Source organism: Collinsella aerofaciens, assembly GCF_002736145.1.
Taxonomy (GTDB): Bacteria; Actinomycetota; Coriobacteriia; order Coriobacteriales; family Coriobacteriaceae; genus Collinsella; species Collinsella aerofaciens_A.
In genome coordinates, this window is sequence record NZ_CP024160.1 from 518190 (window position 1) to 633532 (window position 115343).

Below are 115343 nucleotides of genomic sequence, written 5' to 3' on the forward strand. Positions count from 1 at the left end.
CGATGGCTTTGGTGCTGCCAGGATTCGGTTCGCATGTTCCGGTTTTGCCATTCGTGTTGCCGCAGCCCACGAGGGCCAACGAGCACGTTGCGATGGCGAGCGCAGTTATGCAGGGGGTGCCTAGACGTTTCATGTGTGCCTCCTTGCCGTAGAGGATTTGGAAAGGTTCGTCGTTGCGCGACTTGCTGGCTGGCTTGTTGCAGAATGCCCCTTAGCGTAAGTCTGATCGATAGGGGCTCGGGGAGGAATGCCCTTGGGGTCCGAACGGGCCTGTGGAATGGGACGCATGGCCCGTTTTGGGGCTGTTGAGGGTGCGCCGCATGGGGTTCCTCGACCAATTGTCCTATTCTTGTGGAGAAGCTGTGCGCACGCTGACCTGCAGATTCGTACTGTGCTTGCACGTTTCCGCAGCTATTGGTATAGTTTGCTTGCAAATGAAGTTGTAATTGAAAGAAGTGGGGTTTCGGCCCCGCTTCTTTTTTGTATGGATGGAGGTGCCGCAATGGTCAAGACCAAGACCGAGCAGGCGATCATCGACGCGCTCGAGGCCGTCGCTCCCCAGCACGATATCGACATCGTCGACGTCGAGCTCGTGGGTGCCACCAAGGCCCCCTGCGTGCGCGTGCGTATCGAGGGTGCCGAGGGTCAGAGCCTGTCGCTCAACGACGTCACGGCCAACACCAAGTGGGTCGGCGATGTGATTGAGGAGCTCGACCCCATCTCTTCGAGCTATACGCTCGAGGTGTCGAGCCCGGGTATGGCGCGCCCGCTGCGCCGCCCGAGTGACTTTGCCCGCTTTGTGGGCGAAAACTGCGAGCTCACCTCCACTGCCACCGAGGGCCGTCGCAAGTACGCCGGCAAGATTGCCGCTGCGACCGAGACCGACGTGACCCTCGAGCTCGAGGACGGCGAGTCCGTTACCCTCGATTTTTCTGATGTTAAAAAGTGCAAGTTGAAGCCTACCTACGACTTCAAGCCCGCGAAGGAAGGAAAGTAAGATGGCAGCATCCGACATGATGTCCGCCCTGATGGAGCTTTGCCAGGAGAAGCACATCGACCAGCTCTACCTGATCGACCGCCTGGAGCAGTCGCTCGCCAAGAGCTATGCCGAGATCCTGCATCTTGAGTGGGGCGCCAAGGTGACCATCGACCGCACCACCGGCAAGATCTACGTCTACCGCCTGGAGCCGATCGACGATTCCATGGACGAGGAGGGCAACTTCACCGAGTTCGAGGAGATCGACGTCACCCCCAAGAACACGAGCCGCATCGCTGCCCAGCACGCCAAGGCCGAGATCAACGCCATCGTGCGTAACTCCGCCCGCGAGCAGATCTACGAGGAGTTCTCCGGCCGCATCGGTGACCTCATCAGCGGTACCGTGCTGCAGTCCACGCCCGACTTCACGATCGTCAAGATTCGTGAAGGCGTCGAGGCCGAGTTGCCGCACTTCGATCAGCGCCGTTACGAGAACGAGCGCAACGAGCGTCCGATGGGCGAGCGCTACCTGCACAACCAGCATATCAAGGCCGTGATCATCGACGTTCGCGACCCCAACTCCAACCTGCAGCCGGTTCGTGGCGAGCACAGCCGTCCGCCGATTGTCATCTCCCGTACCCACCCCGAGCTCATGCGTCGTCTGTTTGAGCAGGAGGTGCCCGAGATCTATGAGGGTACCGTCCAGATCAAGTCGATCGCCCGCGAGCCCGGCCAGCGTTCCAAGGTTGCCGTCCACTCGCTCGACGACCGTCTGGATCCCGTGGGCGCCTGCGTCGGCCCCAAGGGCAGCCGTGTTCGCGCTGTCGTGGGCGAGCTCCGTGGCGAGCGCGTCGACGTCATCCTGTGGGATGCCGATCCTGCCGTCTACGTCGCCAACGCCCTGTCGCCCGCTAAGGTCACCCGCGTCCTCATCGACGAGGAGAAGGCCTACGCCGGCGTCATCGTCCCCGACGACCAGCTGTCCCTCGCCATCGGCAAGGAGGGCCAGAACGCCCGCCTCGCCGCGCGCCTGACCGGCTGGCACATCGACATCAAGTCCGAGACGCTTGCCGCCGACATCCTCAAGAACGTTCCCGTTCACGAGGAGCCCGCCGCCGACCTGATCGGTGACGAGGAGGACGAGGACGTCCGCCGCTGCGAGTACGTGTCCGAGGACGGCATCCAGTGCCGCAACCAGGCTCGTCCCGGCTCCCGTTTCTGCGGTGTCCACGACACCGACGCCTTCGATGATGCGGAGGACCTGATCTAGCGCGCGGTCGCGCCGGGCAGGTCCCGGCGCATCTCCCACGCTCGTTCAGTCTCTAGGCACCCAAGGTGCCAGAAAGGGTAGGTGAAGTCATATGGCAAAAGTCCGTGTGTCCACCCTGGCCAAAGAGTTCGGCATGACCTCCAAGGAACTGATGGGTCATCTCGCCGATATGAAGATTCCCGCTAAGTCCGCTTCCTCCACCCTGGAGGACGCCTACGTTGCCATGGTCCGCAAGCAGCTCGCCTCGGTGATCGAGGCTCGCGCTCAGGAAGTCGAGGCCGCCAAGCAGGCCGAGGAGCAGGCAGCTGCCGCCGAGGAGGCCGCACGCGCCGCCGAGGCCGAGCGCGAGCGCATCGCCGCCGAGAAGGCACGCGAGGAGGAGCGCCGCCAGTTTGCCGCAGCCCAGGCTGCCGAGGAGGCTGCCCGCGCCGAGGCCGAGGCCAAGAAGAAGGCCGAGCAGGAGCGCCTTGCCCGCGAGAAGGAGGAGGCTGCCCGCGAGGCCCAGCGCCGCGCCGTTCCCGCTTCCGACTCCGGTTCGCGCTTCCGTTCGCTGCTCGATCAGATCGCCGCACAGGAGACCGTGCTCAAGGAGAAGAAGGACGCCGAGGACAAGGCCAAGGCCGAGCGCGCCGCCGAGCGCGGTAACCGTCGTGGCGGCAACAACGACCGCCGCGGTGGCCGCCGTAACGATCGTAACGGCTCCGACAACAACTCCGAGCGCAACGCCTCCGAGAGCCGTCCGCACAGCCATCGCACCAACGCCAGCAACAACGTCGCTGCCGGCATGGACTTCCCCAACCCCGATAAGCAGGGCAAGGGCAAGAAGCGCAAGGGCGGTCACAGCAACGAAGGGGACCACTATAGCCGCATGGCTCGCGAGGCCGAGGAGTACAGCCGCGAGAAGGTGCTCGAGGAGGCTCGTGCCGCCGTCGAGGAGGCCTCTCGCGAGTCCACCGGTCGCCGCAAGAAGCGCAAAGAGAAGCGCGAGCGCGAGGCTGCCAAGGCTCAGGAGGAGCGCAAGATAGAGGAGGCTTTGGCCCAGGGCGTGAACCCCGAGGAGCTCGACGCCATCAAGGTCTCCCAGGGCGTTACCGTCCAGGAGCTCGCCGAGGCGCTCGACGTTCCGGCCAACGACATCATCAAGCGCCTGTTCCTGCTGGGCACGCCGCTCACCATGACGCAGTCCATGTCCGACGACCTCGTCGAGCTCGTTGCCGACGACCTGGGCCGTCAGATCAAGATCATCACCCCCGAGGAGGAGAACACCTTCTCGTTCTACGACGATCCCGCCGACCTTAAGCCGCGCGCCCCGGTCGTCACCGTCATGGGCCACGTCGACCACGGCAAGACGAGCCTCCTCGACGCCATCCGTCACACCGGTGTCGCTGCCGGCGAGGCGGGCGGCATTACCCAGGCAATCGGCGCTTCGCAGGTTATGATCAACGACCGCAAGATCACCTTCATCGATACCCCGGGTCACGCCACCTTTACGGCCATGCGTGCCCGTGGTGCCAAGGTGACCGATATCGTCATTCTAATCGTGGCTGCCGACGACGGCGTCATGCCCCAGACCGTCGAGTCGATCAACCACGCCAAGGCCGCCGGCGTTCCCATCGTCGTTGCCGTCAACAAGATCGATAAGCCCGGCGCCAACCCTGACCGCGTGCGCCAGGAGCTCACCGAGTACGGTGTCATCCCCGAGGAGTGGGGCGGACAGAACATGTTCGTCAACATCTCGGCGAAGCAGAAGATCGGTATCGACGACCTTCTGGAGACCGTGCTGCTCCAGGCAGATGTGCTCGAGCTCAAGGCCAACCCGGACACCTTTGCCTCCGGCAACGTCCTCGAGGCCAAGCTCGACAAGGGCCGCGGCTCGGTCGCTACCGTGCTCGTGACCCGCGGTACCCTGCACGTGGGCGATACGCTGGTCGCCGGCCTCACCTACGGCCGCGTCCGCGCCATGCTCGACCCCAAGGGCCGCGCCGTCACCGAGGCCGGTCCCTCCGACGCCGTCGAGATCCTGGGCCTGCAGTCCGTGCCCAACGCCGGTGACGAGTTCCGCGTGTTCGAGGACGAGCGCGAGGCTCGCGCCCTTGCCGACGAGCGTTCGCTCAAGGCCCGTATCGAGGAGCAGAGCCGCGTCAAGCACGTCACGCTCGAGAACCTCTTCGAGACCATTGCCGACGCCGAGGTCAAGGAGCTCAACCTGATCATCAAGGCCGACGTCCAGGGTTCCATCGAGGCCCTTCAGGATTCGCTCGACAAGATGGATCAGTCCGAGGTTCGCATCAACACGATCCACTCCGCCGTTGGTGCCATCAACGAGACCGACGTCGTCCTGGCCGACGCCTCCAACGCCATCATCATCGGCTTTGGCGTCCGTCCCGACGGTAAGGCCCGCTCCGCCGCCGAGCGTGAGGGCGTCGAGATCCGTTGCTACGACGTCATCTACAAGTGCCTCGAGGAACTCGACGCTGCCCGTATCGGCATGCTTAAGCCCACCGAGGTCGAGGTCTCCACGGGTACCGCGACCGTCCTGGACACCTTCAAGGTGCCCAAAGTCGGTATCGCCGCCGGTGTCCGTGTCGAAGAGGGCGAGATCGCCGCGACCGATTCCGTGCGTCTGGTGCGCGACGGCATCGTGGTCTTCAACGGCAAGATCGCCTCGATGCGCCACTACAAGGACGAGGCCAAGAGCCTCAAGAGCGGTTCCGAGGGCGGCATTGGCCTGGAGAACTTCCAGGACATCAAGCCCGGCGACCAGATCGAGGGTTACCGCATCGACCAGGTTGCCCGTACCGAGTAGGGGGTAGCGCTATGAAGCAAACGCAGGCAACCCGCCGTCTGGGCGAGCAGCTTCGCGAGAAGCTTGGTTATATCCTGCTCTTTGAGGTTTCCGATCCGCGTCTCGACCTGGTTACTTTGACCGCGGTCGAGGTCGCGGTGGACCGTTCGTTCGCGCGTGTGTACGTGTCGTGCGATGCGAGCCGCTACGACGAGGTCATGGAGGCGCTCGCTAGCGCCAAGGGCCGTATTCGCAGCCTGTTGGCTCGCTCGCTCGATTGGCGTGTTACGCCCGAGCTCGATTTTCGCATCGATCGCTCGACCGATGAGGCCGAGCGCATCACGCGTGCGCTGGAAAACGTTCCCGCCACGCTTGCGATCGAAAAGGACGAGGACGGCTATCCGATAGCGGATGCCGCCCAGGAGGCAGCTTTAGATGACTAATTCCGCCGACCTCGCCTCGTGCGAGTCTGCAGATATTCAGCGGCGCATCCTCGAGCTCATCGAGGGTGCGTCCTCCATTGCGATTTCGGGACATACTTCTCCCGATGGCGACGCCCTGGGCTCCGTGTTGGGTCTGGGCCTTTCGCTCATGAAGTTTTTTCCCAACAAGGACATTGCGCTGCTGTTGGCAGACGATGACCCGGTTCCGCGTATCTACCGCTTTATGGAAGGCTCCGATCGCCTGGTGCCGGCATCTGCGTACACCGGCAATCCTGACCTGTTCATCTCGGTGGACGTACCGGTCGTCGAGCGTCTCAATAATTCCGCCGAGGTGCTTCGTCGCTCCAAGCATGTGGTGTGCTTCGATCACCATCCGGCGCGCGAGGAGTTTGCCGAGCTCAGCCTGAGGCGCGTCGAAGCTGCAGCCTGCGCCATGATCATCGACCGCTTCTTGGACAATTGCGGCATTGTCGCACGTGATGGCGTTGCAACCTGCCTGCTGTGTGGCTTGGTTACCGATACCGGCCGTTTTCAGTACCAAAACGCCGACGCCGCCGCGTTCCATGCAGCCTCGCGTCTGGTTGCCCACGGTGCCGATCCGGCGCGTGTGGCACTCGAGGTCTACCAGAGCATGCGCGTTGAGTTTTTGCACCTCAAGTCCATCGTTATGGGCCGCATTAAGACGGTGGCCCACGGGCGCGTCGCGTATAGCTACGCGTACCAGAGTGACCTTGAGGCGTGCGGTGTCACCTCGGATGAGTGCGACGGTCTGGTTGACGTGGTGCGCTCGGTGATGGGCGTCGAGGTCTGCCTGTTCCTGAAGGGCATTGAGGGCGATACCAAGGTGCGCGGCAACCTGCGCTCCAAGGGTGACCTCAACGTGTCCGAGATCGCTGCTGCCTTTGGCGGAGGCGGACATCCTGCTGCCGCCGGTTTCTCCAACAACGGAACGATTCTCGAGACGCTCACCGTGGCACTTCCCATGCTGGCCGAACTGGTAGGGGAGGATCCCGCTTCGGTGACCGTCGAGCTTTAACTTTTTGGATGGTACATGGCTCGTCGTACGCCTTCTCAACTGAATATGCTGCTCGCCGTCGATAAGCCGGTGGGCTGCACGTCCCACGATGTGGTTTCGCAATGCCGGCGCGCCCTCCATGAGCGGCGCGTCGGCCATGCCGGCACGCTCGACCCCATGGCATCGGGTGTCATGGTGGTGGGTGTGGGCCAGGCCACCCGTCTGCTGGGCATGCTCACGCTCGATACCAAAAGCTATGTCGCCGACATCTCGTTTGGCGCCGAGACCAATACCGATGATGCGGAGGGCGAGGCGGTCCGCACGGTGGCTGTTGCCAACGAGCTCCGCGATCCTGCCTATGCCCGTGAGCGCCTGGCCGCTATGCTGGGTCCGCAGATGCAGGTGCCGCCGGCGTTTTCGGCTATCTCGGTCAATGGCGTTCGCGCCTACAAGTCTGCTCGTGAGGGCAATGCGGTGGACCTACCTCCGCGCCCCGTCGAGGTCTATGCCGCCGACCTGATCGCCGTGGGCGGCGAAGGTGATACGTGTGTGTGGACCGTGGCGTTCTCGGTGAGCAAGGGCACCTATATCCGTGCGCTCGCTCGCGACTTGGGCCGCGCCTGCGAGAGCGCCGCGCACATTTCTGCGCTGCGCCGCACGGCCTCCGGTGTTGTTTCCATTGGCGCTTGTCATGCGGTTGAGGAGCTTTCTCCGGAGTCCGCGGCTGGCTTTGCCCTGGATCCCATTGCAGCCCTGGGCGCCACGCGTGTTGACTTGCCTGGCAATCTTGCCGACGATCTGCTCTGCGGCCGACGCATTCCTGTTGAGCGTGCGCTTGCCGATTTCGATACCTCGAAGTCGCCTTTTGCGTTGGTGTTCGATGGGGGACTCAAGGCGCTCGCCCGCATTGAGAGTGGCCGCTTTGTCATGGAGCACGTGTTTCCGCAGGCAATCGGCGGTGTTCGATGATGTTGTCCGCTCGCGAGCTCGCGCGTATCTTTTTCGCGGGCGAGTCGGACGAGGCTCGCATCGTTACTGCCGATGCGTTTGATGAGTGCGGGCACTTGGGTGCCGCATCGATTGCCATCGGCGTGTTCGATGGTGTGCACCGTGGACACCAGGAACTCATCGAAGCGCTTGTCCGTGATGCCCGTGCCCATGGCTGCAAGGCGGTCGTGGTCACTTTCGATCCCGACCCGGACGTTGTGGTGAGCCCTTCGCCCGCTCAAAAATTGATGACGACGGCTGACCGTCTACATGCCTTGGCTCAGACCGGGGTCGATGCGGTGGTGGCCGTTCCCTTTACGCCTGAGGTTGCGGCACTCGACCATGTCGGTTTTCTCGCACTGCTGTCACGCGTGGTCGACATTCGTTCGATTCGCGTTGGCAGCGACTTTAGGCTGGGTCGCGGCGGTGCTTCTGGTGTTGCCGAGATGCGCGCCTGGGGTTCCGAGCACGGCGTTGACGTGTATGGTCACGACCTGCTTTGCGAGGGCGGTGAGGCCATTTGCGCCACCCGCATTCGTCATGAGCTGGGACAGGGCCATGTGGAGCTTGCTGCTGAGTTGCTCAGCCGCCCGTATATGCTGCGTGGCGGTGTTGTTCGCGGCCGTCATGAGGGTTCTGGCATGGGCTTTCCCACGGCAAACCTGCAGGTTCCCGACGGCATTCAGGTGCCTGCCGATGGCGTGTACGAGGGCCTGGTGCTCGTCGATGACACCGTATGGCCTGCTGCCGTGAACGTCGGCCTGCCGCCGACGTATGCCGACGATGCGGCATCTTCACATCTCGAGGCTAACTTAATTGGTTATACGGGCGACCTGTACGGCGCTTCCGTTTCGCTGGCGTTTACACGCTGGCTGCGTCCGTCGCGTGTGTTCGATTCGTTGGATGAGTTGATTGCGACCGTCGAGGGTAATATCGAGGACATTCGTCACAACTTGGGTGAGCAGGGGGTGAGCATCCGTGATTAGCGATGAGGAAAAAGACCAAGTACGCGCTGCGTCCGACCTAGTCGCCATCGTGCAGGAAACGGTTGAGCTCAAGCCCCGCGGCCATGAGTTTTGGGGCTGCTGCCCCTTTCATGGCGAAAAGACCCCATCGTTTCACATTATCCCCGCCACGCAGGTGTGGCATTGTTTTGGCTGCGGCGAGGGTGGCGACGTCTTCACCTATATCATGAAGCGCGAGAACCTGAGCTTTCCCGAGTCAATCCGCTATTTGGCCGATCGTGCGGGTATTGAGCTGCATGACACCGGAGATCGTCGCGAGCGCGGTACCAAGCGTGCCCGCATCTACGATCTGTGTGCCGAGACCGCCCAGTTCTACCACACCATGCTTATGCGCGGTAAGGATGGCCGTCCACGCGAGTACTTTGCCAGCCGTGGTATGGGTGGCGACGTCTGCCGCCGCTACTGCCTGGGCTTTGCACCGGGCCGCAACGCGCTGGTGTCGCACCTGTCCCAGGCGGGTTTTACCCTGCAGGAGATGATCGACGCCAACGTTGCCGTGAGTCGCGGGCGCGGGCAGCTTGCCGACCGCTTCTACGACCGCGTGATGTTTCCCATCTTTGACGAACAGGGTCACAACATTGCCTTTGGCGGTCGCATCATGGGTGACGGCCAACCCAAGTACCTCAACACCGCCGAGACGAGCGTGTTCCATAAAAAGCGAAACCTCTACGGCTTTAATTGGGCCAAGGAGTTTATCGTCGCTCAGGATACCGCCATCGTGGTAGAGGGCTATACCGACTGCATCGCCTGTTGGGAGGCGGGGATTAAAAACGTTGTCGCTACGCTGGGCACCGCGCTCACGGAGCATCACGTCAAGACGCTCACCCGCTTTGCCAAGCGCATCGTGTATATGTTTGACGGCGATGCCGCGGGCCAGAAGGCCGCCCGTCGCGCGATTCAGTTTATCGAGCAGGATTCGATGGACCTGCGCTGCGTGGTGCTGCCTGACGGCAACGATCCCATGGAGTTCATCACGGCGCATGGTGGACAGGAGCTGCAGGCGCGCATCGACGCTGCCGAGCCCCTCATGGACTTTGTCTACCGTTCGCTGCAGGAGTCGAGCGACATCACCACGCCGGGCGGTCGCGCCAAGGCGCTGGAGGATGCGCTGACGCTCATCTATCCGCTGCGCGATAGCTATATGATCGATACGTACTTTATCCAGATTGCCGATCTGTTGGGTTTGGATCTGGAGACAGTGCGTGCGAGCTCGGGCCGCGTGTTTCGCGATGTCGCCAAGCGCGAGGATACGGAACGACGTCGTGAGCAGAACTATGAACGCCAGCGGGCGCAACTCGAGCGCTCTGGTAGCGCGGGCGGTCGGACGTCTGGTTCGCAGGGGGCAGCTCGCGGTGCTTGGTCATCGGGCGCGACGCCGCCGGTGTCCGCGCCGGTCGAAGAAGAGCCGTACGACTATGTCCCGCTTGATGCCTACGGTGCCGCGCCCGTAGAGGTCGGCGTCGACCTGCCGCCAATCGATGTGCCTGATGGTATAGGCTCTGCGCCCGCCGTTGGCCCGGCAGACGCCTCGGCCCCTATGGTCCTGACCGATTTGGAACGCAAGTCCTTGGCAGGGGAGCGCGAGCTGTTGACGATGCTTACGAGCTACCCCGACCTGTTCCGCACGTATGCCGACCGTATCTGCTCTATCGAGTGGGTTGACCCACGTCACGAGTCTATCGCATGGGCCGTTCTGGCAACGCCGCCGGGAACCGATCCTGCAGCCTGCATGGATGCGGCGCGCTCGGTGTGTCCTGAGGCGGCAACGCTTGTGAGTGCCGGGCGCATCTCGGCGACGAGCAAGCACCCCACTGAGACGAACATTGTGTTTATGCTTGATACGCTCGAGCTCTACACCATCAAGCGCCGCATGCGTGCCGCACAGGCCAAGCTGCGCCAGGACCGTTCGCTCGATGATGAGGCCCGTCGCGCGCTGACCGTGCAGGCCGCGCAGGATTCGCAGCGTCAACGCGAGCTGCAAAAGTCTATCGGCGGCGTGGCGGACCCGTTCCGTTTGATCGGTTTGGAGACCGCGGGCACCGAACAGGCCTAGATGTTGTGGTCAACCAGCGTATTCTCGCCTATATCCAGTCCTCTTTTTGGGTATAGACGCCTATGTGTGTGCTAAAGTATTGAGTCCTGTGGACTATGAAGGGAGAATCTGTGCCAAAAAAGACTGAGAGCACGGGTACTGGGCTGGAATCCTACGTTGCAAAGCTCATGGGCAACGGCTCAAACAGGACTTCGGTAACCGAGGACGAGATTCAGGTCGCCCTGAAGGATATCGATGTTTCTGACGAGCAGCTCACCGCGGTGTATTCCGCGCTGCGCAACAGCGGCATCCAGATTATCTCCGCGAGCGGAAACGACGACGCCCCCATGGACGTCGACGATGACGATAACGATACCGATACTGACGATTTCGATGACGACGACGAGCACGATTCCGGCTCGCTCGACGATCACGAGCTCAAGATGGCCCGTCAGGCCGACGCCGAGATGGGTTCTTCCAAGAGCAAGAAGAAGCGCACCGTGCGCACGTCCCGTTCACGCTCCCGCGTGCGTGGCATCGATGCCTCCACGGTGATGCTGACCGGCGATCCGGTTCGTATGTACCTTAAGGAGATCGGTAAGGTCGACCTGCTGACCGCTTCCGAAGAGGTCGATCTGGCCATGAAGATCGAGGCCGGTCTTGAGGCCACTGAGAAGCTCGAGGCTGCCGATGCCGGTGAGCTCGAGCTCACGCGTGCCGAGATGCGTCGTCTTACGCGCATTGAGAACGTCGGCCTCGAAGCCAAGCAGGCACTCATCAGCGCAAACCTGCGTCTGGTTGTCTCCATCGCCAAGCGCTATGTCGGCCGCGGCATGCTGTTCCTTGACCTGATTCAGGAGGGCAACCTCGGTCTGATTCGCGCCGTCGAGAAGTTCGACTACCAGAAGGGCTTCAAGTTCTCCACGTACGCCACGTGGTGGATCCGTCAGGCCATTACGCGCGCTATCGCCGACCAGGCCCGTACCATCCGTATTCCCGTGCATATGGTCGAGACCATCAACAAGCTCGTCCGCGTGCAGCGCCAGCTCCTTCAGGACCTGGGTCGCGACCCGACCCCCGAGGAGATCGGTGCCGAGATGGACATGAGCGCCGACCGCGTCCGCGAGATCCAGAAGATCTCGCAGGAGCCCGTGTCGCTCGAGACCCCTATCGGCGAGGAGGAGGATTCCCAGCTGGGCGACTTCATCGAGGACTCCCAGGCAATCGTTCCTCCCGATGCCGCCAGCTTCTCCATGCTACAGGAGCAGCTCACCCAGGTGCTCGACTCGCTTGCCGATCGTGAGCGCAAGGTTATCGAGCTGCGCTTTGGCCTTGTCGACGGGCATCCCCGCACGCTCGAGGAAGTCGGCCGCGAGTTTGGCGTCACGCGCGAGCGTATCCGCCAGATCGAGTCCAAGACCTTGGCCAAGCTCCGCCACCCTAGCCGCAGTAGCAAGCTGAAGGACTACATCGAAAGCTAGTCAAGCAAGAAGCGCCCTCAAGCACATTCGCTCGGGGGCGCTTTCATGTAGTCGTTGGGGACGTTCTTAAACGACTAGGTCGGAAAAATTCTCAAAAAAGTTCTTGCCCTGAGCTGATTCGTCCGTATAATAAATTTCGTTGCTTGAGAGCACGCACCTATTCCTCGGTAGCTCAATGGTAGAGCACGCGGCTGTTAACCGCGCTGTTGTAGGTTCGAGTCCTACCCGGGGAGCCAGAATTTCTCAGCCCATTCCGCTGGGCTTTTTAATTCCTCGGTAGCTCAATGGTAGAGCACGCGGCTGTTAACCGCGCTGTTGTAGGTTCGAGTCCTACCCGGGGAGCCAGGTTGTAAAACCCGTCGCTTATGCGGCGGGTTTTTTTTGCCGCGACCACTTGACTCGAACGTTGCCATATCAACATTTCGTGTCGAGGATGTAATCCCGCGACCCACCACCTCAACATGGCGCGGTCGTTGTAGAATAATGCAATGATTGCTCCCACGACATGGTGCCGCGAGCACCAGATAAGGAGATTCTTGTGTCTGAGACCATTAACGGCAGCCTGAGCGTCTCGAACGACGTTATTGCCGATATTGCCGGTTATGCCGCGATGACGTGCTATGGCGTCGTCGGTATGGCTGAGCAGCTCCAAGGCGCCGAGAGCGTGCGCCTGCTTGCCGGTCAGCGCCTCCGCAAGGGCGTGCTTGTCTCCGCCGACGAGAACGGCCTTGCGGTCGATCTTCACGTCGTGCTCGAGAACGGCGTCAACATGAAGTCCGTCTGCCACAATCTTTCGAGCTCCGTTGCCTTCACCCTGCAGGAGATCGCCCAGATCGATCCCGCCAGCCTTAAGATCGGCATCCATATCGACGCGCTCAAGAGCCGTCTGAACTAGCATCCGAAAACGGAGATTCAAATACCCATGATTGCAAAGACCATTCGCACCTGTTTTCCGATCGCTGCGGCTGCCGTTTCCGACAAGGCCGAGGAGATCAATAAGCTCAACGTCTTCCCCGTGCCCGACGGTGACACCGGCACCAACATGTCGCTCACGCTCGCCTCGGTGACCAAGGAGCTCTCCGCTCTTCCCGCCGACGCCGACATGGAGGCCATCGCCGGCGCCATCACCCATGGCTCCCTGATGGGCGCCCGCGGCAACTCCGGTGTCATCACCTCGCAGATCCTGCGCGGTGTGGCTGAGGGTCTCGTTTCTGCCGATGAGCCCATTACGTCCGCCAACATCGCCTATGCGTTCCGCCGAGCCGTCAAGGTCGCCTTCCAGGCCGTCCGCAAGCCCATCGAGGGCACGATCCTCACGGTGCTGCGCGATGTCTCGACCAAGGCCGACGAGTGCGAGAAGAAGAAGTTCTCGGCCGAGGACGCGCTCGACGCTATCGTCGTCGAGGCATATCAGTCTGTCGCCCGCACGCCCGACCTGCTGCCCGTTCTGAAGGAGAACGGCGTAGTTGACTCCGGCGCCTTCGGCTTTGCTATTTTCCTTGAGAACTTTGTTGCCGCCGCGCTTGGCCGCAGCACCGTTGTTGAGGATTTCTCCGCCACGTTTGATTCTGCCGGCTCTGCCCGCGACGCGGCCCTTGGTCGTGTTGAGATCGAGGCCAACGACGACTGGGAGGGCTCGGAGTTCCGCTACTGCAACGAGTTCCTCTTTAAGGCCGACGCTCCCTTTGACGAGGACGAGTGCCTGAAGTTCCTGGGCTCCATGGGCGACTGCGAGCTTCTCGTGGGCGCCTATCCCGACTACAAGATCCATGTGCACTCCAACACCCCCAACCTGGTGCTTGAGCACATGCTTCAGCTTGGTCAGATCTACGAGGTCTTTATCCACAACATGGAGATGGAGGCCCACGACCGTACCGCTAAGATCCATGAGGACCAGGAGAAGGCCGCCGAGCCCGCGAAGGCCCTGGGCTTTGTTGCCGTTGCGGCCGGGTCTGGCGAGGCCGACATCCTCAAGTCCCTCGGTGTCGATGTGATCGTGTCGGGTGGCCAGACCATGAATCCCTCGACCGCCGACCTGCTGGGCGCCGTCGACCAGGTCAACGCGACCTCGGTCATCATCCTGCCCAACAACGGCAACATCCGCATGGCTGCCGAGGCCGCTGCCTCCGCCTGCACCGACAAGAAGGTCGCCGTCGTTCCCACCAAGACCGTCCCGCAGGCCTTCTCCGCGCTGTTCGCGGTCCTGCCCGATTCCGAGCTCGAGGACGCCGTTGCCGCCATGGTCGACGCCATCAGCGAGGTCCGTGATGGCGAGGTCACCCGTGCCGTGCGCGATTCCAGCGCCTCCGACGGCTCGCCGATTCACTCCGGTGACGTCATGGGTATCATTGCCGGTTCCATCGACGTGGTCGGTGCGGACGTGAAGCAGGTCACGCTCGACTGCATCAACCGCATGCAGGAGGAAGAGGAGGGCGACGCGCTGACGATTCTGGCCGGCGAGGAGCTGTCCGACGAGGCCTTCCAGGAGATTGTCGACGCCATCGAGGAGGCTCAGCCCGACCTGGAGATTGATGCCCATCGTGGCGAGCAGCCGCTCTATCCCGTGATCTTCTCGATCGAGTAGGCATCTGCCCATGTCCGAGCTGTGCTCCGTGCCGCGCGTCTCGGAGCGCTTTGCCCAGAGCAATGCGCTCGACGAGGATATCGCGCGACTCAAATATGTTTCGGGTAAACGTGAGGAGGCCCTTCGCCGTCTGGGAATTCGGACGGTGGGGGACCTCCTTCTCCATATCCCGCATCGATATCTGGACTTCACCCGCTCATGGTCCATCGAGATGGCACCCATCGGCACCGTGTGCACCATCATTGCCACGGTCGATCGCATTGTTCAAAAGCAGCCTCGTCCGCGCATGCAGGTGACCGAGGTGTCGCTCGTGGATGACACGGGCGTGCTGCAGGTCGCCTTTTTCCGCCAGCCCTGGATTGCCCAGCAGCTTAAGCGGGGCGATCGCCTGGCCGTGATGGGCAAGGTCGAGTTTGCCTACGGTTTTAAGCAGATGGCCTCGCCCCACTTTGAAAAGCTCGAGGACGGGCGTGCCGCGGGTACCATTTTGCCGGTCCACTACGTGAGTGACGGCGTGAGTCAGGCATGGATGCGCCGTATCGTGAGCGGTGCGCTCGAAGTGGCTGCCAATCCGTTCGATCCCATTCCCGCGCCGCTGCGCGCAAAGCGGAAGCTCATGAGCAATGCCCGTGCGCTGCGCTCGATCCACTTTCCCTCGAGCATGGCCGAGCGTGACATCGCACGCCGTCGTCTTGCCTACGAGGAGTGTCTCTGCTTGCAGCTCGCACTGCGTCTGCGCAACGATGGCGGTATGGTCGACGTGGTGCCTTATGCGCATGCCGCGGGAGAGCATTTGACTGCGCTTAAACAGGCCCTGCCGTTTTCGCTGAGCGACGAGCAGGAGGGCGCGTTCCAAGACATCCTGCACGACATGTGCGATGGCGGTCGCGTGATGAACCGTCTGCTGCTGGGCGACGTCGGTACCGGCAAGACCGCCGTTGCCGCCTGCGCGTTGGCGGTTGCGGCCGATAGCGGCACCCAGGCGTGCGTTATGGCGCCCACGGGCGTGCTGGCGCGTCAATATGCTGATAAGACCGGCCCCTTGCTCTCGCAGGCTGGCGTGACCTGGGCGCTCTTGACGGGCGCCACGCCGGCGGCCGAGCGTGAACAGATTCATGCTCGACTCCAGTCTGGCGAGCTCGATGTGCTCTTTGGTACCCATGCGGTGCTTTCGGAGAACGTCACGTTCAAGCATTTGTCGCTTGTGGTGATCGACGAGCAGCACCGCTTTGGCGTGGGCCAGCGTAACGCTCTACGCGCAAAGGGCCCGGGTGCCGACTTGCTGGTCATGACTGCAACGCCGATTCCGCGCACGCTGGCGCTTTCGGTGTACGGCGACCTAGATACGAGCATCATCCGCCATCGTCCCGTTCCGGGTGCCGGCGTGACGACGCGCGTCCTCACCGAGTCGAGTCGTGACCTGGCCTATGGCGCCATTCGCGAGGCGCACGAAAAGGGACAACAAGCCTACGTGATCTGTCCGCTCGTGGAGCCGAGCGATTCGGCCGATGAGCTCGAAGACGTACCCGGCATTGCTCGCGACGACGAAGGCCGCGTGACCGTGCCCGTGCCGTTGCATGACACGGCGACCGAGCTCGATCGCCTTCGTCTGGCATTACCGGGGCTTACCATCGAGCGTCTTCATGGTCGCATGCCGTCGGGGGAGAAGGACCGGGTCATCGATGCCTTTAAGCGTGGCGAGATCGATGTGCTCGTCTCGACTACGGTGGTCGAGGTGGGCGTCGACGTGCCCAACGCCACCGTCATGGTCATCGAGAATGGCGAGCGCTTTGGGTTGGCGGCCTTGCACCAGCTGCGCGGGCGCGTGGGCCGCGGCAGCGTGTCGGGTACGTGCCTGGTCATGACGCACTCCAAGGGCAACGGCGGCGCGTCCGCGGCACAGGACCGCCTCCAGTCGCTCGAGAAGACCTCGGACGGCTTTACACTCGCCCAGATGGACCTGCGTCTGCGCCACGAGGGTGAAATCCTGGGTTACCGCCAGCATGGCGGCGTGACTTTGCGCTTTGTTGATCTCGATGCCGACGAGGAATTGATCGAGTGGGCCCATTTGGACGCGGTCGAGCTCTTGCGGTATGCTTGCAACCTTGACTCCGTGGCGACGCGTCCCTTGCGCGATGCGGTCGCCACGCGGTATCGGCACATCTTTAAGGAGGTCAGCGGAGGATGAGAATCATCGGCGGCGAATGGCGCGGTCGTAAGATCGAGGAGCCCCGTGGTCGCGATGTCACCCGCCCCACGACCGATCGCGTGCGCGAGGCGTGCGCATCTATGGTCATGTCGACATTCGACTTCGATCTGGACGAGGTCCGCGTGCTGGATGCCTTTGGCGGCTCCGGTGCCTTGGGCATTGAGATGCTCTCGCGTGGTGCCCGCTCGCTCACCACGTTCGAGATCGATCGCAACGCTGCTCGTCTGATTACCAAGAATATCGAGTCGCTCTGCCGTGACCGTGCGCGTTGGCGTGTGGTGGGCGGCGACGTGCTGGCAAGCGCTTCGCGCGGCCGCGTGCCGGGCGGTCCCTTTGACCTGGTCCTGCTCGACCCGCCCTATGCTTTTGGCGCTGAGCCGGTCGAGGAGCTGCTACAAAATCTAGCTCAGCAAGGCTTGCTGGTACCGGGTGCCTATGCGCTCTTCGAGCACGCTGCCGCCGATGCGGGTGCGCATCCGGCAGGCTTTGAGATCGTGCGTGAGAAACGCTACGGAATAACTTCGGTCGACCTGCTTCGTTGGCTTGGTAACGGCGAGGATGATGGCAACGATAGCGACGCACCCACGGAGGATGCTCATGAGTGACACCATTAACCGCGTAATCGTCCCAGGCACCTTCGATCCCATCACGTTTGGCCACATCGACGTGATTCGCCGTGCCCGCCGCATCTTTCCCAGCGTGATCGTGGCCGTTGCCGAGTCGCAGGGAAAAAACGGCGTCGGCACCACCTTTATGCTCGATGAGCGCGTGGCGCTGGCCCGTGAGGCGCTCGGTGATATTGACGGCGTCGAGGTGCTACCCTTCACCGGCCTCTTGGTCGATTTTGCCCGCGAACAGGGAGCAGGAGCCGTGGTCAAGGGTCTGCGTGCTATGACCGACTTTGAGTACGAGCTGCAGCAGGCCGACCTCAACTACCGCTTGGATAACGAGCTGGAGTCCATCTTTGTCATGAGTGCGCCGCAGTACGGCTATATCTCGAGCTCGGTGGTTCGCCAGATTGCCTCGCTCGGTAGCGACGTCTCTAATTTTGTTCCGCCCAATGTGGTCAAGGCGCTCAAACATCGCTTTTCGTGACGTTTTTTAATGCCTGGTGGCATGTGGTAAACTAACACGATGATATGTTACCTATGAAAGGAGACCGGATGCCGGGCGAGAATTTTCCTGGCGACAGGATCGTGAGTCTTGTCGACGAGCTCGAGGGGCTCATCGAAGAGGCTAAGACGCCGTTCGGCAAGAATGCCCAGATGAAGGTTATCGACGCCGACGTCTTCTTTAACATCCTCGACGAGATCCGCATGAGCTATCCCGAGGAATGGCAGAAGTCCCGCCGTATTCTCAAGGAGCGCGAGGAGCTTATGGCCTCCGCCGCCGCTCAGGCCGATTCCATTATCGCCGATGCTCAGCAGCAGGCCCTCACCATTGCCGGTGAGCAGGAGATCGTCCGCTTAGCGCAGCAGCAGGCCGACGATATCCGCGACCGTGCCCAGCAGTATGAACGCGAGACGCGCTATGCCGCCGAGGACTACGCCGAGCAGGTCTTTACGCACCTCGAGGAAAACCTCAAGAGCCTGACCGGTACGGTGACCCGTTGCCGTCAGCAGCTTAACGAGGGTGCCGCCCAGCAGAATGGTCAGTGGTAATGGCTGAGTTCCCGAGCGTTACCGTCGATCTTTCCGAGCAGCTCGAGTTTCCCGGAGACTCGTATCCGCTGACTGGCAAGGTCGATGTCGCCACCTATACGGTGGGCGAGAAGGAGTACCAGCTGCAGGACGGCATCGACTACGACGTGGTCTTTACCAATGCCGGCACCGGTGTTCTGCTTACGGGTATGGTCCGCGCTCACGCAACCGGTGAGTGCGACCGTTGCCTTGAGTCCGCTTCGTTTGATATTGCCGGTGAGATTGAGGAATTCTATCTCTTTAACGAGCCCGAGGACCCCGAGGCCTACGAAGACGGCTACGAGTTGCTGGGCGAGGATCGCATCGTCGATCTGGGTGAGCCCATTAACGACGCGGTCGTCATGGATACGCCGTTCGTTGTCCTGTGCAAGCCCGATTGTCGCGGCCTATGTCCCACGTGCGGCATCAATCTCAACGTCGAGCAATGCGATTGCGCCGCCCAGGCAGAGGCCGAATGGGCTGCTGCCACGGAAAATCCATTTGCAGCATTGAAGAATCTCGAGCTTGACGAGTAAAACTGTGGTAGTATTGCTACTTGCGCGTAATCGCCACACTGGATAGTTCATAAGGAAGGTCACTATGCCCGTACCTAAACAAAAGCAGGGTCGTATCCGCACTCACACCCGTCGTTCCGCCAACATGAAGATCTCGGCTGCGGCTCAGTCCACGTGCCCCCGTTGCGGTGCTGTCAAGCTTCCGCACCACGTGTGCCCCAGCTGCGGTTTCTACAAGGACCGCGAGGTTATCGTTACCGAGTAACTGTATTCTCTGGATGCGATGCCGTTCCAACTGGAACCACAATGGCCGGCTCAATGAGTCGGCCATTTTTGTATAAGGAGTATGTATATGAGTAACGTTCGCGTTTGTGTAGACGTTGTGGGTGGAGACGAGAAGCCACAGGTTGTCCTCGATGGTATTGAGGCTGCCCTGGCAGCTGATCAGGATATTGAGGTCCTGGCTGCCGGTCCCGCCGAAATCGTCAATCCCTTTGCCGCCTCCCATTCGCGCGTCGAGGCCTTGGAGGCGCCCGATATTATCGCCATGGATGACGATCCCATTCGAGCCGTGATGACCAAGCGCAAGTCCTCGATCGTGCTTGCCTGCCGCGCTATTAAGAAGGGTAACGCGGACGCGTTCTTCTCTGCCGGCTCCACCGGCGCCATGACCGCTGCCGCCACCGCCTACGTGACGCCATTTAGGTATCAGGCCGATGGCAAGAAGCAGCCGGTGCGTCCGTGCCTCACCAATGCGCTGCCCAACCGCGCCGGCGGCCTGACGGTCCTGTGCGACATGGGCGCCAACCCCGATGTCGAGGTCGACGACATGGTGCGTTTTGCCCAGATGGGTAGCGCCTATGCGCGCGTCGTCTTGGGCATTGAGCATCCTCGCGTCGGTCTGCTCGGCAACGGCACCGAGGATGAGAAGGGTTCCAACTTTACCAAGGCGTGCTTCCCTGCCATGAAGGCCGCCGTTCCCGGCTTTGTGGGCAACTGCGAGGGCACCGATCTTACGTCGGGCAATTTTGACGTCGTCGTTGCCGATGGCATGTCGGGAAACATTGCCCTTAAGGCAACTGAGGGCGCTGCCAAGTTCTTGCTGCAGGAGCTCAAGGGCGCCTTTATGGCTTCGCTCGGCACCAAGATCGCCGCACTGCTCATCAAAAAGCAGATGCGCGAGATCAAGGCAAAGCTCTCGGGCGATGCTAAGGGCGGCGCCATTCTGCTGGGCCTGCGTGGCGTGGTCCTGATCGGCCACGGTGCCACCTCGGTCGAGGCCGTCAAAAACGGTACGCTCGCCGCGGCGGAGGCCGTGCGCGCCGGGCTTGTCGAGAACGTCGCCAACTCTATGGACGGCATCGTTTTGTAGGAGCGAGTTAGGGCGCTGTTATGTGCCTCGCGGCCTTCGTCGTGGGGTAGAATCAAAACCGTGTCTTGGCGTTGCGCTTGCGGCGCCAGCGCGTTGATGTTCACACAATACGAGAGGAAGCGCTATGGACCGCTCCGAAATCTTCGATAAGATCGCCGAAATCGCCGCCGATGTGCTGGGTGTCGACGTTGCCGATATAAGCGACGAGACCACCTTCGACGATCTCGATGCCGATTCGCTCGAGCGTCTGCAGCTGGTGACGGCCATCGAGGACGAGTTCGACCTCGAGATCGACGACGAGACCCTGCTGTCGCTCAATTCTGTCGCCGACGCCGTCGACGCGATCGAAAACGCCAAGGAGGCCTAGATCTTGGCATTGTCTGAACGACTCGCGCGCGCCCAGGAAATCCTGGGCCACGAGTTCAATAACAAGGTGCTGCTGCGCGCGGCGCTCACGCACCCCTCTGCCGTGGAAGGTCAGCCCGTCTCGGCGAGCTATGAGCGCCTTGAGTTTTTGGGCGATTCCATTTTGGGCGCCGTGGTTGCCCGCTCGCTCTTTGAGTCCTATCCGGAGTTTGACGAGGGCAAGCTTACGCGCCTGAAGGTGTCGCTCGTCTCGGGTGCCACGCTGTCCGAGGTGTCCCATGAGCTGGGCATCGACGACATCATCATCTTTGGTGCCTCCGAGACCGGCACGGGCGCGCGCGGCCTGCATTCGGCGCTCGAGAACGTCTACGAGTCGCTCGTGGGCGCCCTGTACCTGGATGCCGGCTGGGACGTTGCGGCAGAGTTCATCCACCGCACGCTTAAGCCCCATTTGGCCTCCGAGCGCGCCGAGCATCCTGCGAACCCCAAGTCGTTTTTGCAGGAGTGCGTGCAGGCCGACGGCCACGAGCCTCCGGCGTACAAGCTCGTTGGCTCTGAGGGCCCGGCGCACGCACCGACCTTTACCGCCGTGGTGCTCATCGACGGTATCCGCCAGGGCCGCGGCACCGGTTCCTCCAAGAAGGAAGCAGAGGGAGCTGCCGCGCTCGAGGCGCTCGACCGCATGGGCTACACCACCAACGGCGTGATTCTGAACAAGAAGCCTGTTTAAGCGAGGAACCGTGTATCTCAAGTCCCTCACGCTCAAAGGGTTTAAGTCGTTTGCCGACCGCGCCCATATGACGTTTGAGCCGGGCCTGACCGTCATCGTCGGTCCCAACGGCTCGGGAAAATCGAACATATCCGACTCGATTCTGTGGGTCCTGGGTGAGCAGAGCGCCAAGCAGCTGCGCGGCCAGGCCATGGAAGACGTCATCTTCTCGGGCTCGTCGGCGCGTAAACCGGTGGGTGTGGCCGAGGTCACGCTGGTGCTCGACAACTCGGACCATATGCTTCCCGTCGACTTTGACGAGGTGGCTATCACCCGCCGTATGTATCGCTCGGGCGAGAGTGAGTACCTCATCAACTCGAGCCCGTGCCGCCTGATGGACATCCAGGACATTCTGCACGATTCGGGACTGGGCAAGGATACGCATTCCATTATCAGCCAGGGCAAGCTCGATGCCATTTTGCAGAGCCGCCCCGAGGAGCGCCGCGCCCTCATTGAGGAGGCCGCCGGCATCTCCAAGCACAAGCGTCGCAAGGAGCGTGCGCTCAAAAAGATCAAGTCGATGGACGAGCACCTGACGCGTGCCCGCGACATCAACAAGGAAATCGCCCGTCAGCTGCGACCGCTGGAGCGTCAGGTCGATCGCGCGCGCAAGTACAAAGAGCTGTCCTCGCGCGCGAACGAGCTTACGCAGATACTGGCCGTCGACGAGCTGCGTTCGCTTCAAGCGCAGTGGAACGACTTGGAGAGCCGCTCTAAGGAGGGCGCCGCCGAGCTGGAGCTCGCGCAGTACCGCCTGGGTGAGAAAGAGCGCGAGCTCGAGAAGCTCCAGGTCATGCTCGAAGAAAAGGGCCTGTTTGTGGGCGACTTGGGCGAGCAGCGCCGCCATATGCAAGATGTGGTCGGTCGCATTAACTCCGACATGCGTCTGCTCGAGGAAAAGGGCCATAACATGGTGTCGCGCCTGTCCGACATGCGCGGCCAGATTTCGAGCTCCGAGCATCAGCGCCGTCGCGTGGTCGAGGAGCTCGAGGATGCGCGTGCCCAGCTTGAGGAAGTGACCGGTGCGCATATGCAGGCCCAGGAGGACGTTGACGCCGCCGGTCCTGCCGCCGCCGAGCTCCACGAGCGTCGCGTTGCGCTCGACAATCAGATTTCGCAGCTTACGCGCGAGCAGCGCGATGTGCAGCGCGTTGCCGATGATGCTGCGCTCGAGCTCGCCAAGGTAAAGGATTCGCTTTCCAATGCCGAGGTCGAGGACAACATGTACGCCTCGCGCCTGGAGCAGATCGATGAGCAGCTCGAGGAGGTCACGGCATCGCTTGATAGCCGTCGCGACCGTGCTGAGGAGCTTGAGAGCGCCCTTGAGGCGGCTCGTCAGGCCCAGATTGATGCGCGCGAGGCCACCGAGACGGCGCGCGCTGCCCTCAAGGACCTGCGTGCCCGCGAGAGCGAGGCGCGCAACAAGCTGTCTGAGGTTCGCTCGGAGCTTGCCAGCCAAAAGAAACTCGATGCCCGCATGGCTGATAGCTCACCGCTCGTAAGCCGTCTGGTGGGCGCGCTGGGCGACGATGTTTCGGGCCGTCTGGGCGAAGTGCTCGAGGCACCGCGTGAGCTCGAGGGCTTGGTCGAGCAGCTGCTTGCCGGCGATATTGATGCTCTTTTGTTTGATGACGCCGCTACGCTTGAGCGCGCCGGTCGCGCTGCCCTGGATCAGAAGAAGGCCTCGGGCGAGGCGCTGCTGGTGGCGCGCGGCGTGAGTGGCTCTGCGGCCGCCGAGGGTGCCGCCGGTACCCGTCTTGTTGGCCGCCTGTCCGTGCGCGCCGGTTATGGTCCGGTTGTCGAGGCACTGCTCGGCGGCTATTACGTGGTCGATGATTTGGCCACCGCGCTGGCCGCGCCCGTCGTTGACGGTGTGACCTACGTGACGCCCGATGGTGCCCGCGTGAGCTGTGGCGGCCTGGTTCGCGTGGGGCTTGATGCCGGCGAGGCTTCGGGTGCCTTGGAGCGTAAACGTCGTATCCGCGAGCTGGAAGGCCTGGAGCCCGATCTCGCTGCCGTGTTTGAGCATGTTTCGGATCAGGTCGTCGAGGCCAATACTGTCGTTGAGGAGGCCCATGCTGCCGAGGGCGATGCTGCCGGCGAGATTGCCCGCCTTGAGGGCGAGCGTCGCTCCCTGCTGTCCGAGATCGGCCGCCTGGAGCAGAGTGCCAACAATGCCGAGGTCGAGCGGGTACGGATTTCCAAGCGCCGCGAGCAGGCTGCCGAGGCCGTACGTGCCGCACGTCCGCGCGTGGATGAACTTACCCGTTCACGTGACGAGGCCCGTGCGCAGGCGAGTGACTTGGGCTTGCAGATTGCCGAGGCCAACGACGATCTCGATCGCGTTCGGCGCGATGACTCCGAGGCCGCCGGTAAGCTCGCCGACGCTAAGGTGCGCCTGGCGCAGACGAGCGAGCGCCTGCGTTCGCTGAAGGGCCGCGTGCCCGATCTTGAGCATCGCCTTGAGGGTATCGACCGTCGTATCCGCGGGACGCGTCAGGCCTCACGCTCGCTCGAGCTGCTGCGCCTTCGCGTCGATCCCATGCATGAGCGCTATTCTGCCCTGTTGGAGCGCGCCTCGGACTGGGCTGCGCGCCTGCGCGATCAGGCATCGCTTGAGGAGGCGGACTCGGCTTCGCTTAAGAAGACCATCGAGGACGCCAAGACCGAGGTCGCCCGCGCCAAAGAGAGGGTCGATGTTGCCGCCACGACGCAAAATGAGTTCAAGGTGGCGCGCGGCAAGCTCGAGGTGCAGGTCGAGGCTGCCATCAAGGCCATCACCGCCGACGGTACTACGGTGCTCGAGGAAGCGCTCATGCTGCCGGCGCCCACCGATCGCGATGCCGCCGAGCGCGAGCTCAACCAGCTTGTTCGTCAAATCAACAACTTGGGTCCTGTGAACCAGGTTGCCATGGAAGAGTACGAGCAGCTCAAGCGCCGCGCCGATTACATCGAGGAACAGCTGGCCGATCTGGAGAGCGCGCGCAAGGCGCTTACCAAGATCACCGTGGCGATCGATCGCAAGATGCGCAAGGCGTTCCTAGTGACGTTTGAGAAGGTTGATGCGAACTTCCGCGAGATCTTTGCCATGCTCTTCCCAGGCGGTCAGGCTCACCTTGAGATGACCGATCCCGAGCATCCGGCCGAGACGGGCATTGAGGTCGTGGCGCAGCCGCGCGGCAAGCGTATCACCAAGATGATGCTCATGTCGGGTGGCGAGAAGAGCCTGACGGCGCTTGCCCTGCTCTTTGCCGTATACCGTACGCGCACGGTGCCGTTCTATGTTCTGGACGAGGTCGAGGCTGCGCTCGACGACGCCAACCTGTCCAAGCTCATCGGCGCCCTCGATGTGCTGCGTTCCGATACGCAGCTCTTGGTAATCTCGCATCAGCGCCGTACTATGGAGGATGCTGACGTTCTCTACGGCGTCTCGATGCAAGCCGACGGCGTCAGTCGCGTCGTCTCGCAAAAACTCGATCGCGAAACCGGAAAGGTCGTGAATGCATAATGGGATTCTTTGACGCACTCTCGCGCGGACTCGAGCGCAGCCGCGAGGCCCTCAACGAGGTCTTCTACTTTGGCGGCGAGGTCGACGAGGATTTTTGGGAGGATCTTGAGGACACGCTCGTCATGGGTGACATGGGTGCCGAGGTCGCTATTCAGGTTTCCGATGACCTGCGCGACGCCGCGGCCAAGAAGAACCTCAAGACCGCCCCGCAGCTTCGCCGCGCCCTGGCCGAGCAGCTCGAGGGCCATTTTGTGCCTGTTAAGCGCGATCCGTTTTCCGATACGCCGAGCTGCGTGCTGTTTGTGGGCATTAACGGTGCCGGCAAGACCACCACGGTCGGCAAGATTGCGAGCGCCATGGCCGCCCGCGGCAAGAACGTGGTGATCGGTTCGGCCGACACCTTCCGCGCCGCCGCCATCGAGCAGCTCGATGTGTGGGGCCAGCGCGCCGGCGTCCTCGTCATTAAGCGTGACCGCGGCTCCGATCCGGCGAGCGTGTGCTATGACGTGCTCGACGAGGCCGATAAGCGCGGCAGCGACCTCGTGCTCATTGATACCGCCGGCCGTCTGCACACGAGCCCCGAGCTCATGCGCGAGCTCGCCAAGGTGGTCAACGTGACGCGTAAGCGCGCCGCCAATATGGCCGCCGGCCCCATGCCCGTCTCGGTCGTGCTTGTGATCGATGCCGCCACTGGTCAGAACGGTCTGAACCAGGCGCTCGAGTTTAACGAGGCGCTGGGCCTGGACGGTATTATCATGACTAAGCTCGACGGCACGGCTAAGGGCGGTATCGCCATGGCCGTGGCCGAGAAGCTCAAGCTCCCGATCCTGCGCATCGGCGTGGGCGAGCAGGTCGATGACCTGCAGGAGTTTAACGCCAAAGATTTCTGCCGCGCCCTGGTGGGCGAGTCCAACTAAGGAGTGACTAGTGTTTGATTCTCTGAGCGATCGCCTCAACGACACATTTGACCGCCTGCGCGGCAAGGGTAAGCTGACCGAGGCCGATATTACTTCGGCCATGCGCGACATTCGCATGGCGCTGCTCGAGGCCGACGTTAACTTTAAGGTCGTCAAGGAGTTCGTTGCCAAGACCAAGGAGCGCTGCATGACCGCCGAGGTCATGGAGTCGCTGTCGCCGGCGCAAAACGTCGTCAAGATCGTGCTCGACGAGCTCACCGAGATGCTCGGCTCAACCGAGAGCAAACTCGTCTTTAGCAACCGCATTCCCAATGTCATCATGCTCGTGGGCCTGCAGGGCTCCGGTAAGACCACGGCGGCCGTGAAACTGGCCTACCTGCTCAAGAAGCAGGGCCGCTCGCCGCTGCTCGCCGCGTGCGACGTCTACCGTCCCGCCGCTGCCGACCAGCTGGCCACGCTCGGTGGCGAGATCGGCGTGCCGGTCTTCCGCGGTGACGGAGCGCACCCGATCGACATCGCAAAGGGCGCCATCCAGGAGGCCGTCGACCACCTGCGTGACGTGGTCATCGTCGATACCGCCGGTCGTCTGCAGATCGACGAGCAGATGATGCAGGAGGCCGTCGACATCAAGAAGGCCGTCAAGCCCGACCAGGTGCTGATGGTCGTCGATGCCATGACCGGCCAGGATATCGTCAACGTCGTCTCGACCTTCGCCGAGCGCACCGACTTTGACGGCGTGATCATCTCCAAGCTCGACGGCGACGCCCGTGGCGGTGGCGCACTTTCGGTGCGCCAGGTGACCGGTAAGCCCATCAAGTTTGTGAGCATGGGCGAGAAACCCGACTCGCTTGAGCCGTTTTACCCGGACCGCATGGCCAAGCGCATCTTGGGCATGGGCGATGTCGTCGGCATCATCGAGAAGGCCCAGGAGGCAGCCGATGCAGAGCAGCTCGAGGCTGCCGAGCGCATGTTGCGCGAGGGCTTTACCATGAACGATATGCTCGACCAGATGAAAGCCGTCAAGAAGATGGGCGGCATGAAAGGTATCCTGGGCATGCTCCCCGGTGGTCAGCGTGCACTAAACCAGATGGGCGGCAACCTGGACGAGGGCATCTTCGATAAGAACGAGGCCATCATCATGTCGATGACCAAGGAGGAGCGCCTGCGTCCCTCCATCATCAACGGCCAGCGCCGCGCCCGCATTGCCAAGGGAGCCGGCGTAACCCCCACCGAGGTCAACAGCCTTATGAAGCAGTGGGGCGAGATGAATAAGATGATGGGCCGCATGCGCACGATGGCCAATCAGGCACAGGCCGGCGGCAAAAAGGGCAAAAAGGGCAAGAAGGGCAAGAAGATGCGCATGCCCAATATCCCTGGCTTGGACGCTATGGGTCTGGGCGGCATGGGCGGCCTGGGTACGGGCGGTCCCAAGTCCGATATGGAGCTGCTGCGCCAGATGGAAGCGCAGATGCGTAATAAGAAATAGAGCTGTAATTCCAGCTTGATATGGCAAAGGCCACTCGGAAGCTACCGGGTGGCCTTTGTTGTTGGCTTTGATTGTTGGGTTGCGTTCAGCGTCGCGCCCCGAGGTCGCGTGTCGTGCCGTTAGTGGCAGCTGCAACCCTCGTGACCCTCGTGCTCGTGATGGCCGTGGCAGCCGCAGGAATCGCCATGCTCGTGGGTGTGCTCGTGGTCGTGGCCGTGGCAACCGCACGTGGCCTCGCCGTTCTGTGCGAGCGTGCCGGCGATAAGGGCCTCGACGCAAGCGTCGCAGCTGCCCTGGGCACCTGCGTATACCGTGATGCCGGCTTGGGCAAGCGCGTTGATAGCGCCACCGCCGATGCCGCCGCAGATGAGCGTGTCCACGCCGCCGTTGGCGAGCAGGCCCGCAAGTGCGCCGTGGCCGGTACCGCCGGTGCCCACGACCTGCTCGTTGAGTACCTTGCCGTCCTGAATGTCGTAGATCTTGAACTGCTCGCTGCGGCCAAAGTGCATAAAGATGTTGCCGTTGCCGTACGTGGTTGCCACCCTCATGGTGTCGATCTCCTTTGCTGGCCATACGGCCGTTGCCGTGGTAATGGGGGAGTACACGATATTGCCGCCTTCGATGATGAGCGCCCGACCATTGACCAACGCGTTTGCCACCTTGCGATGCGCTCGGCTGCAAATAGCTGCCACCGTGGCACGGGCAATGCCCATGTGCTGGGCGACGGCCTCCTGATTGAGGCCTTCCAGGTCGCACAGGCGCAGCACCTCGAGCTCGTCGACCGTCATATCGATGGCGTCTCCGCTGGCAAGGCCGTCGGGGGTGAAGCCGCGGTATTCGGGGATGATCCCGACGCGGCGCAGTTTCTCGCGTCTTCCTGCCATGTGTCCTCCTTATCTGACATATGTCAACAATAGAATAGCGAACGCGCTGATTTGCGCAAGGAATTTCTGGCATATGCCAGAAAATGAGGGCTTATGTTTGGGCTGTGGGGCCGCATGTGCCTGGGCTACAATGAATCTCGCTTATAGGCGACTGACAGGAGGGTCAATGAGCAAGGCTGATCAGCAGTTTGTGGCCATGTGCCGCGATATTCTGGACCATGGCACCACCACCGAGGGACAAAAGGTCCGACCGGTGTGGGAGGACGGCACCCCTGCCTATACCATTAAAAACTTTGGCGTTACGGCTCGCTACGACCTGCGCGAGGAGTTTCCCGCGCTTACCCTGCGCCGCACGGCGCTTAAGTCTGCGATGGACGAGATCCTGTGGATCTATCAAAAGAAGTCCAATAACGTCCATGACCTCAACAGCCATATTTGGGATGAGTGGGCCGACGAGACTGGCTCCATCGGCAAGGCCTACGGGTATCAGATTGGGCAGAAGAGCCATTATGCCGAGGGTGACTTTGACCAGATGGATCGCGTTCTGTACGACCTTAAAAACACGCCGTACAGCCGCCGCATTATGACGAACACCTATGTGTTTAGTGACCTGTCCGAGATGCACCTGTATCCGTGTGCCTACAGCGTGACGTATAACGTGACGCAGCGCCCGCAGGATGACAAGCCGACGCTCAACATGATTCTCAACCAGCGTAGCCAGGACATTTTGGCCGCGAACAACTGGAACGTGTGCCAGTACGCCATTTTGCTGATGATGGTTGCGCAGTCGGTCGATATGATTCCCGGCGAGTTGTTGCATGTAATCGCCGATGCCCACATTTACGACCGTCATGTCGATATCGTCCGCGAGCTTATCGAGCGTCCGCAGTTTGCTGCGCCTAAGGTAACGCTTAACCCCGATGTACATGACTTCTATGCGTTTACGACCGATGATCTGATCGTCGAGGGCTATGAGCACGGCCCACAGGTCAAGAACATCCCCATTGCGGTGTAGGTGACGCGCATGACGTGTAAGCTTTCCGCCATTGTCGCCGTGTGTGATGATTGGGGCATTGGGTGCGAGGGCGACATGGTGGTGTCCAACCGTGCCGACATGCGTCATTTTGTGGCGTGCACCAAAGGCTGCCCGGTCATTATGGGACGCAAGACGCTGCTGAGTTTCCCCGGCGGGCGTCCGCTCAAGAACCGTCGTAATATCGTGCTCACGCGCGATGAGGACTTTGCTCCCGAGGGCGTCGACGTGGTGCATAGCGTCGACGAAGCGCTCGCCGCGGTATCCGATGAGCCCGTTGCGTGGGTGATCGGTGGCGGCGAGGTGTATCGGCAGTTTTTGCCGTATTGCGCCGAGGCCGAGGTTACGCATGACCATTGCGTGCATGCCGTGGATACGTACTTTCCCGATCTGGATGCCGATCCCGCGTGGGAGATTGCGCGGCGTGACGGTGTTGCCACGATTGCCTCGGGCGAGGGCGACGAGGGTGTCGATTATGAGTTCGTGACGTATCGTCGCGTTGAGGCGTAAATCGTCTGGCGTGAACGGTATCATCGGTTTGTTTGAATGCATGGGGCGGCGCTTAGCGTCGCCTCGTTTGGTATAGATGTGCTGTAAAGAAGGGTGCGGGCTGGCTGCTATGACTGATGCCGTTGAGGTGCTGCGAATCGATTCGCTCGAGGACGAGCGGCTCGATGCCTACGTGCGACTGACCGAGCGCGAGCTACGATGCGTGCTGGAGCCGCAAAAGGGTATCTTTATCGCCGAGAGTGCCAAGGTCATCGAGCGCGCGGTTCGCGCCGGATACGAGCCGGTGAGCTTTCTTTTGGGCGAGCGCTGGCTCGATCAGATGATCCCGCTGTTTGAGCGCCTGGTTGTGCGCGAGGGCGCGGGTCCGGTTCCTGTGTTCGTGGCCTCCATGGAGCTCATGGAGCAGCTGACGGGTTTTAACGTGACGCGCGGTGCGCTCGCGGCATTCCGTCGCCCGCGACAGATTCCGGTTGATGAGTTCTTGGGCGGCGTCGTCGAGGCGGCGGGGGAGCGCCCGGTGCGCGTGTGCGTGCTCGAGGGCATTGTCGACCACACCAACGTCGGCGCGATTTTCCGCTCGGCGGCTGCGCTGAACATCGATGGCATTTTGGTGAGCCCCACTTGCTGCGATCCGCTGTACCGTCGCTCGGCCCGCGTGAGCATGGGCACGGTGTTCCAGGTGCCCTGGACACGCATTGGCAGCGAGGCGCGCGTATGGCCGCATGATGGGCTGGCGGCGCTGCACGATGCCGGCTTTTCGTGTGCCGCCATGGCGTTGACGGATGATTCAGTGTCGCTGGACGATCCCGTGCTGCAGGAGATTGACCGCTTGGCAATCTTTATGGGCACCGAGGGTGCTGGCTTGGGCGCCAAGACCATTGCAGGCTGCGACCGCGCCGTGCGTATTCCGATGGCGCATGGGGTCGATTCGCTCAACGTGGCCGCGGCAAGTGCTGTCGCCTTTTGGCAGCTGTGCCCGCATGTGAGCAACGAGTACCACTACCAGCCGGGGCTGTATCACTAGGCAATTATTTCGCACTGGGCTCTGGTTCGGGGCGTTTCGGCCGATCCCGGGCGGTGCTAAGCTGGTATTGGCTTTGGTCTTAAATTGCCGTTTTGTTGTTTGATGTACGCTGTTGGGGAGGGCGTGTGGCTAAGAAATCTACGGCTATCGATGTGACGCAGGGTGTCATTTGGCAGCAGCTGCTTTCGCTGTGCGTCCCTATCTTCTTTAGTTCGTTTTTTCAGCAGGCTTACACGCTTATCGGTACCTATATCGTCGGTCAGTTTGGCGGCAAGCTCGCGCTGGGTGGCATTCAGGCCACGATGGTGCTTACGGAGCTCTGCATCGGCTTTTGTGTCGGCGTCGGTGCCGGCTGCGCGGTCATTACGGGCCAGTTTTTTGGCCAGCACGATGACGAACGCCTGAGCCGATCGGTCCATACGGCCATGACGCTCGCACTGGCGGGCGGCATTGTCATTTCCATTCTGGGCATGGTGTTTGTCGAGCCGATGCTTGTGTTGATGAATACGCCGCATGAGCTGCTGGCCGAGGGTGTGGCGTATGCCCGTTGCTACTTTGCTGCCATGTTTGCAGCGCTGCTGCTCAATATGGGGACGGCGCTGTTGCGCGCCGTGGGCGACACGCGTGGTCCGGCGGTTATTATTGCCTCCGGCTGCTTCGTCAATGTGGCGCTTGACATTCTCTTTGTCGCCATGCTGCACATGGAAGCGCTGGGCTGCGGCATCGCGGTGGCGCTGACTATCTGCACCAATGCCACGATGATTGTGATCCGCATGATGCGCGCTCCGGGGGCGTGGCGGTTGTCGCTATCCAAGCTCGGTATCGATCGCAGCATTTGCAAGAGCATGCTTTCGTGCGGCTTGCCGCTGGGCGTTCAGTCTGCGGCGTATTCGATCTCCAACGTTTTGATTCAGGTGTCGGTCAACTCGTTTGGAGCCGATGTCACGACCGCTTGGGGCCTTTCTGGCCGCCTGGACGGCATTATCTGGATGGTGACCGAGGCGCTTGGTGTGTCGATCACCACGTTCTCGGCGCAGAACTTTGGTGCGCGCAATTACGATCGCATGCGAAAGGGATATCACACGTCGCTCGTGCTTTCTTTTGTGCTTATCGGTGGCCTGTCTGCCGTGCTGCTGGTGTTTTCGGGCCCGCTTTCGCGTCTGTTTATCGACGATGCCGCAATTTCGGCCTACACCACGACGATTCTTCATTTCATCGCGCCGTTCTACGCGATCTTCTCGATTATCGAAAATGCGTCCGGCTCCATCCGCGGCGCCGGCGTGAGCTTCCAGCCTATGATCCTCACGATCTTCGGCACGGTCGTGCTCCGCGTGGCGTGGGTGTTCGCGATTATGCCGCTCGACCCCTCGCTCGAGCATCTGCTGCTGGTCTACCCCGTAACCTGGGTAATCACCGCCACGATGTTCACCGTCTACCATCACAGCGGCAACTGGCTAGGCCGCGCCACTGCCTAATGATCCCTGGGGGACGGAGGAAAACGGATCATTGCTCTTCGTCGTGATGTCGATGACCCGTTTTCCTCCGTCCCCTTCTGATTAATTAGTATTCGATGCCTTGGCGGGCTAGGAGGCCTTCGTCGAAGTAGTGTTTGATGGGGCGCATTTCGGTTACTAGGTCGGCAAGGTCGGCGAGGGGCAGCAATCCGCGGCCGGTGAGCACGAGCTCCGTGGTGGTCGGTTTCATCGCAATCAGCGCTTCGACATCTTCGCGCGTCACAAAGCCCCGTCGCATGGCTTCTCCCAGCTCATCCAAGATCAGCACGTCGACCTGGCAAATCTGCTCGCGCGCCAGCTCCATGATCTGTGCGGCACAGGCTTCGGGCGTATCGCGGTCGGCTTGTACGATGCGTAGCCTCAATCGAGGTGCTGCGTCATGTTCGGCGCAGTGCAGCTTCTTGGCAAACTGAAGCATGAGCACGTTAAGTCCATAGCCCGTGGCGCGCAGCGCGAGCCCCAGCGCAGCCGTCGTCTTGCCCTTGCCGTCGCCCGTATAGATTTGAACCTTGCCGACTTCCAGTGATGCCATCTCTGTCCTTTCGTGCCCGGCGTCGGTTTATCGCCGTTCGGGTTGGGTATTCTAGATAGCATTATCAACCCCAGTAGATGGAGTTCAAGCAGATGGAGATGGATGACAACAAACGTAGACGGAATATGATCCTCTACGTGCTCATCGCCTTCGTCGTCTACCTCGTGCTCTCGACCGTTCTGTTCCCCAACATCGGTCACACGCAGCAGATTACGAAGACCGATTACTCGGCGTTTGTCAAAGCGCTCGATAAGAAGAGTGTCGACAAGGTCGAATACAACACGGACGATTACACGATTTATTACACCAAGAAGGGCGAGGACGAGAACATCGCCTACAAGACGACCGGTGTGCCGAATGACGCGGGCTTTACCGATCGCGTGCTTGAATCTGGCGCCTCGCTTGAGTCGGTCGTTCCCGATAAGAACTCGGGTCTGATGACCTACTACCTGCTCACCCTCATTCTTCCCATGGCGATTTTCTTCTTGATCGGCTGGTGGCTCAACCGCCGCATGAAGAAGGCCATGGGTGATGACGGTCCGTCGATGAACTTTGGCGGCGGCGGTTTTGGCGGCGGTGGACTGGGCAAGTCCGGCGCGCGCGTGATCGCCTCCAAGGACGTGGGCGTGACCTTTAAGGATGTCGCCGGCCAGGAAGAGGCCAAGGAGTCCCTCAAGGAGGTCGTCGACTTTCTGGAGAAGCCGCAGCGCTACGAGGAGATCGGCGCCAAACTGCCACGCGGTGCCCTCCTTGTCGGCCCTCCGGGTACCGGTAAGACCCTGCTTGCCAAGGCTGTTGCCGGCGAGGCGGGCGTGCCGTTCTTTAGTATTTCTGGTTCTGAGTTCGTTGAGATGTTCGTCGGCCGTGGCGCCGCTAAGGTTCGCGATCTGTTTAAGCAGGCCAAAGAAAAGGCCCCGTGCATCGTCTTTATCGATGAGATCGATACCATCGGCAAAAAGCGTGACGGCGGCGGCTTTAGTGGCAACGACGAGCGCGAGCAGACGCTCAACCAGCTGCTGACCGAGATGGACGGCTTTGATAACCACAAGGGTATTGTCGTTCTCGCTGCTACCAACCGCCCCGACAGCCTTGACCCGGCCCTGCTGCGCCCCGGTCGTTTTGACCGCCGCATCCCCGTCGAGTTGCCCGATCTGACCGGCCGTAAGAACATTCTTGAGTTGCATGCCAAGAGCGTGAAGACGCAGCCGCCGATCGACCTGACCGCGATTGCCCGCGCCACGCCCGGTGCCTCGGGCGCCGACCTGGCCAATATCATCAACGAGGGCGCCCTGCGTGCCGTCCGCGAGGGTCGCAAGCGCGCCACGCAGGACGATTTTGAGGAGTCGGTGGAGGTCGTCATCGCCGGTCAGCAGCGCAAGTCCACGGTGCTGTCCGATCACGAGAAGCAGGTTGTTTCGTACCACGAGATCGGCCATGCCATTGTTGCTGCCCGCCAGAAGGGCTCTGCGCCGGTCACGAAGATTACCATCGTGCCGCGCACGAGCGGCGCTCTGGGCTACACCATGCAGGTCGAGGAGGACGAGCGCTTCCTGACCACGCGCCAGGAGGTGCTGGACAAGCTCGCCGTCTACTGCGGCGGACGTGCTGCCGAGGAGCTCATCTTTGGTGAGATGACGACCGGTGCGGCCAACGACATCGAGCAGGCCACCAAGCTCGCCCGTAACATGGTGACGCGCTTTGGTATGTCCGATGAGTTTGGCATGATGGCGCTCGGTACCGTCCAGAACGCGTACCTCAACCAGGACACGTCGCTTACCTGCGCTCCCGGTACGGCGGAGCGTGTGGACGCGATTGTCGCCAAGCTGATTGAGGATGCGCACGATCGTGCCCTGCAGATCCTCAAGGAGAACAAGTTTAAGCTCCACGAGCTGGCTCGTTATCTGTACAAGAAGGAGACGATCACGGGCGAGGAGTTTATGAATCTTCTCACGCGCGAGAATCCGCTGATGCCAAAGCAGCAGTAACACTAGTTGCGCTGTGTCAATCGCCCCATTTGAGTGTCCATCTCAAATGGGGCGATTTTGCGTGAGGAGAGTTGTTATATGAAGATCGTGGTAAGTGCCTGCTTGATGGGCGAGAGCTGCAAGTATAACGGGCTCGATAACTACCATCGCGAGCTGGTCGAGGCGTGCGAACGCACAGGGACCGAGGTCCTGTTGGTATGCCCCGAGGTTTTTGGCGGCCTTCCCACACCGCGCAAGCCGTCCGAGATTGTGAGCGGCGAGGTCCGTACCTGCGAGGGCGTCTCAGTCGATCGCGAGTTTCGCCTGGGTGCCCAACGTGCGCTCGATATGTGTGAGCAGGCAGGCGGCCCGTCCGAGATCGCTGCGTGCGTCTTGCGGGATCGTAGCCCCTCGTGCGGTGCGGGTCGCGTCTACGATGGCACCTTTAGCGGTACGCTCACCGTGGGCAACGGTATTTTTGTCGACCTGCTGCTGCGCCACGGGTACCGTGTGATTCCGGCTAGCGAGTTCGATCCCAGCATGCTGGAACATTGTCCATAGCACTCGAACCCAACACTTCCTCACGGGTGACCGTTTTGGCATCATCCGTGTACTTGATATTGAGTACGACCCGGTCATCAAAGACGTAGACCGAGTTGACAGGCGCCGTACCCAGGCAGCCCCTCCCCGCGGCCCTCGCGCAGGAACGCGCACACGGCCTTCCCGTCTCTTGCGCCTCTCCCGGAACTGTCCACATCAGTGTAGCCAATCCAGTCCGCCAAGGGCTGCAGCCCAGACAACGCGGCGATGGAGGGCTTCTTCGGCCTGCTCAAGAAGGAGTTCTGGCACGGCAGGGACTGGTCGGACTGGACCCCCGCCCGCTTCATCGAGGAGCTCGGGGGCTGGATCGGTCGATACAATACGGAGAGGCGCAGCGATGCGCTCGGTGGCCGCACGCCGGCCGAGTTCCGCTCCGCGCTGGGAAGGGCCGCGTAACGGTCCAAGAAATCGTCCGCAGTCCCCATTCTTGCCCCTTTGGGACAGCTTCTTGTTGGGGCGTGCCTGCCCCAAACCCTGCTAGGAACGAGTACAGCAAACTGGAATTTTCAAATTAGTCTTTGCAAATTACCTTTGAACCTTCACCATCAATTACAATTCCCTGACGGTTGTTAATTGGGCATAGATCCAAATCCGAAAACTCAGTCATTATTTTCTCGGTAACTTTTTTAAATGGTGCTGTAAGATAATGCGGAAGAACATAGAAATCAATCAAATTAAGCCCTGCATCATCTTCTTGTGAGTAGTCCTCCGGCTTTTCATCCATTTGCTCGATATATTGGATGCTTGGAGCGCATACAATCGCACCTGCCGATTCACCAATCATCAGTTTTCCCTTTGCCAATTCTTTCTTCAACAGCTCATCCGTTCCCGTTTTACGGAGCTGGTCTATAAGGAAAAAAGAATTTCCGCCGGTAAAATAGATCACATCCACATCTTCAAAAAGAGACTGTATCGTTGAATAAGCCTCCGTTGAAATATCAATTTCAGTTTCGATTGCTCCCAACTTTTTGAATAATTTTCGAGCCGAGCCGACATAACCGGTGTAGCCTTCACGCAGCGAAGCTGTTGGAATAAATGCGACTTTTTTATTTTCAATTTCTTCCTTTATCAGACTTCCTACACTTGAAAAGTGAGAACATAAAAAAAGTTTCATCAATATTCTCCTTTATATATAAATTCTAATTTGTTGAACTAAGCCGTGTATAGCATACTCTCCAATGAAAGAACGCCCTGATAGAGCGAAATTTTACCGTTTTCCTGCGTGCGTGCGTACACACTCCACAGGAATTCTAAGGGGCCTGCCCCGTTAGCACACGGACTTTGGAACAAAGGCTAGTGTGTTACGCCTTGCCAGAGGTGTACAGGCTCCCGGTATGCACGTACGAAGCAATTGCCATCAATGCGCCATATAAGTGGCGATCAAGTTCGCATAAAGCGACCTTGATCCCGCAAAACAAAAGGCAGGATACCATCTCCACGATGATGCCCTACCTCTGTTCGTTCCTGTTTACCGTTCCGAGTATTCCTTCCGCAGAATTTCCGATAAACAAAAACGCACCCGAACCCTTTCTCGTAAAGAATCGGGTTCGAGTACGAACTGAATGCTGGAGCAATAAAAAATCACCACAAAGGTGCCTGTGAACTGCCTCCCATTTCTTGGACATCGGGAAATGGGAGGTTTTCCATGAGTATAGACCTCAGGGTGAAGCACGACCTGGAGTCCAGGAGGCGGGCCGTCGAGCTCTTCGACGCCGGCGTCGGCTGCAAACCGGCGGCCGAGGCCCTGTCCGTCCCCCGCGAGACCGTGAGAGAATGGCAGTGGGTATACCGGGCGTTCGGAAGCGAGGCGCTGCTGTCCATGGGCGGGAAACAATCCAGGTACACATTCGAGCAGAGGGTCGCCGCGGCATCGGCCGTGGTCGACGGCGGGATGGCGAAGACCGACGCCATGGCCGAGTTCGGGATCAGGTCGAAGTCCCCGCTGGAGCGCTGGTGCAGGCTCTACCGCGAGGGCGGCGCCGAGGCGCTGCGGCCCGGACCGAAGGGCAGGCCGAGGGGGTCGAGGTCGAAACCCCGGGCCCGCACCCGCGAGCAGGAGCTCGAGGAGCGCTGCCGCAGGCTCGAGGCCGAGGTCGCCTACCTAAAAAAATTGCGCGCCCTGGTCGAGCGGGACGGGCTCTGACCAGGGCGGCGGCCGAGGCGGTGGGGGCGCTGAGGGCGGAGGGGCACTCCCTGCGCCACCTGCTGGAGTGCTCGGGGCTCAGGAGGTCGACCTACTACTACGCGCTGGCGCACCCGCGGAGGCCGACCAGGCCCGAGCTGCGCGACGCCGCGGCCGAGATATTCTCGCGCACCGCCAACGGCTGCGGGCACCGGCAGATAGCCATGTGCCTGCGCGCCGAGCTGGGCGCGGTCGTGGCCGACAAGACCGTGCTCAAGATGATGCGCGAGATGGGCATCCGGTGCGGGATACGCCGCCGGGGCTCCCGCCGCCGGTACAGCTCCTACAGGGGGCTCGTGGGGAGCACGTTCGAGAACGTCATCGCGAGGGACTTCGGCGCCGAGGGGCCGTGGCAGAAGCTCGGCACCGACGTCACCGAGTTCAAGGTCGCCGGCGCCAAGGCCTACTGGGCCCCGGTGCTCGACTTCTGCACGAAGGAGATCGTGGCGAGCGACATATCGACCTCGCCGGACCTCGCCCAGCAGCACAGGATGCTCGACCGGCTCCTCGAGGCCCTGCCCGACGGGGCGGCACCGACCATGCACTCGGACATGGGCTGGCAGTACCAGCACGAGTCCTACACCTCCAGGCTGGAGGGGGCGGGCATCACCCAGAGCATGTCGCGCAAGGGGAACTGCGTCGACAACGCCGCCACCGAGCAGCTCTTCGGCCACGTGAAGGACGAGTTCTACCGCGGCAGGGAGTGGGGCAGCTTCGAGGACTTCAAGCGCGACCTGGAGGAGTACATAGTCCATTGGAACACGCGGCGCAGGCAGGTAAGATTGAAGGGCCTGACGCCGGAGGAGTTCCGGGACCGGGCCCTTGCGGCGTAGTCGCTATTTATTCAGTCCAAGTTTCGGGGCGCAGTTCACTGTCCCCTTTGTGGTGGTTTTGGCCTAGAGCTAGAGCGTGTGGCCGTAAGCGTCGGCGGCCTTGATGGCGGCGGCGAACTTTTCGTCGGTGAAGGGCTCCGGGTTGCCCTGCTTCCACTCGTTGGTGGCGTGCGCGTACTCGCACAGGGCAGGGATATCGGCCTCGGATAGCCCGACCTGCTCAAGCGTCACGGGCAGTCCCATCTGCTTGTTAAAGGCTGAGTAGCGCTCAAGGTTCTCGGTATCGCCCGTGTAGGCAAACAGCACCAGCACGCCCAGGCTCACGACCTCGCCATGCAGGTAGGTGCCCTCGCGCGGAATGCTGCAGGTGGCGTTGTAGAACGCATGCGCCACGCTCGAGTTGTAGTAGTAATCGTTTTGGTTGGTCAGGTTGGAGACATAGCCCGTGTTGACCACGATGTCGAGCGCGATCTGCTTGACGGCTTCGGTCGACTGGTCCTGGCGCACGTCCTCAAGACCCTGGACGCCAAAGGTAAACAGCGGCTCGGAGCAGGTGTGGGCGAGTGCTAGGCCAAGGCCTGCCGTGTGCTCCAGGTTGCCGGCGCTCGTGGCGTACTCGACCTCGGGCTGCTTGGACAGGGCATCACCCACGCCGGCCCAGAAGTACTCCGCCGGAGCCTCGGCGATGATCTTGGGGTTGATGAAGATGTGCGCGGGGCGGTTGGGGTACGAATAGCCCTCGAGCGAGCCGTCGTCGTTGTAGACAACGGCAATGGCGGTCGCGGCCGAGCAGTTGGAGCAGATCGTCGGGACGGTGAAGACGATCTTCTTGAGCTCAATGGCAGCGGTCTTCACGGTGTCGAGCGCCTTGCCGCCGCCGCATGCGATGAGCACGTTGGCTTCCTGGCAGGCAGGGGAGTTCACGACCTTGGCGATATTGGCACGCGTACTGTTGGTGCCATAGACGCGCGTCTCCAGAACCTCGACATCGGTACCTTCAAGCGCCGCCGCGATACCCGGCAGCGCCGCAGCCAGTGCCCGCTTGCCACCGATGATTGCGACCTTGGTCGCTCCGTATTCGGCTAGCGCTCCGGGCAGCGCGTCAAAGCAGTCTTCGCCGACGGTATAGTCGCTCATTCCAATTGTGCGCATAGGTACCTTCTTTCGTTCGATAAAGTGCTTACAGGTATTTTGCTCCAAGAGAAGGTTTACGGCCGTAAGAAATTTCGAACGTATAAAACCAGTGTTGAGGGTTTTTCGCCGGCGCGGAACGTGCTAGCATACTCCGCATAAGCGTTGATGGGGACGAGTAGTCGGCCGTCCGCATGCTACAGAGAGCGGGGAGCGCTGAGAACCCGTGCATGCGACCGATGAAAATCACCCCGGAGCTGCGGTCCCAACGGGCGTGCCGCGTAGGTTCGTCTTAGTAGACATCGCCGAGATGGTCGTCGATACAGGCCAGCCGAGTAACGGATGCGAGCGCGCTATCACGCGGGCGAGGGCATCTAAGCTGGGTGGTTAAGCGAAGAGCTTTTGCGGGCGTACTGTCCGTTTTGTAGCGCTTCGTCCCAGCTTGTAGGGACGGGCGCTTTTTTGGTGCCCAACGGGCGTGCGCGCCCACGACATGAAAGGGGTACCGTGGCAAACGAGTACAAGCAGACGATGAATCTGCCCAAAACCGGCTTTCCCATGCGTGCCGGTCTTTCCAAGTCCGAGCCCAAGCGACTCAAGGATTGGCAGGACAACAAGGTCTACGAGCAGGTTCTGAAGAAGAACGAGGGTCACAAGAAGTTCGTGCTGCACGACGGCCCTCCGTACGCCAACGGTCCGATCCATATCGGCCACGCCATGAACAAGATCTCCAAGGACATGATCAACCGCTACTGGATGATGCAGGGCTATGAGGTCCCTTATGTCCCCGGTTGGGACTGCCATGGTCAACCGATCGAGCATAAGGTCGAGGAGAAGCTCGGCACCGAGAAGTTCAACCAGACCTCCACGGCTAAGATCCGCGAGCTCTGCAACAAGTTCGCCGTCGAGAACATCGAGCTGCAGAAGGCCGGTTTCCGTCGTCTGGGCGTGCTCGGCGACTGGGACAACCCCTACCTGACGCTCTATCACCAGCATGACGCTGCCGACATCGAGGTCTTTAAGGCCATGTTCGATAAGGGCATGATCTATCGCGGCCACAAGCCGGTTCACTGGTGCAAGCACTGCCACACGGCGCTCGCCGAGGCCGAGATCGAGTACTCCGACGAGACGAGCCCGTCCATCTTCGTGCGCTTTGAGATGACTTCCAAGCCCGCCGGCCTCGAGGACTTCGACGGCCCGGTCGACTTCATCATCTGGACGACCACGCCGTGGACCATCCCCTCCGACCAGGCCGTTTCCCTCAAGCCCGGCGCCGCCTACGTCGCCGTTGAGCACGATGGTCGTGCCGAGGTCATGCTCGAGGACCTGGCTCCCAAGTGCTGCGAGGAGTTTGGCTGGGAGTACACCCCGGTTATGGTCGACGGCGAGCCCTACGTGGCTCCCGCTGAGACCTTCCACCACATCCACTATAAGCAGCCGATCTTTGACGGCGTTGAGGGCGTGGCGCTGCTGGCCGATTACGTCGGTGTCGACGACGGTACCGGTATCGTCCACAACTCGCCCGGCCACGGCGTCGACGACTACTTTGCCTGCCTCAAGGAGGGCATCACCGACATCTGCATGCCGGTCGATGACGACGGCAAGTTCTACACCGGCGAGGAGTTTGGTACCGGTGGCCCCTTCAGTGGCATGGATACCGACGAGGCCAACCCGCACATCATCGAGTTCCTGCGCGAGCGCGGCACCCTGGTCCTCGAGAAGAAGATCACGCACAGCTATCCGCACTGCTGGCGCTGCAAGCACCCGGTGCTCTTCCGTGCTACCGACCAGTGGTTTGTCTCGATGGACAAGACCGGTTTGCGCGAGCAGGCTGGCAAAGAGGTCCGCGAGAACGTCAAGTGGTATCCGGCCCATGCCGCCAACCGCATTGGCGCCATGGTCGAGCAGCGTCCCGACTGGTGCATCAGCCGCCAGCGCAACTGGGGAGTGCCAATCCCCAGCTACACCTGCGCCGACTGCGGCGAGAAGGTCATGAACGACGCCACGCTCGACGCCGTCATCAAGCTCTTCCACGAGAAGGGCTCCGACGCCTGGTTCACCGACGCTCCCGAGAGCTACCTGGGCGAGGCCTGCGTCTGCCCCAAGTGCGGCGGCCATCACCTCAAGGCCGATAAGGACATCCTCGACGTGTGGTGGGATTCCGGCGTCTCCTGGAAGGCCGTCTGCGAGTACCGTCCCGAGCTGGAGTACCCGGCGGACGTCTACCTCGAGGGCTCCGACCAGCACCGCGGTTGGTTCCAGAGCTCGCTGCTCACCTCGGTGGGCGCCAACGGCCATGCCCCGTACAAGGCGGTCGTTTCGCAGGGCTTCACGCTCGACGGCCAGGGCCGCAAGATGTCCAAGTCGCTCGGCAACGTCATCGACCCCAATAAGGTCTGCGACGAGATGGGTGCCGACATCATCCGCCTGTGGGTTGCCTCCGTCGACACCAGCTCCGACGTTTCCATCGACCACGAGATTCTCGCTCGTACGTCCGATGCCTACCGTCGTTTCCGCAACACGCTGCGCTTCTTGCTTTCCGAGCTCGAGGGTCAGTTTGAGCCCGAGACCGACGGTGTCGCCTTTGCCGACCTGCTGCCGCTCGACAAGCTCATGGTTGCCCGTCTGACCCAGGTCCAGGCCGAGGTCGACGACGCTTACTCTTGCTACGAGTTCCCGCGCGCCTACCGTGCGCTCTACGACTTCGTGGTTACCGAGCTTTCCAACGTGTACCTCGACGCCCTGAAGGACCGTCTGTACTGCGATAAGCCCGGCTCGCTCGAGCGCCGCAGCGCCCAGACCGTGCTCGCTGAGCTCTTCTCGATGCTCATGCGCGATCTGCAGCCGATTCTGTCCTACACCGTCGATGAGGCCATGGCCTATGCGCCCGCCGGCTGCGTCGATCATCAGAAGTACGCCGCACTGCTCGATTGGTACAAGTCACCCATCACGATCGACGAGGCCAATGAGTTCGAGGGCGTGCTTGAGGCTTCACTCGAGCTCCGTAGCGCCGTGACCAAGGCCCTTGAGGATGCCCGCTCCGCCGGCACCTTCACTAAGAGCCAGCAGGTCCGCGTCAAGGCGGTCGTTCCCGCCGAGATGTATGCGCTGCTGACCGGCGACAAGGCCGTCGACCTGGCCGAGTTCTACATCGTCTCCGATGTTGAGCTGACCCAGGGCGAGGAGCTCTCCGTTGCCATCGATGCTGCTGAGGGCGAGTGCTGCGACCGTTGCTGGAACTACCGCACCACCGTCGGCGAGTACAACGGCCACGCTCATATCTGCAAACGTTGTGCCGAAGCGCTGAACTAGCCGTTGGGGACGTTCTTAAACGACTGTCAAACAAGAACCTCCCCAACGTCAACTTTTGTCAAGTCCAAGCGGCATTCTGTTTTTCGGAATGCCGCTTTCGTTTTTAGCTGGTTATTTCGCTAGCGTTGGTGAATATGCTGCGGGTTTGGCGTTTGTCACTATAAGATGATTACTTGCGTTAAACGGAAGTTGATTGTTCTTGAGGGTAGGGGATTGATTTGGGTCGTACTGGGGATATGACGCCGCCTTTGCGTTGGCGGTTGGGTGTTGCTGGTGGGGTGGCGCTGGTTGTACTGCTTGTTGACCAGCTGACCAAGCTTGCGGTTCGTGCCGTGGGCGACGCTTTGCATGTGACCGTCATCCCCGGTGTCATCGACTTTATGTTTGTCCGTAATATCGGTGCTGCCTTTAGCATGGGTGAGGGGCATGGCATCGCGTTTGCCGTGCTCGCGTTGGCAGTCATTATCGCTATTTCCGTGTACCTCGTTCGTGCACCTCAGCTCGCCCATCTTGAGGTTGTGGGCATGGCGATGGTTGCGGGCGGTGCTATCGGTAACGCTATCGATCGTTTGGCTTTTGGCTTCGTGACCGATTTTATTGCCACCACCTTCATCGACTTCCCTGTATTCAATGTGGCCGATATCGGTATTACCTTGGGCGTCGTGCTCGCCCTCTTCGGCTACATGTTCTTGAGCCCCGCGGCCCGTGAGGTTGATGCGACCGCCGAGCTTAACGCCCGTGACGAGGCCCGCGCCAAGCGCAAGGCTAAACAACGTGGGGAGCGTGCCCGCAAGATTCGCGAAAGGAATGAGCGCTAATGGCCGACATCCATATCCTTGTTGCCGACGATGCTGCTGGTCAGCGTCTTGACGCCTATCTGGGCGCCAATGACGGCTGCCCTACGCGCTCTGCCTGCGCACATCTGATTGAGGGCGGTGCCGTATGTGTCAATGGCGAGACCTGCCTTTCCAAAAAGTACGCCGTGCGATCCGGCGACCGTATTTCGGTCGATTTGCCCGAGCCGCATGACCCGACCGACGTGATTCCCGAGGCCATTCCGCTCGACATTCGCTATGAGGACGACTACCTCATCGTGCTCTCCAAGCAACGCGGCCTGGTGTGCCATCCTGCACATGGTCATGTGAGCGGTACGCTCGCGAATGCCCTGGTCTATCACTGTGGTATCGACCATCTGGGCACCGTGCAGGGCGAGGACCGCCCCGGTATCGTGCATCGTTTGGATCGCGATACCTCGGGTCTTATGCTTGCGGCCAAGGACGACGACACCCAGCGCGCGCTCCAAAATCTTATCCGTACGCGCACGCTCGACCGCCGCTACATTACGCTCGTTCACGGTCATATCGCTATGGATGAGGGCACCATCAACACCGGCATTGCCCGTTCTACGCGCGACCGTGTCAAGATGGCGGTTTCGGACGATCCTTTCGCGCGCCAGGCCATTACGACCTTTAAGGTCCTTGAGCGCTTCGATTCCACGCGTTTTGACGACGGCTACACGCTCGTCGAGTGCCATCTGTTTACGGGCCGCACACATCAGATTCGCGTGCATATGCGCCATATCAACCACGCCTGCGTGGGCGATCCACTCTATGGCAAGTGCGATGTACGTGCCGATCAGGGTCTGACCAGGCAGTTCCTTCATTCCTGGCGCGTGGCGTTCGACCATCCCGTGACGGGGGAACGTATCGAGTGCCGCGACGAGCTGCCGTGGGATCTCGCTGCGGTTCTTGACGACCTAGCCCCGCGTTCGCTCGGCCGCACTGCCGCAGGCGACGAAATCGTCCCGCAGCTCGGTCTGCTCGAAGCCTAGCCAGTATTAGGTGGTTTCTTGAACTCGGTTAGCCTGCGGTAAGATATACCGTTGTTTACGTAACACGTTCTCGGGAGCCTGCATGCTCGCCTTTTTACAAACCAACACGCCTATCGTGATTTTCAACCAGATTGTCGTCACGCTGCTCACGGTCTGCTTTCTGTACCAGGTGGTCTTCTTTGTCATTGGCGCTCTTCGTGGCGAGGTCGCGCCTCCCAAGGCAAAAAAACTCCACCGGTATGCCTTCTTCATTGCTGCGCATAACGAGGAGGCCGTGATCGCCAACCTTGTTCGCTCTATCAAGGACCAGGATTATCCGTCCGAGCTCATCGAGGTCTTTGTCGTTGCCGACGCCTGCACCGACAACACCGCGCAGCTCGCGCGCGAGGCCGGTGCCATTGTTTACGAGCGTAATGACCTGGCCCGTAAGGGCAAGAGCTGGGTTATGGACTTTGGTTTCGATCGCATTCTCAACAAGTATCCGGACACGTTTGAGGGCTACTTTATCTTCGACGCCGACAACGTTATCTCCCGCGATTACGTCTCCAAGATGAATGATGCCTTTGACCAGGGCTTTCATGTGGTCACGAGCTACCGCAACTCCAAGAACTTCGGCAGTTCGTGGATTTCGTCTGCCAACGCCACCTGGTATCTGCGCGAGGCCCGCTTCCTCAACAACGCGCGTAATATCTGCAAGACGTCCTGCGCCGTCTCGGGTTCGGGTTACCTTATCTCGGCGAGCGTGATTGAGGGCATGCACGGCTGGCAGTTCCATACACTGACCGAGGACATCCAGTTCACCACGTTCTGCGCCATTCACGGCATTCGCATCGGTTATGCGCCGGCGGAGTTCTTTGACGAGCAGCCCGTGACGTTTAAGGCGTCCTGGAAACAGCGAATGCGTTGGACCAAGGGCTTCTACCAGGTCTTTTTTACCTATGGCAAGCATCTTGTCAAATCGACGTTTCGCTATCATCGCTTTGCCGCCTACGACATGTTTATGACCATCGCTCCGGGCATGCTGCTATCGTTGATCTCGATGCTCGCTAATGCGACGTTCCTCATCGTGGGCGGTCTTTCGCACGGCTTCTTGGCTACCGAGGTCGAGATGCAGGCTTGTGCCGCCTCGCTCATTATGACCTTCGCGATGATGTACCAGACCTTTTTTATCCTGGCGCTACTCACGACCATCTTCGAGTTCAAGCACATTCATTGCGCGCAAAAGTGGCGTCTGGTGACCAACCTGTTTACCTTCCCGATCTTTATGTTCAGCTATATCCCCATCACGGTGGCTGCACTGTTCCTAAAGGTCGACTGGGTCCCGACGCAGCACGCCGTCAACGTTACCCTCGACGAGGTCATGCAGGGGGCCAAATAGCCACCATCAAAACCACCACAAAGGGGACAGGCACCTTTGTGGTGGTTTTTGCTTTTGCGATGCAGCTCGAGGAGGAGTCCGATGGTCTATATCCCGTTTTGGATTTGCATCTTTGCCGGCGCGGCGATTGATGCCCGTGAGCGGCGGTTTCCGAATGCGCTTGCCGGAGCGTGTGCGGTGGCGGCATTAGCAGGCGTTTGGCTCGACAAAGGCGTTAATGCGGCGCTTGACCACGCCGGTCTTGCGGTCATCGTCTACCTTGCCCTTGTGCTCACTGAGTCGTTTTGGCGTCGTGTTCGCCGCGCTCCCGGGATTGGCATGGGGGACGCCAAGGCGCTCTTCGCGCTTTGCACGCTCGACCCTCTGGGCGGCATCGCGGCATTTGCCGTCGCGCTCCTGGCCCTTGCCCTCTCCTGCCTCTTCACAAAATCGCGCTCCCTGCCTTTGCTGCCGTTTTTGGTGCCGATTTTTGCCATAATCGAGGTCGTGGGCTGCACATTGTAACCGATTGCGCATCCTTCTTAAGGAGCATGCCATGGCAACTAATCAAGAAACGGCCGTCATTAAGGCGCGCATGGACCGTATTCCCTCGTCGTTATCGTCCGAACTTGTCGAGCGCATTGTCGCAGATCGTGCTTCGGGCTATGTCAACCCGTACCGTTGCGACGATGACCAGGTCATCCGTCGCGTTGATCGAGCCGCAGACGAGGGCACGCTTATGCGTCCGGCATTTATGCGCGATACCGAAAAGATTCTTCATCTTCCGGCGTACACGCGTTATGCAGGCAAAACGCAGGTCTTTAGCTTCCGTAGCAATGATGATCTGTCGCGCCGCGGTTTGCACGTGCAGCTTGTCTCGCGCATCGCACGCGATATCGGCCGCGCTCTTGGGCTCAACTGCGATCTAATCGAGGCGATTGGCTTAGGCCACGACTTGGGCCACACGCCCTTTGGCCATGCCGGTGAGCGCTTTCTCAACGATATTTACCACGAGCGCACGGGTCGCTACTTTTTTCATAACGTGCAGTCGGTCCGCGTGCTCGATGCGCTGTATGGCCGCAACGTGTCCCTCCAGACGCTCGATGGCGTGCTATGCCACAACGGCGAGTACGAACAGCGTGTTTTTGAGCTTTCGGGCATGGGTTCCTTTGACCAGTTCGACCGAACCGTCGAGGAATGCATTGCCACAGGCTATAGCGCAATTGAGCACCTGCGCCCCATGACGCTCGAGGGCTGCGTGGTTCGCATCTCGGATATCCTTGCCTACGTGGGGCGTGATCGCCAGGATGCCATTGCGGCAGGCTTGCTGTCGCCCGATGCTTTTGACGATGGCCTGGGCGGTGCGTACAACAGCTGGATTCTTACGCATGCCTCCATCGATATCGTTGAGCACAGCTATGGCAAGCCGCGCATCGAGATGAGCGAGGACCTGTTTGAGGAAATCCGCCGCGCTAAGCGCGAGAACTACGAGAAAATCTATAGTAAGGGCGGTATCGAAGGCGACTCCGAAGCGGAGCTGCGCGAGGCGTTCGAAAAGCTCTACGACCGTTGCCTGCAGGATATAAACGAAGGCGACGAGTCCTCCTACATCTTTAAGCACCACATTTCGCGCATTGAGCAGCAGCTTTCCTACTACGACCGTACCTATGCATGGCGGGACGATAAGGACCAAGCCGTGGTGGATTACATTGCGAGCATGACGGATGGCTATTTCTGCGAGCTCACAAGCAAACTTTTCCCTGGTCTGAAGTTTCCGCACCGTACTTATATTAACGAACGGTAGTTCGTATTTATTCGGTATACTATTCGTGGAAAACGATTTTGATTGATGCACGGGATGGCTATGGACGACCTTTTTTCTGCTTCGACGCGCGAGCGTTCCTTTCAGAATGCGCCGCTTGCGGTGCGCATGCGCCCCAACACGCTTGATGAGTACGTGGGCCAGCAAAAGGCCGTCGGTAAGGGCTCATGGCTGCGTGCCGCGATTGAGCACGACGTGCTATCGAGCGTGATTCTGTACGGGCCGGCCGGTACGGGCAAGACGACGCTGGCCCACATTATCGCCAACCATACCAAGAGCGAGTTTGTCGAGGTCAGCGCCGTGACAGGCACCGTGAAGGACTTGCGCCGCGTGATTGACGAGGCCAAGACGCGCCTGAATACCTACGACCGTCGCACCATTCTATTCATCGACGAGATTCATCGCTTTTCGAAGTCGCAACAGGATGCGTTGCTGCATGCGGTTGAGAACCGTACCGTCATTATGATCGGCGCCACGACCGAGAATCCGTACTTTGAGGTCAACTCGGCGTTGCTTTCGCGCGGTCGCGTGGTGGAGCTTGAGCACCTCAAGGACGAGGATATCGCCACGCTGATCGAGCGTGCGCTCGAGGCGCCGCAGGGTCTGAACGGCAAGTTCTCGGCTGATGATGATACGGTTAAGACCATCTGCACGCTGGCTGCGGGCGATGCACGCTCGGCCCTGACGACGCTCGAGCTTGCGAGCGAGATTGCCGTCACGCGTCCCGATACCGAGGGGACGCCGGCTCCGGCGGCAGGGGAGCGTTATCTTATCACCGTCGATGACGTGAAGATTGCCAACCCGCGTCGCGGTTTTTCGTATGACAAAAACGGTGACATGCACTATGACATTATCAGTGCGTTCATCAAGTCCATGCGCGGCAGCGACCCCGATGCCACGATCTATTGGCTCGCGCGCATGATCGACGCGGGGGAGGATCCTAAGTTTATCGCCCGCCGCATTATGATTCAGGCTTCTGAGGATGTTGGCAATGCCGATCCGCAGGCACTTTTGGTGGCGCAAGCCGCGTTTAAGTCTGCCGAGGTCATTGGCTATCCCGAGTGCCGCATTAACCTGGCTCAGGCTGCACTCTATGTGTGCTTGGCGCCTAAATCCAACGCGTGCGAGGCTTCGATCGATGCGGCGCTGGCCGATATCCATAGTAGCGGATTGCGCGAGGTGCCCAGTTATCTTCGCGATCGTCACCGTCCCGGCAGCGATGAGTACGGTGTATACAAGTACCCACACGATTATCCCGAAGGTTGGGTCGACCAGCGCTATTTGCCTGAAGGCCTGGAGCGTGGTGCCTTTTGGCAGCCTGCCGGCCGCGGTTGGGAAGAATGGCGTGTGGAGCAAAGCGAGCGCGACCGTAGCGGCAATGCTCCGAAGTAGGTCGTTGGCACTTCGCGCATTCCCTTTTAGAATCTTTCCTCTTCTTTGGGGTACCATAAACAGCGTCTGTATTTCGATTCTTCCGGGAGGCTTGTATGAGTCCCATTCAAATCGCCCTGCTGGTGCTTGCCATTGCCGGCGTGTGGGCCATCGTTGAGCTCGCGCTTACCCTGCGCAAGACCCGCAACGTTGTCGATTCGCTCGATAAGACCGTGAACGACCTCAACAACACCATCGCCGAGGCGCAGCCGGTGGTGGCAAAACTCGACGGTGCTGTCGACGAGCTTACGCCGGCACTTGCCCAGATGGAGCCGCTGCTTAAGTCGAGCAAGACCGCCGTCGACGCCCTTACCTCCAATCTCGTAGAAGTTGAGGCCGTGGTTCGCGACATTTCCGAGGTTACGGGCAGCATGGCCGAGGCCAGCAATGCTGTGTCGAGCGTAACTGATTCCGCGGCAGGTGCCGTGCAGAAACTCATTAACAAGGTGAAGGCTCCCGCGGCCGACGCCGAGCGCAAGCTTTCCTCTGCCGCCGAAGCCGAGCAGCCGACCGAGCGCGTCTTGATTGGCGAAGCCGGGGACGAGGCCGCCGCGGGCGACGATGATTGCCATAAGCATGTTGGCAAGCCGGCTCAGTATTACACCTATATGCCCGCCGAGACCTCTGAGGAGTCCTGCGATGAGTAGCGAAGCAACCTGCCCCATCACGCTGACCGTTGCCGGCGACCCGCGTCTCGCTCGCCTTGTGCGCATGACTGCCGCCAACGTTGGTGCCCTGTGCTCTATGTCTGTCGATCGCATCGAGGACATCCGCATGGCTGCCGAGGAGGCTTTCATCTTTGGTTGTACCGCGGTCGACTGCGATGACATCACCATCAAATTCGATGTCGACGAGTCTCACGTTGGCATGACCTTTACCTTTGGCGATCAGGCCTCTGTCGACGAGGATGACCAGGCTGCCGTGTATGCCGAGCTCATTTTGGCGAGCGTGTGCGATTCCTACGAAAAGACTTCGGCGCCCCTGACGCTTTCCCTCGACCTCAAGGCGGATATCTAATATGACCGAACGTTCCCGGAGCGGTAAGACCGCTTGGGACAAGGAGAAAACCCGCGAGCTGTTTCGTCGCTATAAAGAGACCGGTGATCCGGACGCTCGCGAGCAGCTCGTCATGTCCCATATGAACCTGGTAAGGTTTCTTGCCAACAAATTTAAGAACCGCGGCGAGCCGCTCGACGACCTGATGCAGGTTGGTTATCTGGGCCTGCTCAAGGCGATTGATCGTTTTGACCCCGAGCGCGGTCTCGAGTTCACCACGTTTGCCACGCCCACCATTCTGGGCGAGATCAAGCGTCATTTCCGCGATAAGGGCTGGAGCGTGCGCGTTCCGCGCCGTCTGCAGGAGCTCTCGGCCAAGGTCAACCAGGCTACCGATAAGCTCACCAACGAGCTTCAGCGTTCGCCCAAGGTTGAGGAGATCGCTGAGTATCTAGATGTGACTGTCGATGAGGTCCTCGAGGCTATGGAATCGTCTTCGGCCTATACCTCGGTGCCCATCGAGGCTCCTGGTGCGTCCGATTCCGACGATGCCCCCTCGATTCTCGACCGTTATGCCGACGACGACAACGAGCTCGACTTTACCGATGACCGCCTGGTGATCGAGGAAGCAATCCGTGATTTCTCGCCGCGCGAGCGCGAGGTGATCGAGCTGCGCTTTGTGAAGGGCATGACCCAGATCGAGATCGCCAAGAAGCTGGGTATTTCTCAGGTGCAGGTTTCGCGTCTGCTGCGCCGCACGCTTAAGAAGATTCAGGACAAGATCGACCCCGACGGAGTGATGATTCGTTCATGAGTGAGCACCCCCTACAAACCGATCGCGTGCTGCGCGACACCCGCATTCTGACGCTGCGCATTTGGGCTGTTGTCGGCTGCATTGTCATCGCCGCCGTCATCTTTAACCTTATGGGCATCCTGGCACCGGTTATCGAGTTTCTTGCCGTCGGCTCCATCATTGCTTTTGTGATGTCCCCGATCACCAATTGGCTCGAGCATCATGGCGTCGGCCGTGGCATCGGTTCGCTTATTGCCCTTATCGTGGTTGTAGCGGTGCTCGTTGGTGTCGTCTGCATCCTGTCGCCTATTTTGCTTGGTCAGATTATGGAAGTCCTTAGCCGTCTGCCCGAGCAGCTTCGTGTTGCGGGTGGCGATCTCAATGAGATGATCTCGCATGCCAAGACGCTCAATAACACGCCGCTCAAGGAGTATTTGGACGATAATCTTTCGTCGCTGGTTACCGTGGCATCGAAGTATGTGTCTCAGATTGCTGCCGAGCTTGGCCGCGGTGTGTTCCCGCTCATCACCAATACGGCCTCGCAGTTGTTCGTGATCTTCCTTGGTCTGGTGCTTGCGTACTGGATGGCCTGCGACTACCCTCGCATGCACCACGAGATTTGCACCATCATCGGTCAGGAGAAGGAGACCTCGTACCGCTTTATGGTTGCCATCCTTTCTCGCTCTGTCGGCGGCTACATGCGCGGTATGGTCGTGACGTCCATCTGCGGTGGTTTCCTCGCCTTTATCGGTTTTATGATCATCGGCCATCCGTATGCGGCGCTCATGGCTATCTTTACCGGCATCATGCATTTGGTTCCGGTCGTCCGCCCTTGGGTGAGCGCGGCAATCGCCACGATACTCGGTTTCATGTTCAGCCCCATGTTGGCGTTATGGACACTCATCGTGACGATGGTCGCGCAAAACGTTACCGATAACGTGATTTCGCCTAAGGTCATGCAGAGCTCGGTGCAGGTGCATCCCATCATGAGCCTCACGGCGCTCGTTATTGGTTCGGCACTCATGGGCCCCATCGGCATGATTATTGCCATTCCGCTGTGCGCTGCCCTCAAGGGTATCTTCGTGTACTACTTCGAGAATGAGACCGGCCGACAGCTTGTGGCCTATGACGGCGCCGTGTTTAAGGGCACGCCGTACCGCGATGCCGATGGCAACCCGGTCGCCGCCTACGACGCGCTCGGCGACGACACCTTCATCTACGAGTCCGAGCTCATCGGCAACGAGACTGCGCCCGAGGCCAAGGCCATGCCCAAGCCCGAGCTCGATAATCCCTGGATTAAGCTCTCTGGTCTGCAGCCCGATGCCACGGGCTTCTTCAAGAACCCTTTTGCCAAGGACGATGACTCCAACACGGACGACGATACCAAAACCGGCATCGACGGCTCCATGGACGACTCGGATTCTAAATAGGTCCTATTAACGTTTCTTGAAGTTGTAAATGACAAGAAACGCGAGCAAAGCGATTGATAAGGGGCCGGCAACATAGAAAAAGAGAATGTCAATTGCGCGTACAGTGTAATAAGCCTTATCGCCGGACATTACTGCATACAACACGTAGCCAAATGCTGGTTGGTTTGCGTACCAGCAGGTGAAAGCCAAAAGCGTTAAAAGTGCCGCTAACAGAAGTGCATTGAGGAAAAATCGTTTGCTTTTCATCGATCGCTCCTTCCGGGTGACTCTTATATTTAATTCTACAGCAGCCCTTTTTCAAAGGATCGTACAGTACTAAATAACGTGCACTTTCGCTGGAGGGTCGCTGTTTGGCGGCCCTCTTTTTTGCATGGGCGCGGTGGGATGGTAATATCGTTACGTTTGAACTGTTTCGATGTGAAACCGAGGAGATTCCCTCTATGAGTGCTGACTACCCGTCAATGACTACGGCCGAGATCCGCTCCAAGTTCCTCAACTTCTTTGAGGAGCGCGGTCTTAAGCTCTATCCTTCTTCGTCACTCGTCCCCGACGACCCTTCGCTGCTGCTTGCCAACGCCGGCATGAACCAGTTTAAGGAGTATTACCAGGGCAAGAAGACCATGAAGGAGATCGGCGCGATCTCCTGCCAGAAGTGCGTCCGCACCAACGACATCGACTGCATCGGCGAGGACGGTCGTCACCTGTCCTTCTTCGAGATGCTCGGCGACTTCTCCTTTGGTGGCGTCTCCAAGCAGCAGGCCTGCGCTTGGGCCTTTGAGCTCATCACCAAGGAGTTCAAGCTGCCGCTCGATCGCCTGTACTTTACCGTCTTTACCGAGGACGACGAGACCCACGACGTGTGGCGCTCCCTGGGCGTTGCCGAGGACCATATCTCCCGCTTGGGCGAGGACGACAACTTCTGGGCCGCTGGCCCCACCGGTCCCTGCGGTCCGTGCTCCGAGATCTACTTTGACATGGGCGAGGAGGTCGGCTGCGGCAGCCCCGACTGCAAGCCCGGCTGCGACTGCGACCGCTTCCTGGAGTTCTGGAATCTCGTCTTTACCCAGTACGACCGCCAGGAGGACGGCTCCATGCCGGAGCTGCCGCACCGCAACCTCGATACGGGCATGGGTCTGGAGCGCATGGCCGCTATCATGCAGCACAAGACCGCTAATTACGACGGCGATCTGATGCAGCACCTCATCAAGCTTGGCGAGAAGATCAGCGGCAAGACCTATGACGCCGACGATTACTCCGGCGCCAGCCGCTCGTTGCGCATCATCGCCGACCACTCCCGTGCCGTCGACTTTATGATCTCTGACGGCATTCTGCCCGGCAATGAGGGCCGCGAGTACGTCCTTCGTCGCCTGCTCCGCCGCGCCGTTTTCCACGGCCGTTTGCTGGGCATCGAGGGCGCCTTCCTGACCAAGTTCATCGACGAGGTCAACGCCCAGATGGGCGAGGCCTATCCCGAGCTGCTCAAGAACGTCGCACTCGTCAAGGGTATCGTCGCTTCCGAGGAGGAGCGCTTCTCCACGACACTCGATAACGGTCGCGTTTACCTGGACGAGGCCCTGGCCGCGCTTGCCGATGGTGCTGTCCTTCCGGGCGACGTTGCCTTTAAGCTGCACGACACCTTTGGTTTCCCTATCGACCTGACCGTCGAGATCGCCGGCGCCGCTGGCCACGACGTCGACATGGACGGCTTCACCGCCTGCATGGAGGACCAGAAGGCCCGCGCTCGCGCCAACGCCAAGGGCGACGCCTGGGGCAGCTTCAACGACGTGTGGGTCGAGCTTTCCGACAAGGTCTCCGCGACTGAATTCGACGGTTATGACAACGATGTGATCGAGGGCGCCAAGGTTGTCGCCATCGTGCGCAACGGCGAGTCCGTCGAGTCCGCCGCCGCGGGCGAGGATGTCGAGGTTGTTCTCGACCGCACCCCGTTCTATGCCGAGATGGGTGGACAGCAGGGCGATGCCGGCGAGCTTTCCGCCGAGGGCGTTGCGCTGACCGTTTCCGATACCAAGAACCACAACGGCCTGTATGCCCACGTCGCGCAGGTCGCCGAGGGCACGCTGACCGTTGGTGCCACCGTGACCGCCGCGCTCGACGCCGAGCGCCGTGGCTTCCTGCGTCGCAACCACACCGCCACGCACCTGCTCGACGCCGCGCTTAAGCAGGTCCTGGGCGAGCATGTCTCCCAGGCTGGCTCGTTGGTGACGCCCGAGCACCTGCGCTTTGACTTCACGCACTTCGAGGCCCTGTCCTCCGAGCAGCTCAAGGCTGTCGAGGGCCTGGTCAACCAGCAGATCTTCGCTTCCAAGCCGGTCGTGACCCGCGTCATGGGCATCGACGAGGCCAAGGCCGCCGGTGCTGTCGCCCTCTTCGGCGAGAAGTATGGCGACGTCGTCCGCGTTGTCTCCGTGGGCGCCGAGGACCAGCCGTTCTCCCGTGAGCTCTGCGGTGGCACCCATGCCGCTAACACCGCCGAGATCGGCCTGTTCAAGATCATCTCCGAGTCCTCTACGGGCTCCAACGTCCGCCGTATTGAGGCCGTGACCTCTAAGGGTGCTCTCGACTACATGGCCGACCGTCTGGCGCTCGTTGACGCCGCTGCTGCTGCGCTCAAGTGCCGCGTGGATGAGGTTCCCGCCCGCGTGGAGAACCTGCAGGCCGAGCTGCGCGAGACGTCCAACAAGCTCAAGAAGGCGCTGACCGGTGGCTCCTCCGATGCGATTTCCAGCGCCATCGAGGGCGCCGTCGAGCTCGACGGCTACAAGCTGGTCGTGGCTGAGCTCCAGGGCCTTGAGGCTGCCGACCTGCGCAACGTATGGGATACCGTGCACCAGAAGGTCGCCGGCCCTGTCGCTTGTGTCGTCGCTAGCGTGACTGAGAAGGGCACTCCGGCCCTGCTCGCTGCCGGCTCCGATGACGCCGTGAAGGCCGGGTTCCACGCCGGTAACGTGATTAAGCAGATCGCGGGCCTGGTTGACGGTCGCGGTGGCGGCCGTCCCAACATGGCTCAGGCCGGTGGCAAGAACGCTGCCGGTATCGCCGATGCCCTCGCGGCCGCTAAGACCGCGCTCGGCGCCTAAGAATCTAAGAAGTCACTGTGGTCGCGCTTGCGCTGGACATAGGGGAGACCAGGATCGGCATCGCCGTCTCGAGCCGTGATGGCAAGATGGCGATGCCCGTCAAGGTGCTCCCGGCCGCCGAGGTCACCGGTATGGCCAAGACGTTCCGCTACCTGGTTGAGGACTATGAGCCCGACATCCTGGTGAGCGGACGTCCCCTGACCATGGCCGGTGAGCCCGGCCCTCAGGCCGATCGCGTTGCCGCTGTGGCGCAAAAGATTGCCGACGAGCTCGATCTTCCGCTGGAGTTTGAGGACGAGCGTCTGTCCTCGCAAGAGGCCAAGCGTATCCTGCGCGAGCAGGGACTCAACGAAAAGCAGATGAGGGGCAAGATCGACATGATTGCCGCCAGCCTGTTTTTGCAGACGTGGCTCGATCGTAAAAACGAGGAGGTCCAGCATGCCTAGCGCTTCCGATCCGCGCCAGCCGAATCGTACGCAGCAGCCGGCGTCGCGCCCTGCCCAGCCTGGCCAGCGTCCAGCACAGCCGACGCAGCGCGCAGCTCAGTCTGCCGCGCGCCCGGTGCAGTCCTTCTCTCGTTCGGCCCAACCTGTTCAACGGACGGGTCAGCAGCCTTCTGCTCGTTCGGTTCAGCATCCGGCTTCTCACGCGGCTCAGCAGCCCACTGCTCGTACGGCCCAGCCTGCAGGCGGCACCCGCTTTAAGCAGCAGCCACCTACCCAGCGAACGCAGGCCCCCCAATCGCATTCGCATCACGCTCGTGGTTCGCATGGCGTTGCTCCGGCGACCCGCTCGAGCTACAACACGCATGCTCGTCGCGGTGCTCAAATGAAAAGCTCCCCGGTGCCTATGATTATCGGTGGCGTCGTCGCCGTGCTCGCGCTTGCTGCGATCGCTTTCTTTGTCGTGCCGGCCGTCAAGGGCTTCTTCGCCGGTGAGGATACGAAGGTCACGGCTGGTCAGCAGGTTACGGTGACCATTCCCGACGGTGCTTCGGGCGATACGATCGCCTCGATTCTCTCCGAGAACCATATCGTCGAAAATCCCAAGGATTACTATGCGGCGGTGAAAAAGCTCAACGCCGATATGTCGCTTAAGCCTGGCACCTATTCGTTTACCACGCTCATGGATGCGACCAAGGTTGTTCAGCAGCTCATGGAAGGCCCCAACGCGGGCTCCAATGCGCTGACTATCCCTGAGGGCCTGACGGTCGATCAAGTCGCGGACCGTGTTGCCCAGGCCTACGACAGCATCTCTAGGGAAGACTTCCTCAACCAGGCCAAGGCCTCCAACTACGTGGACGACTATAGCTTCCTTAAGGGCGCCGCCAACGACTCGCTCGAGGGTTTCTTATTCCCCAAGACCTATTCGTTGGGCGATTCGCCGACGGCCGATGACGTGATTCGTGCCATGCTCGATCAGTTTAAGACCGAGTACAAGTCGCTTGACTTTGCGAGCTGCGAAGCCAAGATCAAGGAGCGCTACGGTGTGGAGATGTCCGACTACGACATCGTCAACTTGGCCTCTATCGTTGAGCGCGAGGGCCTCAACGCCGATCAGCGTGCGCACGTGGCCTCGGTCTTCTACAACCGCCTTGCCGGCAAGCTCGACGGTTTGCGCTATCTCAACAGCGATGCGACCATGATGTATGTCACCGGTGGCGAGGTTACCGCCGACGACCTGCAGAGCGATAGCCCGTATAACACTTATAAGCACGAGGGCCTGCCGCCCACGCCCATCTGCTCTCCGTCGCTCGAGGCGCTCAAGGCCACACTTGAGCCGACCGACTCCGATGACCTGTATTTCTACATTACGCAGGACGAGGAGTACTTCTCGCAAACCTACGAAGAGCATCAACAGTCTTGGAATTAGCATGAGGATTTTTAGCCCCAAACGATACGTTGCCTCGGTCGATCGCATCGACCTTGATACCCTGTGGGCCGACGGCAAACGCGCCATTCTGCTCGATCGCGATAACACCCTGGTGCCGCGCGACACCGAGCAGGTTCCCGCCGCGGTTTCCGCTTGGCTCGATACCGCCCGTGCCAAAGGCTTTAAGCTGTGCATGGTGTCCAACAACTGGCATCGCGATCAGGTCATGAGCTCTGCACGCGAGCTTGGACTCGAGGCCATCAGCCACGCCATGAAGCCCGCCCCGTTTGCCTTGAAGGCGGGTCTTAAGCGCCTTGGCGCCACGGCAGACGAAGCTGTGCTGATCGGTGATCAGCTCTACACAGACGTGTGGAGCGGCAACTTCGCCGGCGTCGATACCATCCTGGTCAAGCCGCAGGCAACCCAGGACCTGTGGTACACGCAGATCTTCCGTATCTTTGAGCGCCGGGCCCTGCGCGACCTTCCCTGCGAGGAATAGGTTTCGCCATGTCTCAGCACATCAAACACGGCTGCGACCATATTTTCTTTATCGGCTTTTTGGGCGCGGGCAAATCGACGCTCGCGCGCAACGTCGGCACTATGTTCAAGCGGCGTTTTATCGATACCGATCGTTTGGTTGTGCGTCGATGTGGCAAGTCGGTGACCGAGATATTTGAGACCGAGGGCGAGGACCGTTTTCGCGAGCTCGAGACCTCGGCACTCCGTTCGCTTCAAAGCGAGCGCAGCCTGCTGGTGTCGTGCGGGGGTGGCATCGTCGAGACGCCGGTGAACATTGAACTGATGCACGAGATGGGTACATGCGTGTACCTCGAAGGCGACTTTGAGGACTCGTTGCGCCAGATTCGCCGCTCCGATACCCGGCCCGATTTCCGCTCGCCCGAGCATGCTGCGCGCCTGTTTGAGCATCGCCGTCCGCTGTATCGCCAAGCCGCCGATATTACCCTTGATATTCGCAACAAGTCCTTCGAGGACGTTTCCTACCTTTGTGCCGAGATGCTTTTGGAGCGTGGACTGCTATGATTCGCCGCCAACTTATCAATTTCCAAAACCGCAGTGTCGATGTTCGCGTCGGATTGGGCGCGTTCGAGGAACTGTCGCGCATGTTTGCCTCGGCTGTGGGCAAGCCTAAGCGCGCGATGGTGGTTTGGAACGACGCCACATCCGAGCGTTTTGGCGAGGCTGTCGAGCATGCGCTGGTTGACGCCGGTTTTGCCGTGTCGCTGCTCGTCCTCGAGGTTTCACCTGCTGGTGCTACGCTTGCCGATGCCGATACCGTCTTTGGCGCCCTGTCGGCTAACGGCATTACCTGCGACGATCTCGTTGTCGCTGTCGGCGACACGGCGACCTGCTCGGTCGTTTGCTGGTGTGCCAATCAGTGGTGCGGTCGCACCGAGTGCGCCTTGCTGCCGACGACGTTCGACGCCATGCTCACGGTCGCGACGACCATGAAGCCGCTCGTTTCCTCGTCGGCGAATGCGCTTCCCGCTATCGCGTTCCGTCCCGAGCCGGGCTTGGTCGTGTGTGACCTCGACCTTGTTCGCGAGGCGGACCCCGAGGACCTCAAGCTCGGCTATGCGGTACTTGTTGGCACCATGCTTTCGAGCAGCAAGTCCCGCTGGAATCAGTTTACCGAGACCGTTCCCGAGATTCTCGCGGGCGAGGAGGTCGCGCTCGTCAATGCCGTTCAGTGGTCTCAGACTGCCCGCAAGGACGTACTGATGGCCACGAACCCGAGCGCCCGCCATGCGCTCGATTTTGGCAAGACGGGAGAGCGTACCCTGCGCTCCTGCTTGGGCGATGCCGCTTCGCAGGTCCCTGCCTACCAGCTGCTGTCCGAGGGCATGCGTTTTGAGGCGCGTCTAGCACATGATGCCTGCGACTTCGATATCGATTACGTCTTTGAGGTCGATGACTGCCTGGAGGACTTTGGTATCGAGGAGCTCGCCTTCGATCTGGAGCCTGACGCATATATCGAGGAGTTCCGCAGGCAGCAGTTTGTCCGCTCGAACCGTAGCATGTTGCCGCTGCCCGCGGCGCTCGGCGCCATTCGTCTAACGAGCGTTGAGGACGAGGTTCTCGACCGCCATGCTCACGCCTACTTGGCTTCTCGCAAAGAACTTCTCTAAGATTTATTGACATCCATCGTCTTACGTATCATGTTGAGGGGCGGGTTTCCAATCGGTTGCGGATCGCATGCGATTCCGTCGTTCGGTTGAGACCCGTCCCGTCTATATAGAGACAACAAGAAAGGAATCTGCATGTCTGAGTTTGCTGCCGGTCCTGCCGGTCGTATCGAGCGTGTCCGTGCCCTGATGGCCGAGCGTGGCTACGACGCCATCGTGGTGCGCGACGAGGCCAACCTTCGTTGGCTTACGGGCGTGAAGGGCGTCTTCGACTACACCTTTGAGTTCCCGCACGCTGCGTTTATTACGGCCGACCAGTGTCTGTTCCACACCGACTCGCGCTACCTCAACAGCTTTGAGGAGAATACGCCCGCCGGCAGCCCCTGGGTCTACGACATGGACGAGGGCACCATCCCCGGTTGGGTCGCTGGTAAGATCGCGGCCAACAAGTGCCGCGTCTGCGCTGTCGAGGACGATATGCAGATTAATTTCTACCAGGGCATTCAGCGCGGCCTAGAGGACCGCTCCGTCGCCTGCATGCTGCCGCTGATGCACGACGACATCCGCAAGATGCGCGCCATCAAGGATGCCGAGGAGATCGAGCTCATGCGCCACGCACAGTCGATCACCGACGCCGCCTTCCAGCACATGCTCGGCTTTATTAAGCCCGGTATGACCGAGAAGCAGGTTCGTAACGAGCTCGAGAACTTTATGTTCGCCAACGGCGCCGACAGCCTTGCCTTCGGCTCCATCGTGGCGAGCGGCCCCAACACCGCCAACCCCCATGCCGTGCCGAGCGACCGCGTGATCGAGAAGGGCGATTTCGTTCTCATGGATTACGGCGCGGGCTACTGCGATTATCGCTCCGACATGACACGCACTGTTGTGATGGGCGAGCCCACGCAGGAGCAGCTTGACCTGTACGCGCTCGTGCGCCGTACGCACGAGGAGTGCGTCGCCGCCATCCATCCGGGCGTCGAGGGCAACGACATTTTCAAGCTTTCCAAGAAGATCATCGGCGATGCCGGCTATGGCGATTACTACAACCATGGTCTGGGCCACGGCGTGGGCATTGACATCCACGAGCTGCCCAACTTCAACCGCAGCAAGAACACCATTGAGATCGGCTCGGTTATCACCATGGAGCCCGGCGTGTACCTGCCCGGCGTGGGCGGCGTGCGCCTGGAGGACTACGGCGTGGTCACCGAGAACGGTTACGAGCCCTTCACCAAGACGCCGCATGACCTTCACGTCATCGATTGCTAGTCTACTTCGGTAGATAGTTTGGGGCGGGGCCTCCGGAGCAATTCGGGCGCCCCGCGTTCTCTTTTTATGCGCTCGCTGCAGGCGCCGTCTGCAAGTGTATAATTTCGGTCGTATGTAATTTGGACGCTTGTGCGTTCTGCCCATAACAAGAAAGGTCGCTATGCCTACCATTTCTACCGCCGACTTCAAGAACGGCCTCGGTCTCCGCATCAAGGACAAGGTCTACACCATCGTCGAGTTCCAGCATGTCAAGCCGGGCAAGGGCGGCGCGTTTGTGCGCTACAAGACCCGCGACATCAAGAGCGGCCGCGTCGTCGAGAACACCTGCAACGCCGGCACTAAGTTCGAGAGCGTCATGCTCACCACCCGTGAGTTCCAGTACCTCTACAACGATGGCACCGACTACATCTTCATGGACAACGAGTCCTATGAGCAGGTTCCCGTTCCCGAGGACATGGTGGGCGAGAACTCCAAGTGGCTGCGCGAGAACGACATCTGCCAGCTGCTCTTCGCCGACGATGAGCTCATGGGCGTGACTCCGCCGATGTTCATCGAGACCACCATCGTCCAGACCGACCCGGGCTTTAAGGGCGACACCGTCCAGGGTTCCACCAAGCCGGCCACGATCGACACCGGCGCTGTCATCCAGGTCCCCATGTACCTCAACGAGGGCGAGGTCATCAAGGTTGACACCCGCGACGGCAAGTTCGTCTCCCGCGTCTAGCAACCAACTCTTCTAGGAGGACTCATGCCCCAGGAAATCAAGATTGACGGCATCGGCATTTCGCCCGATGTTCTGACCGCCATCGTCTCGCGCGCCGTGTCGGATGTCGAGGGCATCGCCTCCGTTGGCGTCAAGGACCTTGCCACCAACCTTGTCTCCATGATGCTCTCGTCCAAGGCCCCGGCTTCCGAGCCGGCGGTCGAGGCCGAGGTCATCGGCGACAAGCTCGCACTCACCGTGCGTGTCGTGGTGTTCTTTGGCTATCCGTTCAAGAAACTCGCCGAGGCCGTTCGCGCCGCCGTGGTCGCCGCCATCGATGCCCAGGTGGGCGTTGAGGTCGAGCGCGTTGACGTTTGCATCGACGGCCTCGTTTTCCCCAAGGAGTAACCTTTGAGCCTTAAGGTTTATCGCGGGCGCACGCTTGCCCGCAGTCAGGCGCTGCAGCTGCTGTTCCAGGCCGAGGCCACGGACAGCCCGCTCGAGCGCGTCCTCGAGGGCGATTTCCTGATTTCGAAGGGTCCCCTCGACCCCTATGCGCTGGAGCTGTGCCGCGGTGCCTACGAGCATATCGACCGCATCGACTGCGCTCTGCGCTCCGTTGCCAAGAACTGGGATCTTATGCGCATGCCCGGCGCCGACCGCAATCTGCTGCGTATCGCCGTCTATGAGATGCGTTTCCTCACCGACGAGGAGGTCTCGGACGCCATCGTGATCAACGAGGCCGTCGAGCTTGCCAAGGCCTATGGCACCGACCAGTCCGCGTCGTTCGTCAACGGCGTGCTGGGCAAGATCGCTCGCAGCGAGGAGCTGCCGGGCGAGGACCTGTACCAGGAGCTGTTGGCCGAAGATCGCGCTCGCGAGGAGGCCGAGGCTGCCGAGGCTGCCGCTAAGGTTGCTGTTGCTCAGGCTGAGGCTGGCGTGCTGGCCGAGGATGCGGACGCCGCCGAGGCTGTCGTCGACTCCTTCGAGGAGTAGTCATGCCAGAGGGTTCTGTCCGCAACTTTGACGAGATCTCGGACCGTCTGGATCAGATCATCGCTACCGTTCGCTCCAAGGATACGTCCCTGGAGCGTTCGCTCGATCTGTTTGACGAAGCGATTGAGCTGGGTTCCCGCGCGGTCGATATGGTCGACAAGTTTGAGTTGACGCCGCGTGAGGCCAATAAGCTCGAGCAGGAATACGATGAGGATGCGGCAAACGAATCCCAGGATAGCTAGGCCGCATCTCCGGATACGAATGGTTGATGGCATTCATGAAACGCGTGCGTCTTGATGACGAACTGATTTCACAGGGCATCTGCGCCGATCGCGCGGATGCCCTTCGCACTCTTATGGCCGGCTTGGTCTCGAGTGGCGGCGAGCGCTTGACTTCGCCGGGCCTAAAGGTGACGCCGGGCCTACCGCTGCACGTTAAAGGGCGCATTCCGTACGTTGGACGCGGCGGCCTTAAGCTCGAGGGTGCGCTCGATGCGTTTTGTACCGATCCCACGGGCCTTGCCTGCCTGGACGTAGGCTGCTCTACCGGCGGCTTTACCGATTGCCTGCTCAAGCGCGGAGCTGCGACCGTTGTCTCGGTGGACGTGGGTCGCGCACAGTTCGATTGGTCGTTGCGTCAGGACGATCGCGTGACGCTGCATGAGCGCACCAACGTGACGCAGCTGCCTGAGCTTGGCTATGCCGGCGCCATCGACCTGGCTGTTTGTGATGTCTCGTTTACCAGCATCGCGAATATCATCGACGCCGTGCTGGCGTGCCTGAAGCCTTCGGGTTCGTTCTGCACGCTCGTAAAGCCGCAGTTTGAGGCACCGGCGTCGCTGGTGGGTGAGGGCGGTATCGTGACCGACCCCGCCGTGCGTGTCGACACGCTCGTTGCGGTCATCGAGCTGTTTGCCGCGAAGAGCTTGTTCCCGGTCGACGTGTGCGTGTCGCCCATCCATGGCGCCAAGGGCAACGTCGAGTTTTTCCTGTACGGCACGAGGTTTGCCCCCGGCGAGCGCACCGACGATGAGCTGCAATCCCAGGTATCGGTTTTGAGCGAGAAAGCTGCAACGCTATGAAGGTCTTTCTGGTTCCCAATTACTACAAGCAGGAGGCGGTCGAGAGCGGCCTGATGCTCGAGCTTTGGCTTTCGCGCCAGGGCTACGAGGTCGCATGGGCTGCTGATCAGCGTTCCAAGATCCAGAGTGCGCCCGATGTTGACGATGCCGACCTGGTCATTACGCTCGGCGGTGACGGTACGCTGCTGCGCGCTGCCCGCATCCTCAACCATCGTGAGATTCCTATCCTCGGTCTTTCCTATGGTCATTTGGGTTTTTTGACGGCCGCGAGTCCCGAGGAGCGCGACATTTTGCAGGTCGTGAGCGATGCCTTGTCCGGTGAGCTCCATGTGAGTCGCCGCGCCACTATCGCCGCCGATATCGTTTCGGTGCGCGAAGACGGCACGAAGGATGTTGTGCGCACGTTTGCCCTCAACGACATGGCGCTTACGCGCGGGCCCCTGTCCGATATGGTCGAGTTCGACATCACGGTGTCCGGCCATCATATCGACCGCCTGCGCGGTGACGGCGTGGTTGTATCGACGGCGACCGGCTCCACCGGCTACGCGCTTTCCGCCGGCGGCCCCATCGTCAGTCCCGATTACACGGGCATGGTCTGTGTGCCCATCGCTCCGCATACCATTCAGGCTCGCGCCTTTTTGACCTCGCCGAGCGATGTCGTCGAGATCTTTATGTCCGATGATCGCCCGAGCGTTCCGGCGATCGCCATCGATGGACAATTTATTACCTGCGATGGCACGGTCGAGAGCGTGGCTGTGCGCCGTGGTCCCGGCGATGTGCTGCTGCTGGATTACGGTCCCGAGAGCTTCTATAACTCGGTGAGCCGCGTGTTCTACGGAGTGCGTCATGATCGATGAGCTGCAGGTTTCTAACATTGCACTCATTCGTGAGGCGACGCTGGTGCCGAGTGCCGGCCTGACTGTCCTGACCGGCGAGACCGGTGCCGGCAAGACCGCGCTGCTCTCGGCGCTCAAGCTCATATTGGGCGAGCGCGCGGATTCGTCGACGGTGCGCGAGGGCGAGGCGCTGGCGAGCGTCGAGGCACGCCTGTTCGACGGTCCGCACGACACGGAGGGGTTCACCGTACAGCGTAGCCTTTCTGCCGAGGGCCGCAGCCGCGTAAAAATTGACGGCCGCATCGCCAGCGTGCGTGAGCTTTCGGAGCGCGTCGGCGTGATGATGGATCTTTGCGGTCAGCACGAGCACCAGCGCTTGCTCGATCCGGCGCATCATGTTGCCATGGTCGATGCCTGGGCTGGGCGCGCAGCGCTTGAGGCGCTCGAGAAGTATCGCGCCTGTTTTAAGGCTTCGCGTGTCGCCGCCAACGAGGTTCGACGTGTCGAAGAGGCCTCGCGTGCGCAGGGGAGTCGCGTCGAGGAGGCGCGCTTTGCCCTCGAGCGCATCGGCGAGGTCGACCCCAAGCCAGGCGAGTGCGAGGAGCTCGAGGAGCTGCTGCCGCGCTCCGAACATGCCGAGGTACTGGTTGCCACTGCTAACGATGCCCATGCATCGCTTGCCGCCGAAGGAGGAGCGCTCGATGCCGTGAACAGCGCCGTGGCAGAGCTTTCCCGTATGGCTAGCGTCGATCGCAAACTGGGTGACATTGCCGATGCGCTTTCGGATGCCTGTATATCCCTTGAGGATAGCGCGAACGAGCTTCGTGCCTATCGCGATGGCGTCGCCTTCGACCCGCGCGAGCTCGCTCGCATGCGTGAGCGGTATTCCGACCTCAAGGGTCTGTTGCGTCAGTGGGGTCCCACCATGGACGATGTTTTTGCCATGCGCGAACGCTCACAAGAGTTGCTGTCTCTGGTCGATGATGGCGATGAACAGATCAAAAAGGCGCGTGAGGCACTCGGGAGCGCCGAGCGCGAGTTGTTTGCCGCCGCCAAGGCACTTAAGCGCGCGCGGAATACCGCAGCCCCGCGCTTTTGCCACGAGGTCGGCCGTCAGATGGCGCGCCTGGAGATGGGTGGCGCCGAGCTCGTCTGGGAGTCGCGCGATCTTCCGCGTGCTGAGTGGACGCCCGTTGGTCCTTCGAGCTACGAGCTGCTATACCGCAGCGGTGCCGGTTTGACGCCGCGCCCCCTGCGTCGAATTGCGTCGGGCGGCGAGCTCAGCCGCGTCATGCTGGCAAGCAAGGTTGTCCTCGGTAACGCGGATGGTGTCGATACGCTGGTGTTTGACGAGGTCGATGCTGGTGTCGGTGGCTCCACGGCGCGTGCGCTCGCGGGCGTGCTGGCAGATCTCGCCGCTACGCATCAGGTGATTGTCGTAACCCACTTGGCGCAGGTCGCCGTCATGGCCGACAAACATTATGTTGTCAGTAAGGAACCGGGCGATGTTCCCCAGACGCATTTGGACGAGGTGACCGGCGAAGCGCGTACCGCCGAGATCGCCCGCATGTTGAGCGGCGATCAGTCCGAGGCGAGCTTGGCCCACGCCAAGCAGATGCTTGAAGAAGCTCGAGGCTAGGTTGTATCACCGGTGTTGGTGGGACAAAATAGACTGAATTTTTTGTCCCACTACGCTTTTTACTCCACAACCTTATCCGGCTGGATGAGCTCCTCGTAGTAGCTGATATGCTCGCGAGCGTCTTCAATCTCGGGCAGCAGGAAGTTGTAGATTACTTCGATGATCATCGTGGCGCTGATCTTAGAGAACGCAAAGTCGCCTGTCGTCAGCAGCGCTTCGTGGTTGACGGTATTAAAAGTGTAGTCTGCCAGACGTGCGAGCGGGGATTTGCTGTCGCTGCTGATGACGACTACGGTTGCGCCGCAGTTGCGAGCCGCTTTTGCCATGCGATTCAGTCGGCGCGATTTGCCGGAGTTTGAGATTAGCACGATGACGTCACCCGGGCGTAACGTGAGCGCAAAGCCGATTGATGTCTCGCTAATGGTGCTCGCCATGCAGCGCAGGCCCAGCTGCGAAAACTTAAACGTCGCATCGAGCGCGACCGCGTTCGTATTGCCCACAGCTGCAAACTCAATAACCCCTGCATGCTTAAGGGCATGCACAACAGCCGCCAGCGTATCGTGGTCGATTCCGTCGATGGTCGCATTAAGCTCGCTCACCTTGGCAGCCAAGATGTTCTTGAGGCTCTGCTCCATATTGTAGAGCGAGACCTCGTCAGTCAGGCCCTCGTTGCGCTGGCTTTCCAAATCCCTCGCCAACGAAAACTGAAAGCTGCGGAAGCTGCCAAAGCCAAGCTTGCGGCAGAAGCGCGAAACGGTCGCCTCGGACGTGGCGGCGGCGCGTGAGAGCTGAGCGGCCGTGAGGCGCGGCGCCTCGGACTGGTGCTCCAATATATAGTCGACAATGCGCTGCTCGGACTCGCTGTATCCCTGATGGGTGCTTATGAGGGAAAGTGCGCTCTTGCTACTATCGGTCATGGATGGCTCCTGGTTGGCATGAAAATCTAATTTGATTTGCAATGCCATAGTATACGGGCATTTCCAATTACAAGATACACCTTGCCGTTTCAAGTGTTGATGGTAAACTTTCACCTACCGTTTACGGTTATGAAAGAACCTTTCACCGGAGAATTGCATCTTGTCTCTTCTCACGCGGACGGTAGGTTGGTATCTTTCAGTTGTGGAAAAACGCGCATCGAAGCGCGTGTAGGGGAGCGCCCGCGGGCGCTGTACTCAAGAAGGAGGGACACATGGCTAAGTTTGACATCATCGCCGCCACCGGTTGCCCGACCGGCATTGCGCACACCTTCATGGCGAAGGAAGCGCTGGAGAAGGCAGCTGCCGAGCGCGGTCTGACCATTAAGGTCGAGACTCATGGCCAGGTCGGTGTCGAGAACGAGCTCACCAAGAGCGAGATCACTGGCGCCAAGGCCGTTGTCGTCGCAGCCGATAAGGATGTCCAGGCTGAGCGTTTCGCCGGCAAGCCCATGGTTTCCGTTGGTGTTTCCAAGGCCCTGTCCGTTGAGGCCGCCGGTAAGCTGATTGACCGCGCGCTCGCCGCTAAGGGCGACAGCACGGTTGCAGCCGCTGCCGATGTCGAGGACGAAGTCGAGGAGAAGGAGTCCATCGGCCACGTCATCTATAAGCACCTCATGAACGGCGTTAGCCATATGCTGGTCTTCGTCGTTGCCGGTGGTGTCCTGACCGCCGTTTCGTTCCTGTGGGGCATTACGTCCTTCGATTCGACGGCGTCTGACTACAACAGCTTTGCTGCGATGCTCAAGATCATCGGCGGCATCGCCATGAACCTTATGGTTCCGGTGCTTTCCGCCTACATTGCCGAATCCATCGGCAAGCGCCCGGCGCTCGTCCCCGGCTTTGTTGCCGGTATGATCGCCATCCAGGGCCTGCCCGTTAACGCCGAGACCGGCATGATCGACGCCGGTGGCGCCGGCGTGGGCTTCGGCTTCCTGGGCGGCATCGTTGGCGGCTTCCTCGCCGGTTATGTCATCCTGCTGCTCGAGAAGGTCTTTGCCGGTCTGCCCAAGAACTTGGACGGCCTCAAGGCTATCTTCCTGTATCCGCTGTTCTCGACGGCTATCGTCGGCCTGGTCATGCTCGGCATTTCCGGCCCCATGGCTGCCATTAACACCGCCATGATGGACTTCCTCAAGGGCCTGTCCGCCTCTGGCGCCGTTGTACTGGGTCTTGCCATCGGCTGCATGTGCGCCTTTGACATGGGCGGCCCGGTCAACAAGGCTGCTTACGTCACCGGTACTGCTATGCTCACCGAGGCACTGGCTGCTGGCGTTGGCACCGATACCTACAACTTCGGCACCAACTTCATGGCTGCCGTCTCCGCTGCTTGCATCGTTCCGCCGCTGATCACCACCTTCGCCGTCGTCGTCGGCAAGAAGTACTTCAGCCAGGAGGATCATGACGCCGGTATCGTCAACCTCATTCTTGGTTGCACCCACATTACCGAGGGCGCCATTCCATTCATGACCAAGAACATCTGGCCGGTCATGCCCATCATGATGCTCGGTTCCTCTATCGCTTCGATCCTGACCATTATGTTCAACGTTCACGATCCGGCGCCTCACGGTGGCTTCCTGGTCCTGCCCGTTGTCGAGAACGGTCCGCTGTGGGTCCTCGCGATCCTCATCGGCGCTGTGGTCGGTGGCATCCTGTTCGTGGCCTTCAAGAAGTACGACTTCGAGAAGAATCAGAAGGCCGCTCCTGTAGCCAAACCGGTTGAGGCTTCCAAGGCTGCTGCCGTCGAGGCCCCTAAGGCCGAGGCTGCCGACTTCGTGAAGGTCGAGAATGTCTTTGTCGCCGAGGACTTCGCTTCTCGTGACGAGGCTCTGAGCTTCGTTTCCAACCAGGCTGTCAAGGCCGGTATCGCCAGCGACGCCGACGCCGTGATGAACGCCTTCCTGGCCCGCGAGGCCGAGGGCACCACGGGCATGATGGAGGGCTTCGCCATCCCGCATGCCAAGTCCGACGCCATTACCGAGGCTGCCGTCATCGTCGTTAAGGACGAGTCCGGCGTGACCGGTTGGGATACCATGGACGGCGCTCCCGTCAACGTGGCCATCGCTCTGCTCATCCCTGGTGCACAGGCTGGCACCACGCACCTCAAGATCCTGTCCAAGGTCGCCGAGGCGCTCATGGACGAGGACTTCCGTGCCACCGTCAAGGGTTCCACCGACGCCGCCAAGATCGCCAAGACGATCAACGCCCGCCTGGTCTAATTCCACGGTACGTGAAAAACTTCGCCCCCTGTAACAAAGGCGGAGACCCTCTCCAGGGCCTCCGCCTTTTTCATCCCAACTCGGCACTTAGGGACTTTCCTTTTCTGCCGGCAGTTTGGGACACTCCTCAGTCCACAAGAGGGCAGAGATGACCGCATCAACCAGATCTCCCATGCAAACAGTTATTCAGCCAGAATTCCGTTTGCGGGATATTGCTCTGGACCGACCGAGTTTCCGCAGCTCGCCTGCCGGGCGGGGCGGTTAAGTTTGCTGCTCTACAGTCCTGCGCAAGACGGAAAGCACATTAAGTGCTTTCCTTTGCGTGCGGAACTCGCGACAAACTTAACCGCCCCGCCCGGCAGGCGAGCGGACAGCGAACGACATCTGTCCAACAATTCGCGCGAAACACAATGAAAAACCGTTTGATGTGAGTTAATATAAACAACGTCGTGAATCTGACTCCTGCCACATGCATGACAGGGGTTAAACACAAAAAAGGAGTCAATTATGGTTTCTGAGAAGGCTACCCTCGTTAATCCTCAGGGTCTGCACATGCGTCCGGCTGGTCTGTTCGCCTCCACCATGGGCAAGTATGCCTGTGACGTGACGGTCGTCACCCCCGAGAAGGAGGTCAACGGCAAGTCCCCGATGGCTCTCATGGCTGCTGGTATCCCCTGCGGTACTGAGGTCGAGGTCAAGTGCGACGGCGCTGACGAGGCCGAGGCTCTGGCTGCTGCCATCGAGCTCATCAAGAGCGGTCTTGGCGAGTAGAACTCAAACGGGTCGCATGTTGAACAACTAAGTTCATATTTGGGGGCGCAGTGACCTGTTTAAAGGTAGCTGCGCTCTTTTGTCATGGATATGGCAAAACGCTTTATCACATGACACGGAGAGAGGAATGGGAATGTATCAGGGAGTCAACGCTTCCGAGGGCATCGGTATCGGCACCGTCATGGTCGCCGTCGATCCCGACTTGACGTTTGAGCCGCACGAGGTTGCTGATTCGGCAGCAGAGAAGGAGCGCTATCAGACCGCTCTTTCGGTCTTCTGCGAGAAGACCCAGGCTCAGGCCGACCACATGAAGGAGACGGTGGGCGAGGCCGAGGCCGAGATCATGAGCGGACACATTGTCCTGGCTCAGGATCCGGGCATGACCGACGCCATCAACGCCGCTATTGACGGCGGCACCTGCGCCGAGCAGGCGCTCATGGACACCTCGACCATGTTCGAGAACATGTTCCTGTCCATGGACGACGAGATGTTCCGTCTGCGCGCGGCCGACATCGCCGACATCCGCACCGGTATTCTGGCCGAGCTGCTGGGCAAGGAGGTCGTCGACCTCTCCGTCCTGCCCGAGAATACCGTCGTTGTCGTGCACGACCTCACGCCGTCCATGACCGCCACGATCGATAAGGCCCATGTTGCCGGCATCGTCACCGAGACCGGTGGCCGCACGTCACACTCCGCGATCATCGCGCGCGCCCTCGAGATCCCGGCCGTCCTTTCGGTTTCCAACAGCTGCACCGCACTGCGCAACGGCATGACCGTTGTCGTTGACGGTGGCAAGGGTATCGTTGAGGCCGATCCCGATGAGGAGACGCTCGCCGCCTACACTGCCAAGGCCGAGGCTTTCGCTGCCGAGAAGGCGGCTCTCGAGGCCTTCCGCGGCAAGCCGTCCGTGACTGCCGACGGCATCAAGAAGATCATTGCCTGCAACATCGGCAACCCCGATGACGTGCCCAACGCGCTCGATCACGACGCCGAGGCTATTGGCCTGTTCCGTTCCGAGTTCCTGTTCATGGACTCTGCTGAGCTTCCTTCCGAGGAGGAGCAGTTCAACGCCTACCGTAAGGTCGCCAGCGCGCTCAAGGGCGCTCCGGTCATCATCCGCACGCTCGATGTGGGTGGCGACAAGGAGATTCCGTACCTGCACATGGTCAAGGAAGAGAACCCCTTCATGGGCTTCCGCGCCGTGCGTTACTGCCTGGCCAACCCCGACCAGTACAAGGTCCAGCTCCGCGCCCTGCTGCGCGCTAGCGCCTTCGGTGACGTCAAGATCATGATCCCGCTCGTCACCTGTGTCGAGGAGGTCTTGGCTGTCAAGGAGCTTGTCGAGCAGTGCAAGGCCGAGCTGACCGAAGAGGGTCGCAAGTTCAACGAGAACATCGAGGTCGGCATCATGGTCGAGACGCCTGCCGCCTCGCTGCTCGCCGACCGCCTGGCCGAGGTCGCCGACTTCTTCTCCATCGGCACCAACGACCTGATCGGCTACACCATGTGCGCCGACCGTGGTAACGACACCATCTCCAACCTGTACCAGGTTTACTATCCCGCCGTGCTCCGCTCGCTCAAGAACATCATCGAGAGCGGCGTGAAGGCCGGCATCATGGTCGGTATGTGCGGCGAGGCTGCTGCCGATCCGCTGCTCGAGCCGCTGCTGATCAGCTGGGGCCTGGAGGAGTTCTCGATGAGCGCTCCGTCCATCCTGCGCGCCCGCAAGACCATCAGCCAGTGGACCAAGGCCGAGTGCGACGAGCTCGCCGAGAAGGCGCTCGCCTGCAACACCGCTGCCGAGGTCAAGGCACTGCTCGAGTCCGCAGCTCGCTAATTTGGTATCAGAGGTAACCGCGTGGTTGGAATGGGCCGACCACGCGGCCCTCACATATACAGGGGGTACTGTAAATGTTCTACACGCTAACCGCTAACCCGGCTGTCGACATGACGGTTTCGAGCTCTCCGCTCGAGCCCGACGAGAACGTCCGCACCGGCTCGGCCAGCTACACGGCTAACGGCAAGGGCCTCGACGTGTCCTTCGCCTTTAAGAAGATGGGCGTCGACACCGTCGCGCTCGGCTTCTTCGCCGGCTTCACGGGCAAGTTTATCGTCGAGGAGGTCATGAACCTGGGTTGCCTCTGCCGCCCGGTCTGGACCGACGGTATCACGCGCATCAACACCTACGTCAACGATGGCCAGCACGAGTACGGCATCTTGAACCCTGGTGCTCCGATCACGCCGCAGCACCAGGAGGAGCTCTACAACATCCTGGACACCGCGGGCGACCTTGAGTGCCTGATCGTCTCCGGCTCCGTGCCTCCCAAAGCTACGCCCGACTTCCTGGCTCAGGTCATGGAGCACGCTCAGGCCCGTGGCGCCGACGTCGTCCTGGACCTGTCCTCCGACAAGCTCAAGGAGCTCGCTCACAAGAAGCCGCTGCTCATCAAGCCGAACCATCACGAGATGAAGGCCATCTTCGGCGTGCCGGTCGACACCGACGACGAGGTCCGCGTTGCCATGAAGCTGGCTCACGAGGCTGGCGTCCAGAACGTGCTGCTCACCCGTGGTAGCCGCGGTGACGCCTACTTCTCCAACGGCGAGGACATCTGGTATGCCAAGCGTGAGTTCAACATCAAGCTGGTCTCTTCCGTCTGCGCCGGCGACTGCACCCTCGCTGCGTTCCTGCACAAGTGGTACAGGGATCGCGACAACGTCGAGGAGGCCATGAAGCTCGCTATGGCCACCGGCGCCAACGTTGCCGAGTCCGTCGGCATCGGCGACTTCGGCCACGTCGATGAGTACAGCAAGCGCGTTGCTGTCCGCAAGCTCGATCGTCAGTAATCGAAACGCGACATATTCGTGCGCATGCGGCGCCCCGGTTTCGGCTGGGGCGCCTTTTTGTTCCGCCATGGGGGAGAGGTGTCCTGCCGTACTTCATCGCTTCCACACCGTTCGCCGAGTTGTCCTAGCCTTTTACCGATACGTGGAATATACTTTCATTAACACGTTGCTTCGTGAAAGGAACATTCATGATTTATACGCTCACTGCAAATCCCGCCATTGACTACAACATCGCCTGCGACGGCCTTTCGGCCAACACCGTCACCCGCACGCGCAACGCGGTCTATACGCCCAACGGCAAGGGCCTCAATGTCTCGTTCACGCTCGATCACTACGGCGTCGACACCACGATCCTGGGCTTTTTTGCCGGCTTCTCGGGTGAGTTCATCGTCAAGGGCGCCGAGGCCCTGGGCGTGCCCGTCAAGCCCGTGTGGACCGACGGCATCACGCGCGTCAACGTCTTCCTCAACGCCGGCCCCGACACCGAGTACAACATGGTCAACGCCGGTGCCGCCATCAACGAGGCCAACGAGCAGGAGATGTTTGAGCTTATCGATTCGCTCGCAGACATGACCTGCCTGGTCATTAGCGGCTCGCTGCCTCCCAACACCTCCGAGGGCTTCCTGGCCGAGGTCCTGCGCCGCGTGAAGGCGAAAGGCGCTGAGTTCGTGCTCGATATCTCGAGCCATCAGCTGGCAGACCTCATTGCCATGGAGCCGCTGCTCATTAAGCCCAACGACGACGAGCTGCTCGACATCTTTGGCATTAAGGTGAGCGGTGGCGACGACGAGTCTGTCAAGGGCGCGATGGCCGAGCTGCATGCCAAGGGCGCCAAGAACGTCCTGCTGACCCTTGGTGGCGACGGCGCGTACTTCTCCAACGGCGAGCACATCTGGTTTGCCAACCGCACCTTTGAGGTCAAGCTGCTGTCGACGGTCTGCGCCGGCGATTCCTCGCTCGCTGCCTTCCTGTCCGTGTGGCACGACGCTCCCGAGCGTGTTGAGGACGCTCTGCGCCTCTCGATGGCCACCGGCGCCAACGTGGTCGAGTGCCCGGGTTTGGGCGATTTTGCTAAGGTCGATGAGTATCAGAAGGGCATCGCCATCCGTCAGGTCTGCTAACGCAACGTACGGGCCTTGGTTTCTTGCTTTGTTGAGCACCCGTCTCGGATTACCGAGGCGGGTGCTTTTTCATTTCGGTGGCAGAGCTCTTGGGATTCAATCGTGCTTGAAACGCGTTTGCGTGTGCGCCCGCTCCCGTTTCTTGCTAGACTTCTTGGAAACCGTCAATCGATATACCCGCAATCGCAGGAGGCCACAGGAATGTGCAATGTTTCGCTCAACGCCACGCAGCCGTCAGCCGCCTCTCTGCGCGTGTTGCGAGCCCTCGAGGATGCCGGTCTTGAGGCCTGGTATGTGGGCGGTTGGGTGCGTGACGCGCTGATGGGATGCCCCAGCCACGATGTAGATATGTGTTGCAGCGGCCTGTGGCAGGAGTCCAAAGCGGCGCTCGAGGCCGCCGGCATCGCGGTTGTGGAGTCGGGCATTAAATTTGGCGGAATCACGGCTATTTCCGATGGCGAGCGTATCGAGGTCACCACGTACCGTCTGGATGGCTTTTACACCGATGGTCGCCATCCCCAGAGTGTGGAGCGTGCCGCCTCGCTCGAGGACGATCTGGCGCGCCGCGACTTTACCGTCAACGCTATGGCCTGGCATCCCGAGCGCGGGCTTGTCGACCGCTACGACGGCCAGGGTGACTTGGAGCGCAAACTGATTCGCGCTGTCGGCGATCCCAAGCGTCGCTTTAACGAGGACGCCCTGCGCATGTTGCGTGCGGTGCGCTTTGCCTGCCGCCTGGACTTTATGATTGAGCCCGAGACTAAGCGCGCACTTGCCGAGTGCGCGCCGCTGCTCGACGCCGTGGCGCGCGAGCGCGTGGGTATTGAGCTCGAGGGCATTCTTTCGACCGGTCATGGGGGAGACGCCATGCTGCGCTACCCCGAGCTCATCTGCGCCGCCGTGCCCGAGTTGGCAGCGGGTCGCGGCTTTGATCAGCGAAGTGTCTATCATGCGTTTAACGTTTACGAGCATATCGCCCGTGTGCTGACGGTGGCAGGGGAGCTTGCGCTGTGCGACGGCGTCGCGCCCTCGTCGAGCCTTATGTGGGCGGCGTTTTTGCACGATGTGTCCAAGCCCGAGTGTTTCACGGTCGATCACGCCGGCAGCGGACACTTCTACGGTCATCCCGAGCTCGGCGCCAAGAAGGCGCGCATCATTATGGATCGCCTGGCGCTTTCGCACGATTTGGTTCGCGACGTGTGCCTACTCATCAAGTATCACGACAAGCCGCTGCGTCCCGAGCGCTCCTGCCTGCTCAATATGATGCGCGCGCTTTCGGGCGAGGGCGTCGATACGCCGCGTCTGATTGACGAGCTCATGGATCTTAAGCGTGCCGATACGCTCGGTAAGGCCCCGTCGTGTTTCTATTACGTCGAGACGATTGAGGAGATGCGCGCGCTGGCGCACGAGCTGCTGGAGGCGGGGGAGCCCTATACGCTCAAGATGCTCGCCATCAACGGCGGCGACCTGATCCGTGCCGGAGTCAAGCCCGGGCCGGAACTGGGGCAGCTACTCAACTCCGCCCTCGACGCCGTGATCGAAGACAACATCCCCAACGAGCGCGAAGCTCTTTTGGTCCGTCTCAACTTGAATTAGCTACCCAGTTTACCTGTGTGTTCCATAACCTGCCGACAATTTTTCGGCAATTTGGAATTTCTTCTTGCGCTGATGTTTTTTGTCCCGTAATATATTTCCTCGCAGCACGGCAGTGCAGATGTCATGTGGCCCGTTCGTCTAGCGGTTTAGGACGCCGCCCTCTCAAGGCGGAGATCACCAGTTCGAATCTGGTACGGGCTACCACTTCTTTTCTGCTGAGCCCTATGGCCCGTTCGTCTAGCGGTTTAGGACGCCGCCCTCTCAAGGCGGAGATCACCAGTTCGAATCTGGTACGGGCTACCACGCATCTGATACCCGGACTTCCCATGGAAGGCCGGGTTTTTTATTTTCAAACAACCGTCTGCAATTCCCGTTTGAACCAGAGCTTTGCGTTCTGCTTATGGTCCTTGCGGGTACAATATCCAAGATATTTTGACTGTTAGAAGGAGTCTCATGACGGAGTCCTCTCAGCATACGTCTAAGCCCCAGGTTGAGGTTGAGGCCTCGGGCGGAGATGACAATAAGAGCGCACGCCGCGGCGCCATCTTTATCGGCGTCGTGCTGGTGGGTTATATCGTCTATCTGGTGGTAACCGGGCAGATGGGGCAGTTCTGGGCCGCTATGTCGAGCGTGCAGGCGTCATGGCTCTTTGTCGCGTGTCTTTGCATGTTCATGTATCTGTTCTTTGGCATTGTGGCCTATGCGATCGCCGTATGGCTCGACCCCAATTCACCCGTCGGCATTCGCGACCTGATTTCGGTCGAGGCGAGTGGCATCTTCTTTGGCAACCTCACACCTATGATGATGGGCTCGACTCCCGCCCAGATCTACCGCCTGACCAAGGCGGGCCAAAATGTCGGCGAGGCTGGCGCCACGCAGTTCACACGCTTTATCGTGTACCAGTTTGGCCTCGTTGCCTGGGGCGCTATCCTACTGCTTGCTCGCATGCCGTTTTTCGCCGAGCGCTATGGCGACATGACGCTGCTGTGCGTCTTTAGCTTTGGTGGGCACTGCTGCATCTTGCTTGGCATCTTCGCCGTCGCGCTCATGCCTAAGACCGTCACGCGCGTCGCCCATTGCATCATCAATTGGCTTGAGCGCATTGGTGTCTCGGCCACTAAGATCGAGGGATGGCGCGCGTTTGTCGATGGCGAGATCTACTCCTTCTCCGAGAAGTTCAAGCTTTCGGCCGGACATTTTTCTTCCATGCTGCTCACCGTGTTTATCACCATGCTGCAGCTCGCGTTTTTCTATCTGGTGCCGTATTTCCTGATGCTTGCCTTTGGCCACCACGAGGTCGACTTTTTCTCGGTCATGGCCGCGAGCGCTTTTGTCCAGCTGCTGAGCTCTGCGGTTCCCTTGCCCGGTGGAACTGGTGGCGCTGAGGGCGGCTTTGCATTGTTCTTGGGTCATTTCTTTGGGTCGGCTTCGACCGCTGGCTATCTGCTGTGGCGCCTCATTACGTTTATTGCGCCGACCATTTTGGCTGCGCCCCTGTTGGGACTTAAGAGTGCCCACAACGAGAGCATCCATGCGCACTGGGATCGCGTGATGCGCAAGCTCGGCCGCACGCCTCAGACGCCCTCTGCGCCCACTAAGCCGCACCCCACGAATGCTGTTACCGTTGATCCCAAGAAGCACGCTCAGAAGGCTTCTGGGACCGCTAAGCCGGCTCATAAAGCCTATGTGCGCCAGACAGGCGATGGTATTCGCGTATCTCCGTCGGCACTCAATAAGAAGAAGCACCCTAAGTCGCAGTAGGACAGTCGTGCGTTCTTCATGATGCGGGGCATATTTGTGCTGTATGGGGGATAATCCTCTTACGTAGATTATCTCTCATCTGTTGATGAATGCTCGCATATCGAAGGGACACGCCCATGGCAACCAGCAAACCGCGTCTTGACCGCCGCATTGTTCGCAGCCGTAATGCCATCCTTTCCGCTTTCGAGCGCCTGCTCATGGAAAAGCCGCTGGCAGACATTACGGTGAGTGCCATCGCACGCGAGGCCAATGTCGACCGCAAAACCTTCTACGTGCACTTTGGCACGGTTGACGGCCTGCTCGATGCCATTGCCGTCGATGTGGTGGAGATGATTGTCGACTCGGTCGAGAAAACGCTTGCTTCCATGGACGGCGACACTAACGAGCGCGCCCTGGGCGCGGCGGCGACCTTCTTTAAAACCGTTAACGAGGCACTGTGCAACAACTTGGTGCTCAATCGTCAGCTGATCGAGAACATTCCGCTCGATGATTTTATGGCTCGTCTTCGTGCGCCGCTCGAGCACGAGATTGCCGAGCGCGATCTGCTGCCCCAAGGTCTCAAGGACGAGATGTTCGATTACTATCTGGCGTTTTTGCTGTCAGGCATTATCGGTATCTATCGCACGTGGGCACTGTCTGACGGATCGGTTCCTATCGAGCGTGTGTCGGAGGTCGCCAACGATCTGACTCTCAATGGTCTGTCGAGTCTGGAATCTCGCTTGGATTAGGCGCAGGCTCGAGTTCGTGAGGCGCTTGTCGGGGTGCAGCCCGATTGACCAGGCGACGAGCATCCCGCCGAAGCAGTCGATGACTGGGCCCAGGTAGACCTTCTCGCCGCCTGGGAGCCTGAACTCGGTGATGTCGGTGAGCCACAGCCGGTTGGGCTCGTCGGCGTGGAAATTCCTGTTCACGAGGTTCTCCGGCGCCTTGGAGACCTCGCCGGCGTAGGAGCTGTAGCCTGAGGATCCTTAAATGAAAGTCCAGTTTATCCTTCCCACTCCAATTGGGAATCCTCCGATGCGCCTTCGCACGCTCGCATGACCTCGATATCATGCGAGCGTGCGAACTCGACGAGCTCTGCGTTGCGGGCGTTTATGGTGCCGAAGGCGGCGGGGCACACGATAAGGAGCGCGCAGTGGACGAGGAGCTCTTTGGCGCGGGCCATGGTTTTATCCCCGATCGGCTCGAAGGCGCGCTCGGCCACGCATTCCGTCGCCAGGTCGCGCGCGAGCTCGCAGTCGATGTCCCCTTCGTGCAGAACGCCCGCGTAGAACGCCTTGCCCTGCCGAATGAGCTGGCGAAACACAGTCGACCCCGTACCTGCGCCGGCGATGACGAACGTGTGCGCATCGCCGTGTGGGCGCCCAATTTCCACGCTGCCGAAGCGCTCGTTGAAGGTGCCATGTTGAAGGCCGTAGAGCTCGCCAATTGTCTCGCGCGTGAATATGTCCTCGGGTGCGCCGGCGCGGAAGACCCGGCCGTCTTTCACGCAAATCACCTTGTCGGCGCTTTTCTGCGCGAGCTCGAGTTCGTGGATGGACATGATGACAGCCACATTCCGCGATTTCGCAAGGTGGCGAAGTATTCGCAGCAGGTCGATCTGGTAGCGGATATCGAGATACGACGTGGGCTCGTCGAGCACGAGCACACGCGGATCCTGCGCGATGGCGCGTGCGAGCATGACGCGCTGGCGTTGCCCGTCGCTTATCTGCATGAAGTCGCGCTCGGCGAGCTCTTCCACATGTGCGGTTTTCATGGCCTCGTCGACCCGACTATGGTCGTTAGGCGAGAGTGTGCCCATTCGCCCGGTGTAGGGATGTCTTCCCGCCTCTACGATATCGCGGCAGGTGAGGAGCTCGGTCCGGGGGCGATCTGTCAGCATAACGGCAAGGTTCCTTGCGAACTCCGCCGTCTTCCATCGGGAAATCTCTCGCCCGTCGAGCTCGACCGCGCCGGCAAGCGGTGCTAGATGGCGTGTGATGGTTTTCAAGATGGTCGACTTGCCCGAGCCGTTCGGCCCGATGAGCGCCACGACGTCGCCCGCGCGAACCTCCAGATCGACGCCTTCGACTACAACCTTCTTGTCGTAGCCCGCCGACAGGTCGCTTATGCGGAAAAGCGGCGCTCCGTCAGCCTGCGTTTCGACCGGGGTTTCGAGGTTCGACTCCGCTCGGAGGAGGCGTTCCGCGCGCAGTTCCGCACGAGCCGAAAGTGCCTTCTGGCGCTTTCGTGTGAGCTCAGGACTGTCTAAGCATGGAATGTCCCCTCTGAGCATTTTGGGCCGCGGCACGAATTCCCCCATCTACCTCACCCGCTTCTTCAACATGAGCGCGATAACCACCGGCGCGCCGAAGATGGCGGTGACTGCGCTGATGGAAAGCTCGACGGGAGAGAACAGCGTGCGCGCGATCAAATCGCAGCCCGCGCAGAAGATGGCGCCTCCCAAGAAGCACGCAGGAATCACGCGGATGGGCTTCGACGACTTTAGCGCCGACTTCACGAGATGCGGAACCGCGATGCCTACGAACGACACCGGACCAGCGAACGCGGTCACGCAGGCGGAGAGCATGCTCGCTAGAAGGACGAGCACCACGCGGAAGCGTGCGACGTTCACGCCGACGCTTTTCGCGTAGGTTTCTCCCAGCTGGAAGGCGGAAAGGGGCTTCGATATCGCGAATACGCATGCGCTCACGGTGATCACCACGACCGCGATGACCGCCACGTCGTCCCAGCTCGAACCCGAGAAGCTACCCAAAGACCAGTTGTGCAGGTTCACGATGGACTGGTCGTCGGCGAAGGCGATGAGGAAGTTCGTCGCCGCCGAGCAGATGTATCCCACCATGACACCCGCCACGATGAGCATGGCCATGGAATTTATGCGCCGTGCGATGAGGAGCACGAAGCCGATTGTGATAAGCGAGCCCAGAAACGCTGCGGCCACCATGGCCGGCGAGGACATGGCCTGGTTCGCGCCTAGAAGTACGATCATCGTAAGCGCGACGACGAACTTTGCGCCCGAGGAGACGCCCAAGATGAACGGATCGGCGATGGGGTTGTTGAAAAACGTCTGCAGCAGGAACCCGGAGAGCGAAAGTGCCCCGCCGAGAAGCACGGCTGAAAGCACGCGCGGCAGGCGAATCTCCCAGATGACCTGGCTTTCCATGGAATTGGCCGCGCCGCCCGAAAGGATGCCGGGGATGTGGTCAGCGGGCACGAGCACACTCCCGATGCACAGGTTGGCCCCGACGAGCACGATGAGGGCAACAGCGAGCAGCGCCGTCACGACGCGACACCGCGCGGCGCGCCCCGATTCGTCGTATGCCATGGAAATCCGGCTTCTCATGGCGCTAGCCGAGCTTCCTCAGATAATGGAAGTCGCTCGCGTCATCGCCGGTGAACGCCCCGTGCAGCTCGTCGATAATGTCGGCGGTGGAAGTCATCTGCTGGTACATGTCGGCGCTTGTGACCCAGACGTTGCCGTTCTTCACGGCTTTGAACTGCGACAATAGCGCGTTTTTGCCTACGAAGTCGTTCAAGGTGGCAACCGATTCGTCGATGGTGCCGTTGTAGACGATGATGTCGGCATCCTTCGCCGTCGCGTAGAAGCGCTCCATTTCGAGCGTTACTGACGAACCTGACGTCGACGCCGTCTGCGCGTCATCGAGCGCATAGCTGCCGCCTGCAAGCTCGATCATCTGCGCCACGTAGTCGCCCGCCCGCCGCGTGACGGCGGCCCCGTTCGAGTTAATGTAGAAATACGCCACGGTTTTACCTGACGACGCGAGCCTCGACGTTTGCTCGACGCGGGCCTTCTGCTCGTTGAACAGGTGCGCGGCCTCGTCTTCCTTGTCGAATAGGACGCCGAAAAGCTTAATCCACTCGACGCGCCCGAGTGCTTCGGGCTCGCTCGACGACTGTTCGGTGAGCACGACGAGCCCGAGCTTCTGCAGCTTTTCCTTCACATCGGGCGTGTGGTTGATCATGGTGTTCTCGATGGCGAGCGTGCAGCCCGAGGCCGATATTCGCTCGTAGTCGGGCGCGCTGTACTTGCCGCCGTAGGCGATCGCCCCACTTTCGAGTGCGCTTTTGAAGCCCGCGACCGAGCAATCGTCGGCCTTCGTGCCCGACATGATGATATTGTCGTTCGCATCGAGCGCGTCGACTAGGCACATCGTTGCCGACGACACGAGGTACACCTTGTCGGCGGGGCGCCTTATGACCGCGATGTCGGAGCTCAACCCATCAGGTACCTTCGCATCTTGCGGCACCACGAGGAAGCGCTCCCCGTTCGACACGCAGATAAGCCGCAAGCCGCCTTCGAACTCGTCGACAGTGAAGTGCTTGGCGTATTCAAGCTGAAGCGCCCCCGTCGGCTCCCAGCCGCAGCCCAAATCGGCGTTGTGGAAGTCGGCCGTGGCGCTTGAAGCCGTTACCGCAGGGGAGCCGCCGCTTGCTTCGTCGCCCGATTTCTCCTTCATGGTGGATGAGTCGAAGTGGATCGTGTAGTCGATGGTGTGCGGCGTCGACATGGCGACGGTCTCGGCCGACACGGCAATGTCCTCGTCGAGCGTGACGGGTATCTCGAACGTGGAGTTTCCGCCGTCGTTTACGGGCGCGTAGTCCACGCCGTCGACGGTCATCTTGTCGTAGTTCGAACTCGACCAGGTGATGGTCGCGGTGTAGGTGTCACCATCCTTCACAATTGTGGTGGGCGAGGCGATGCTTGCGCGCCCTGACCCGCCGGAAAGCGAAACACTCACAGTGTATTCCTGAGAGCCCGCCGTGCCACCGGTCGCGTTCGGGCTCGCACTGCACCCCGCGAAGGGAAGCGCGAGCAGGGCGACGAGAACGCAGGCGATCGCGCGCGCCGCGATGCCGTGGCGCCTCCTGTTTTCCCCCTTGGGAAGAATCGACCGCATGGCGTTACTTCAGTGCGTCGGCGCGTAGATCGACGCCGACGGATTCGAACACAAGCGTGCGGTCGTACCACTGCTCTTTTCTAATACTCCACGCGGCACAGGCGGTGTCCTCGTCGAGCGCATCAACGGGCACGTCGTAGGTGTACTTGCCTTCCGCGTTTTCCACATAGGGGATGAAGTCGGCCTCGCTCGCGGCGGCAGCCTCGTCGCCCGTGCCCATGAAGAGCTTGCCGTAGCCCGTGCCGGAAAGCGTCATCACGCAGTGCATGGAGCCGTTTTCCACGATGAGCTGGGCGTCCACAATCCTGAACATGTTCGAGCTGGAATCTACGGTGATCGGATAGGTGCCGTCGGCCACCTTGTCGGCGGTGATGGGGGAAGCGCTTGCGCCCTCGGTCGCATCGGCCGCCTGCTCGGTCTTTTCCTGGGAATCGGTATCGCTTGCCTTTGCGCTGTCGCTTGAATTTCCGGCGCAGCCGGCGAGCGAGAACGCGAGAAGCGCCGCCGACAGGGCGAAGACGAGGGTTTTCTTCAACATGGAGGGGTTCCTTTCAATCGCTTCGACCGCCCGCGACGTGCGGTGGGCGGGCGGGATGCGAATGCAACGGGCATGCGCCGTCGGTCGGGGAAGGCGCATGCCCGTTGCACGGGGACGCGACCGGCGCCCCCGTGCGCGGCGAGTTTACAGCTTGGCGATGGCGTCGTCCGCGTGCGAGACGTAGATGTCGTCGACCGCGGCGTTCTGACCCAGACCCTGGAGCAGGCACGTCACTTCGAAGCCGGCGGCCACGAACTTCGCAGCCCAGCTGTCGGGGTCGGTCTCGTCTGCCATGTCGTTGTTCGCGTGGTCGCCCGCGACCACCATGAACGGCGCGAGAACGGCCTTCTTGTACCCCGCGGCGCTCGCGGCGGCGATAACATCCTCGCAGGTCGGTTCAGCCTCGACGGTGCCGACGAAGAACTGAGTCAAGCCCTCGTTCTTGAACACTTCCTGCATCTTTGCATAGTCGGCGTTGGAATCGGCTTCGGTGCCGTGACCCATGAGGCACAGCGCCGTCTTGCCGTCGTCGAAGGACGCCATGTTCTCCTTAATGGCTGCGGCCACCTTCTTGTAGTCGTCGTCGGAGGTGAGCAGCGGGTCGCCGAGCGAGATCTTGTCGAACTTGTCGGCGTACTTGTCGAGCTCGTCTTTCACGTCGGCGTATTCCAGGCCAGCCATGAGATGCGTCGGCTGCACGACGATTTCCTTCACGCCGTCTTCCACGCAGCGGTCGAGCGCCTCGGTCATGTTGTCGATCGTGATGCCGTCGCGCTTCTTCAGCTTGTCGATGATGATCTGCGCGGTGAAGGCGCGGCGGATGTCGTAGTCCTGCCAGTACTTCTCGCGGATAGCGTCTTCGATGGCGCCGATGGTGATGTGGCGCGAGTCATTGTAGCTCGTGCCGAAGCTCGTGACGAGGATGACCGGCTTCACGGCCTTCTCCTTTTCACTCGATTTCTCGGAACTCGCGGAGGTGTTGGAGCAGCCCGCGAGCGCGACTCCGGCGAGCGCGACGGCTCCGGTTGCTGCGGCGCCCATGAAGCCGCGGCGTGACATCTGGTCGGACATGGTTTTTCCTTTCCTCGGTTTGCCGGTCCCCCGGCGACAGTTGCTTGTCGGCACAAGCGAAAGAAAAGCGCACCCCTCGGGGTTCACAAGGAGCTAACGCCACGGCGATGCCGTGAGGAAAAGGCGAAGCAGTCTGGCTTGGGGCGCGAGGCGGTTCGCCCGCGCGTCCTATACAGTAATGTCCCTTGCCCAGGATTCCCACCTGGTTCCCTCCGCAAGCCAGCGCGGGCTGTGCGGGCGCCGCGCCGGTCATTTCCTTTTATCCGATTGTCATATGCTCGTTGCCGAAACTTTTACTATGATAGTGGGCACTTGTGAACGTGTCAAAGCCAGGGCGGGCGGCATTGCGCCTCCTGCCTGCGTATTTGCGCCGATTGCCGCCGCAGGCGCCGTGTTTTGCCCGCTGCGCGAATGGCGGCGTAAACGGTTGCGATGAGAAACGGGAAGGGAAGGCTCGGATGATTCATATCGTTGGCGCAGGCTCGGGCGCCGCCGACCTTATCACGCTGCGCGGGGCGCGCCTTCTGCGCGCGGCCGACGTGGTCGTTTGGGCGGGAAGCCTTGTGAATCCCGAGCTGCTCGCTGAGTGCAAGGAATCCTGCATCGTCTACGACAGCGCGCACATGACCTTGGAGGAAGTGCTCGACGTGATGTGCGCGGCAGATGCGCGGGGCGAGGAAGTGGTGCGCCTGCACACGGGCGACCCGTGCCTGTACGGCGCCATCCAGGAGCAGATGGACGCGCTCGACGCGCGCGGCGTGGACTACGAGGTGGTGCCCGGCGTGTCGAGCTTTTGCGGTGCCGCGGCGGCGCTTCGCCAGGAATACACGCTGCCGGGAATCAGCCAGTCGGTCGTGATCACGCGGCTTTCCGGACGTACCCCCATGCCCGCGGGCGAGGGCATGCGCACCATGGCGGAAAGCGGCTCGACTATGGTCATCTTCCTGAGCTCGGGTATGCTCGCCGAGCTTTCCGCCGAGCTTTTGGCCGCGGGCCGCAGCTCCGACGAGCCGGCGGCGCTCGTGTACAAGGCGACCTGGCCTGAGGAGCGCGTGGTGCGCTGCACAGTGGGCACGCTCGCCGATGCGGGCGCGCGAGAGGGCATCGACCGCACGGCGCTCGTGGTGGTGGGCCGCGTGCTCGGAGCTCGCGGCGGGCTTGCGCACGACGGCGCGCAAGCGGAGTCGTACGAGCGCAGCAAGCTTTACGACCCTTCGTTTGCCACGGGGTATCGGAAGGCGAGCAGCTAGCGTGGCCTTCGAGCACTACATATATACCGGGACGACCCGCCTGCGCTGCGGCTACACGACGGGGAGCTGCGCCGCGCTCGCGGCGAAGGCCGCCTGCGAGATGCTCTTGTCACGAAAGCCCGCCGGCCGCGTGTCGATCGCCACGCCCGGCGGGCTGCCCGTCGAGACGGACGTGGTCGACGTATGCATCGGCGAGGGGTGCGCCCAGTGCGCCGTGCGAAAGGACGCAGGCGACGATGCCGATGTGACCGACGGCGTGCTCGTGTACGCGCGCGTGGAACATGCGGGGTCGGGCACGGGCGCTGCGGGCAGCAAGGGCGTGCCCACGCGCGAATCGGAAGTTTCCGTCGATGGCGGCGTGGGCGTGGGGCGCGTGACGTTGCCCGGGCTCGAGCAGCCGGTGGGGGCGGCCGCCATCAACGCGACGCCGCGCGCGATGATCACTTCGGCGGTGCGCGAGGTGTGCGCCGCGCACGGCTTTTCTGGAAATATTGCTGTGACGATTTCGGTTCCCGAGGGCGTTTCCCTTGCCGAAAAGACCTTCAACCCGCACCTGGGGATAGAGGGCGGCATCTCCATCCTGGGCACGACGGGCATCGTCGAGCCGCGCAGCCTCGCTGCCTTGCGCGACAGCATCGAGCTCGAGATCCGGCAGCATGCGGCTATGGGGCGGCGCGGAGTCGTGCTCACGCCCGGCAACTACGGCGGGCAGTTCATCTCGGGGCATTTCCACCTAAACGGTGCGCCGGTGGTCTTCATCTCCAACTTTGTGGGCGATGCGATTGATTGCTGCGTTCGCGAGGGATTCACCAATGTCCTTCTTGTGGGACACATCGGCAAGCTGGTGAAGGTCGCTGGCGGCATCATGGACACCCATTCGCGTACCGCCGACTGCCGCGCGGAGATTCTGGCCGCCCACGCGGCCTTGGCCGGCGCGGGCGCGAAGACCGTGCGCGAGATCATGTCGTCGGTCACGACCACGGCGGCGCTCGAGGTAATCGAGGCCGCCGGCGTGGGGGACGCTGCGCGCGCCTCGCTCGCTGCGGCAATCGAGGACAGGTTGCGCCGCCGCGCGGCGGGCGCATGCGACATCGCCGCGGTCGTGTTCGACGCCGAGCGCCGCGAGCTTTTCCGCACATCGGGCGCCGATGCAGTTATCGGGGAATTGGGGGCGACGTATGAGTAAAGGTGTGCTGTACGGGGTGGGCACGGGGCCTGGCGACCCCGAGCTGCTCACGATCAAGGCCGTCCGCACAATCGAATCGTGTCCGGTCATCGCCGCACCGCAGACGGCGGACGGGGTCATGGTCGCGCTCGACATCGTGCGCGGCGCCGTTGACCTTACAGGCAAGACGGTGATCCCCGTGCGATTCTCGATGACGCGCGACGCCGAGCGCCGCGCGGCCGAGCATGCCTCGCTTGTTCGCGAGCTTGTCGCGCACCTGGATGCGGTCCGCGACGTCGCGCTGCTGAACCTGGGGGACCCGAGCATCTACGCCACCTTCCAGCGCATAGCGCCCGACGTGCGCGCCCGCGGGTTCGAGGCGCGCGCCATTCCCGGCGTGCCGAGCTTCTGCGCGGTCGCCGCGGCGCTCGAGCGCGACCTCACGCCCGAGATGTCGTCGCCTCTGCACATCGTGCCCGGCGGCTACGACGACGTGCGCCGCGCAATCGGCTGGCCGGGGACGAAGGTGGTCATGAAGGCGCGCCGCTCGCTTGCGGACACGAAGCGCTTCCTTAGCGAGGAGGGCGCCTTCGACGGTGCCGAGCTCGTAGAGGACTGTGGGCTTCCGGGCGAGCGCGTGTACCGCTCGCTCGACGATGTGCCCGATCGGGGCAGCTACTTCTCGACGATGGTGGTGCGCTAGATGAGGGTTTCCTGCATAGCGTTCACTGAGAGGGGGTATGCGTTGGCGGAGCGCACCGCACGCGCGCTTTCCGATTGCGCGCAGACAGGTGAAGACGACCCTGGCTGGGACGTTTCCGTTTCGCGCGGGTTCGGCGAGGGGAAGGCCGACCTGCGCGCATGGACGGCGCTCACGTGGGAAGCGTCGGACGCGCTTCTGTTCGTGGGCGCGGCGGGCATCGCCGTGCGGGCGATCGCACCGCATGTCGCCTCGAAGGCAAACGATCCCGCGGTTGTGGCGATCGACGAGGCGGGGCGCTTTGCCGTCCCGCTTTTGTCGGGGCATTTGGGCGGTGCGAACGAGCTTGCGCAAACTGTGGCACGCGCGGCAGGGGCCATCCCCGTCATCACCACGGCGACCGATGTCCGCGGCGTGTGGGCGGTGGATACGTGGGCGCGTCGTGCGGGGCTCGCCGTTTCGAATCCCGAGGCCATCAAGCGAGTGTCGGCGCGGCTGCTTTCTGGCGGGCGCGTGGCGCTCTATTCCGACATGCCGATTTCGGGACAGCCGCCTGAGGGGGTTGACATTGCCTCCGACCGCGCGCGGGCCGATATCGTCGTGTCGCCGTTCGCTGGCGCGAATGTAGGTGCGTCCGTTCGCGCGGCGGAGACAACGGGCGAGGTCGTGCCCGCCGGTGAGACGGGGAAGCCGGCGGGCGTGCGGGCGCAGGCGCCTGCGCCCGAGCCGCTTCGCCTTGTCGTGCCCTGCATCGTTGCGGGCATAGGGTGCCGTCGCGGTGCGTGCGCCGAAGCGATCGGGGAGGCGTTTCTTCTCGCGTGCGGGCAGGCGGGTATCTCGCCTTCGGCCGTGCGCGAGGCGGCGACGATCGACGTGAAGGCGCACGAGGAGGGTCTGCTCGCCTTCTGCCGCGCGCGCAATATCCCGCTTGCGACGTATTCCGCAGAGGAGTTGTCGCAGGTCGAAGGCAGCGTTTCGCCATCTGATTTCGTGCGCGCGACGGTGGGGGTCGACAACGTGTGCGAGCGCGCGGCGCTCGCGGACGGGGGCAAACTTATCTTCCCGAAGCTCGCTCACGGCGGCGTGACCTTCGCGTTTTCCAAGGTAACTATCGAACTTTCGTTTAAGGAGCGGTGATGGGAAAGCTCTTCGTGGTGGGGATCGGCCCGGGCGGCCCCGACGGCATGACGATTGCGGCTCGGCGCGCGCTCGAGGCGGCCGACATCGTTGTGGGGTACACGAAATACGTGGAGCTCGCGCTCGCCGCCGTGCCCGACGCGGCGCATCTCGCGACGCCGATGATGCACGAGGTCGAACGGTGCCGCCTGGCGCTTTCGCGCGCGCAGAGCGGAGAAGCCGTGGCGCTCGTGTGCAGCGGTGACGCGGGCGTGTACGGCATGGCGAGCCCCGTGCTGGAGCTTGCGGAGGACTACCCCGATGTAGACGTGGAAGTTATCGCCGGGGCCACCGCGGCTCAGAGCGGGTCGGCGGTGCTCGGCGCCCCGCTTGCCCACGACTTCGCGGTCGTGTCGCTCTCCGACCTGCTCACACCGTGGGAGGTCATCGAGCGCAGGCTCGCCGCCGTGGCGAGCGCCGACTTCTGCATCTGTTTGTACAACCCGCGCAGCAGAAAGCGCGCCGACAGGCTCTCGCGCGCGGCGAAGATTATGCTCGAATGGAAGGCCCCCGACACGCTCTGCGGCTGGGTACGCAACATCGGGCGCGAGGGGCAGCAGTCGGGCATGTGCAGGCTCTCCGAGCTGGGGGAGATCGACGCCGACATGTTCACCACCGTGTTCGTCGGCAACGCGGACACGAAGCGCGTAGGCGGCCGTATGGTCACGCCGCGCGGGTATCGGGAGATTCCATGCGAAAGGTAACGATCATCGGGGCGGGGCCCGGAAACCCCGACTTGCTCTCGCGCGCGGCGCTCGACGCGATCGACATCGCCGACGTGGTCATCGGCGCTCATCGCGCGCTTGCCGGCATCGACGTGCCGCCCGACGTGGTGAGATGCGAGCTCGTGAAGACGGCGGACATCGTCGCCGCGCTCACCGATGCGGCGTCGTGGCAGCGCGCCGTGGTCGTGATGACGGGCGATGTGGGGCTGTTCAGCGGCGCACGCCGCCTGGTGGAGGCGCTCTCCGGCGACGCGCAGGTGGACGTGCACGTCATTCCCGGCATAAGCTCAGCGTCGTATCTCGCCGCGCGCCTCGCGCGTCCATGGCAGGATTGGCGCTTCGCGAGCGCTCACGGCGTGGCGTGCGACATCGTGGCCGAGGCCGAGCGCGCAGGCGAGCTCTTCCTCGCCACGTCGGGCGGGGAAGACCCCTCGCGGCTTTCGGGCGAGCTTGTGCAGGCGGGCTTCGGGGACGCGCGCGTGACGGTTGCCGAGCGCCTGTCATACCCCGACGAGCGCATCACCTGCGCGACCGCAAGTGAAATCGCAGGTCAGACGTTCGACGACTTGAACGTGATGCTTATCGAGTTCGCAGGCTGCGCCGGGTCGCCTGCGGGCTCTAGCGCAGCCTGCGAGGCGCCGGCCGGCGCGTCTGCGCCCGCGGCGGCTTCTTTCGCGGCGGACTCTGCGGGCGCATCCCGCGCCGCGAGCTCCCGCTGGCCGTACGCTTCCTCGGGCATTCCCGACGAGCTCTTCATCCGCGGCGACGTTCCCATGACCAAGCAGGAGGTGCGCGCCGTCGCGCTCGCGAAGCTGCGCCTTACCGCGACCGACACCGTGTGGGACGTCGGCGCCGGCACGGGGAGCGTGTCGATCGAGGCGGCGCTCGTCGCGCGAGCGGGGTCGGTATGGGCGGTCGAGCGCAACGCGGCCGGTGTGCGGCTCATCCGAGAGAACGCGGATGCATTCGGGTGCGGCAACGTGCATGCGGTCCCCGGTGTCGCCCCCGAAGCGCTCGCGAAACTGCCCGTCCCCGACGCCGTGTTCGTCGGCGGGAGCGCGGGCGAGCTTCCCTCCATCGTGGAGGCGGCGCTCGAGAAGAACTCACAGGTTCGCCTGTGCGTGCCATGCGTCACCGTTGAGACGCTCACCGAGGCTTGCGCGCTCCTCTCGGGTTCGCGCTTTAAGGGGTTCGAGGCGTGCCAGGTGTCGGCCGTCCGCGCCACGGCTGTAGGCTCGCACCATCTTATGAAGGCGCAAAACCCCGTGTTCCTCGTCAGCGCGCGTGGTGCGGGCGCAGATGCCGAGGAGCTTGCCGAAGTCGGGGCGCTTGCGGAGTCGCCTGTCGGGGAGGACCCCTCTGCCGAGGGGAACCCATCCGTTGAGGTGGCCTCGCTTGCTAACTGCAACGCCGCAGGTGGGGAAGGCGGCGCCCGGTGAGCACGTCCATCCCGCGCTTCATGGTCGCTGCGCCCTCGAGCGGGAGCGGCAAGACGGTGGTAACGTGCGCGCTCCTGCGCGCGCTCGCGCGCCGCGGCCTTGCATGCGCGGCTTTCAAATGCGGCCCCGACTACATTGACTCGCTCTTTCATCGCCGCGTCGTGGGTGCGCGCTCGGGCAATTTAGACGGCTTCTTCACCGACGCCCCGACGCTGCGCGCCCTGCTCGCACGCGGCGCCGCGGGCGCGGATGTCGCGGTGCTCGAGGGGGTTATGGGCTTCTACGACGGCATGGCGCCCGGCGTGGCCGACGCGAGCAGCTACCAGGTTGCGCGCGACACGGAAACGCCGGTCGTTTTAGTGGTGAACGGGCGCGGGGCGTCTTTATCGCTCGCCGCCGTAATCCGCGGCATCGCCGAGTTCCTGCCTTGTGCGAACGTGCGCGGCGTCGTGCTGAACAAGACGAGCGCCGCTGCCTGCGCCTACGCGGCGCCTGCGATCGAGAAGCACACGGGCGTCGCGGTTTTGGGGAATATCCCCGCCGACGAGGCGTTCTCGCTCGAAAGCCGGCATCTGGGGCTTGTGACCGCCGACGAGGTCGAGCAGCTCTCCGCGCGCATCGACAAGATGGCCGAGCTGGTGGAAAAGAGCGTCGACGTCGACCGCTTGCTCGAAATAGCGGCGACGGCACCCGATATCCGCGAGGAACCTTACCGGTTGGAGCCGATCGCGGGAGCGCGGCCCATCGTCGCCGTCGCGCGTGACGAGGCGTTCTCGTTCTACTACGAGGAGAACCTGCGCACGCTCGAGGACCTGGGTTGCGAGCTGGCCTTTTTCAGCCCCCTGTGTGATAGCGAGTTGCCCCGGGGGACAAGCGCCCTCTATCTGGGGGGCGGCTACCCGGAGCTCCATGCGCGGCAGCTCTCCGAGAATGCGCCGATGCGCGAGGCAATGCGGCGCGCGGTGGAATCCGGCATGCCGACGGTCGCCGAATGCGGTGGGTTTCTGTACCTGCAGCGCGAAATCGCCGATGGCGAGGGGCGGCGTTGGCCTGTTGCGGGCGCCCTTGAGGGCGCAAGCGAGAACGGGGGAAGGCTGTCCCATTTCGGGTACGTGGAGCTCACTTCCCAACGCGACGGGCTCTACGGGCCGCGCGGCACACGCATTCGCGCGCACGAGTTCCACTACTGGCAGTCCACCTGCCCGGGTGGCGACTTCTGGGCGCAGAAGCCCCGGCGCGACAAGGGCTGGCCGTGCATGACGACCACCCCGTCCCTGGTGGCGGGCTTCCCGCATGTGTACTATCCTGCTAACCCCGACGTTGCGCGCGCGTTCGCGTCTGCCGCAGCGTCGTTCGCAGAGAGGAGACGGCATGGCTGAAGCAACCGAAACCGCGCTTGCCTGCATCCGCGAGGAAGTCGAGCGCGCGTTCTTGTCGGCGCCGGGCGCCGTGCTCGAAGCCGCGCTCTCCCGGATCGCGCCCGCAGACGAGTGCGCCCGCGCCGCCGCGTACGCCGCGTGGGACTCCATCGCGCACCCCTTGGGGGGATTGGGCGACTTTGAAGACGCCGTCGCGTGTATCGCCGCAGCTCAGGGGAGCGCCGTGGTGGCCGAATTCCCCCGTGCGCTCGCGGTATTCTTCTCCGACAACGGGGTCGTTGCCGAAGGCGTGTCGCAAAGTGGGCAAGACGTGACGCGAGCCGTCGCGCGCAACATGTGCGAGGGGGCCACGAGCGCCTGCCGCATGGCGGCGTTCGCGGGTGCCGAGGTCGTGCCCATCGACGTGGGTATGGCCCGGGGCTTAGAAGACGCGCGCATGGTGCGCGCGAACGTGCGGCGGGGGAGCGGCAACATCGCGCACGGCCCCGCTATGTCTCGCGATGGGGCCGTGCGTGCGATCGAGGTCGGAATCGCCGTCGCGTGCGGGCTTGCCCGCACCGGCGTGCGCCTTCTCGCCGCGGGCGAGATGGGCATCGGCAACACGACCACCTCGGCGGCGGTAGCCGCAGTGCTCATCGGGGCGGACGGGCGGAGCCTCGTCGGGCGCGGCGCGGGGCTCTCGGACGCGTCACTCGCGCGCAAGCGCGACGTGGTCGAGCGTGCTATCGACGCGAACTCGCCCGATCCCGCCGACCCGATCGACGTGCTCTCGAAGGTGGGCGGCTTCGACATCGCGGCGATGTGCGGCTTCTACCTGGGGGCCGCGGCCTCGAAGGCCCCGGCGCTCCTCGACGGGGTCATATCCTGCACGGCGGCCCTGTGCGCGGTGCGCCTGTGCCCCAACGCCTTGGGCTACCTCGTGGGCACCCACGCATCAAGCGAACCCGCAAGCCAGGAGCTCCTTCGCGAGCTCGGCATAAAGGCACCCCTCGACGCAGGTATGCACTTGGGTGAGGGCGCGGGCGCCATGGCGTATCTGCCCCTTCTGGATTCGGCGCTGCGCGTGTACCGGGATGGTAAGACGTTCACGGCGACTGGCATGGCTGCTTACGAGCATTTCGAGGCCGGGAAATGACGGTGACGCTCGTCATCGGCGCCGCCGCGAGCGGCAAGAGCGCCTACGCCGAGTCCCTGTGCCTTGGGCACGACGGCCCTCGCGTGTACCTGGCAACGATGGAGCCCTTCGGGGAAGAGGGCGCCCGCCGCATCGCGCGCCATCGGGCGCTGCGCGAGGGCAAGGGGTTTTCCACCCTCGAGCGCACGCATGACGTGGGCTCCGCAGCGCCCGGACTTCCGCGCGGCTGCACGCTTCTTTTGGAGGACGTGGGCAACCTGGTTGCGAACGAGCTCTTCGCGGAAGGCGGCTTGTCCCCACGTGACCCCGACGCTGCGGCGCGCGAGGTGCTCGGAGGCATCGAACGGCTCGCTCAGGCCGCTGCGTATACGGTGGTGGTCACCGTCGACGTGTTCGCCGATGGGATGCGCTACGATGAAGGGACTGAGGCATGGAGGCGCGCGCTCGCGCGCGTGAACGCGGGCGTGGCGGCGCTGGCCGACCGCGCCGTCGAAGTGGTATGCGGGATTCCCGTGTGGATGAAAGGCGAAGGACCTACAAGGTGAAGATAGTAGAGGCAATCGGCGCGGCGTTCGGAACGTTCTCGCGAATCCCCGTCCCGAAATCGGCCTGGACCGATTTCGGGTCAACCCATGCGCTTGCCGCGTTTCCCCTGGTGGGCCTTGCGGAAGGCTTCCTCATGACGGCATGGGGACACGTTGCGAACCTGCTCGGCGTGCCCGCGACCATCGTCGCGGCCGTGTTCGTGGCGCTGCCTGTGGCGGTGACGGGAGGCATCCACCTAGACGGGCTCTGCGACACCTCCGATGCGCTTGCAAGTTGGGCCCCGCGCGAGCGAAAGCTCGAGATCATGCACGACCCGCGGGCGGGCGCCTTCGGGGTCATCGGTGTTGTTGTGTACCTTATTCTGCAGTTTTCCCTGTTCACCGCGCTGCCGCTTACGGCGGGGGTGTTCCTCGCGCTTCTGTGCTCGCTTGTGTTCTCCCGCGCGCTTTCGGGGCTTGCCGTTGAATGCTGGCCTGCCGCGCGGGCGGACGGCATGGCCGCGGGGCTCTCGCCTGCGAAGAAGCGCGCGGCGATCGTCGTGCCGCTTTGCGCTTTCGCTGCGGCTTCGGCTGCAGGGATGGTTGCGTGCGCTCGGGCCGTCGGCGCCCTTATGGCGGTGGCGGGGATTTTGGCGCTCGCGTGGTACCGCCATGTTGCCCTGTCCCGCTTCGGTGGGGTGACGGGGGATTTGGCCGGATGGTTTCTGCAATGGGCCGAGCTCGCGATGCTTGCCATGCTAGTGGCGGGGGGCATGCTCCTATGATGCTCGTGGTAGGTGGCGCACATTCGGGGAAGAGGACCTTCGTGCGCGAAAAGCTCGGGTTCGCGGCAGACGATTTCGTCGACGCGGTGCAGTTTGCGGAGGGCGGCGTGCCCGCGGCTTTTGCCGGTCGCGTCGCGTACCGTGCAGAGGAACTCGTACGAGCGCTCGACGCTGACCGGGCGCTCGAGCGGCTGATCGGCTTCGACGTAGTGATTCTGCCCTTGGTCGGTTCGGGGGTCGTTCCCATGCGTGCGGAAGACGCCCAATGGCGCGAGCGCGCGGGGCGCCTGGGATGCGCGCTCGCTGCGCGCGCCGACGTCGTCGTGCGCATGACGTGTGGGATGCCCCAGGTCATCAAAGGAAACCTTACCGATGCGCCTCGAAGGACGCAGGGCGCGGGCGCGTCTTTGGAAGTCGTCTTCGTGCGCCATGGTGCCACGGCGGGCACGGAAGACCATCGCTACAGCGGGGCGGGCACCGACGAGCCCCTGTCGAGCGCGGGCGAGCGCGCTTTGGACGACCTCGCGTGCGATCGTGATGTGTTCCGTGTTATCACGAGCGGCATGGCCCGCACCGACCAGACGGCGCGCATCCTCTTCCCGAACGCTGAGCTTATAGCGTGCCCCGGTCTGCGCGAGATGGATTTCGGCGACTTCGAGGGGCGAAACGCCGCCGAGCTTAAAGAGGATGCGCGCTACCGCGCCTGGGTAGACTCCTGGTGCGAGACGCGCTGCCCGCATGGCGAGGGCAAGAGCGATTTCACCCGCCGTGTCGTCGCGGCGTTTCGGGAGGCGTGCGAATCGGAGCGCGCCCAGGGAGGTGGGCGCGCCGTCTTCGTCGTTCACGCTGGTACCGTGAAAGCGCTGCTCTCCGAGCTCGCTGTCCCGAAAATGGGATACTTCGACGTGCATACCGAGCCAGGCGGCGCATGGGCCGCCACCTGGGATGGACGCTGCCTTCGCGACGTTCGCCCCGCTTCGGGGGGCGATGCCCAGTGATGACGATTCTTGCCGTCGCCGCCGGGTTCGCGGCCGACCTTGCATTCGGCGACCCGCGCTGGTTTCCCCATCCCGTCGTCGCCATGGGGCGCGCGATCACGTGGGCCGAAGGCCGCCTGCGGCGCGCATTCCCGCAAACGTCCGCGGGCGCGCGCGCCGCAGGGCTTGTGCTCTCCGTGGCGCTTCCGCTTGCGTGTGGGCTTTTGACCTGGGGAATCCTGCATCTTTGCGGCATGGTTCACTCCGGCTTGCGCTTCGTGGCCGAGGCATGGGCGAGCTATCAGATTCTCGCGGCATGCGAGCTGCGCCGCCAGAGCCTGGCCGTGGCCCGCGCGTTCTCGAAGGGCGGCCTTGTCGCGGCGCGCGAAGCCGTCGGGCTCATCGTGGGACGCGACACGTCTGTTCTCGACGAGCAGGGCGTCGCGCGCGCCGCCGTGGAAACGGTGGCGGAGAACGCGAGCGACGGCGTCATCGCGCCGCTTTTCTACCTTATGATCGGGGGTGCGCCCTTGGGCATGGCGTACAAGGCGGTGAACACGCTCGACAGCATGGTGGGCTACAAAAACGAGCGCTACATCGACTTCGGCTGCGCCTCGGCGCGCCTTGACGATGCGGTGAACTGGATTCCCTCGCGCTTATCGGCCCTGCTCATGATCGCCGTGTGCCCGATCGTCGGGCTCGACGCGCGCGGGGCGGCGCGCATCTGGCGCCGCGACAGGCGTCGCCATGCGAGCCCGAACGCGGCACAGACCGAGTCAGCGTGCGCGGGCGCGCTCGGGCTGCGCCTGGCAGGGCCCGCGGTGTATTTCGGCAAGCTCGTTGAGAAACCGACGATAGGCGACGCGTCCCGTGAAATCGAGTGGGGCGACATCGCCCGGGCGACGAGGCTCATGCTCGCCGCGTCCGTATGCGCGCTCGTCGTCTTCGGCGCCGCGCGCGCGGCGGTCGTGCTCGCCGTGGGGGCGATGGCATGAGGGAAGACCACGCCGCGTCCCGGGATGCCGGGGGACTCCTGCGTGCCCGTGCGCATGGGGGTAGCACGCAATCGCTCGGCATCGCTTGCGAAGGAGGTGCCTCCGACCTCATCGACTTCTCGGTGAACGTAAATCCGGCAGGCCCCTCGCCGCGTGCCGTCGCCGCAGCTTGCAAGGCGCTTTCTCGAATCGACGCCTACCCCGATAGGGAAAGCCTCGCTCTTGTTCGCGCCCTATCGCGCGCCCAGGGCATTCCCGAAGATACTATCGTCTGCGGCGCGGGCGCGTCCGACATCATCTGGCGGCTCGCCGCGGCGGTGCGCCCGAAACGCATCGTCGTGTGCGCGCCGACGTTCTCTGAATATGCGGAGGCGGCATCGTACTACGGCGCATGCGTGCAGGAGTTCCCGCTCTCCGAAGCGGACGACTTCGACGTTCCCGCCTCCTTCGCCCGCGCGATTGAGGGGCCGGGAGACGTGGCGTACCTCTGCAATCCGAACAACCCGACGGGGCGCCTCGTCGACCCCCGCGTGATCGATGCCGCGGCTTGCCGCTGCGAGCAGGTGGGCGCGCTGCTCGTCGTGGACGAGTGCTTCCTCGGATTTGCGCCCGACGCCCGCGAAAGGAGCGTGGCCGCACGCGCCGCGTGTTCGCGCCATGTGGCCGTGCTCTCCGCGTTCACCAAGCTCTACGGAATGGCGGGGTTGCGGTTGGGATATCTGATTAGCGGAAACGCCCAACTCATCGAGGGGATTCGTCGGGCGGGGCAGGCGTGGCCCGTCTCCTCGGTCGCCGAGGCCGCGGGCATCGCCGCCCTGGAAGACGTCGAATACGTCTCGCGCACGCGCGATGTATTGGCGGGCGAGCGAGCGTGGCTTTCTCACGAGCTCTCCTCGCTCGGGCTTTCCGTCGTGCCGTCGGATGCGAACTTCCTTTTAGTCCGCACGCCGGCGAAAGACATCCCCGAGCGCCTGTATAAACAGGGGGTTTTGGTCCGCACGTGCGACTCGTTTTCGGTACTGTCCCGCTTCTGGTGCCGCGTCGCGGTGCGCACGCGCAAGGAGAATGCCCGGCTTGCGATGGCGTTCAGTCGCGCGCTTCGGGCGGAAGGTGCATCGGGCGAAGGCGAACCCGACGAACGGGGCGGCGCTTCTTGCAGCGGCGCTATGGCGGGCGCGGATGGCCGAGGCTCGGCGAAGGAGGTCGATACCCGTGGGTAGGGCGAAGCCCATCATGATCCAGGGCACCATGTCGAACGCGGGGAAGAGCCTGCTTGCGGCTGGGCTGTGCCGTGTGCTTTTGCAGGACGGCCTGCGCGTGACTCCCTTCAAGAGCCAGAACATGGCGCTCAACAGCGGTGTCACGGCCGACGGGCTCGAGATGGGGCGCGCCCAGATCATGCAGGCCGAGGCGTGCGGCATCGCGCCCGACGTGCGCATGAACCCCATCCTGCTCAAGCCCGAAAGCGACCACCGAAGCCAGCTCATCGTGGCCGGCAAGGCGCAGGGAGCCTTCGCTGCGAGGGACTACTTCGCGCGAAAGAAGGCGCTCATGCCGCAGATTTTGGAGGCGTTCGATTCGCTCGCGGAGGAAAACGACGTCATCGTCATCGAGGGCGCCGGCAGCCCCGCCGAAATCAACCTTTCCGAAAACGACATCGTCAACATGGGGCTCGCGCGCGCCGTGTCCTCCCCCGTGCTGCTCGTGGGCGACATCGACCCAGGCGGGGTGTTTGCCCAGCTCTACGGCACGGTCGCGCTCTTTGCGCCCGAGGATCGCGCGCTTTTGCGGGGGCTTTTGGTGAACAAGTTCCGCGGCGATGTGGAAATCCTGCGCCCGGGTTTGGCCCCGCTCGAGAAGATGTGCGGGGTTCCCGTCGTGGGGGTCGTGCCGTATCTTACGCTCGACCTGGACGACGAGGACTCGCTCGCGCCGCGCCTATCTGCCCGCGAGGCGCGCGGTGTCATCGACGTCGCCGTCGTGCGCCTTCCGCATCTGTCGAACTTCACCGACTTCGACCCGCTTTCGCGCGTGCCTGGCATGGGCGTGCGCTACGTTTCCTCGACGACCGATCTGGGCCGACCCGACCTGGTGGTGCTTCCCGGCTCGAAGGCCACGCTCGACGACGCGCGCTGGCTTGCGGCTAGCGGCATCGGAGCCTGTGTACGCGCGCTTTCGGGCGCGGGTACGCCGGTGCTCGGCATATGCGGAGGCTACCAGCTTTTGGGAGACGAGCTTTCCGACCCGCACGGCAGGGAAGGCGCTGGCACCGCGCGCGGGCTCGGGCTCATCCCTGCAAGTACGGTGTTCAAGGAGGAAAAGCGCCTCGCCCAGTCGGAGCTGCGCATCACGGGCGCCCAAGGCGCGTTCTCGGTGTGGAACGGCATGACGGCGCGCGGGTACGAGATTCACGACGGCGAAACGACCGTCTCCTGCGCCCCTGCGGGTACGATTGGCGGCAAACCAGAAGGCGCGGCCTGCGGAAACGTGTTCGGAACCTATCTCCACGGTCTGTTCGACGAACCGGGGGTGGCGCTCGCCCTCGCGCGCTCGCTCGCGCGCATGCGCGGCCTGCCCGAGAGCGTCGTGGGTGCTGCGGGCGCAGCGTCCGCGGCCGATCACCGTGCGCGCGAGTTCGACCGCCTGGCCGACGTCGTGCGCGGGGCACTCGACATGGAGTATTTCTACCGCATTATCGAGGAGGGCGTATGATCCACGTGTATCATGGCGACGGCAAAGGCAAGACCACGGCGGCGATGGGCCTCGCCCTTCGCATGCTCGCCGCAGGCCGCCGCGTCGTCGTCGTGCAGTTCCTGAAAGACGGCGAAAGCGGGGAGGTGCGCCTGCTCGCCGAGCATTTCGGCGTGCCCGTGTTCGCGGGGAAGGTGTCGGACAAGTTTACCTGGTCAATGACGTCGGAAGAACTTGCCGCGACGTGCGAGCTGCACGATGGGAACCTCGCTTCCGCGCTCGCCGAGTTCGAGGACGCTCAGGAGGGGCTGCTCGTGCTTGACGAGGCGCTCGACGCGCTTTCGAAGGGGCTTGTCGACGAGGCGCTCGTGGACCGCGCGCTCGATATGTCCGCGCGCGGCGTCGAAGTAGCGCTCACCGGGCGCGCGCCTTCCCGTAAGATCGTGGAGAAGGCCGACTACATAACCGAGATGCGGTGCGAGAAACACCCCTACGCTCAGGGGATATGTGCAAGGGAAGGAGTGGAGTACTAGATGGATTCCAAGGAGATGGCGCCCGGCGACATCGAGCGGCGCAGCTTCGAGATCATCACCGAAGAGCTCGGCGGGCGCACGTTCCCGCCGCTCGAAGAGCCCGTCGTGAAGCGCGTCATCCACACCACTGCCGACTTCTCGTACGCCGATTCCCTTGTGTTCACCCATGACGCCGCGCACTGTGCGCTCGACGCACTGCGCGCAGGGGCCACGGTGCTCACCGACACGAACATGGCGCTCGCAGGCATAAGCAAGCACGCGCTCGCGAAGCTCGGCTGCAAGGCCGTGTGCTACATGGCCGACCCTGATGTCGCCGCAACGGCGCGTGCCGCGGGCACGACTCGCGCCGTTGCGAGCATGGACAAAGCTAGCGGCATCGAGGGTCCACTCATCGTGGCAGTCGGCAACGCTCCCACGGCACTTCTGCGCCTCGCCGAGCTCATGGACGCGGGGAAGATCGCGCCCGCGCTCGTCGTTGGGGTGCCGGTCGGGTTTGTGAACGTGGTCGAGGCGAAAGAGGAGTTACTCGCGCGACGCGTGCCGGCCATCGTCGCGAGGGGTCGCAAGGGCGGCTCGACCGTGGCGGCCGCCATTATGAACGCGCTGCTCTACCAGATCACGCGCCCAGGCGGCCCTAAGTGACGGCGCCCGCATCCGCGCCGGCGCTGCGCATCTTCGCCGGCACCACCGAGGGCCGCCTTCTGTGCGAATGGGCGAGCGGGGCGGGCATCCCCGCCCGTGCCTATGCGGCAACCGAGTACGGAGGCGAGCTTTTGGGCGAGCTTCCAGGCATCGAAGTGCATGCGGGCAGGCTCGACGAGGCTGACATGGAGCGCGAGCTTTCCGGCGCGCGCATCGTTGTCGACGCCACGCACCCCTTCGCTACGCTCGCAAGTGGCAACATCCGGGCCGCTTCGCTCTCCGTGGGTGCACGATGCCTGCGCCTTGCGCGCCCGGTCGAGGCGCTGCCCAAAGGCGTCGTGTCGGTCGCGTCGATCGCCTGCGCGGCGCGCTTTCTCTCCGAGAACCCGGGTCGCGCGCTTCTCACGACGGGGAGCAAGGAGCTTGCTCCCTACACGAGCGTCGCCGATTTCGCGGAGCGCTTCTTCGTGCGTGTGCTCCCGCTGCCCGGTGCTATAACGAAGTGCATCGACGCGGGTTTTTCGCCGTCGCACGTCATCGGCATGCAGGGGCCCTTCACCCGCGAGCTCAATGAGGCGATGCTTCGGCAGGTGGGCGCCCAGTGGCTTGTGACCAAGGACTCGGGAACCGTAGGCGGCACGGCCGAGAAGCTCGCCGCCGCGCATGACGTGGGAGCGCGCTGCATCGTGGTCACCCGTCCCGCCGAGGGAAGCGGGGCCCTTTCGCTTCGGGAAGTGGAACACGCGCTCTTACGGGAGTTCGTGCGCTAGGCGCTCGCCGCGCCTAGCGCCCTCCCGCCCGCGAGGAGGATCGCCTCGAGCAAGCTCGACCCGTACAAGCCCGTCATCCGCCAATAGCTCGAGGACGACGCCCGGAACTGGCGCAAACAGCCCTTCAATAAGTTGCGGTGAAATAGTGTCTGTTTTTGCTGCAAGATAGCATATTCAGTCCCCAATTCACCGCAACTTGTTGGTGGTGGCTTACTGGTAGCGTAGGCACTCCACCGGGTTGAGCTTTGCCGCGCGGCGAGCGGGGTAGAAGCCAAAGATTACGCCGATGCCGACGGAGACGCCGAAGGCCAGCAGCACCGTGGCGATTGAAAAGCTCGGTGTGATCTGCCCACTGGCACCGAGCTCGTTGAGAACCCCTGATCCTGCGGCAAACATCGCGAGGCCCCAGGCCAGCAGATAGCCAATCAGGACACCCAGCAGGCCACCGGTGACGCACAGCGCCGAGGACTCGGCCAAAAACTGCGCGGTGATATCGCGGCGACTGGCGCCCAAGGCACGGCGAATACCGATCTCGCGGATGCGCTCAGTCACGTTGGTAAGCATCATATTCATAATGCCGATTCCGCCGACAAGCAGTGAGATACTGGCGACAGCGCCCATGATGAGCGAGAAGGCGCCCATAAACGAGTTGAGTGCATCGATGGCGCTTTTCATGGATGTCGCCGATACACTGTCGTACTCATCATCCTCCGCGATGCCCTTCATCGCGCGCACCTTGGACTCGATGGTCTTACAAAGCTCATCCATGTCCGTGCCCTCGGCGGCGAGTGCCGTCACGCTGGGGAATGAAGGATTCTCGTCGCCAAACAGCCCGGCGATGGTTTCGCGTGGCATATACAGCGTGAGCGAGCCCATGGAGTCACTGCCGCCATCAATCACGCCTACAATCTGCACCTCGCCGTTGGACACCTTGATGGTTTTCCCCAGCGCATCCTGTTCGTTGCCGTAAAGCTGATCGGCGCCGCCGCGGCTGATGAGCGCAACGCGCGAGCCTGATTGGGACTCGGCCTGGGAATAGGTGCGCCCCGCAACGAGCTTGCTGGCCCCCACGGCGTCGAGCATGTCGCTATCGACACCCTGTGCCATGACGGTATAGCTTTTATCGCCGGTCTTGTACTCGGTATACGCGCTGTCGACAATGCCGATCTTCTCTATCTGCGGCACCAGTTTTTGAAGCTTCTCGATGTCCGACTCGGTGAGTTCTTGCGACGAATAGATTTGCACCATGCGTGCCGCATTGAGGCCCAGACTGTTGACCAGGCTGTTTTGGATGCCGCCGATGAGCGAAGTCATGGCGATAACCGAGGCGATGCCGATGACAATGCCCAGGATGGTGAGCAGGCTGCGCCCCTTGTTGGCCTCGAGCGAGTGAAGGGCTTCCTGGATGAGATCGCGGGCGCTCATGCCACCACTCCTTTCGGCGGGTTGGCGGAGGCGGAAATCATGGGCAGGCTATCTACGGCGCTGCGCAGGGTCCGCGGTGCATGTGGAATATACGCGCCGTCGTGAATGCGGCCGTCGCGGATGGTCACGGCACGGTCGGCCTCGGCGGCGATGCCGGGGTCGTGTGTGATAAGCACGATGGTTTTGCCACGCTCCTGGAGCTTATGGAAGGTCTCCATCACAAGCGCTCCGGTTGCGGAGTCCAGGTTTCCCGTCGGCTCGTCAGCCAAAATGATAGGCGGATCGTTGACGAGGGCACGTGCGATGGCGACACGCTGCATCTGGCCGCCCGAGAGCTCGGATATGCGGTGGTCCCAGTGGTCGACGGGCAGCGTGACGGCCTGCAGCGCGTGCACGGCGCGCATTTCGCGCTGGCTACGGGGTACGTTGGTGTAGGCCAGCGGCAGCATGACGTTTTCGATAACCGACAGGCGCGGCAGCAGGTTGAAGCTCTGAAAGACAAAGCCAATGCTCAGGGCGCGAACTTCGGTGAGCTCGTCATCGTCAAGCTCGGCCACGTTGAGCCCTTGCAGGTAGTAGTCGCCCGCCGTCGGCTTATCCAGGCAGCCTAGGATGTTCATGAGCGTTGATTTGCCCGAGCCCGAGGGGCCGGTAATGGCGACGAACTCGCCGGGATCTACCGCCAGGCTCACGTTGTGCAGGATATGGGCGCAGCCGGCCTCGCTCTCAAAGATGCGGTGCACGTTGCGAATGTCGATGACGGGACGCATTACATATCCTCATCGGCAGACATGCTGCCCGAATCCGCGCTGTAGCTGCCGTCAGCCGTTGCGTCCGCTCCGGTGTCCATGACGAGGGTGTCACCGTCGCGCAGTTTGGTTATGGGCACGCCGGGGTTGATTTCGTTGCCCTGGTCGTCTCGCTTGACCTGTGTCTTGCCGACTACGGCTTCGTCATCGTTTTGCGTCACGACGGTCACCTTCACGCGACGGGTTTGCTTGCCATCGTCATCGGTTGCCACGTTGACGTAATAGTGTTCGCCGTCTTCGGTCATGAGCGCCATCGTAGGCACCATCACCACGTCGTCGAGCTGCTCGGTCACCACCGAGACCTCGGCCGTCATGCCCGGCTTCAGGCGCGCGTCGGGCGCCTCGATGAGAATGTCGACGTTAAAGGTCACGCTGCCGCCGCCACCGATGGCGGCGTCGGAGTTTGCCACCGACGCGATAGCCGTGACGGTGCCCTGGCTCACGATATCGGGAAACGCGGGATACGTGACGTTGGCGCTCTGCCCAACGGCGATCTTGGCGATGTCCTTTTCGCCCACCTGCACGGTCACCTTCATCTTGGATAGGTCGGCGATCTGCATGCACTGCTTGCCGCCGCTCGTATCGCTTTCACCCATGATCATGCCGCCTGTTACCGTGGCGCCCACCTTGGCGTTGAGCTCTACGATGCTGCCCGAGCTCGGGGCCGTGACCGTACGGCTGGCGGCCTTGGCGTTCGCCTGGTCGAGGTTTGCCTGGGCCGATGCGAGGCTGCGCTGCGCGGCCGATACGGCGTTCGTGTCCGCTGATGCGGCGGAGATGCCAGCCGCTGCGGAAGCTCCATCGACGTCCGTCGTTGGGGTGGCCTGCGCGGCAGCTGCGGCTTTCTGCGCGTTGGCGAGGTCTTCCTGAGCGGCTGCAACTGCACGCTGCGCTTCGGCAACGTTGCGATCGAGCTCGTCGTTTTTAATGGTCATGAGCACATCGCCCTCGTTGACGGATTGGCCTGCCTGCACGTTGATCGAATCGACCGTGCCGTCGACAGAAGGGGAGACCACTGAGGACGAAATGGGTTTGAGCTGGCCTTTCGCCTCGACCGTTGTGGTAAACGTGCCCTCGGTCACCATGTCGGTCACGGGCCCGTTAGCGCCCTGTGGCTGCGCATTGATAACAAGGGTTGCGACAATAGCAATGAGCGCGATGGCGCAAACGACGCCGGCGGCAATGCCGCGGCGAATCAGCTTTTTGCGTCGACGTTCGGCACGTTTTGCCTTGAGCTTGGCATATGCCTCTTCATCGGAAATCTCGGCCGTATCGTTCGTGCGTCCGTTCTCCTTGTCGGCATGTACGTCAGTAATCAGAGGAATCGTTTCGGTGGCACCTTCGGGCGTGTGCTCGGTATCATCCGGGCCCGGGGCGATCGTGGGGACATTCGGCATAGCGTCTCCTTTATAGAAAGAATCTCGATAATTATATGCGCCCACCGGCTGGGGCGGGCGCATAGGACGGTTTCTTTCGGAACTGTTAGATTGGTCGTAGCGGTTCCACGTTGTATGAATGTGCGCGTTGCACTACGAGTGCACGACCACGCACAGGCCGACTTTGATGCAGTCGTGAAGTGCCTTGGCGTCGGCCAGGCGCAGGTTGATGCAACCGTGGCTGCCGCACCACTTGTAGGAGTTGGGGTCGTCAAAGCTCTTGTCGTTTTGCCACGTTGCATCGTGGAAGCCGACCATGTTTCCCTCAAACGGCATCCAATAGCTTACCGGGCTCTCGTATTTGGGCTTGCCGGTCTCGGGGTCCTTGGCACCGATGAGTTTGCTGGCGCCGTCGTTGCTGTTGATCTGCCAGACGCCCTCGGGCGTGGCGTCCTCGCCCGGCTTTCCCGAGATAAAGTTGGCCTCCCACACGATATTGCCGCTCTCGTCGTAGTAACGCGCGTGCTGCTCGGACAGATCGACATCGACGTATGCCTTCCAGTCGGGCTCTCCCTTTGCGGTAAAGGTGTCGGCCTTCTTGGAGTATTTGATCTCGATTTCGCCGGTCTGCTTGTTGTTAATGGCATCCTCGACCTGCTTTGCAAGCGAGCTGCTGTCGATGGACCAACCAAAGTCGCCGCCTTCGACGGCACACTGCTTGCCATCGGCGCGCGTCCACCAGCGAGTGGAGCCCACGGTATTGAAGCCGTTGGCGAGCTCGGCTGCCCAGCTGCTGATCTGCGACGTATCGAGCGTGGGGTTTGCGGGATTGGCAAAGCTGATCCACTGTAACACGGAGCTGCCATCAACCTTGCCGGCATCCTCGCCGTTGAGCTTGAGGGTCACGTTGACGCCCAGGAAGTTGTTGGCGGCATCGCATGCGGCCTGAATTTGATCATCGGTCAGCGTTCCATTGAGCGGCTCATAGGCATCGTTGCCGAGCTTGGAAAGATCTACGGTCTCGGTCAGCGAGGCAAGCTCGAGCTCGGCATACTTAATGACATGGTCGCGGTTGAGTTTTTCGTTGGAGCGCGCCTTCTCGACGGTAAACTTGCCCGCTTGCTCGTCATATGAGCTATTGGCCTCGAACGTGCCCGAACGGCCCTCGTTAAACTCGTCGATGGCGGCGCCCAGATCCTTCTCAAACTTCTTTTGGTCAAAGGTATCGGAGAGCATGGACAGGTCGACGTCTTGATCAAGATCGACTTTGTTGGAGGTAGCGGTTGTTTTGGTCTTGCCGCTTAAGGATTCCACAAGGCGGACCGGCCATACAAAGGCTTCGTTGTGGCTGATGATCTCTTTTGCGGCAGCTTCGCCATCGACGATAGGCTCATCGGACTCGGGCTGATAGGTCCAGCTAAAGTCATCGCCTGTCACGGTGAGCTTATAGTGCTTCCATGCCGAGTTGACCTTGGTGGCGGCAGACGAAGCGTTGGAGAACGAGACGTCGACGCCGGCAACGGTGGTGTTGGGGTATGCTAGCTGCGAAAACGCTACGACGCCTACGATATAGACAATGACGATAAGACCCAGGACGACAAAGAGCGTCGTCTTTTTGCCCGACTTATTGTTCTCGACGGGTTTGCGTGCGGGGCCGCGATCGCCTCGAGCGTGCGTGCGGGGCTGCTTGGGCGCATTGCCGTTTGCCTGGCGCTGCTGACGTTGCTGGTTCGGGCGTTGCGAAGTGTTTGTTGCACCACGCTGTTGACCGTGGCTCGGCGCGATAGGACGCGGCGACTGAACGCCGCCGGTGTGCCAGCTCGGCTGCTGCGGATCGGGAATCAGTTGAGTTCGATCGTTTTGCGACATCGTATGCATATCCTTCGAATTTCGCCTTGTGGCTCATCGTGTTTTTACTGGGCTTGCATTATAGCGATAACCCAGTTGTTTGTGGTATGGAAACGGTGGCATTCAAAAGAGGTGGGACATTTGTCCCACCTTTGAGTCGTCCTTTGTCGTTATCCGCACACACCGCATTTTGCACAGGCCGAAAGCGCGGCCGGAGCCTGCGCTATGCCGCCCTTTGCCGTCTCGCGCAGCGTGGCCGGCAACGCGTGGCCCACCGAGAGCATGACATGTGCCATCTGGTCAAACGGCACCAAGCTCTTAATACCTGCGAGGGCGAGTTGTGCCGAACTAAAGGCCGCTGCCACGCCGATGGCGTTGCGGTTTTGGCAGGGCACCTCCACGAGGCCACCGACGGGGTCACAAACGAGGCCCAGCAGGTTACTCAGCGCGATGGAACTGGCGTCGAGCGCCTGCTCGGGCGTGCCGCCGAGCATCTGCACCAGCGCGGCGGCTGCCATGGCGGCGGCGCTTCCCACCTCGGCCTGGCAGCCGCCCTCGGCGCCGGCGACGCAGGCGCTCGTGGTGAGATTGAGGCCGATGGCGGCTGCGCAGTAGAGCGCGTCCATGACCTGCTCGTCGTCGAGCTGCAGGCGATCGGCGAGCGCCAGCACACAGCCGGGCACAACACCCGCGGAGCCTGCCGTCGGTGCTGCTACGATTACTCCCATCGTGGCGGAACGCTCGAGCACGGCCATGGCGCGGGCAACGGCGTCGGTTTGAACGGTGCCCATCAAGTTGGAGCTAAGGTCGTTGCTGCCGGTGGCATCGACAAGCTTAGCCTCGCCGCCGATGAGGCCGCCGAGCGAGCGCTGCGGGTTGACGATGGGGGTCGTGGTCTCCTCCCGCATGACGTCGAGCACGCGGCGCATGGCGGCGACGGCGTGGGTCTCGCCAGTCAGACGCGCCTCCCGAACGGCCATGACGGCGCCGATATTCAGGCCGAGCTCGGCGCACGCATCGAGCAGCTGCTCGCCGTCGTCGAAGATTTCCTTTGCCGAGACGCCGGGGGAGAGCGACGAGGCAGAACCGGGGAGCTCGATAAAGGTCGCGTAATCAACATTGTCGAGCTTACGTAGCATGGGGATAACGGTGTCGTCGGGCGCGCCGTCGGTCTCAAAGACGGAGTAGGCCTGGCCGCCCACTTCGGTGCGGTAGGTGCGGCAGAAGGCGATGTTCACGTGCGCGTAGGCGAGCAGGTTGGTGAGTGCGGCAAGCACGCCGGGGACGTCGTAGTGCGCCACGAAGAGCGTGGAGTACATACCCGAGATGTCGACGCCGACGCCGTTAATGCGGCTGATGCGCATCTTGCCGCCGCCCAGGCTCTCACCGCGGACCTGTGCCGTGGCGCCCGTGTCGTCGACCATGTCGATGTCGACGGTATTGGGGTGGATGGAGGCGTCGTCGCCCTTGATGTCAAAGTGATATTCGAGGCCCTGCTCGTGCGCGAGGTCGAAGGCCTGTTTGATGTTCTCGTCATCGGTGTCGAGGCCCAGAATGCCCGCGACGAGCGCACGGTCGGTGCCGTGGCCGCGGTAGGTGTGGGCGAAGGAGTTCCACAGGCCAAAGGTGACTTTGGTGATGCGGCCTTCCAGCAGGCTGGCGGCAACTTGGGCGCAGCGCAGGGCGCCGGCGGTGTGCGATGAGCTGGGGCCTACCATGACGGGGCCCAAGATCTCGAATGCCGAGGTCGTAGCTAGTGTTTGCGGCTTGCCTGCCATGGCTGCTCCTTTAATCCATCCCGTCGTCCCGAGGTGCGGGGCATAAGGTCGCCTGCTCGGACAGTCCTGCTCGCACGGAGAGCACATTAAGTGCTCTCCGGCTCGTGCGGAACTCGCGATCGACCTTATGCCCCGCCCCTCGGGACTAAGGATACATGGTTGGAGTGCCCGTGCTGCAAAATTCATTAGCTAGTGACGCAGCGTAGGCTCATATCGAAACATCTTCACTACCGGATTAATAAAAAAGAAGTACCGCTTGGGGGCGGTACTTCTTTTGAAAGCGTGTGCGTGTTGTGACCTTGGTGGTTTCCAATTACAGTCCGCAGGCTGCTTTGAGTTCTTCGACTCGGTCGGTCTTCTCCCAGGTGAAGTCGGCGTCTTCGCGACCGAAGTGACCGTAGGCTGCCGTCTTCTCGTAGATGGGGCGACGCAGGTCTAGGTCGCGGATGATTGCGCCCGGGCGCAGGTCGAAGGTCTTCTCTACGGCCTCGACGATCTTGTCCTCGGCAACATTCGCGGTACCGAAGGTGTCGACCATGATTGAGAGGGGCTTGGAAACGCCGATGGCGTAGGCAAGCTCGACTTCGCAGCGGTCGGCCAGGTCGGCGGCGACCACGTTCTTGGCGACCCAGCGCGCGGCATACGCGGCAGAGCGGTCGACCTTGGTGCAGTCCTTGCCGCTAAAGGCGCCGCCGCCGTGACGGCCGTAGCCGCCGTAGGTGTCGACGATGATCTTGCGGCCGGTGAGGCCCGTGTCGCCCATGGGGCCGCCCACGACAAAGCGACCGGTGGGGTTCACGTAGATGTCCGCGTTGTCCCACGGCATGTTCTCGGCGGCCATGACCGGGGTAATGACATGCTCGATGAGGTCGGCCTTGATCTTGCCCATGTCCTCGATCTCGGCGGCGTGCTGCGTGGAGATGACGATGGTCGTGACCTCCACGGGCTTGCCTTCCTCATAGCGCACGGTGACCTGGGTCTTGCCGTCGGGACGCAGATAGGCGAGGGTACCGTCGTGACGCACGGCGGCCAGGCGCTCGGCCAGGCGGCTTGCCAGGTAGTGCGGCATGGGCATGAGGGTCTTGGTCTCGTTGGAGGCATAACCGAACATCATACCCTGGTCGCCGGCACCGATCAGGTCGATCGGGTCGGTGGTAGCGCCGGTCTGGGTCTCGAAGGACTCGTCAACGCCCTGGGCGATATCGGGCGACTGCTCGTGGATGAGGCTCATAACGCCGCAGGTGTCGCAGTCAAAACCGAACTTGGCACGGTTGTAGCCAATGCGGCGGATAACGCCGCGGGCGATTTCCTGTACGTCGACATAGGCCTGGGTGCGAATCTCGCCGGCGACGATGACGGTGCCGGTGGTCACGAGGGTCTCGCAGGCGCAGCGGACGTTCTCCACGTTGGCAGGCACGCCGTTGGGGGCGATGTAGCCCTGCTCCTGGAGCTCTATTTCTTTGGCGAGGATTGCGTCGAGGACGGCGTCACTGATCTGATCAGCGATCTTATCGGGATGACCTTCGGTCACCGACTCCGACGTAAAAACAAAGGACCCGTGTTGGGGTGGGATGGAACGAAGTTCTTCTGACATGGTTGTCCTTTCAAAAACGTGTCCCGGCGACCGTTACCATTCCGCCGGGCTCTCTATGCAAGGGCACATCATAGCGCGTAAATCAAACATTCACACCCTTTTCGCACCTACTCATTGGGGACAGACTTAAATGAGTAGCCTTGCCTAAGTGCCGATAGGTTGCCCAAAGACTGGTCATTTAAGTCTGTCCCCAATGAATGGGTCGGTGCCCTTTGTGCGGAGGTTGCTTTGTTGCTTTATACTGGTGCGGTTAGACATCCATCCTGCAATCGAGGAGATTTCCATGGCATCAGACGTTCGCGTCCGCTTTGCACCCTCACCGACGGGCAAGCTGCACATCGGCGGCGCCCGCACCGCTATCTATAACTGGGCTTTCGCCCGCGCAAACGGTGGCACGTTCATTCTGCGCATCGACGACACCGATCCCACTCGTTCCACCGACGAGAACACGCAGATCATTCTGCGCGCCATGCGCTGGCTGGGCCTGGACTGGGACGAGGGTCCCGAGGTGGGCGGCGACTATGGTCCCTATGCCCAGACCGAGCGCCTGGACCTGTACAAGCAGGCCGCCCAGAAGCTCTGGGACGAGGGCAAGGCCTATCCCTGCTTCTGCACCAAGGAGCAGCTCGAGGCTGATCGCAAGGCCGCGCAGGAGCGCAAGGACCCCTTCCAGGGCTATCAGCGCCGCTGCCGCGATCTTGATCCCGAGGAGGCACGCCGCCGCATCGAGGCCGGCGAGCCCTACGTCCTGCGCATCAAGGTGCCCGAGGACCGCGGCGACGTCGTCATCCACGACGCCGTCCACGGCGAGGTGACCTTCGACGCCAAGGAACTCGACGACTTCGTCATCTTCCGCTCCGATGGCACGCCCACGTACAACTTCGCGACCGTCGTCGACGATGCCATGATGAAGATCACCCATGTCATCCGCGGCGATGATCACCTGTCCAACACCCCGCGTCAGGTCATGGTCTACGAGGCCCTCGGCGCGCCCGTGCCCACGTTCGCCCACATCTCCATGATTCTGGGCGCCGACGGCAAGAAGCTCTCCAAGCGCCATGGCGCCACCTCGGTGGAGGAGTACCGCGACGCCGGTTACCTGTCCGATGCCTTTGTCAACTATCTGGCGCTGCTCGGCTGGTCGCTCGACGGCGAGACCACGATCATCCCGCGCGATGTCCTGGCCAGCAAGTTCTCGCTTGATCGCATCTCCAAGAATCCCGCGACTTTCGACCCCAAAAAGCTCGACTGGGTCAATGCCGAGTACATCAATGGCATGTCCGATGCTCAGTTTGCCGACGAGATCATGGTCCCCGAGCTGCACGAGGCGGGTCTCATCGAGGGTAACGTCGAGTACGGCGAGGACTGGATCGACGCGCTTGCCGCCATCGTCAAGCCGCGCACCAAGATGCCGGCCGACGCCGTGACCGTTGCCGCCCCCATCTTCGCTACGGCCGAGACGCTCGAGTATGACGAGAAGTCCGTCAACAAGGGCCTGGCCAAGGAGGGCATGGGTGCCATTCTGGACGCCGCCAAGGCTGCTCTCGAGGGCGTGGACGAGTGGACTGCCGAGGCCATCGACGCCGCGCTTGAACCGCTGCCCGAGCAGATGGACCTTAAGAAGCGCGTGGTGTTCCAGGCCGTGCGCGTTGCCGTCTGCGGCAACATGGTGAGCCCTCCGCTGGGCGAGACCATGGCGCTCGTCGGCCGCGACGACTGCCTGGCGCGCATCGACCGCGCCCGCACGATGGCGCTGTAGCAGCTGCGTATACGCATGTATCCGAGCCCCGTTCCCTCCGAGCGGGGCTCTTGTTTCTGTACCGATGAGCGTGTTGCTGGGACAAAATAATCAGTAGTGTTTGTCCCATGTTCGAGCGACGCAACAAGCTCGACACTCGTATCGGCCATGGGACAAACACTACTGATTATTTTGTCCCACCCCTTTCAGGTCCGTTCGTTAGAGGTGGTGTATGGCTCAACAACTGTCGCTGTTTGGTTCGCCGGAACCGGAGGTGGCTCCGGTGGTGCCGGCATCCGCTGCTGCCCCGGCAAAGCCCAAGCCTGCACCTGAACCCGTCGCCGCTTACGCGAGCGTGGTCCTCGACATTCCCACCCGCGCGTTGTCCGAGCCATTCGCATACTGCATTCCGCAGTCCCTTGCCAATGAGACCCAGATCGGGTCTACGGTCCTGGTACACTTTGGCAACCGTGCCGCCGCGGGCTATATCGTCGACATTGCGCCTGAGCTGGGAGACCTGCAAGGTAACAACGCCCTCGACCCCGCACGCATCAAGCCTATCGAGGCCATCCTCAGCAAACCGCTCTTTACCGCCGAGGCTGCCCGCATCGCACGCTGGATGAGCCGCGAGTATGTCGCGACGCTTTCCGAGTGCTTGCGCCTGTACCTGCCCCCGGGTGGCAGTCCGCGCGTCGTTAAGGGCGATGACGGCGCATGGTCGGTTGAGCGCCCCGCCGTCAAGCCTATCCAAAACCGCTGGGTGATGCTTACGCCCGAAGGCTTTGACTATACGCCGCCCAAGACCGCGGTCCGTCAGCGTCAGCTCATCGAGGCGCTGCAGTGCGGCCCGGTCACGACGCGCGACCTCAATCTTCTCTATAACAGCATATCGGCGACCATCAAGGCGCTCGAAAAGCGCGGCGTCGTGGTGGTGGAGGAGCGCCGTGCGTGGCGTGGCTGCAGCGAGCAGACCACGCTGTCCTCGGCAAGCGGCAAGGCGCCGGTCTCCCTTACAAACGGCCAGCAACAGGCACTCGCGCAGATTGAGCGCGCCCGTTTGGACGCTCATGGCGACGTGGTGCTGGTCGACGGCGTTACCGGCTCCGGCAAAACCGAGGTTTATCTCTCTGCCATCGAGCGTGTGCTCGCAGCTGGTCGCTCTGCCTGCGTGCTCGTCCCCGAGATCTCGCTGACGGCCCAGACCGTCGGCCGCTTCCGCTCGCGCTTTGGCGAGACGGTCGCCGTGTTCCATTCGCGCCTTTCGGCCGGCGAGCGTCTGGACCAGTGGGATATGGTCGCCAGCGGTGCGGCCCGCGTGGTGGTCGGCGCCCGCTCGGCGCTCTTTTGCCCGCTCCACGACTTGGGCCTCATCATCATCGACGAGGAACACGAGACCAGTTACAAGCAGGGCTCCAGTCCGCGCTACCACGCGCGCGAGGTGGCGGCCGAGATGGCGCGGCGCTACTGCTGCCCGCTCGTGTTGGGCTCGGCCACGCCTTCTGCCGAGGCCCTCGACCGCTGCCGCCGTGGCACGTATAACGGTGCCACCTGGACGCGCGTCGAGATGCCCGAGCGCCCGGGACACGCAGTCCTGCCTACGGTTCGGATCGCCGACCTGCGCCGTGAGTTTTCTCACGGCAGCCGCTCCATGTTCTCCAAACCGCTGATGGAAGGCCTGGAGCGTGTGGTCGAACGCCGCGAGAAGGCCGTGTTGTTGCATAACCGCCGTGGCTTTGCGCCATTCCTGATGTGCCGCGAGTGTGGCTGCGTCCCCACCTGCAATCACTGCTCCACCGCGCTCACGTATCACGAACGCACGCACACGCTGCAGTGTCACACCTGCGGTTCGTCCTGGCGCGTGCAGCCGTATCCCGCGCCCACGAGCCGTTGCCCCAAATGCGGCAGTCGCTACCTGGCAAAAATGGGCCTGGGCACTCAGCAGATCGAGGACGCACTGCACCAGATGCTTCCCGAGGACGTCGCCATCATTCGCATGGATGCCGATTCCACGCGCGGCAAGGATGCGCACAAAAAACTTCTCGAGCAGTTCGATGCGGCCGATTGCGCCGTGCTGCTGGGCACCCAGATGATCGCCAAGGGCCTCGACTTTCCCGAGGTTACGCTCGTGGGCGTGATCAATGCCGACTTTGCATTAAAGCTGCCCGATTTTAGAGCGGGAGAGCGCGCCTATGATTTGCTGGAGCAGGTCGCGGGCCGTGCCGGACGCGGCGATCGCCCTGGCGAGGTCATCATCCAGACCTATCTGCCCGAGGACCCGGTTATTCACGCCGTTGCCGAGCACGACCGTTCGATCTTTACCGACTTCGACTTGGACCAGCGCCGCGACGCGCTGTACCCGCCGTTTGTTCGCTTGGTCAACATCTTGGTGTGGTCAGCGAACCGAGACGACGCGCGGGACTACATCGGGCGTATTGCAAAGCTTCTTAAGCGTCGCTGGCATGCCGCCGCGCCCGACTTTTTGCGGGCGGGGAGTGCCGTGCCGCAGGTGCTGGGCCCGGCTTCGTGTGTAATCGAGAGAGCCAAGGACCGTTACCGCTTCCATCTGCTTGTGAAGTCGCCCGTGGGGTACCATGTCTCTGATGATATCGACGCCTGCCTCAAAGAGGTGGGCTCTGTGCGCGGCGTGAGCGTGAGCGTTGACGTCGATGCCTATGATTTGATGTAACAAACCGAAAGGATGGCCATGGAAGCCAACGGAATCGTACTGTCGCCCGACCCTCGCCTGCGTCAGGAGTGCGCCGTCATTGAGGAGATCACCCCGGCGATCGATGCGCTTGCCGAGAAGATGAAGAAAATGATGTTCGACAACGGCGGTTGCGGCCTGGCCGCCCCGCAGATCGGTGAGCTTATTCAGCTCGTCACCATCGACTGCGACTACAGCGACAAGAACGACTACGATCCGTACGTGCTTATCAATCCCGTGATTGTGGAGCAGAGCGACCATCTGGTGCCGTTTAGCGAGGGCTGCCTGTCCATCCCCGGCATTAGCTGCGAGATCGAGCGTCCCGACCATGTTGTCGTCGAGGCGTACGACCTGGATGCCAACCTGATTCGCTACGAGGCCACGGGCGACCTGTTCTGCGTGTGTCTGCAGCACGAGATCGATCACCTGCACGGCAATACCATGTTCGAGCGACTGAAGCCGATGCAGAGGCTCAAGGCGGTCAAGGAGTACCAGGACGCCCTGGCCCGCGGCGCTCGACCGGGCGAGACGGAGTAAGTCGTCCGTCCCCTTCCGCCACAGGGCTTAGGTTTTGCTCCATGCTCAAACAGTCCTGCTCGCACGAAGAGCACATTAAGTGCTCTTCGGCTCGTGCGGAACTGCGCGTGGAGCAAAACCTAAGCCCTGTGGCGGAAGGGGACTGCGTTTTCGTGCTCCTTTTCGCCCGGGTGCCGTTGGGCCAGGGAGGGGCGTCTTCGCTGATAATTGCTTTGTTGGAAGAGCTGCTTTTATTGCGGCTCTTTCTTTGGTTTTGGGTATATTTGTCTTTGTTGATTGTTCTTGCGGCTAGGTGCGCTTGCGACCTGGAACGCTTCTTTTGTAGCCGTCTCGGCTCGTTATTGAGAGGAGACTAACTTTTATGCGTATTGTGTTTATGGGTACGCCTGATTTTGCTGTGCCTTCGCTGACTTCGCTTGTTGAGGCTGGGAACGAGATTGCGCTTGTTATTACTCGTCCCGATGCTGTTCGTGGGCGTGGTAAGAAGCTGGAGCCGTCTCCTGTTAAGGCTAAGGCGCTTGAGCTGGGGTTGCCGGTTATTGAGGCTAATCGTATGACGCCGGAGGTTGTTGAGGCGCTCCAAGCTGCCCAGGCTGACATT

General features: G+C 61.8%; 104 protein-coding genes, 4 tRNA genes and 1 pseudogene (2 of these 109 cut by a window edge). 90 read left to right on the plus strand and 19 right to left on the minus strand.

Translation table 11 applies throughout. From position 1 onward, the window contains the following. On the minus strand, positions 1–133 hold the 5' portion of the coding sequence (locus tag CSV91_RS02225; protein WP_099431632.1) for a hypothetical protein. It extends 440 nt beyond the left edge of the window; 133 of the gene's 573 nt are visible here — the first part of the coding sequence; its start codon is at positions 131–133; the stop codon falls past the left edge of the window. 369 nt (positions 134–502) lie between these two features. On the opposite strand from CSV91_RS02225, the gene CSV91_RS02230 reads away from it, so the two are divergent. The 25 genes from CSV91_RS02230 to ffh all read left to right on the plus strand — a co-directional run bounded on the left by CSV91_RS02230 (position 503) and on the right by ffh (position 27419). Then, positions 503–997 (plus strand): ribosome maturation factor RimP, encoded by a 495-nt coding sequence (locus tag CSV91_RS02230; protein WP_099431633.1) that lies wholly within the window; start codon positions 503–505, stop codon positions 995–997. Between the two features lies 1 nt (position 998). Further along, complete coding sequence (nusA, locus tag CSV91_RS02235) at positions 999–2246, plus strand: transcription termination factor NusA (protein ID WP_006234042.1); 1248 nt, start codon at positions 999–1001, stop codon at positions 2244–2246. Between the two features lie 91 nt (positions 2247–2337). Beyond that, entirely contained in the window at positions 2338–5052 is a 2715-nt protein-coding gene (infB, locus tag CSV91_RS02240) for a translation initiation factor IF-2 (RefSeq protein ID WP_099431634.1), read from the plus strand. An 11-nt stretch (positions 5053–5063) separates the two neighbouring features. Further along, positions 5064–5474, plus strand: coding sequence for a 30S ribosome-binding factor RbfA (gene rbfA / locus CSV91_RS02245; RefSeq protein ID WP_006234038.1), 411 nt, complete (start codon positions 5064–5066; stop codon positions 5472–5474). After that, positions 5467–6510, plus strand: coding sequence for a DHH family phosphoesterase (locus CSV91_RS02250; RefSeq protein ID WP_099431635.1), 1044 nt, complete (start codon positions 5467–5469; stop codon positions 6508–6510). The genes rbfA and CSV91_RS02250 overlap by 8 nt, the downstream gene beginning before the upstream one ends. Before the next feature lie 15 nt (positions 6511–6525). Next, entirely contained in the window at positions 6526–7458 is a 933-nt protein-coding gene (gene truB / locus CSV91_RS02255; protein WP_099431636.1) for a tRNA pseudouridine(55) synthase TruB, read from the plus strand. After that, positions 7455–8462: a riboflavin biosynthesis protein RibF gene (ribF, locus tag CSV91_RS02260; protein WP_232049537.1), complete on the plus strand. Its 1008-nt coding sequence runs from the start codon at positions 7455–7457 to the stop codon at positions 8460–8462. The genes truB and ribF overlap by 4 nt, the downstream gene beginning before the upstream one ends. After that, positions 8455–10554 carry a DNA primase gene (dnaG, locus tag CSV91_RS02265; protein WP_099431637.1) on the plus strand — a complete coding sequence of 700 codons (2100 nt, stop codon included), beginning with the start codon at positions 8455–8457 and terminating at the stop codon, positions 10552–10554. The genes ribF and dnaG overlap by 8 nt, the downstream gene beginning before the upstream one ends. Before the next feature lie 110 nt (positions 10555–10664). Continuing rightward, the gene (gene rpoD / locus CSV91_RS02270; protein WP_055286388.1) at positions 10665–12014 is read left to right on the plus strand and encodes an RNA polymerase sigma factor RpoD; all 1350 of its coding nucleotides are present in this window, start codon (positions 10665–10667) and stop codon (positions 12012–12014) included. Positions 12015–12175: 161 nt separating this feature from the next. Beyond that, positions 12176–12250 (plus strand) — tRNA-Asn (locus tag CSV91_RS02275). A gap of 34 nt (positions 12251–12284) precedes the next feature. After that, a tRNA-Asn gene (locus tag CSV91_RS02280) sits at positions 12285–12359 on the plus strand. Positions 12360–12519: 160 nt separating this feature from the next. Then, complete coding sequence (locus CSV91_RS02285) at positions 12520–12909, plus strand: Asp23/Gls24 family envelope stress response protein (protein ID WP_172622429.1); 390 nt, start codon at positions 12520–12522, stop codon at positions 12907–12909. Between the two features lie 27 nt (positions 12910–12936). Further along, positions 12937–14598: a DAK2 domain-containing protein gene (locus CSV91_RS02290; RefSeq protein ID WP_099431638.1), complete on the plus strand. Its 1662-nt coding sequence runs from the start codon at positions 12937–12939 to the stop codon at positions 14596–14598. Positions 14599–14608: 10 nt separating this feature from the next. Then, on the plus strand, positions 14609–16786 hold the full coding sequence (gene recG / locus CSV91_RS02295; RefSeq protein ID WP_099431639.1) for an ATP-dependent DNA helicase RecG: 2178 nt from the start codon (positions 14609–14611) through the stop codon (positions 16784–16786). Then, entirely contained in the window at positions 16783–17412 is a 630-nt protein-coding gene (gene rsmD / locus CSV91_RS02300) for a 16S rRNA (guanine(966)-N(2))-methyltransferase RsmD (protein ID WP_099431640.1), read from the plus strand. Before recG ends, rsmD begins: the two co-directional genes overlap by 4 nt. Next, positions 17405–17902: a pantetheine-phosphate adenylyltransferase gene (gene coaD, locus CSV91_RS02305; RefSeq protein ID WP_099431641.1), complete on the plus strand. Its 498-nt coding sequence runs from the start codon at positions 17405–17407 to the stop codon at positions 17900–17902. The genes rsmD and coaD overlap by 8 nt, the downstream gene beginning before the upstream one ends. A 68-nt stretch (positions 17903–17970) precedes the next feature. Then, entirely contained in the window at positions 17971–18468 is a 498-nt protein-coding gene (locus CSV91_RS02310; RefSeq protein WP_022094019.1) for an ATP synthase subunit B family protein, read from the plus strand. After that, positions 18468–19022, plus strand: coding sequence for a YceD family protein (locus CSV91_RS02315; RefSeq protein WP_099431642.1), 555 nt, complete (start codon positions 18468–18470; stop codon positions 19020–19022). Before CSV91_RS02310 ends, CSV91_RS02315 begins: the two co-directional genes overlap by 1 nt. A gap of 64 nt (positions 19023–19086) precedes the next feature. After that, a complete protein-coding gene (rpmF, locus tag CSV91_RS02320) occupies positions 19087–19266 on the plus strand; it encodes a 50S ribosomal protein L32 (protein WP_022094017.1) in 180 nt (59 codons plus the stop codon). 87 nt (positions 19267–19353) lie between these two features. Beyond that, complete coding sequence (gene plsX, locus CSV91_RS02325) at positions 19354–20373, plus strand: phosphate acyltransferase PlsX (protein WP_099431643.1); 1020 nt, start codon at positions 19354–19356, stop codon at positions 20371–20373. 124 nt (positions 20374–20497) lie between these two features. Next, complete coding sequence (locus CSV91_RS02330; RefSeq protein ID WP_022094015.1) at positions 20498–20740, plus strand: acyl carrier protein; 243 nt, start codon at positions 20498–20500, stop codon at positions 20738–20740. A 3-nt stretch (positions 20741–20743) separates the two neighbouring features. Beyond that, complete coding sequence (gene rnc, locus CSV91_RS02335; RefSeq protein ID WP_099431644.1) at positions 20744–21469, plus strand: ribonuclease III; 726 nt, start codon at positions 20744–20746, stop codon at positions 21467–21469. Between the two features lie 10 nt (positions 21470–21479). After that, positions 21480–25016, plus strand: coding sequence for a chromosome segregation protein SMC (gene smc, locus CSV91_RS02340; protein ID WP_099431645.1), 3537 nt, complete (start codon positions 21480–21482; stop codon positions 25014–25016). After that, entirely contained in the window at positions 25016–25933 is a 918-nt protein-coding gene (gene ftsY / locus CSV91_RS02345) for a signal recognition particle-docking protein FtsY (RefSeq protein WP_099431646.1), read from the plus strand. Before smc ends, ftsY begins: the two co-directional genes overlap by 1 nt. Before the next feature lie 10 nt (positions 25934–25943). Next, positions 25944–27419: a signal recognition particle protein gene (ffh, locus tag CSV91_RS02350; protein ID WP_099431647.1), complete on the plus strand. Its 1476-nt coding sequence runs from the start codon at positions 25944–25946 to the stop codon at positions 27417–27419. Positions 27420–27538: 119 nt separating this feature from the next. Here ffh and CSV91_RS02355 read toward each other — a convergent pair whose 3' ends face one another. After that, positions 27539–28303, minus strand: coding sequence for a DUF134 domain-containing protein (locus CSV91_RS02355; protein ID WP_099431648.1), 765 nt, complete (start codon positions 28301–28303; stop codon positions 27539–27541). A 166-nt stretch (positions 28304–28469) separates the two neighbouring features. Between CSV91_RS02355 and thyA the strand changes: the two genes are divergently transcribed. The 4 genes from thyA to CSV91_RS02375 all read left to right on the plus strand — a co-directional run bounded on the left by thyA (position 28470) and on the right by CSV91_RS02375 (position 32345). After that, on the plus strand, positions 28470–29318 hold the full coding sequence (gene thyA / locus CSV91_RS02360; protein WP_089571709.1) for a thymidylate synthase: 849 nt from the start codon (positions 28470–28472) through the stop codon (positions 29316–29318). A 9-nt stretch (positions 29319–29327) separates the two neighbouring features. Further along, positions 29328–29846, plus strand: a complete 519-nt coding sequence (locus CSV91_RS02365) for a dihydrofolate reductase (RefSeq protein ID WP_099431649.1) — start codon at positions 29328–29330, stop codon at positions 29844–29846. A 109-nt stretch (positions 29847–29955) separates the two neighbouring features. Then, on the plus strand, positions 29956–30870 hold the full coding sequence (locus tag CSV91_RS02370) for a TrmH family RNA methyltransferase (protein ID WP_099431650.1): 915 nt from the start codon (positions 29956–29958) through the stop codon (positions 30868–30870). A 125-nt stretch (positions 30871–30995) separates the two neighbouring features. Next, positions 30996–32345, plus strand: coding sequence for an MATE family efflux transporter (locus CSV91_RS02375; RefSeq protein ID WP_099431651.1), 1350 nt, complete (start codon positions 30996–30998; stop codon positions 32343–32345). A gap of 85 nt (positions 32346–32430) precedes the next feature. Here the strand turns inward: CSV91_RS02375 and CSV91_RS02380 are convergent, their stop codons facing one another. Further along, the gene (locus CSV91_RS02380) at positions 32431–32916 is read right to left on the minus strand and encodes a cob(I)yrinic acid a,c-diamide adenosyltransferase (protein WP_099431652.1); all 486 of its coding nucleotides are present in this window, start codon (positions 32914–32916) and stop codon (positions 32431–32433) included. A 92-nt stretch (positions 32917–33008) separates the two neighbouring features. On the opposite strand from CSV91_RS02380, the gene ftsH reads away from it, so the two are divergent. The 3 genes from ftsH (at position 33009) to CSV91_RS02400 (ending at position 35876) form a co-directional block, all read left to right on the plus strand. Further along, a complete protein-coding gene (gene ftsH / locus CSV91_RS02385; protein WP_172622430.1) occupies positions 33009–34901 on the plus strand; it encodes an ATP-dependent zinc metalloprotease FtsH in 1893 nt (630 codons plus the stop codon). A gap of 78 nt (positions 34902–34979) precedes the next feature. Further along, the gene (locus CSV91_RS02390) at positions 34980–35441 is read left to right on the plus strand and encodes a 2-thiouracil desulfurase family protein (protein ID WP_099431654.1); all 462 of its coding nucleotides are present in this window, start codon (positions 34980–34982) and stop codon (positions 35439–35441) included. A gap of 207 nt (positions 35442–35648) precedes the next feature. Beyond that, a complete protein-coding gene (locus CSV91_RS02400; RefSeq protein ID WP_369831449.1) occupies positions 35649–35876 on the plus strand; it encodes an IS3 family transposase in 228 nt (75 codons plus the stop codon). Between the two features lie 115 nt (positions 35877–35991). On the opposite strand, the gene CSV91_RS02405 is transcribed toward CSV91_RS02400, so the two are convergent. After that, positions 35992–36594 (minus strand): Type 1 glutamine amidotransferase-like domain-containing protein, encoded by a 603-nt coding sequence (locus CSV91_RS02405; protein WP_099431657.1) that lies wholly within the window; start codon positions 36592–36594, stop codon positions 35992–35994. 531 nt (positions 36595–37125) lie between these two features. Here CSV91_RS02405 and CSV91_RS02410 point away from each other — a divergent pair. Together CSV91_RS02410 and CSV91_RS02415 are read left to right on the plus strand one after the other, a co-directional pair. Beyond that, a complete protein-coding gene (locus CSV91_RS02410) occupies positions 37126–37623 on the plus strand; it encodes a helix-turn-helix domain-containing protein (RefSeq protein ID WP_099431658.1) in 498 nt (165 codons plus the stop codon). A 20-nt stretch (positions 37624–37643) separates the two neighbouring features. After that, positions 37644–38495 carry an IS3 family transposase gene (locus tag CSV91_RS02415; protein ID WP_099431659.1) on the plus strand — a complete coding sequence of 284 codons (852 nt, stop codon included), beginning with the start codon at positions 37644–37646 and terminating at the stop codon, positions 38493–38495. A gap of 69 nt (positions 38496–38564) precedes the next feature. On the opposite strand, the gene CSV91_RS02420 is transcribed toward CSV91_RS02415, so the two are convergent. Then, positions 38565–39647 carry an iron-containing alcohol dehydrogenase family protein gene (locus CSV91_RS02420; RefSeq protein ID WP_099431660.1) on the minus strand — a complete coding sequence of 361 codons (1083 nt, stop codon included), beginning with the start codon at positions 39645–39647 and terminating at the stop codon, positions 38565–38567. A gap of 510 nt (positions 39648–40157) precedes the next feature. Between CSV91_RS02420 and ileS the strand changes: the two genes are divergently transcribed. The 11 genes from ileS (at position 40158) to CSV91_RS02475 (ending at position 52598) form a co-directional block, all read left to right on the plus strand. After that, on the plus strand, positions 40158–42938 hold the full coding sequence (gene ileS / locus CSV91_RS02425; protein ID WP_414436974.1) for an isoleucine--tRNA ligase: 2781 nt from the start codon (positions 40158–40160) through the stop codon (positions 42936–42938). A 218-nt stretch (positions 42939–43156) separates the two neighbouring features. Next, positions 43157–43756 (plus strand): signal peptidase II, encoded by a 600-nt coding sequence (gene lspA / locus CSV91_RS02430; RefSeq protein WP_232049538.1) that lies wholly within the window; start codon positions 43157–43159, stop codon positions 43754–43756. Beyond that, entirely contained in the window at positions 43756–44769 is a 1014-nt protein-coding gene (locus CSV91_RS02435; RefSeq protein WP_099431663.1) for an RluA family pseudouridine synthase, read from the plus strand. The genes lspA and CSV91_RS02435 overlap by 1 nt, the downstream gene beginning before the upstream one ends. Before the next feature lie 82 nt (positions 44770–44851). Beyond that, complete coding sequence (locus CSV91_RS02440) at positions 44852–46147, plus strand: glycosyltransferase family 2 protein (RefSeq protein ID WP_099431664.1); 1296 nt, start codon at positions 44852–44854, stop codon at positions 46145–46147. An 81-nt stretch (positions 46148–46228) separates the two neighbouring features. Then, positions 46229–46651, plus strand: coding sequence for a prepilin peptidase (locus CSV91_RS02445; RefSeq protein WP_099431665.1), 423 nt, complete (start codon positions 46229–46231; stop codon positions 46649–46651). A gap of 31 nt (positions 46652–46682) precedes the next feature. After that, on the plus strand, positions 46683–47930 hold the full coding sequence (locus CSV91_RS02450; protein ID WP_099431666.1) for a deoxyguanosinetriphosphate triphosphohydrolase family protein: 1248 nt from the start codon (positions 46683–46685) through the stop codon (positions 47928–47930). Positions 47931–47990: 60 nt separating this feature from the next. Beyond that, complete coding sequence (locus CSV91_RS02455) at positions 47991–49340, plus strand: replication-associated recombination protein A (protein ID WP_172622431.1); 1350 nt, start codon at positions 47991–47993, stop codon at positions 49338–49340. A 95-nt stretch (positions 49341–49435) separates the two neighbouring features. Next, positions 49436–50026 carry a hypothetical protein gene (locus CSV91_RS02460; RefSeq protein ID WP_099431668.1) on the plus strand — a complete coding sequence of 197 codons (591 nt, stop codon included), beginning with the start codon at positions 49436–49438 and terminating at the stop codon, positions 50024–50026. Further along, positions 50019–50396, plus strand: a complete 378-nt coding sequence (locus CSV91_RS02465; protein WP_099431669.1) for an ATP-binding protein — start codon at positions 50019–50021, stop codon at positions 50394–50396. Before CSV91_RS02460 ends, CSV91_RS02465 begins: the two co-directional genes overlap by 8 nt. Before the next feature lies 1 nt (position 50397). After that, positions 50398–51189, plus strand: a complete 792-nt coding sequence (locus CSV91_RS02470; RefSeq protein WP_022094589.1) for an RNA polymerase sigma factor SigF — start codon at positions 50398–50400, stop codon at positions 51187–51189. Further along, a complete protein-coding gene (locus CSV91_RS02475) occupies positions 51186–52598 on the plus strand; it encodes an AI-2E family transporter (RefSeq protein ID WP_099431670.1) in 1413 nt (470 codons plus the stop codon). The genes CSV91_RS02470 and CSV91_RS02475 overlap by 4 nt, the downstream gene beginning before the upstream one ends. Positions 52599–52604: 6 nt before the next feature. On the opposite strand, the gene CSV91_RS02480 is transcribed toward CSV91_RS02475, so the two are convergent. Then, the gene (locus CSV91_RS02480) at positions 52605–52844 is read right to left on the minus strand and encodes a hypothetical protein (RefSeq protein ID WP_099431671.1); all 240 of its coding nucleotides are present in this window, start codon (positions 52842–52844) and stop codon (positions 52605–52607) included. Positions 52845–53038: 194 nt separating this feature from the next. Here CSV91_RS02480 and alaS point away from each other — a divergent pair, with 194 nt between their 5' ends. From alaS to CSV91_RS02550, 14 genes are all read left to right on the plus strand, one after another. Beyond that, entirely contained in the window at positions 53039–55696 is a 2658-nt protein-coding gene (gene alaS, locus CSV91_RS02485; protein WP_099432764.1) for an alanine--tRNA ligase, read from the plus strand. 17 nt (positions 55697–55713) lie between these two features. Beyond that, entirely contained in the window at positions 55714–56142 is a 429-nt protein-coding gene (gene ruvX, locus CSV91_RS02490; protein ID WP_099431672.1) for a Holliday junction resolvase RuvX, read from the plus strand. Then, complete coding sequence (mltG, locus tag CSV91_RS02495) at positions 56135–57568, plus strand: endolytic transglycosylase MltG (protein WP_232049539.1); 1434 nt, start codon at positions 56135–56137, stop codon at positions 57566–57568. Before ruvX ends, mltG begins: the two co-directional genes overlap by 8 nt. Before the next feature lies 1 nt (position 57569). Beyond that, entirely contained in the window at positions 57570–58067 is a 498-nt protein-coding gene (locus tag CSV91_RS02500; RefSeq protein WP_099431674.1) for a YqeG family HAD IIIA-type phosphatase, read from the plus strand. An 8-nt stretch (positions 58068–58075) separates the two neighbouring features. Further along, entirely contained in the window at positions 58076–58609 is a 534-nt protein-coding gene (locus CSV91_RS02505; protein WP_099431675.1) for a shikimate kinase, read from the plus strand. After that, a complete protein-coding gene (locus CSV91_RS02510; protein WP_099431676.1) occupies positions 58606–59715 on the plus strand; it encodes a 3-dehydroquinate synthase family protein in 1110 nt (369 codons plus the stop codon). The genes CSV91_RS02505 and CSV91_RS02510 overlap by 4 nt, the downstream gene beginning before the upstream one ends. 132 nt (positions 59716–59847) lie before the next feature. After that, positions 59848–60978, plus strand: coding sequence for a M24 family metallopeptidase (locus CSV91_RS02515; RefSeq protein WP_099431677.1), 1131 nt, complete (start codon positions 59848–59850; stop codon positions 60976–60978). Positions 60979–61138: 160 nt separating this feature from the next. Beyond that, positions 61139–61702 carry an elongation factor P gene (efp, locus tag CSV91_RS02520; RefSeq protein WP_006233983.1) on the plus strand — a complete coding sequence of 188 codons (564 nt, stop codon included), beginning with the start codon at positions 61139–61141 and terminating at the stop codon, positions 61700–61702. Between the two features lie 24 nt (positions 61703–61726). Next, the gene (locus CSV91_RS02525; protein WP_035138197.1) at positions 61727–62089 is read left to right on the plus strand and encodes an Asp23/Gls24 family envelope stress response protein; all 363 of its coding nucleotides are present in this window, start codon (positions 61727–61729) and stop codon (positions 62087–62089) included. A 3-nt stretch (positions 62090–62092) separates the two neighbouring features. Beyond that, a complete protein-coding gene (gene nusB / locus CSV91_RS02530) occupies positions 62093–62677 on the plus strand; it encodes a transcription antitermination factor NusB (RefSeq protein WP_099431678.1) in 585 nt (194 codons plus the stop codon). Positions 62678–62679: 2 nt separating this feature from the next. Continuing rightward, on the plus strand, positions 62680–62919 hold the full coding sequence (locus CSV91_RS02535) for an exodeoxyribonuclease VII small subunit (protein ID WP_099431679.1): 240 nt from the start codon (positions 62680–62682) through the stop codon (positions 62917–62919). A 35-nt stretch (positions 62920–62954) separates the two neighbouring features. Next, positions 62955–63758, plus strand: coding sequence for a TlyA family RNA methyltransferase (locus tag CSV91_RS02540; RefSeq protein WP_232049613.1), 804 nt, complete (start codon positions 62955–62957; stop codon positions 63756–63758). Then, positions 63755–64615 carry an NAD(+)/NADH kinase gene (locus tag CSV91_RS02545; RefSeq protein WP_099431681.1) on the plus strand — a complete coding sequence of 287 codons (861 nt, stop codon included), beginning with the start codon at positions 63755–63757 and terminating at the stop codon, positions 64613–64615. Before CSV91_RS02540 ends, CSV91_RS02545 begins: the two co-directional genes overlap by 4 nt. Continuing rightward, positions 64605–66233 (plus strand): DNA repair protein RecN, encoded by a 1629-nt coding sequence (locus CSV91_RS02550; RefSeq protein WP_099431682.1) that lies wholly within the window; start codon positions 64605–64607, stop codon positions 66231–66233. The genes CSV91_RS02545 and CSV91_RS02550 overlap by 11 nt, the downstream gene beginning before the upstream one ends. A gap of 59 nt (positions 66234–66292) precedes the next feature. Here CSV91_RS02550 and CSV91_RS02555 read toward each other — a convergent pair whose 3' ends face one another. Beyond that, entirely contained in the window at positions 66293–67150 is an 858-nt protein-coding gene (locus tag CSV91_RS02555) for a MurR/RpiR family transcriptional regulator (RefSeq protein ID WP_232049540.1), read from the minus strand. Between the two features lie 272 nt (positions 67151–67422). On the opposite strand from CSV91_RS02555, the gene CSV91_RS02560 reads away from it, so the two are divergent. The 10 genes from CSV91_RS02560 to CSV91_RS02605 all read left to right on the plus strand — a co-directional run bounded on the left by CSV91_RS02560 (position 67423) and on the right by CSV91_RS02605 (position 78247). Further along, positions 67423–69426, plus strand: coding sequence for a fructose-specific PTS transporter subunit EIIC (locus CSV91_RS02560; RefSeq protein ID WP_099431684.1), 2004 nt, complete (start codon positions 67423–67425; stop codon positions 69424–69426). 507 nt (positions 69427–69933) lie between these two features. Beyond that, the gene (locus tag CSV91_RS02565; RefSeq protein ID WP_022094575.1) at positions 69934–70197 is read left to right on the plus strand and encodes an HPr family phosphocarrier protein; all 264 of its coding nucleotides are present in this window, start codon (positions 69934–69936) and stop codon (positions 70195–70197) included. A gap of 133 nt (positions 70198–70330) precedes the next feature. Then, positions 70331–72034 (plus strand): phosphoenolpyruvate--protein phosphotransferase, encoded by a 1704-nt coding sequence (ptsP, locus tag CSV91_RS02570; protein WP_099431685.1) that lies wholly within the window; start codon positions 70331–70333, stop codon positions 72032–72034. A 74-nt stretch (positions 72035–72108) separates the two neighbouring features. Continuing rightward, the gene (locus tag CSV91_RS02575; RefSeq protein ID WP_099431686.1) at positions 72109–73041 is read left to right on the plus strand and encodes a 1-phosphofructokinase family hexose kinase; all 933 of its coding nucleotides are present in this window, start codon (positions 72109–72111) and stop codon (positions 73039–73041) included. Between the two features lie 188 nt (positions 73042–73229). After that, positions 73230–74162, plus strand: coding sequence for a 1-phosphofructokinase family hexose kinase (locus CSV91_RS02580; RefSeq protein WP_099431687.1), 933 nt, complete (start codon positions 73230–73232; stop codon positions 74160–74162). Between the two features lie 201 nt (positions 74163–74363). Further along, on the plus strand, positions 74364–75758 hold the full coding sequence (locus tag CSV91_RS02585) for a CCA tRNA nucleotidyltransferase (RefSeq protein WP_099431688.1): 1395 nt from the start codon (positions 74364–74366) through the stop codon (positions 75756–75758). Between the two features lie 127 nt (positions 75759–75885). Next, positions 75886–75962, plus strand: a tRNA-Glu gene (locus CSV91_RS02590). Positions 75963–75984: 22 nt separating this feature from the next. Continuing rightward, positions 75985–76061 (plus strand) — tRNA-Glu (locus tag CSV91_RS02595). A gap of 150 nt (positions 76062–76211) precedes the next feature. Next, entirely contained in the window at positions 76212–77519 is a 1308-nt protein-coding gene (locus CSV91_RS02600; protein WP_099431689.1) for a lysylphosphatidylglycerol synthase transmembrane domain-containing protein, read from the plus strand. 116 nt (positions 77520–77635) lie between these two features. Next, positions 77636–78247: a TetR/AcrR family transcriptional regulator gene (locus CSV91_RS02605; protein ID WP_157757975.1), complete on the plus strand. Its 612-nt coding sequence runs from the start codon at positions 77636–77638 to the stop codon at positions 78245–78247. A 3-nt stretch (positions 78248–78250) separates the two neighbouring features. Here the strand turns inward: CSV91_RS02605 and CSV91_RS10145 are convergent. The 6 genes and pseudogenes from CSV91_RS10145 to CSV91_RS02635 form a co-directional block, all read right to left on the minus strand. Next, positions 78251–78475: pseudogene (locus tag CSV91_RS10145) on the minus strand (DDE-type integrase/transposase/recombinase); the annotation flags it as partial. A 29-nt stretch (positions 78476–78504) separates the two neighbouring features. After that, a complete protein-coding gene (locus CSV91_RS02615) occupies positions 78505–79821 on the minus strand; it encodes an ABC transporter ATP-binding protein (protein WP_099431692.1) in 1317 nt (438 codons plus the stop codon). Next, positions 79822–80844 (minus strand): FecCD family ABC transporter permease, encoded by a 1023-nt coding sequence (locus tag CSV91_RS02620; protein ID WP_099431693.1) that lies wholly within the window; start codon positions 80842–80844, stop codon positions 79822–79824. It abuts the gene before it with no gap. 22 nt (positions 80845–80866) lie between these two features. Next, positions 80867–82438 (minus strand): ABC transporter substrate-binding protein, encoded by a 1572-nt coding sequence (locus CSV91_RS02625; protein ID WP_147579369.1) that lies wholly within the window; start codon positions 82436–82438, stop codon positions 80867–80869. Between the two features lie 4 nt (positions 82439–82442). Then, positions 82443–82976: a hypothetical protein gene (locus tag CSV91_RS02630; protein ID WP_099431695.1), complete on the minus strand. Its 534-nt coding sequence runs from the start codon at positions 82974–82976 to the stop codon at positions 82443–82445. A gap of 144 nt (positions 82977–83120) precedes the next feature. Further along, positions 83121–84047: a sirohydrochlorin cobaltochelatase gene (locus tag CSV91_RS02635; RefSeq protein WP_099431696.1), complete on the minus strand. Its 927-nt coding sequence runs from the start codon at positions 84045–84047 to the stop codon at positions 83121–83123. A gap of 458 nt (positions 84048–84505) precedes the next feature. Between CSV91_RS02635 and cobM the strand changes: the two genes are divergently transcribed. Genes cobM through cobK form a run of 17 tightly spaced genes read left to right on the plus strand, consistent with a single transcriptional unit; the run spans position 84506 to position 100933 of the window. Then, positions 84506–85297, plus strand: coding sequence for a precorrin-4 C(11)-methyltransferase (gene cobM, locus CSV91_RS02640; RefSeq protein ID WP_022094563.1), 792 nt, complete (start codon positions 84506–84508; stop codon positions 85295–85297). 1 nt (position 85298) lies between these two features. Then, positions 85299–86483 carry a cobalt-precorrin-5B (C(1))-methyltransferase CbiD gene (cbiD, locus tag CSV91_RS02645; RefSeq protein ID WP_232049541.1) on the plus strand — a complete coding sequence of 395 codons (1185 nt, stop codon included), beginning with the start codon at positions 85299–85301 and terminating at the stop codon, positions 86481–86483. Then, entirely contained in the window at positions 86446–87165 is a 720-nt protein-coding gene (gene cobI / locus CSV91_RS02650) for a precorrin-2 C(20)-methyltransferase (RefSeq protein ID WP_197736841.1), read from the plus strand. Before cbiD ends, cobI begins: the two co-directional genes overlap by 38 nt. Further along, positions 87166–88299 (plus strand): cobalt-precorrin 5A hydrolase, encoded by a 1134-nt coding sequence (locus CSV91_RS02655; RefSeq protein WP_099431698.1) that lies wholly within the window; start codon positions 87166–87168, stop codon positions 88297–88299. Beyond that, positions 88299–89042, plus strand: a complete 744-nt coding sequence (gene cobJ, locus CSV91_RS02660; protein WP_099431699.1) for a precorrin-3B C(17)-methyltransferase — start codon at positions 88299–88301, stop codon at positions 89040–89042. Before CSV91_RS02655 ends, cobJ begins: the two co-directional genes overlap by 1 nt. Further along, positions 89030–90502, plus strand: coding sequence for a precorrin-6y C5,15-methyltransferase (decarboxylating) subunit CbiE (cbiE, locus tag CSV91_RS02665; protein ID WP_099431700.1), 1473 nt, complete (start codon positions 89030–89032; stop codon positions 90500–90502). The genes cobJ and cbiE overlap by 13 nt, the downstream gene beginning before the upstream one ends. After that, the gene (locus tag CSV91_RS02670; RefSeq protein ID WP_232049542.1) at positions 90499–91881 is read left to right on the plus strand and encodes a cobyrinate a,c-diamide synthase; all 1383 of its coding nucleotides are present in this window, start codon (positions 90499–90501) and stop codon (positions 91879–91881) included. Before cbiE ends, CSV91_RS02670 begins: the two co-directional genes overlap by 4 nt. Beyond that, a complete protein-coding gene (gene cobT / locus CSV91_RS02675; protein ID WP_099431701.1) occupies positions 91874–93016 on the plus strand; it encodes a nicotinate-nucleotide--dimethylbenzimidazole phosphoribosyltransferase in 1143 nt (380 codons plus the stop codon). The genes CSV91_RS02670 and cobT overlap by 8 nt, the downstream gene beginning before the upstream one ends. Next, entirely contained in the window at positions 93013–93561 is a 549-nt protein-coding gene (locus CSV91_RS02680) for a bifunctional adenosylcobinamide kinase/adenosylcobinamide-phosphate guanylyltransferase (protein WP_099432767.1), read from the plus strand. The genes cobT and CSV91_RS02680 overlap by 4 nt, the downstream gene beginning before the upstream one ends. Beyond that, positions 93558–94325, plus strand: coding sequence for an adenosylcobinamide-GDP ribazoletransferase (locus tag CSV91_RS02685; protein ID WP_157757976.1), 768 nt, complete (start codon positions 93558–93560; stop codon positions 94323–94325). The genes CSV91_RS02680 and CSV91_RS02685 overlap by 4 nt, the downstream gene beginning before the upstream one ends. Then, positions 94259–95323 carry a histidine phosphatase family protein gene (locus tag CSV91_RS02690; protein WP_232049543.1) on the plus strand — a complete coding sequence of 355 codons (1065 nt, stop codon included), beginning with the start codon at positions 94259–94261 and terminating at the stop codon, positions 95321–95323. The genes CSV91_RS02685 and CSV91_RS02690 overlap by 67 nt, the downstream gene beginning before the upstream one ends. Then, entirely contained in the window at positions 95323–96297 is a 975-nt protein-coding gene (cbiB, locus tag CSV91_RS02695; RefSeq protein WP_099431704.1) for an adenosylcobinamide-phosphate synthase CbiB, read from the plus strand. Before CSV91_RS02690 ends, cbiB begins: the two co-directional genes overlap by 1 nt. Next, positions 96294–97517, plus strand: coding sequence for a pyridoxal phosphate-dependent aminotransferase (locus CSV91_RS02700; protein ID WP_157757977.1), 1224 nt, complete (start codon positions 96294–96296; stop codon positions 97515–97517). Before cbiB ends, CSV91_RS02700 begins: the two co-directional genes overlap by 4 nt. Further along, a complete protein-coding gene (locus CSV91_RS02705; RefSeq protein ID WP_232049544.1) occupies positions 97510–99009 on the plus strand; it encodes a cobyric acid synthase in 1500 nt (499 codons plus the stop codon). The genes CSV91_RS02700 and CSV91_RS02705 overlap by 8 nt, the downstream gene beginning before the upstream one ends. Continuing rightward, positions 99006–99521: a cob(I)yrinic acid a,c-diamide adenosyltransferase gene (locus CSV91_RS02710; protein ID WP_099431707.1), complete on the plus strand. Its 516-nt coding sequence runs from the start codon at positions 99006–99008 to the stop codon at positions 99519–99521. Before CSV91_RS02705 ends, CSV91_RS02710 begins: the two co-directional genes overlap by 4 nt. Next, positions 99522–100163 (plus strand): precorrin-8X methylmutase, encoded by a 642-nt coding sequence (locus tag CSV91_RS02715; RefSeq protein WP_099431708.1) that lies wholly within the window; start codon positions 99522–99524, stop codon positions 100161–100163. It abuts the gene before it with no gap. After that, on the plus strand, positions 100160–100933 hold the full coding sequence (gene cobK / locus CSV91_RS02720; protein ID WP_099431709.1) for a precorrin-6A reductase: 774 nt from the start codon (positions 100160–100162) through the stop codon (positions 100931–100933). Before CSV91_RS02715 ends, cobK begins: the two co-directional genes overlap by 4 nt. A 210-nt stretch (positions 100934–101143) precedes the next feature. Here the strand turns inward: cobK and CSV91_RS02725 are convergent, their stop codons facing one another. The 6 genes from CSV91_RS02725 to metK all read right to left on the minus strand — a co-directional run bounded on the left by CSV91_RS02725 (position 101144) and on the right by metK (position 109763). Next, entirely contained in the window at positions 101144–102358 is a 1215-nt protein-coding gene (locus tag CSV91_RS02725) for an ABC transporter permease (protein WP_099431710.1), read from the minus strand. Further along, complete coding sequence (locus tag CSV91_RS02730) at positions 102355–103128, minus strand: ABC transporter ATP-binding protein (protein WP_099431711.1); 774 nt, start codon at positions 103126–103128, stop codon at positions 102355–102357. The genes CSV91_RS02725 and CSV91_RS02730 overlap by 4 nt, the downstream gene beginning before the upstream one ends. Next, positions 103128–104564 carry an efflux RND transporter periplasmic adaptor subunit gene (locus CSV91_RS02735; RefSeq protein WP_157757978.1) on the minus strand — a complete coding sequence of 479 codons (1437 nt, stop codon included), beginning with the start codon at positions 104562–104564 and terminating at the stop codon, positions 103128–103130. Before CSV91_RS02735 ends, CSV91_RS02730 begins: the two co-directional genes overlap by 1 nt. A 132-nt stretch (positions 104565–104696) precedes the next feature. Then, positions 104697–106412 (minus strand): L,D-transpeptidase, encoded by a 1716-nt coding sequence (locus CSV91_RS02740; RefSeq protein WP_172622432.1) that lies wholly within the window; start codon positions 106410–106412, stop codon positions 104697–104699. Between the two features lie 149 nt (positions 106413–106561). Beyond that, complete coding sequence (sdaAA, locus tag CSV91_RS02745) at positions 106562–108169, minus strand: L-serine ammonia-lyase, iron-sulfur-dependent, subunit alpha (RefSeq protein ID WP_099431714.1); 1608 nt, start codon at positions 108167–108169, stop codon at positions 106562–106564. Between the two features lie 313 nt (positions 108170–108482). Then, on the minus strand, positions 108483–109763 hold the full coding sequence (metK, locus tag CSV91_RS02750; RefSeq protein ID WP_099431715.1) for a methionine adenosyltransferase: 1281 nt from the start codon (positions 109761–109763) through the stop codon (positions 108483–108485). 283 nt (positions 109764–110046) lie between these two features. On the opposite strand from metK, the gene gltX reads away from it, so the two are divergent. The 4 genes from gltX to fmt all read left to right on the plus strand — a co-directional run. After that, the gene (gltX, locus tag CSV91_RS02755) at positions 110047–111522 is read left to right on the plus strand and encodes a glutamate--tRNA ligase (protein WP_099431716.1); all 1476 of its coding nucleotides are present in this window, start codon (positions 110047–110049) and stop codon (positions 111520–111522) included. Positions 111523–111733: 211 nt separating this feature from the next. Further along, the gene (gene priA, locus CSV91_RS02760; protein ID WP_099431717.1) at positions 111734–114187 is read left to right on the plus strand and encodes a replication restart helicase PriA; all 2454 of its coding nucleotides are present in this window, start codon (positions 111734–111736) and stop codon (positions 114185–114187) included. Positions 114188–114205: 18 nt separating this feature from the next. Continuing rightward, positions 114206–114742, plus strand: coding sequence for a peptide deformylase (def, locus tag CSV91_RS02765; RefSeq protein WP_099431718.1), 537 nt, complete (start codon positions 114206–114208; stop codon positions 114740–114742). A 361-nt stretch (positions 114743–115103) separates the two neighbouring features. After that, positions 115104–115343, plus strand: partial view of a methionyl-tRNA formyltransferase gene (fmt, locus tag CSV91_RS02775; RefSeq protein WP_099431720.1) — the beginning only. The gene runs 681 nt beyond the window's last position; only the first 240 of its 921 coding nucleotides appear in the window; the start codon lies at positions 115104–115106; its stop codon lies beyond the right edge, outside the window.

Bases quoted from the DNA above. Each gene is read 5' to 3' on its own strand.
- CSV91_RS02365 (WP_099431649.1), top strand. From the start codon at position 29,328: ATGACGTGTAAGCTTTCCGCCATTGTCGCCGTGTGTGATGATTGGGGC.
- CSV91_RS02655 (WP_099431698.1), top strand. From the start codon at position 87,166: ATGAGGGTTTCCTGCATAGCGTTCACTGAGAGGGGGTATGCGTTGGCG.
- CSV91_RS02310 (WP_022094019.1), top strand. From the start codon at position 17,971: ATGCCGGGCGAGAATTTTCCTGGCGACAGGATCGTGAGTCTTGTCGAC.
- CSV91_RS02445 (WP_099431665.1), top strand. From the start codon at position 46,229: ATGGTCTATATCCCGTTTTGGATTTGCATCTTTGCCGGCGCGGCGATT.
- recG (WP_099431639.1), top strand. From the start codon at position 14,609: ATGTCCGAGCTGTGCTCCGTGCCGCGCGTCTCGGAGCGCTTTGCCCAG.
- CSV91_RS02615 (WP_099431692.1), bottom strand. From the start codon at position 79,821: ATGGGGGAATTCGTGCCGCGGCCCAAAATGCTCAGAGGGGACATTCCA.
- CSV91_RS02625 (WP_147579369.1), bottom strand. From the start codon at position 82,438: ATGCGGTCGATTCTTCCCAAGGGGGAAAACAGGAGGCGCCACGGCATC.
- CSV91_RS02290 (WP_099431638.1), top strand. From the start codon at position 12,937: ATGATTGCAAAGACCATTCGCACCTGTTTTCCGATCGCTGCGGCTGCC.
- rsmD (WP_099431640.1), top strand. From the start codon at position 16,783: ATGAGAATCATCGGCGGCGAATGGCGCGGTCGTAAGATCGAGGAGCCC.
- CSV91_RS02315 (WP_099431642.1), top strand. From the start codon at position 18,468: ATGGCTGAGTTCCCGAGCGTTACCGTCGATCTTTCCGAGCAGCTCGAG.
- CSV91_RS02555 (WP_232049540.1), bottom strand. From the start codon at position 67,150: ATGACCGATAGTAGCAAGAGCGCACTTTCCCTCATAAGCACCCATCAG.
- CSV91_RS02690 (WP_232049543.1), top strand. From the start codon at position 94,259: ATGGTTTCTGCAATGGGCCGAGCTCGCGATGCTTGCCATGCTAGTGGC.
- CSV91_RS02740 (WP_172622432.1), bottom strand. From the start codon at position 106,412: ATGTCGCAAAACGATCGAACTCAACTGATTCCCGATCCGCAGCAGCCG.
- ftsY (WP_099431646.1), top strand. From the start codon at position 25,016: ATGGGATTCTTTGACGCACTCTCGCGCGGACTCGAGCGCAGCCGCGAG.
- CSV91_RS02565 (WP_022094575.1), top strand. From the start codon at position 69,934: ATGGTTTCTGAGAAGGCTACCCTCGTTAATCCTCAGGGTCTGCACATG.
- CSV91_RS02560 (WP_099431684.1), top strand. From the start codon at position 67,423: ATGGCTAAGTTTGACATCATCGCCGCCACCGGTTGCCCGACCGGCATT.
- CSV91_RS02460 (WP_099431668.1), top strand. From the start codon at position 49,436: ATGAGTCCCATTCAAATCGCCCTGCTGGTGCTTGCCATTGCCGGCGTG.
- cbiE (WP_099431700.1), top strand. From the start codon at position 89,030: ATGCGAAAGGTAACGATCATCGGGGCGGGGCCCGGAAACCCCGACTTG.
- CSV91_RS02585 (WP_099431688.1), top strand. From the start codon at position 74,364: ATGTGCAATGTTTCGCTCAACGCCACGCAGCCGTCAGCCGCCTCTCTG.
- CSV91_RS02230 (WP_099431633.1), top strand. From the start codon at position 503: ATGGTCAAGACCAAGACCGAGCAGGCGATCATCGACGCGCTCGAGGCC.
- CSV91_RS02580 (WP_099431687.1), top strand. From the start codon at position 73,230: ATGATTTATACGCTCACTGCAAATCCCGCCATTGACTACAACATCGCC.
- CSV91_RS02630 (WP_099431695.1), bottom strand. From the start codon at position 82,976: ATGTTGAAGAAAACCCTCGTCTTCGCCCTGTCGGCGGCGCTTCTCGCG.
- cobJ (WP_099431699.1), top strand. From the start codon at position 88,299: ATGGGAAAGCTCTTCGTGGTGGGGATCGGCCCGGGCGGCCCCGACGGC.
- CSV91_RS02730 (WP_099431711.1), bottom strand. From the start codon at position 103,128: ATGCGTCCCGTCATCGACATTCGCAACGTGCACCGCATCTTTGAGAGC.
- CSV91_RS02515 (WP_099431677.1), top strand. From the start codon at position 59,848: ATGTCTGAGTTTGCTGCCGGTCCTGCCGGTCGTATCGAGCGTGTCCGT.
- CSV91_RS02535 (WP_099431679.1), top strand. From the start codon at position 62,680: ATGCCAGAGGGTTCTGTCCGCAACTTTGACGAGATCTCGGACCGTCTG.
- CSV91_RS02285 (WP_172622429.1), top strand. From the start codon at position 12,520: ATGGTGCCGCGAGCACCAGATAAGGAGATTCTTGTGTCTGAGACCATT.
- CSV91_RS02475 (WP_099431670.1), top strand. From the start codon at position 51,186: ATGAGTGAGCACCCCCTACAAACCGATCGCGTGCTGCGCGACACCCGC.
- CSV91_RS02600 (WP_099431689.1), top strand. From the start codon at position 76,212: ATGACGGAGTCCTCTCAGCATACGTCTAAGCCCCAGGTTGAGGTTGAG.
- CSV91_RS02500 (WP_099431674.1), top strand. From the start codon at position 57,570: ATGAGGATTTTTAGCCCCAAACGATACGTTGCCTCGGTCGATCGCATC.
- CSV91_RS02450 (WP_099431666.1), top strand. From the start codon at position 46,683: ATGGCAACTAATCAAGAAACGGCCGTCATTAAGGCGCGCATGGACCGT.
- CSV91_RS02420 (WP_099431660.1), bottom strand. From the start codon at position 39,647: ATGCGCACAATTGGAATGAGCGACTATACCGTCGGCGAAGACTGCTTT.
- sdaAA (WP_099431714.1), bottom strand. From the start codon at position 108,169: ATGGCAGGCAAGCCGCAAACACTAGCTACGACCTCGGCATTCGAGATC.
- CSV91_RS02470 (WP_022094589.1), top strand. From the start codon at position 50,398: ATGACCGAACGTTCCCGGAGCGGTAAGACCGCTTGGGACAAGGAGAAA.
- cobI (WP_197736841.1), top strand. From the start codon at position 86,446: ATGCAGTTATCGGGGAATTGGGGGCGACGTATGAGTAAAGGTGTGCTG.
- CSV91_RS02435 (WP_099431663.1), top strand. From the start codon at position 43,756: ATGGCCGACATCCATATCCTTGTTGCCGACGATGCTGCTGGTCAGCGT.
- CSV91_RS02635 (WP_099431696.1), bottom strand. From the start codon at position 84,047: ATGTCCGACCAGATGTCACGCCGCGGCTTCATGGGCGCCGCAGCAACC.
- CSV91_RS02370 (WP_099431650.1), top strand. From the start codon at position 29,956: ATGACTGATGCCGTTGAGGTGCTGCGAATCGATTCGCTCGAGGACGAG.
- efp (WP_006233983.1), top strand. From the start codon at position 61,139: ATGCCTACCATTTCTACCGCCGACTTCAAGAACGGCCTCGGTCTCCGC.
- CSV91_RS02505 (WP_099431675.1), top strand. From the start codon at position 58,076: ATGTCTCAGCACATCAAACACGGCTGCGACCATATTTTCTTTATCGGC.
- infB (WP_099431634.1), top strand. From the start codon at position 2,338: ATGGCAAAAGTCCGTGTGTCCACCCTGGCCAAAGAGTTCGGCATGACC.
- CSV91_RS02605 (WP_157757975.1), top strand. From the start codon at position 77,636: ATGGCAACCAGCAAACCGCGTCTTGACCGCCGCATTGTTCGCAGCCGT.
- CSV91_RS02545 (WP_099431681.1), top strand. From the start codon at position 63,755: ATGAAGGTCTTTCTGGTTCCCAATTACTACAAGCAGGAGGCGGTCGAG.
- CSV91_RS02410 (WP_099431658.1), top strand. From the start codon at position 37,126: ATGAGTATAGACCTCAGGGTGAAGCACGACCTGGAGTCCAGGAGGCGG.
- priA (WP_099431717.1), top strand. From the start codon at position 111,734: ATGGCTCAACAACTGTCGCTGTTTGGTTCGCCGGAACCGGAGGTGGCT.
- def (WP_099431718.1), top strand. From the start codon at position 114,206: ATGGAAGCCAACGGAATCGTACTGTCGCCCGACCCTCGCCTGCGTCAG.
- plsX (WP_099431643.1), top strand. From the start codon at position 19,354: ATGAGTAACGTTCGCGTTTGTGTAGACGTTGTGGGTGGAGACGAGAAG.
- CSV91_RS02390 (WP_099431654.1), top strand. From the start codon at position 34,980: ATGAAGATCGTGGTAAGTGCCTGCTTGATGGGCGAGAGCTGCAAGTAT.
- CSV91_RS02550 (WP_099431682.1), top strand. From the start codon at position 64,605: ATGATCGATGAGCTGCAGGTTTCTAACATTGCACTCATTCGTGAGGCG.
- CSV91_RS02250 (WP_099431635.1), top strand. From the start codon at position 5,467: ATGACTAATTCCGCCGACCTCGCCTCGTGCGAGTCTGCAGATATTCAG.
- gltX (WP_099431716.1), top strand. From the start codon at position 110,047: ATGGCATCAGACGTTCGCGTCCGCTTTGCACCCTCACCGACGGGCAAG.
- CSV91_RS02380 (WP_099431652.1), bottom strand. From the start codon at position 32,916: ATGGCATCACTGGAAGTCGGCAAGGTTCAAATCTATACGGGCGACGGC.
- rpmF (WP_022094017.1), top strand. From the start codon at position 19,087: ATGCCCGTACCTAAACAAAAGCAGGGTCGTATCCGCACTCACACCCGT.
- alaS (WP_099432764.1), top strand. From the start codon at position 53,039: ATGAGTGCTGACTACCCGTCAATGACTACGGCCGAGATCCGCTCCAAG.
- CSV91_RS02715 (WP_099431708.1), top strand. From the start codon at position 99,522: ATGGATTCCAAGGAGATGGCGCCCGGCGACATCGAGCGGCGCAGCTTC.
- ptsP (WP_099431685.1), top strand. From the start codon at position 70,331: ATGTATCAGGGAGTCAACGCTTCCGAGGGCATCGGTATCGGCACCGTC.
- coaD (WP_099431641.1), top strand. From the start codon at position 17,405: ATGAGTGACACCATTAACCGCGTAATCGTCCCAGGCACCTTCGATCCC.
- CSV91_RS02455 (WP_172622431.1), top strand. From the start codon at position 47,991: ATGGACGACCTTTTTTCTGCTTCGACGCGCGAGCGTTCCTTTCAGAAT.
- CSV91_RS02510 (WP_099431676.1), top strand. From the start codon at position 58,606: ATGATTCGCCGCCAACTTATCAATTTCCAAAACCGCAGTGTCGATGTT.
- CSV91_RS02620 (WP_099431693.1), bottom strand. From the start codon at position 80,844: ATGGCATACGACGAATCGGGGCGCGCCGCGCGGTGTCGCGTCGTGACG.
- truB (WP_099431636.1), top strand. From the start codon at position 6,526: ATGGCTCGTCGTACGCCTTCTCAACTGAATATGCTGCTCGCCGTCGAT.
- cobT (WP_099431701.1), top strand. From the start codon at position 91,874: ATGGCTGAAGCAACCGAAACCGCGCTTGCCTGCATCCGCGAGGAAGTC.
- CSV91_RS02465 (WP_099431669.1), top strand. From the start codon at position 50,019: ATGAGTAGCGAAGCAACCTGCCCCATCACGCTGACCGTTGCCGGCGAC.
- mltG (WP_232049539.1), top strand. From the start codon at position 56,135: ATGCCTAGCGCTTCCGATCCGCGCCAGCCGAATCGTACGCAGCAGCCG.
- CSV91_RS02540 (WP_232049613.1), top strand. From the start codon at position 62,955: ATGAAACGCGTGCGTCTTGATGACGAACTGATTTCACAGGGCATCTGC.
- CSV91_RS02330 (WP_022094015.1), top strand. From the start codon at position 20,498: ATGGACCGCTCCGAAATCTTCGATAAGATCGCCGAAATCGCCGCCGAT.
- CSV91_RS02680 (WP_099432767.1), top strand. From the start codon at position 93,013: ATGACGGTGACGCTCGTCATCGGCGCCGCCGCGAGCGGCAAGAGCGCC.
- ribF (WP_232049537.1), top strand. From the start codon at position 7,455: ATGATGTTGTCCGCTCGCGAGCTCGCGCGTATCTTTTTCGCGGGCGAG.
- cbiB (WP_099431704.1), top strand. From the start codon at position 95,323: ATGACGATTCTTGCCGTCGCCGCCGGGTTCGCGGCCGACCTTGCATTC.
- CSV91_RS02575 (WP_099431686.1), top strand. From the start codon at position 72,109: ATGTTCTACACGCTAACCGCTAACCCGGCTGTCGACATGACGGTTTCG.
- CSV91_RS02525 (WP_035138197.1), top strand. From the start codon at position 61,727: ATGCCCCAGGAAATCAAGATTGACGGCATCGGCATTTCGCCCGATGTT.
- cobM (WP_022094563.1), top strand. From the start codon at position 84,506: ATGATTCATATCGTTGGCGCAGGCTCGGGCGCCGCCGACCTTATCACG.
- CSV91_RS02725 (WP_099431710.1), bottom strand. From the start codon at position 102,358: ATGAGCGCCCGCGATCTCATCCAGGAAGCCCTTCACTCGCTCGAGGCC.
- thyA (WP_089571709.1), top strand. From the start codon at position 28,470: ATGAGCAAGGCTGATCAGCAGTTTGTGGCCATGTGCCGCGATATTCTG.
- rbfA (WP_006234038.1), top strand. From the start codon at position 5,064: ATGAAGCAAACGCAGGCAACCCGCCGTCTGGGCGAGCAGCTTCGCGAG.
- CSV91_RS02480 (WP_099431671.1), bottom strand. From the start codon at position 52,844: ATGAAAAGCAAACGATTTTTCCTCAATGCACTTCTGTTAGCGGCACTT.
- ileS (WP_414436974.1), top strand. From the start codon at position 40,158: ATGAATCTGCCCAAAACCGGCTTTCCCATGCGTGCCGGTCTTTCCAAG.
- metK (WP_099431715.1), bottom strand. From the start codon at position 109,763: ATGTCAGAAGAACTTCGTTCCATCCCACCCCAACACGGGTCCTTTGTT.
- CSV91_RS02355 (WP_099431648.1), bottom strand. From the start codon at position 28,303: ATGGCAGGAAGACGCGAGAAACTGCGCCGCGTCGGGATCATCCCCGAA.
- CSV91_RS02735 (WP_157757978.1), bottom strand. From the start codon at position 104,564: ATGCCGAATGTCCCCACGATCGCCCCGGGCCCGGATGATACCGAGCAC.
- CSV91_RS02440 (WP_099431664.1), top strand. From the start codon at position 44,852: ATGCTCGCCTTTTTACAAACCAACACGCCTATCGTGATTTTCAACCAG.
- ftsH (WP_172622430.1), top strand. From the start codon at position 33,009: ATGGAGATGGATGACAACAAACGTAGACGGAATATGATCCTCTACGTG.
- CSV91_RS02710 (WP_099431707.1), top strand. From the start codon at position 99,006: ATGATCCACGTGTATCATGGCGACGGCAAAGGCAAGACCACGGCGGCG.
- CSV91_RS02405 (WP_099431657.1), bottom strand. From the start codon at position 36,594: ATGAAACTTTTTTTATGTTCTCACTTTTCAAGTGTAGGAAGTCTGATA.
- nusA (WP_006234042.1), top strand. From the start codon at position 999: ATGGCAGCATCCGACATGATGTCCGCCCTGATGGAGCTTTGCCAGGAG.
- CSV91_RS02700 (WP_157757977.1), top strand. From the start codon at position 96,294: ATGAGGGAAGACCACGCCGCGTCCCGGGATGCCGGGGGACTCCTGCGT.